The sequence below is a fragment of the Streptomyces actuosus genome, assembly GCF_016921115.1.
GTDB classification, from domain to species: Bacteria; Actinomycetota; Actinomycetes; order Streptomycetales; family Streptomycetaceae; genus Streptomyces; species Streptomyces actuosus_A.
In genome coordinates this window covers 1-115,343 of sequence record NZ_JAFFZS010000021.1, presented here as the reverse complement: position 1 = coordinate 115,343, position 115,343 = coordinate 1, and the positions used below count along the sequence as shown (strand labels likewise).

General features: G+C 72.0%; 72 protein-coding genes, 1 rRNA gene, 3 pseudogenes and 1 riboswitch (1 of these 77 running past the window's edge). Of the genes and pseudogenes, 37 read left to right on the top strand and 39 right to left on the bottom strand.

Translation table 11 applies throughout. From position 1 onward, the window contains the following. The 10 genes from JS756_RS23875 to JS756_RS23805 all read left to right on the top strand — a co-directional run. On the top strand, positions 1-16,650 hold the 3' portion of the coding sequence (locus JS756_RS23875; RefSeq protein ID WP_205385225.1) for a type I polyketide synthase. It extends 855 nt beyond the left edge of the window; the window shows 16,650 of its 17,505 coding nt (coding positions 856-17,505); its start codon lies off the left edge, out of view; it ends in the stop codon at positions 16,648-16,650. Positions 16,651-16,755: 105 nt separating this feature from the next. Continuing rightward, on the top strand, positions 16,756-26,853 hold the full coding sequence (locus JS756_RS36935) for a type I polyketide synthase (protein WP_240204255.1): 10,098 nt from the start codon (positions 16,756-16,758) through the stop codon (positions 26,851-26,853). 4 nt (positions 26,854-26,857) lie between these two features. Beyond that, complete coding sequence (locus JS756_RS36930; RefSeq protein ID WP_240204254.1) at positions 26,858-35,272, top strand: type I polyketide synthase; 8,415 nt, start codon at positions 26,858-26,860, stop codon at positions 35,270-35,272. Then, the gene (locus JS756_RS23835; protein WP_205385224.1) at positions 35,269-36,030 is read left to right on the top strand and encodes a thioesterase II family protein; all 762 of its coding nucleotides are present in this window, start codon (positions 35,269-35,271) and stop codon (positions 36,028-36,030) included. Before JS756_RS36930 ends, JS756_RS23835 begins: the two co-directional genes overlap by 4 nt. Positions 36,031-36,204: 174 nt before the next feature. After that, positions 36,205-37,032, top strand: coding sequence for a hypothetical protein (locus JS756_RS23830; protein WP_205385223.1), 828 nt, complete (start codon positions 36,205-36,207; stop codon positions 37,030-37,032). Positions 37,033-37,126: 94 nt separating this feature from the next. Further along, positions 37,127-40,216, top strand: a complete 3,090-nt coding sequence (locus JS756_RS23825) for a non-ribosomal peptide synthetase (protein ID WP_205385222.1) — start codon at positions 37,127-37,129, stop codon at positions 40,214-40,216. 16 nt (positions 40,217-40,232) lie between these two features. After that, positions 40,233-41,057, top strand: coding sequence for a glycoside hydrolase family 16 protein (locus tag JS756_RS23820; RefSeq protein WP_205385221.1), 825 nt, complete (start codon positions 40,233-40,235; stop codon positions 41,055-41,057). After that, positions 41,054-42,568, top strand: coding sequence for a prenyltransferase/squalene oxidase repeat-containing protein (locus JS756_RS37840; protein ID WP_205385220.1), 1,515 nt, complete (start codon positions 41,054-41,056; stop codon positions 42,566-42,568). Before JS756_RS23820 ends, JS756_RS37840 begins: the two co-directional genes overlap by 4 nt. A gap of 557 nt (positions 42,569-43,125) precedes the next feature. Beyond that, positions 43,126-45,219, top strand: coding sequence for a HelD family protein (locus tag JS756_RS23810; RefSeq protein ID WP_438817340.1), 2,094 nt, complete (start codon positions 43,126-43,128; stop codon positions 45,217-45,219). A 248-nt stretch (positions 45,220-45,467) separates the two neighbouring features. Beyond that, the gene (locus tag JS756_RS23805; protein WP_205385219.1) at positions 45,468-48,287 is read left to right on the top strand and encodes an AAA family ATPase; all 2,820 of its coding nucleotides are present in this window, start codon (positions 45,468-45,470) and stop codon (positions 48,285-48,287) included. Here the strand turns inward: JS756_RS23805 and JS756_RS23800 are convergent. Both JS756_RS23800 and JS756_RS23795 read right to left on the bottom strand, forming a co-directional pair. After that, on the bottom strand, positions 48,241-49,476 hold the full coding sequence (locus JS756_RS23800; RefSeq protein ID WP_205385218.1) for a cytochrome P450 family protein: 1,236 nt from the start codon (positions 49,474-49,476) through the stop codon (positions 48,241-48,243). The genes JS756_RS23805 and JS756_RS23800 overlap by 47 nt on opposite strands. Positions 49,477-49,691: 215 nt before the next feature. Continuing rightward, a complete protein-coding gene (locus JS756_RS23795; protein WP_205385217.1) occupies positions 49,692-51,188 on the bottom strand; it encodes an MFS transporter in 1,497 nt (498 codons plus the stop codon). Between the two features lie 139 nt (positions 51,189-51,327). Between JS756_RS23795 and JS756_RS23790 the strand changes: the two genes are divergently transcribed. Then, positions 51,328-51,972, top strand: a complete 645-nt coding sequence (locus JS756_RS23790) for a TetR family transcriptional regulator (RefSeq protein WP_307790966.1) — start codon at positions 51,328-51,330, stop codon at positions 51,970-51,972. A 66-nt stretch (positions 51,973-52,038) separates the two neighbouring features. On the opposite strand, the gene JS756_RS23785 is transcribed toward JS756_RS23790, so the two are convergent. The 3 genes and pseudogenes from JS756_RS23785 to JS756_RS23775 all read right to left on the bottom strand — a co-directional run. Beyond that, complete coding sequence (locus JS756_RS23785) at positions 52,039-52,722, bottom strand: FMN-binding negative transcriptional regulator (RefSeq protein ID WP_205385216.1); 684 nt, start codon at positions 52,720-52,722, stop codon at positions 52,039-52,041. Positions 52,723-52,749: 27 nt separating this feature from the next. Continuing rightward, the gene (locus JS756_RS23780; protein WP_205385215.1) at positions 52,750-54,282 is read right to left on the bottom strand and encodes an FAD-dependent monooxygenase; all 1,533 of its coding nucleotides are present in this window, start codon (positions 54,280-54,282) and stop codon (positions 52,750-52,752) included. Positions 54,283-54,514: 232 nt separating this feature from the next. Continuing rightward, positions 54,515-55,003: pseudogene (locus JS756_RS23775) on the bottom strand (transposase); the annotation flags it as partial. Between the two features lie 41 nt (positions 55,004-55,044). Between JS756_RS23775 and JS756_RS23770 the strand changes: the two are divergent. Continuing rightward, positions 55,045-56,007 (top strand): annotated as a pseudogene (locus JS756_RS23770) (ISAzo13 family transposase); the annotation flags it as partial. Between the two features lie 16 nt (positions 56,008-56,023). On the opposite strand, the gene JS756_RS23765 reads toward JS756_RS23770, so the two are convergent. Beyond that, entirely contained in the window at positions 56,024-56,866 is an 843-nt protein-coding gene (locus JS756_RS23765) for a hypothetical protein (RefSeq protein WP_240204252.1), read from the bottom strand. A gap of 120 nt (positions 56,867-56,986) precedes the next feature. Continuing rightward, a complete protein-coding gene (locus JS756_RS23755; protein WP_240204251.1) occupies positions 56,987-58,570 on the bottom strand; it encodes an ATP-binding protein in 1,584 nt (527 codons plus the stop codon). A 696-nt stretch (positions 58,571-59,266) separates the two neighbouring features. Here JS756_RS23755 and JS756_RS23750 point away from each other — a divergent pair. Together JS756_RS23750 and JS756_RS23745 are read left to right on the top strand one after the other, a co-directional pair. Next, positions 59,267-59,404: pseudogene (locus tag JS756_RS23750) on the top strand (undecaprenyl-diphosphatase); the annotation flags it as partial. A 115-nt stretch (positions 59,405-59,519) separates the two neighbouring features. Further along, the gene (locus tag JS756_RS23745; protein WP_205385213.1) at positions 59,520-59,699 is read left to right on the top strand and encodes a hypothetical protein; all 180 of its coding nucleotides are present in this window, start codon (positions 59,520-59,522) and stop codon (positions 59,697-59,699) included. A 294-nt stretch (positions 59,700-59,993) separates the two neighbouring features. Here JS756_RS23745 and JS756_RS23740 read toward each other — a convergent pair whose 3' ends face one another. Both JS756_RS23740 and JS756_RS23735 read right to left on the bottom strand, forming a co-directional pair. After that, complete coding sequence (locus tag JS756_RS23740; protein WP_205385212.1) at positions 59,994-60,734, bottom strand: SDR family oxidoreductase; 741 nt, start codon at positions 60,732-60,734, stop codon at positions 59,994-59,996. Between the two features lie 309 nt (positions 60,735-61,043). Continuing rightward, the gene (locus tag JS756_RS23735) at positions 61,044-61,931 is read right to left on the bottom strand and encodes an alpha/beta fold hydrolase (protein ID WP_205385211.1); all 888 of its coding nucleotides are present in this window, start codon (positions 61,929-61,931) and stop codon (positions 61,044-61,046) included. 339 nt (positions 61,932-62,270) lie between these two features. On the opposite strand from JS756_RS23735, the gene JS756_RS23730 reads away from it, so the two are divergent. Both JS756_RS23730 and lnt read left to right on the top strand, forming a co-directional pair. Further along, on the top strand, positions 62,271-63,713 hold the full coding sequence (locus JS756_RS23730; RefSeq protein WP_205385210.1) for an MFS transporter: 1,443 nt from the start codon (positions 62,271-62,273) through the stop codon (positions 63,711-63,713). A gap of 256 nt (positions 63,714-63,969) precedes the next feature. Then, on the top strand, positions 63,970-65,544 hold the full coding sequence (lnt, locus tag JS756_RS23725) for an apolipoprotein N-acyltransferase (protein WP_205385209.1): 1,575 nt from the start codon (positions 63,970-63,972) through the stop codon (positions 65,542-65,544). On the opposite strand, the gene JS756_RS23720 is transcribed toward lnt, so the two are convergent. Continuing rightward, positions 65,462-66,373, bottom strand: a complete 912-nt coding sequence (locus tag JS756_RS23720) for a Gfo/Idh/MocA family protein (RefSeq protein WP_205385208.1) — start codon at positions 66,371-66,373, stop codon at positions 65,462-65,464. The two genes, lnt and JS756_RS23720, sit on opposite strands and share 83 nt — an antisense overlap. Positions 66,374-66,700: 327 nt before the next feature. Here JS756_RS23720 and JS756_RS23715 point away from each other — a divergent pair, with 327 nt between their 5' ends. After that, positions 66,701-67,216 carry a hypothetical protein gene (locus JS756_RS23715; RefSeq protein ID WP_205385207.1) on the top strand — a complete coding sequence of 172 codons (516 nt, stop codon included), beginning with the start codon at positions 66,701-66,703 and terminating at the stop codon, positions 67,214-67,216. A gap of 10 nt (positions 67,217-67,226) precedes the next feature. Here the strand turns inward: JS756_RS23715 and JS756_RS23710 are convergent, their stop codons facing one another. The 7 genes from JS756_RS23710 to JS756_RS23680 all read right to left on the bottom strand — a co-directional run bounded on the left by JS756_RS23710 (position 67,227) and on the right by JS756_RS23680 (position 73,609). After that, entirely contained in the window at positions 67,227-67,709 is a 483-nt protein-coding gene (locus tag JS756_RS23710) for a tetratricopeptide repeat protein (RefSeq protein ID WP_205385206.1), read from the bottom strand. Between the two features lie 180 nt (positions 67,710-67,889). Then, complete coding sequence (gene ung / locus JS756_RS23705) at positions 67,890-68,573, bottom strand: uracil-DNA glycosylase (RefSeq protein WP_205385205.1); 684 nt, start codon at positions 68,571-68,573, stop codon at positions 67,890-67,892. Positions 68,574-68,652: 79 nt separating this feature from the next. Beyond that, positions 68,653-70,242, bottom strand: coding sequence for an ABC transporter substrate-binding protein (locus tag JS756_RS23700; protein ID WP_205385204.1), 1,590 nt, complete (start codon positions 70,240-70,242; stop codon positions 68,653-68,655). A 327-nt stretch (positions 70,243-70,569) separates the two neighbouring features. After that, the gene (locus JS756_RS23695) at positions 70,570-71,334 is read right to left on the bottom strand and encodes an SDR family oxidoreductase (protein WP_205385203.1); all 765 of its coding nucleotides are present in this window, start codon (positions 71,332-71,334) and stop codon (positions 70,570-70,572) included. 12 nt (positions 71,335-71,346) lie between these two features. Then, complete coding sequence (gene fabG, locus JS756_RS23690) at positions 71,347-72,108, bottom strand: 3-oxoacyl-ACP reductase FabG (RefSeq protein WP_205385202.1); 762 nt, start codon at positions 72,106-72,108, stop codon at positions 71,347-71,349. 290 nt (positions 72,109-72,398) lie between these two features. Then, on the bottom strand, positions 72,399-72,815 hold the full coding sequence (locus tag JS756_RS23685; protein ID WP_205385232.1) for a DUF3037 domain-containing protein: 417 nt from the start codon (positions 72,813-72,815) through the stop codon (positions 72,399-72,401). A gap of 29 nt (positions 72,816-72,844) precedes the next feature. Continuing rightward, positions 72,845-73,609, bottom strand: a complete 765-nt coding sequence (locus JS756_RS23680; RefSeq protein WP_205385201.1) for a HipA family kinase — start codon at positions 73,607-73,609, stop codon at positions 72,845-72,847. 93 nt (positions 73,610-73,702) lie between these two features. Here JS756_RS23680 and JS756_RS23675 point away from each other — a divergent pair, with 93 nt between their 5' ends. After that, positions 73,703-74,137 carry a Rieske (2Fe-2S) protein gene (locus JS756_RS23675; RefSeq protein ID WP_205385200.1) on the top strand — a complete coding sequence of 145 codons (435 nt, stop codon included), beginning with the start codon at positions 73,703-73,705 and terminating at the stop codon, positions 74,135-74,137. A 385-nt stretch (positions 74,138-74,522) separates the two neighbouring features. After that, the gene (locus JS756_RS23670) at positions 74,523-74,990 is read left to right on the top strand and encodes a pyridoxamine 5'-phosphate oxidase family protein (RefSeq protein ID WP_205385199.1); all 468 of its coding nucleotides are present in this window, start codon (positions 74,523-74,525) and stop codon (positions 74,988-74,990) included. Here the strand turns inward: JS756_RS23670 and JS756_RS23665 are convergent. Continuing rightward, positions 74,977-75,900, bottom strand: coding sequence for a LysR family transcriptional regulator (locus tag JS756_RS23665; protein WP_205385198.1), 924 nt, complete (start codon positions 75,898-75,900; stop codon positions 74,977-74,979). The two genes, JS756_RS23670 and JS756_RS23665, sit on opposite strands and share 14 nt — an antisense overlap. 75 nt (positions 75,901-75,975) lie before the next feature. Between JS756_RS23665 and JS756_RS23660 the strand changes: the two genes are divergently transcribed. Further along, a complete protein-coding gene (locus JS756_RS23660) occupies positions 75,976-76,992 on the top strand; it encodes a DMT family transporter (protein ID WP_205385197.1) in 1,017 nt (338 codons plus the stop codon). Positions 76,993-77,316: 324 nt separating this feature from the next. On the opposite strand, the gene JS756_RS23655 is transcribed toward JS756_RS23660, so the two are convergent. Further along, a complete protein-coding gene (locus JS756_RS23655; RefSeq protein ID WP_205385196.1) occupies positions 77,317-78,648 on the bottom strand; it encodes an aminotransferase class I/II-fold pyridoxal phosphate-dependent enzyme in 1,332 nt (443 codons plus the stop codon). Positions 78,649-78,695: 47 nt separating this feature from the next. On the opposite strand from JS756_RS23655, the gene JS756_RS23650 reads away from it, so the two are divergent. Further along, positions 78,696-79,376 carry a pyridoxamine 5'-phosphate oxidase family protein gene (locus tag JS756_RS23650; RefSeq protein ID WP_205385195.1) on the top strand — a complete coding sequence of 227 codons (681 nt, stop codon included), beginning with the start codon at positions 78,696-78,698 and terminating at the stop codon, positions 79,374-79,376. Beyond that, a complete protein-coding gene (locus JS756_RS23645) occupies positions 79,376-80,008 on the top strand; it encodes an FMN-binding negative transcriptional regulator (protein WP_205385194.1) in 633 nt (210 codons plus the stop codon). The genes JS756_RS23650 and JS756_RS23645 overlap by 1 nt, the downstream gene beginning before the upstream one ends. Before the next feature lie 335 nt (positions 80,009-80,343). Here the strand turns inward: JS756_RS23645 and JS756_RS23640 are convergent, their stop codons facing one another. The 4 genes from JS756_RS23640 to JS756_RS23625 form a co-directional block, all read right to left on the bottom strand. Further along, entirely contained in the window at positions 80,344-81,324 is a 981-nt protein-coding gene (locus tag JS756_RS23640; RefSeq protein WP_205385193.1) for a DMT family transporter, read from the bottom strand. A 190-nt stretch (positions 81,325-81,514) separates the two neighbouring features. Then, positions 81,515-82,516, bottom strand: coding sequence for an EamA family transporter (locus JS756_RS23635; protein ID WP_205385192.1), 1,002 nt, complete (start codon positions 82,514-82,516; stop codon positions 81,515-81,517). A gap of 380 nt (positions 82,517-82,896) precedes the next feature. Further along, entirely contained in the window at positions 82,897-83,448 is a 552-nt protein-coding gene (locus JS756_RS23630) for a Clp protease N-terminal domain-containing protein (RefSeq protein ID WP_205385191.1), read from the bottom strand. A 517-nt stretch (positions 83,449-83,965) separates the two neighbouring features. Next, positions 83,966-84,589 (bottom strand): PadR family transcriptional regulator, encoded by a 624-nt coding sequence (locus tag JS756_RS23625; RefSeq protein WP_205385190.1) that lies wholly within the window; start codon positions 84,587-84,589, stop codon positions 83,966-83,968. Between the two features lie 308 nt (positions 84,590-84,897). Between JS756_RS23625 and JS756_RS23620 the strand changes: the two genes are divergently transcribed. From JS756_RS23620 to JS756_RS23600, 5 genes are read left to right on the top strand one after another with little or no spacing between them, the layout of a single operon-like run. Then, positions 84,898-85,644 carry a TnsA-like heteromeric transposase endonuclease subunit gene (locus tag JS756_RS23620; protein WP_205385189.1) on the top strand — a complete coding sequence of 249 codons (747 nt, stop codon included), beginning with the start codon at positions 84,898-84,900 and terminating at the stop codon, positions 85,642-85,644. Further along, positions 85,644-87,692, top strand: coding sequence for a TnsB C-terminal domain-containing protein (locus tag JS756_RS23615; protein WP_205385188.1), 2,049 nt, complete (start codon positions 85,644-85,646; stop codon positions 87,690-87,692). Before JS756_RS23620 ends, JS756_RS23615 begins: the two co-directional genes overlap by 1 nt. Beyond that, positions 87,692-88,747: a TniB family NTP-binding protein gene (locus JS756_RS23610; RefSeq protein WP_205385187.1), complete on the top strand. Its 1,056-nt coding sequence runs from the start codon at positions 87,692-87,694 to the stop codon at positions 88,745-88,747. The genes JS756_RS23615 and JS756_RS23610 overlap by 1 nt, the downstream gene beginning before the upstream one ends. Then, entirely contained in the window at positions 88,744-89,586 is an 843-nt protein-coding gene (locus JS756_RS23605; RefSeq protein ID WP_205385186.1) for a TniQ family protein, read from the top strand. Before JS756_RS23610 ends, JS756_RS23605 begins: the two co-directional genes overlap by 4 nt. 12 nt (positions 89,587-89,598) lie before the next feature. Beyond that, a complete protein-coding gene (locus JS756_RS23600) occupies positions 89,599-90,000 on the top strand; it encodes an SMI1/KNR4 family protein (protein ID WP_073224367.1) in 402 nt (133 codons plus the stop codon). 406 nt (positions 90,001-90,406) lie between these two features. Here JS756_RS23600 and JS756_RS36920 read toward each other — a convergent pair whose 3' ends face one another. Then, positions 90,407-90,568: a hypothetical protein gene (locus JS756_RS36920; protein WP_240204249.1), complete on the bottom strand. Its 162-nt coding sequence runs from the start codon at positions 90,566-90,568 to the stop codon at positions 90,407-90,409. Between the two features lie 7 nt (positions 90,569-90,575). On the opposite strand from JS756_RS36920, the gene JS756_RS36915 reads away from it, so the two are divergent. Beyond that, positions 90,576-90,761, top strand: a complete 186-nt coding sequence (locus JS756_RS36915; protein WP_240204248.1) for a hypothetical protein — start codon at positions 90,576-90,578, stop codon at positions 90,759-90,761. A gap of 258 nt (positions 90,762-91,019) precedes the next feature. Next, on the top strand, positions 91,020-91,829 hold the full coding sequence (locus tag JS756_RS23590; protein WP_205385185.1) for a PhzF family phenazine biosynthesis protein: 810 nt from the start codon (positions 91,020-91,022) through the stop codon (positions 91,827-91,829). Between the two features lie 40 nt (positions 91,830-91,869). Here the strand turns inward: JS756_RS23590 and JS756_RS23585 are convergent, their stop codons facing one another. Together JS756_RS23585 and JS756_RS23580 are read right to left on the bottom strand one after the other, a co-directional pair. Continuing rightward, positions 91,870-92,649, bottom strand: coding sequence for a CPBP family intramembrane glutamic endopeptidase (locus tag JS756_RS23585; protein ID WP_205385184.1), 780 nt, complete (start codon positions 92,647-92,649; stop codon positions 91,870-91,872). A 119-nt stretch (positions 92,650-92,768) separates the two neighbouring features. Next, entirely contained in the window at positions 92,769-94,286 is a 1,518-nt protein-coding gene (locus tag JS756_RS23580; protein WP_205385183.1) for a glutamate-cysteine ligase family protein, read from the bottom strand. 557 nt (positions 94,287-94,843) lie between these two features. On the opposite strand from JS756_RS23580, the gene JS756_RS23575 reads away from it, so the two are divergent. Together JS756_RS23575 and JS756_RS23570 are read left to right on the top strand one after the other, a co-directional pair. Then, positions 94,844-95,434, top strand: coding sequence for a hypothetical protein (locus JS756_RS23575; RefSeq protein WP_205385182.1), 591 nt, complete (start codon positions 94,844-94,846; stop codon positions 95,432-95,434). 375 nt (positions 95,435-95,809) lie between these two features. Further along, a complete protein-coding gene (locus tag JS756_RS23570; RefSeq protein WP_205385181.1) occupies positions 95,810-96,016 on the top strand; it encodes a DUF5999 family protein in 207 nt (68 codons plus the stop codon). 131 nt (positions 96,017-96,147) lie between these two features. Here the strand turns inward: JS756_RS23570 and JS756_RS23565 are convergent, their stop codons facing one another. Then, on the bottom strand, positions 96,148-96,936 hold the full coding sequence (locus tag JS756_RS23565) for a DUF4118 domain-containing protein (protein WP_240204247.1): 789 nt from the start codon (positions 96,934-96,936) through the stop codon (positions 96,148-96,150). Between the two features lie 262 nt (positions 96,937-97,198). Between JS756_RS23565 and JS756_RS23560 the strand changes: the two genes are divergently transcribed. The 5 genes from JS756_RS23560 (at position 97,199) to JS756_RS23540 (ending at position 100,988) form a co-directional block, all read left to right on the top strand. Beyond that, a complete protein-coding gene (locus JS756_RS23560) occupies positions 97,199-97,600 on the top strand; it encodes a TOBE domain-containing protein (RefSeq protein WP_205385180.1) in 402 nt (133 codons plus the stop codon). 165 nt (positions 97,601-97,765) lie between these two features. Then, positions 97,766-98,611, top strand: a complete 846-nt coding sequence (gene modA / locus JS756_RS23555; RefSeq protein ID WP_307790955.1) for a molybdate ABC transporter substrate-binding protein — start codon at positions 97,766-97,768, stop codon at positions 98,609-98,611. Continuing rightward, positions 98,608-99,453: an ABC transporter permease gene (locus tag JS756_RS23550; protein WP_205385178.1), complete on the top strand. Its 846-nt coding sequence runs from the start codon at positions 98,608-98,610 to the stop codon at positions 99,451-99,453. The genes modA and JS756_RS23550 overlap by 4 nt, the downstream gene beginning before the upstream one ends. Next, positions 99,450-100,541 carry an ABC transporter ATP-binding protein gene (locus JS756_RS23545; protein ID WP_205385177.1) on the top strand — a complete coding sequence of 364 codons (1,092 nt, stop codon included), beginning with the start codon at positions 99,450-99,452 and terminating at the stop codon, positions 100,539-100,541. The genes JS756_RS23550 and JS756_RS23545 overlap by 4 nt, the downstream gene beginning before the upstream one ends. 27 nt (positions 100,542-100,568) lie before the next feature. Continuing rightward, positions 100,569-100,988 carry a TOBE domain-containing protein gene (locus tag JS756_RS23540; RefSeq protein ID WP_205385176.1) on the top strand — a complete coding sequence of 140 codons (420 nt, stop codon included), beginning with the start codon at positions 100,569-100,571 and terminating at the stop codon, positions 100,986-100,988. A 63-nt stretch (positions 100,989-101,051) separates the two neighbouring features. On the opposite strand, the gene gcvP is transcribed toward JS756_RS23540, so the two are convergent. Next, complete coding sequence (gene gcvP, locus JS756_RS23535) at positions 101,052-103,937, bottom strand: aminomethyl-transferring glycine dehydrogenase (protein WP_205385175.1); 2,886 nt, start codon at positions 103,935-103,937, stop codon at positions 101,052-101,054. Positions 103,938-104,113: 176 nt separating this feature from the next. Next, positions 104,114-104,211: riboswitch (glycine riboswitch) on the bottom strand. 113 nt (positions 104,212-104,324) lie between these two features. Here gcvP and JS756_RS23530 point away from each other — a divergent pair. Continuing rightward, entirely contained in the window at positions 104,325-104,720 is a 396-nt protein-coding gene (locus tag JS756_RS23530; protein ID WP_205385174.1) for a PRC-barrel domain-containing protein, read from the top strand. A 118-nt stretch (positions 104,721-104,838) separates the two neighbouring features. Here JS756_RS23530 and JS756_RS23525 read toward each other — a convergent pair whose 3' ends face one another. The 11 genes from JS756_RS23525 to rrf form a co-directional block, all read right to left on the bottom strand. Then, on the bottom strand, positions 104,839-106,275 hold the full coding sequence (locus tag JS756_RS23525; protein WP_205385173.1) for a DNA polymerase IV: 1,437 nt from the start codon (positions 106,273-106,275) through the stop codon (positions 104,839-104,841). 88 nt (positions 106,276-106,363) lie between these two features. After that, a complete protein-coding gene (locus tag JS756_RS23520) occupies positions 106,364-107,047 on the bottom strand; it encodes a MerR family transcriptional regulator (protein WP_205385172.1) in 684 nt (227 codons plus the stop codon). A gap of 279 nt (positions 107,048-107,326) precedes the next feature. Further along, positions 107,327-107,800 (bottom strand): bifunctional nuclease family protein, encoded by a 474-nt coding sequence (locus JS756_RS23515; RefSeq protein ID WP_053666762.1) that lies wholly within the window; start codon positions 107,798-107,800, stop codon positions 107,327-107,329. Between the two features lie 80 nt (positions 107,801-107,880). Further along, positions 107,881-108,618: a transcriptional regulator FtsR gene (ftsR, locus tag JS756_RS23510; protein ID WP_205385171.1), complete on the bottom strand. Its 738-nt coding sequence runs from the start codon at positions 108,616-108,618 to the stop codon at positions 107,881-107,883. A 44-nt stretch (positions 108,619-108,662) separates the two neighbouring features. Continuing rightward, the gene (locus tag JS756_RS23505) at positions 108,663-109,547 is read right to left on the bottom strand and encodes an FHA domain-containing protein (protein ID WP_205385230.1); all 885 of its coding nucleotides are present in this window, start codon (positions 109,545-109,547) and stop codon (positions 108,663-108,665) included. Between the two features lie 82 nt (positions 109,548-109,629). Continuing rightward, on the bottom strand, positions 109,630-110,541 hold the full coding sequence (locus tag JS756_RS23500; protein WP_205385170.1) for a DUF881 domain-containing protein: 912 nt from the start codon (positions 110,539-110,541) through the stop codon (positions 109,630-109,632). 5 nt (positions 110,542-110,546) lie between these two features. After that, a complete protein-coding gene (locus tag JS756_RS23495; protein WP_003977440.1) occupies positions 110,547-110,879 on the bottom strand; it encodes a small basic family protein in 333 nt (110 codons plus the stop codon). Continuing rightward, complete coding sequence (locus tag JS756_RS23490; protein WP_240204244.1) at positions 110,876-111,721, bottom strand: DUF881 domain-containing protein; 846 nt, start codon at positions 111,719-111,721, stop codon at positions 110,876-110,878. The genes JS756_RS23495 and JS756_RS23490 overlap by 4 nt, the downstream gene beginning before the upstream one ends. A gap of 166 nt (positions 111,722-111,887) precedes the next feature. Continuing rightward, positions 111,888-114,383, bottom strand: coding sequence for a mannose-1-phosphate guanyltransferase (locus JS756_RS23485; RefSeq protein WP_205385168.1), 2,496 nt, complete (start codon positions 114,381-114,383; stop codon positions 111,888-111,890). A 112-nt stretch (positions 114,384-114,495) separates the two neighbouring features. After that, on the bottom strand, positions 114,496-115,107 hold the full coding sequence (clsA, locus tag JS756_RS23480) for a cardiolipin synthase ClsA (RefSeq protein ID WP_205385167.1): 612 nt from the start codon (positions 115,105-115,107) through the stop codon (positions 114,496-114,498). 109 nt (positions 115,108-115,216) lie between these two features. Continuing rightward, positions 115,217-115,333, bottom strand: a 5S ribosomal RNA gene (rrf, locus tag JS756_RS23475). Positions 115,334-115,343: the final 10 nt, after the last annotated feature.

The window sequence follows — 115,343 nt, the reverse complement described above, 5'->3', positions numbered from 1 at the left end:
GCGGCCGCGCAGAGCGAGGTGCTGCGGCTGGCGTACGAGCGGGCGGGCATCGACCCGGCGGACGTCCAGTACGTCGAACTGCACGGCACGGGCACCGCCCTCGGCGACCCCATCGAGGCGTCGGCCCTGGGCGATGTCCTGGGCACGGCCACCGGCCGCCGAATGCCGCTGACGGTCGGCTCGGCCAAGACGAACGTGGGCCATCTGGAGGGCGCCGCCGGAATGGCCGGCCTCCTCAAGACCGCTCTGTCCCTCCATATGCGCAAGATCCCGGCCAGTCTCCACTTCGAGACGCCGAATCCGCGCATCCCGCTGGACGAACTCAACCTGCGTGTCCAGCAGTCGCTGTCGGACTGGCCGGAGTCCGGGCCGACCCTTGCGGGTGTCAGCTCGTTCGGGATGGGCGGCACCAACTGCCACATGGTCCTTCAGGGGATGCCGGTGACCGAGCCCGGCTCCGCGTCCGGTGGCGGAGGTGCGGAGGACCGTGCCGGTGCGGTGGTGCCGTGGATGGTCTCCGGCCGTGGTGAGGACGCCCTGCGAGCGCAGGCCGAGCGGCTGCGGACGTTCGTGGCGGACCGGCCCGAGCTGGACGCGGACGCCGTGGCGCTGTCGCTGGTGACGTCACGCGACTCTCACGAGGACCGGGCGGTCGTCCTCGGCGGAGACCGGGAGAGCCTGCTGACCGGGCTCACGGCTCTGGCCTCGGGAGAGCCTGCGTCTCGGATCGTACGGAGCCGGGGGGCTGTGCCGGCGGGTCGGTTGGCGTTTCTGTTCTCCGGGCAGGGCAGCCAGCGGGCCGGGATGGGGCGCGAACTGTACGCCGTCTTGCCTGTGTTCGCGGCCGCGCTCGATGAGATCTGCTCGCACTTCGATCCTCTGCTGGAACAGCCGCTGCGCGAGGTGATGTTCGCCGAAGCTGATGAGCAGGGGGTCTTGGACCAGACCGCCTACACCCAGCCTGCGTTGTTCGCGCTTGAGGTCGCCCTGTTCCGGCTGCTGGAGTCGTGGGGCATCCGGCCCGACGTTGTCACCGGGCACTCCATCGGCGAGCTGGCCGCCGCGCACGCGGCAGGGCTGTGGACTCTGGCCGATGCCTGTGCTGTCGTGGCCGCGCGGGGACGCCTCATGCAGCAACTGCCCTCCGGTGGGGCCATGGTCGCCGTCGAGGCACCGGAATCCGAAGTCCTGCCTCTGCTGGCCGGGCACGAGGAACACGCCTCCGTCGCGGCCGTCAACGGGCCTCGCGCCACGGTCATCAGCGGCACCGCCGAGGTAGTCGAGGACATCGCCGCGCAGCTTGCCACGCGCGGTCACCGCACCCGACGGCTGAAGGTCAGCCACGCCTTCCACTCGCCGCTCATGGACCCCATGCTGGAAGAGTTCCGGCAGGTCCTGGCGGGCGTGGAGTTCCGCACGCCTGGGCTGCCGCTGCCCGCCGGTGACGCGGTCCTGGACCCCGAGTACTGGGTCCGGCACATCCGGGACGCCGTCCGCTTCGCCGACCAGATCTCCTGGCTCGAGCAGCACGACACCACCCGCTATCTGGAGATCGGCCCCGGCGGAGTCCTCACCGCGACGGCCCAGGACACCATCACCCGCAGCGACACCCTCCTGCTGCCCACCCTCCACAAGAACCTCGACGAGACCCACGCCGTCACCCGCGCCGCAGCCGCACTCCATGTCTCGGGCATGGAGATCGCCTGGCAGGAGGTGCTCGCCGATCTGGGCGTCACGCCTTCGCATCGGGTCGAGTTGCCGACGTATGCGTTCCAGCGCCGTCGGTACTGGCTCAAGGAGACGGTCGGGGTGTCGGCCGGTCGCCTCGACGAGACGGCCGACGCTGCGGCGGACGAGGAGGTCGCGGAGTCCGCTCCGCAGGCAGCCCGTTCCGCCGGGTCCTTTGCCTTCGCCGGGATGTCCCAGGAGGAGGCGAACCGGGAGCTGCTGGACCTCGTACGACGGCACATCGCCGCCGTGCTGGAGCACGACAGCCCCGAACAGGTCGCGGTGGACGCCCCGTTCAAGCAGCTCGGTTTCGACTCGCTCATGTCGGTGGAGTTCTGTGCCGCGCTCGGGCGGGCGGTCGGTGTGCGATTGCCGTCGTCCGCGCTGTACGACCACCCCACGCCGGAGCAGCTGGCACAGCACCTGCACGGCGAACTCGCGGGCCTGCGAGGAGAGGTGGCGGCGCCCGAGGCGTCCGCTGCCTCGAACTCCGACGACCCGATCGTCATCGTCGGCATGAGCTGCCGTCTGCCGGGTGGGATTCGGACGCCCGAGCAGCTGTGGGCGCTGTTGGCGGACGGTGGTGACGCCGTCTCGCCGTTCCCGGCCGACCGCGGCTGGGACCTGGACGCGCTGTACGACGCGGACCCGGTCCGCTCCGGCACGTCGTACGCGCGTGAGGGCGGCTTCCTTCACGAGGCAGCCGACTTCGACCCCGCGTTCTTCGGCATCTCGCCTCGCGAGGCCCTGGCCATGGACCCGCAGCAGCGGCTGCTGTTGGAGACCTCCTGGGAGGCTCTCGAACGCGCCGGCATCAACCCGAAGTCGCTGCGCGGCAGCAAGGCCGGGGTGTTCGTCGGCGCGACGGCACAGGACTACGGGCCCCGGCTGCACGAGGCGCCCGAGGAGATCGAGGGCTATGTGCTGACGGGCACGACGCCCAGTGTGGCGTCAGGCCGGGTGGCCTACACCCTCGGCCTGGAGGGCCCGGCCGTCACGGTCGACACGGCCTGCTCCTCCTCGCTCGTCGCCCTGCACATGGCCGCCCAGTCACTGCGCTCCGGCGAGTGCACGCTCGCCCTCGCGGGCGGGGCGACCGTCATGTCCAACCCCGGCATGTTCGTGGAGTTCAGCAGGCAGCGCGGGCTCGCTCCCGACGCCCGCGTCAAGGCCTTCGCCGAGGCCGCCGACGGCACCGGGTGGGGCGAGGGCATCGGCATGCTGCTGCTGGAGCGGCTCTCCGACGCCGAGCGACATGGACACCCTGTCCTGGGCATCGTGCGCGGCACGGCCGTCAACCAGGACGGCGCCAGCAATGGTCTGACCGCCCCCAACGGCCCCTCGCAGCAGCGGGTGATCCGGCAGGCCCTCGCCAACGCCGGTCTCACCCCCGGTCAGGTCGACGCCGTCGAGGCGCACGGCACCGGCACCACCCTCGGCGACCCGATCGAGGCTCAGGCGCTGTTGGCAACCTATGGACAGGACCGCCCCGCCGAACGGCCCCTGTGGCTGGGCTCGGTGAAGTCCAACATCGGCCACACGCAGGCCGCCGCCGGTGTGGCCGGTGTCATCAAGATGGTCATGGCCATGCATCACGGTGTCCTCCCGAGGACGCTGCACGTGGACCGGCCCACCACCCATGTCGACTGGTCGGCCGGCGCGGTCAGCCTCCTCACCGAGGAACAGACCTGGCCCTTGAGTGACCAGCCCCGCCGTGCCGGTGTCTCGTCCTTCGGGGTCAGCGGCACCAACGCCCACGCCATCATCGAGGAGCCCCCGGCCGTCACCGATCCGCAGGATCAGCCCGCCGCGCCAGGCGTGGTGCCGTGGGTGATCTCGGCCCGGACCGCCGACGCGCTGCGCGACCAGGCACGACGGCTCCGCGCATACGTCGATCAGCGGCCCGAGCTGGATGCCGTGGCTGTCGCCGACACTCTCTTCCACGGACGCGCCCTGTTCGAACACCGCGCCGTGATCCTCGCCGAGGCGCCTGATGTCGTCGCCGCTGCGCTGGACGCGCTCGCTGCCGGGCAGCCTCACACGCATCTGGTACAGGGGCAGGCCGCGAGCACCGGCAAGACTGTGTTCGTCTTCCCCGGGCAGGGGACTCAGTGGGCCGGTATGGGCGCCGAACTCCTCGACGCCGTCCCCGTGTTCGCCGAGTCCATCGCCCGCTGCGAGGAGGCCCTTGCGCCTTACGTGGACTGGTCGCTGACCGATGTTCTGCGGTCGCGTGCGGAGTTGGACCGCGTGGACGTCATCCAGCCGGTGACCTGGGCCGTCATGGTCTCGCTCGCCGCGACCTGGCAGCACCTCGGTGTCCGTCCGGACGCCGTGGTCGGCCACTCCCAGGGCGAGATCGCGGCTGCGGCTGTCGCGGGTGCGCTGTCGCTGGAGGACGCCGCCAAGGTCGTCGCCGTACGCGCACAGATCATCGGCGAACACCTCGCCGGCCTGGGAGCCATGGCCTCCATCCCGCAGGCTGCCCACAGGGTCGAGGAGCAGCTGCCCAGTGGTGTCGGCATCGCCGCCGTCAACGGCCCCCACACGACCGTGGTCTCCGGCGACAAGGACGCCGTCGAAACGCTCGTGGCTCGGCTGCAGAGCCAGGACGTCCGCGCGCGGCTGATCCCCGTCGACTACGCCTCACACTCCGCGCACGTCGAAACCATCGAGCAGCACCTGGCCGAAGCCCTCGCGGGCATCACGCCCCGGACCTCTGACGTGCCCTTCTTCTCCACCGTCGAGCCCGGACTCATCAACACATCCGAACTCGACGCCGGTTACTGGTACCGCAACCTCCGCCAGACCGTCCACTTCCACACCGCCATCGAACAGCTCACCGAGAGCGGCCACACCACCTACATCGAGTCCAGCGCCCACCCCGTCCTCACCTACAGCATCGAGGAAGCCGAAGGCGCCGACACCATCACCGGCACCCTCCGCCGCAACGAAGGCACCCTCACCCGACTCCTCACCTCCGCAGCACACCTCCACACCCACGGCCACACCATCAACTGGCCCATCCCCCACACCCGGCCCATCGACCTCCCCACCTACCCCTTCCAGCACCAGCGCTACTGGATCAACCCCCGCCCGAGCACTGCCACGGACACCGCGGACACCCGCTTCTGGGAGGCGGTCGAGAACGAGGACTGGGAGTCCCTCGGCCACGCCCTCTCGGTCGAGGGCGATACGCCGCTGGGCACGGTGCTCGCGGCGCTGGCGTCCTGGCGGAAGAGCCTGGATCGCGCGTCGGCGGTGGACAACCTGCGCTACCGGACGACGTGGAGGCCGTTGGCGGACCCGCAGGCGGGGCTGTACGGCACCTGGCTGGTCGTGGTCCTCGAAGGTCAGGAGGACGGCACCCTGGTGGGCGCCGTCGCGGAGGCCCTGCGCGGCAATCGGACTCTCGTACGCCAGGTCGTGCTGGACCCGGCGCAGCCGGAGCGCACGCGCTACGCCGAGCAGCTCTCCAGCACGCTCGGCGAGGGCGATGACATCACCGGCGTACTGTCCCTCCTCGCGCTGACCGGCAACGACGCCACCACAGCGGCGCCGACGCTCGCCCTCATCCAGGCCCTCGGCGACTCGGGCGTCCAGGCCCCGCTCTGGTGCGCCACCCAGGGCGCGGTCACCACCGGAGGCTCCGACCCGCTCACCCACCCCGCCCAGGCCCAGATCTGGGGCCTGGGCCGGGTCGCCGCACTGGAGCACCCCGACCGCTGGGGCGGACTCGTCGACCTGCCCGAGCAGCTCGACGAACGCGGCGCCGCACGTCTGCGTGCCGTACTGGCCGCCCCGGCCGGCGGCGAGGACCAGGTGGCCATCCGCGCCTCCGGTCTTCTCGCCCGCCGAATAGCCCGCACCGGCACCACCGACGGAACCGCGTGGGAGCCCCGCGGCACCGTCCTGATCACCGGCGGCACCGGCGCGCTCGGCGCGCACGTCGCCCGCTGGGCCGCCACCAACGGCGCGCAGCACCTAGTCCTCGCCGGCCGCAGCGGCGACAGCGCCCCCGGGGCCACCGACCTCCACGGTGAACTCACCGCGCTCGGCGCCACCGTGACCTTCGCCGCGTGCGATGTGAGCGACCCGGATACCGTAAAAGCACTCATCGCCGACCACCCCCACCTCACCGCCGTCGTCCACACAGCCGGTGTCCTCGACGACGCGATGCTCGACCGGCTCACCGGCGACTGCCTGGACCACGTACTGCGTCCGAAGGCCTCGGGCGCTGAACTCCTCGACCAGTACACGCGTGACCTGGACCTCGACGCCTTCGTGCTCTTCTCGTCGGTGGTCGGCACGCTCGGTCGGGCCGGGCAGGCCAACTTCGGTGCGGCGAACGCCCACTTGGACGCGATCGCCGAGCAGCGGCACGCGCTCGGGCTGCCCGCCACCTCCGTGGCGTGGGGCCCGTGGGACGCGGACGGCATGGCGGCCGGGGACGTGGCCGACCAGTTGCGTCGGCGGGGGCTCCCGGCCCTGGAGCCCGACCTCGCGCTGACCGCGCTGGGAGAGGCCGTCGGACGCGGCGAGCCGACGGTGACCGTCGCCGACATCGACTGGGCCCGTTTCGTGCCGACGTACACCGCCGCGCGGCCCAGCGCGCTGATCTCGGACCTGACGGACGTACGGGACCTGCGGTCCGGGTCCGGGTCCGGCGACGGCCGTCCGGGTGGTGACGACACGACGTGGACGGCACAGAACCTGTCCGGCCTGTCCGATGCCGAGGCCCAGCGGGTGCTGCTGGACCTGGTGCGGACGCAGGCCGCGGCCGTGCTCGGGCACGCTTCCGCGGACGCGGTGCACGCGTCGCAGGCGTTCAAGGACATCGGTGTCGACTCGCTGACCGGGGTCGAACTACGGAACCGGCTCGTCGCCGTCACCGGTCTGAAGCTGCCGCCCACGCTGGTCTTCAACCATCCGACGCCCCAGGCGCTGGCCCGCTTCCTGCACACGCAGGCGGCCGGCACGGCGGAGTCCGCCTCCGCGCTGCCGCTCCCGGCGGCTGCCGCGGCCGATGACGACCCGGTCGTCATCGTGTCGATGGCCTGCCGCTATCCGGGCGGGGTGCGTTCGCCCGAGGACCTCTGGCAGTTGGTCACCGAAGGCCGCGACGCCGTGTCCGTGTTCCCGACGGACCGGGGCTGGGACATCGACGCGCTCTACCACCCCGACCCGGAGCGCGCGGGTACGTCGTACGTCCGCGAGGGCGGATTCCTCCACGACGCCGCGGAGTTCGACGCCGAGTTCTTCGGGATCTCGCCGCGTGAGGCGCAGGCGATGGACCCGCAGCAGCGGCTGCTGCTGGAGACTTCGTGGGAGGTGTTCGAGCGGGCCGGGATCGACCCGCGGTCGGTGGCCGGCAGCCAGGCGGGCGTCTACGTCGGTGTGGCGTCCCAGGACGAGTACGGGCCGCGCATGAGTGAGGCGCCCGAGGGGTTCGAGGGGTATCTGCTCACCGGTACGGCGGCCAGTGTGATCTCCGGCCGGGTGGCGTACACCCTCGGCCTGGAGGGCCCGGCTGTCACAGTCGACACGGCCTGCTCGTCCTCGCTGGTCGCCCTGCACATGGCCGTCCAGGCACTGCGGGACGGCGAGTGCGCTCTCGCGCTGGCGGGCGGTGTGACCGTCATGGCCTCGCCGGGGACGTTCGTGGAGTTCAGCCGGCAGCGGGGGCTCGCTCCCGACGGCCGCAGCAAGTCGTTCTCCGCGTCGGCCGACGGCACCAGCTGGGGCGAGGGCGCGGGCGTCCTGCTCCTGGAGCGGTTGTCGGACGCGCGCCGCAACGGACACCCGGTCCTGGGTGTCGTACGCGGTACGGCGGTCAACCAGGACGGCGCGAGCAACGGGCTCACCGCCCCCAACGGCCCCTCCCAGGAGCGGGTCATCCGCCAGGCGCTCGGCCGGGCCCGGCTGGCCGCCGCCGATGTCGACGCCGTCGAGGCGCACGGCACCGGCACCAGGCTGGGCGACCCGATCGAGGCGCAGGCACTGCTGGCCACGTACGGACAGGACCGGCCCGCCGAACGTCCCCTGCTGCTCGGCTCCTTGAAGTCGAACATCGGACACACGCAGGCTGCGGCGGGCGTGGGCGGCGTCATCAAGATGGTGATGGCGCTGCGTCACGGTGTGCTGCCGAGGACGCTGCACGTGGACGAGCCGACCCCGCACGTCGACTGGTCCTCCGGTGCGGTGTCGCTGCTGCGGGAAGCGGTGGAGTGGCCGGAGAACGGACGGCCCCGCCGGGCCGGTGTGTCGTCCTTCGGCGTGAGCGGCACCAACGCCCACGCGATCATCGAGCAGGCGGAGGAGGAGCCGACCGTCGCCGGCGCACCTGAGGCTGGGGCCACCGGACCGGTGCCGTGGGTCCTCGCCGGACAGGGCCTAGACACCCTGCGGGCGCAGGCCGAGCGGCTGCGGTCGTTCGTCGCGGGGCGGCCCGAACTCCCGGTGTCCGACGTGGCGTTCTCCCTGGCCACTTCGCGGGCGGCGCTCGATGACCGGGCCGCGGTGGTCGCCGAGGACCGGTCGGACTTCCTCGACGCACTGGGCGCGCTCGCGCGGGGCGAGGCGGACAGCCGGGTCCTGGCCGGCTCGGCGGACCGGACGCAGGGTCGGTTGGCGTTTCTGTTCTCCGGGCAGGGCAGCCAGCGGGCCGGAACGGGGCGCGAACTGTACGCCGTCTTGCCTGTGTTCGCGGCCGCGCTCGATGAGATCTGCTCGCACTTCGATCCTCTGCTGGAACAGCCGCTGCGCGAGGTGATGTTCGCCGAAGCTGATGAGCAGGGGGTCTTGGACCAGACCGCCTACACCCAGCCTGCGTTGTTCGCGCTTGAGGTCGCCCTGTTCCGGCTGCTGGAGTCGTGGGGCATCCGGCCCGACGTTGTCACCGGGCACTCCATCGGCGAGCTGGCCGCCGCGCACGCGGCAGGGCTGTGGACTCTGGCCGATGCCTGTGCTGTCGTGGCCGCGCGCGGACGCCTCATGCAGCAACTGCCCTCCGGTGGGGCCATGGTCGCCGTCGAGGCACCGGAATCCGAAGTCCTGCCTCTGCTGGCCGGGCACGAGGAACACGCCTCCGTCGCGGCCGTCAACGGGCCTCGCGCCACGGTCATCAGCGGCACCGCCGAGGTAGTCGAGGACATCGCCGCGCAGCTTGCCACGCGCGGTCACCGCACCCGACGGCTGAAGGTCAGCCACGCCTTCCACTCGCCGCTCATGGACCCCATGCTGGAAGAGTTCCGGCAGGTCCTGGCGGGCGTGGAGTTCCGCACGCCTGGGCTGCCGCTGCCCGCCGGTGACGCGGTCCTGGACCCCGAGTACTGGGTCCGGCACATCCGGGACGCCGTCCGCTTCGCCGACCAGATCTCCTGGCTCGAGCAGCACGACACCACCCGCTATCTGGAGATCGGCCCCGGCGGAGTCCTCACCGCGACGGCCCAGGACACCATCACCCGCAGCGACACCCTCCTGCTGCCCACCCTCCACAAGAACCTCGACGAGACCCACGCCGTCACCCGCGCCGCAGCCGCACTCCACGCCAACGGAACGCTTGTCGACTGGCAGGCCTTCTTCAGCAGCGAGGGGAGCGCCCCGCGCCGCGTGGAGCTGCCCACGTACGCGTTCCAGCGCCGCCGGTACTGGCTCGACGCGACGTCGGGGCGCAGGGAGCGGACCGCTGGTTCGCCGGTGGACGGCTGGCGTTACCGGGTGGTGTGGCGGCCCATGCCGTCCAACGCTGCCGACCTCACGGGTGATTGGCTGCTCCTGGTCCCCGCCGGTCACGAGGGCCGACCGCTCGTACGAGACGTCGTGCGGGCCCTGGAGGCCGGGCACGGTGCCGTACGACAGATCGTGCTCGACCCCGTCGACGCCGATCGGGTGCGATTCGCCGAGGAACTCCGGGGTGTGCTAGGGGAGTTCGACGCGACGGGTGTGCTGTCGCTGCTCGCGCTGACGGACGACGCCGCCGCAGCACCGACGCTCGCTCTCTTCCAGGCGCTCGGCGACGCAGGCATCCAGGCCCCGCTCTGGTGCCTCACCCAGGGCGCGGTCACCACCGGAGGCTCCGACCCGCTGATCCAGCCCGCCCAGGCGCAGGTCTGGGGCCTGGGGCAGGTCGCCGCGCTCGAGCACCCCGACCGCTGGGGCGGACTCGTCGATCTGCCCGAGCAACTCGACGAACGCGGTGCCGCACACCTGCGGGCCGTACTCACCTCCACGGCGCCCGGCGGTGAGGACCAGGTGGCCATCCGCGCGGCCGGTGTCCTCGCGCGCCGACTGGCCCGGGCGAGCAGCGGCAGCGGTACGGCCTGGCAGCCGCGTGGCACGGTTCTGATCACCGGTGGCAGCGGAGCGCTCGGTGCCCGCGTCGCGCGCTGGGCCGCCGAGGACGGGGCCCAGCACCTGGTCCTCGCCAGCCGACGCGGCGGCGAGGCCCCTGGTGCCACCGATCTGGGCGGTGAACTCACCGCGCTCGGCGCCACCGTGACCTTCGCGGCCTGCGATGTGAGCGACCCCGAGCAGGTGCGTTCGCTCACCGCCGACCACCCGGACCTCACCGCGGTCGTCCACACAGCCGGCAGCCTCGACGACGGCGTACTCGACCGCCTCACCTCGGACCGTCTGGACCACGTACTGCGTCCGAAGGCGACCGCCGCCGAACTCCTCGACCGGTACACGCGTCACCTCGACCTCGACGCCTTCGTACTGTTCTCCTCCGCGGCAGCCACCTTCGGCAACGAGGGCCAGGCCAACTACGCTGCGGCGAACGCCCACTTGGACGCGCTGGCACAGCGGCGGCACGCGCTCGGGCTGCCCGCGACCTCGGTGGCGTGGGGTGCCTGGGCGGACTCGGGTATGGCCATGGGGCAGGCCGCGGCCGAGCAGTTGCATCGCAGTGGGTTCCCCGCGATGTCCCCGGAGCCGGCGCTCACCACGCTGGCGGAGGCCGTCGGGCAGGGCACCGCGGCGCTGACCGTCGCCGACATCGACTGGGCCCGCTTCGTACCGGCGTACACCGCCGCCCGTCCCAGCCCGCTGATCTCCGACCTGGCGGACGTACGGGATCTCCTGGCCACGGCCGGGTCCGGTGGCGCACAGCTCGACGAGGAGTCGCCGGCCGGGCGGCTTGCCGGGCTGTCGGCGCCGAAGCGTGAGGAGCTCCTGCTGGAACTGGTGCGTACGCAGGCGGCGTTGGTGCTCGGTCACGCCGGGCCGCAGTCGGTGGCGCCGAACCGTGCGTTCAAGGACCTCGGCTTCGACTCGCTCGGCGCGGTCCAGCTGCGCAATCGGCTGAACGCGGCCACCGGGCTGCGGCTCACCACCAGCGTGATCTTCGACTACCCGACGGCGTGCGAGCTGGCCCGTCATGTGCTGGGTGAGTTCCCGGGCCTGGGAGGCGACAGCGAGCAGACCGGTCACACCGCCACCGTCCGGGGTGCGGCGGCCCTCGACGACGATCCGATCGCGATCGTGGCCATGAGCTGCCGCTTCCCGGGCGGGATTCGGACGCCCGAGGAACTGTGGGCGCTGCTGGCGGCCGGTGGTGACACGGTCTCGCCGTTCCCGGCCGACCGCGGCTGGGACCTGGAGGCGCTCTACGACGCCGACCCGGACCGCTCCGGCACGTCCTACGTGCGGGAGGGCGCCTTCCTCCAGGGTGTGGGCGAGTTCGACGCAGCCTTCTTCGGCATCAACCCGCGCGAGGCCCTGGCGATGGACCCGCAGCAGCGGCTGCTCCTGGAGACGTCCTGGGAGGCCTTCGAGCGGGCCGGCATCGACCCCAAGTCGCTGCGCGGCAGCAAGGCGGGCGTGTTCGTCGGCAGCAACGGTCAGGACTACGCCACCTTGCTCCGCCAGGTGCCGGAGACGGTCGAGGGCTACCTCGGCACCGGTATCGCGGGCAGTGTGGCGTCGGGCCGGGTGGCCTACACCCTCGGCCTGGAGGGCCCGGCCGTCACGGTCGACACGGCCTGCTCCTCCTCGCTCGTCGCCCTGCACATGGCCGCCCAGTCACTGCGCTCCGGCGAGTGCACGCTCGCCCTCGCGGGCGGTGTGACGGTCATGTCGACTCCCGAGGTCTTCGTGGAGTTCAGCAGGCAGCGGGGTCTTGCGCCGGACGCCCGCGTCAAGGCCTTCGCCGAGGCCGCCGACGGCACCGGGTGGGGCGAGGGCATCGGCATGCTGCTGCTGGAGCGGCTCTCCGACGCCGAGCGACATGGACACCCTGTCCTGGGCATCGTGCGCGGCACGGCCGTCAACCAGGACGGCGCCAGCAATGGTCTGACCGCCCCCAACGGCCCCTCGCAGCAGCGGGTGATCCGGCAGGCCCTCGCCAACGCCGGTCTCACCCCCGGTCAGGTCGACGCCGTCGAGGCGCACGGCACCGGCACCACCCTCGGCGACCCGATCGAGGCCCAGGCTCTCCTGGCCGCCTACGGCCAGGACCGGTCCGCCGAACGACCCCTGTGGCTGGGCTCGGTGAAGTCCAACATCGGCCACACGCAGGCCGCCGCCGGTGTCGCGGGCGTCATCAAGATGGTCATGGCCATGCGACATGAGGTCCTGCCGAGGACGCTGCATGTCGATGAGCCCACCCGCCATGTCGACTGGGACGCCGGCGCCGTCACCCTGCTCACCGAGGAACAGGCCTGGCCGGGGAGCGACCAGCCCCGCCGTGCCGGTGTCTCGTCCTTCGGGGTCAGCGGCACCAACGCCCACGCCATCATCGAGGAGCCCCCGGCCATCGCCGATCCGCAGGATCAGCCCGCCGCGCCAGGCGTGGTGCCGTGGGTGATCTCGGCCCGGACCGCCGACGCACTGCGCGACCAGGCACGACGGCTCCGCGCATACGTCGATCAGCGGCCCGAGCTGGACACCTCTGCCGTCGCCGACACACTCGTCCACGGACGCGCCCTGTTCGAACACCGCGCTGTCGCAGTGGGCGGCAACACCGGTGAACTCCTCCAAGCCCTCGATGCCCTCGCCCAGGGCGAGCCCTCGCCCCACCTCGTGCAGGGCGTCGCGCCCGACGAGACCGGCAGGACCGTGTTCGTGTTCCCCGGGCAGGGGACGCAGTGGGTCGGCATGGGCGCGGAACTCCTGGACACCGTGCCGGTGTTCGCCGGGTCGATCGCCCGTTGCGAGGAGGCCCTTGCGCCTTACGTCGACTGGTCGCTGACCGATGTCCTGCGCTCCGGCGCCGAGTTGGACCGCGTGGACGTCATCCAGCCGGTGACCTGGGCCGTCATGGTCTCCCTCGCCGCGACCTGGCAGGAGCTGGGTGTCCGTCCCGACGCCGTGGTCGGCCACTCCCAGGGTGAGATCGCGGCTGCGGCTGTGGCGGGTGCGCTGTCGCTGGAGGACGCGGCGAAGGTCGTCGCCGTGCGTGCCCGGATCATCGGCGAGCACCTTGCGGGGCGGGGAGCCATGGCCTCGATCCCGCAGGCTGCCCACAGGGTCGAAGAGCTGCTCCCCAGCGGTGTCAGTATCGCCGCCGTCAACGGCCCCAACGCCACGGTCGTTTCGGGCGACAAGGCCGCCGTCGAAGCCCTGGTCAAGGACCTTCAGAACCAGGACGTCCGGGCCCGGCTGATCCCCGTCGACTACGCCTCACACTCCGCGCACGTCGAAACCATCGAGCAGCACCTGGCCGAAGCCCTCACGGGCATCACGCCCCGGACCTCTGACGTGCCCTTCTTCTCCACCGTCGAGCCCGGACTCATCAACACATCCGAACTCGACGCCGGTTACTGGTACCGCAACCTCCGCCAGACCGTCCACTTCCACACCGCCATCGAACAGCTCACCGAGAGCGGCCACACCACCTACATCGAGTCCAGCGCCCACCCCGTCCTCACCTACAGCATCGAGGAAGCCGAAGGCGCCGACACCATCACCGGCACCCTCCGCCGCAACGAAGGCACCCTCACCCGACTCCTCACCTCCGCAGCACACCTCCACACCCACGGCCACACCATCAACTGGCCCATCCCCCACACCCGGCCCATCGACCTCCCCACCTACCCCTTCCAGCACCAGCGCTACTGGCCCGCACCGGCCGCCGTACGGCCCGTCGACGCCGTGTCCATCGGGCTGGGCGTCGCAGGTCATCCGCTTCTCGGAGCGGCCGTGGAGCTGGCGGGCACGGACACGCACCTGTTCGCCGGGCTGCTGTCGCTGCAGAGCCACCCTTGGCTGGCGGACCACGCCGTGGCCGGAACCGTGCTGCTGCCCGGCACCGGCTTCCTCGAACTCGCCCTCCAGGCCGGTCACCACGTCGGCTGCGGCACCGTGGAGGAACTCACTCTGGAAGCGCCCCTGGTGCTGCCCGAGAAGGGCGGGGTCCGTATCCAGCTCGGGCTCGGGGAGGCCGACGACTCCGGTCGGCGGGAGCTGTACCTGCACGCGCGGGCGCAGGACGCCGGGGACGACGAGCCCTGGACCCTGCATGCCACCGGCACGCTGGCCCCGACAGAGCAGTCCCCGAGTCCGGACTCCGACCTGGCCGCGTGGCCGCCCTCCGGTGCGGAGGCGATCACAGTCACGGATGCCTACGACCGCCTGGCCGCGCTGGGGGTCGAGTACGGCCCTGCCTTCCAGGGGCTCCGGGCGGCATGGCGGCGCGGTGACGAGGTGTTCGCCGAGGTCGCCCTGCCCGAGGAGCACTCCGCCGAGGCCAAGGACTACGGCATCCATCCGGCGCTGCTCGACGCGGCCCTCCAACCTCTGGTCCTGGGGTTGCTGTTGGCCGAGCCCGGTGAGGGGACGACCCGGCGTCCGTTCGCGTGGAGCGGTGTGACGCTCCATGCCCAGGGCGCGGTCGCGGGCCGGGTGCGGATCACCCTGGCCGGTGAGGACGCCGTGTCCGTCACGGTGGCCGACCCGGCGGGCCGGCCGGTGGCCTCGGTCGACGTACTGACGCTGCGGCAGATCGGTGCGAAGCAGGTCGCGGAGGCGCGCAGCGACTCGCTCTTCCGGGTGGAATGGGTACCGGTCGCCGTGTCGCGATCGGGTGCGCCGGCCGCACGGTGGGCGCTCATCGGAAGCGGGAGCGGCAGCGGCAGCGGCAGCAGTCACGGCAATGTCGACGTGTACGAGGATCTCGGCAGCCTGGCCGCCGCGGCCGGCCCCGTTCCTGAGCTGGTCTTCGCACCCTTCCCCGACGCCGCCGACACCGCCGACAGCACCACCGCTTCGGATGCCGTACGCCGGGTCACGCACCGTGCGCTTGACCTAGTACAGGCGTGGCTGGCCGACGAGCGGTTCGCCGCGTCGCGGCTGGTGATCCTGGCCGGGCAGGGCCTGACCGGTGGGCCGGTCTGGGGTCTGGTCAGGTCGGCGCAGGTGGAGAATCCCGGCCGTTTCGTGCTGATCGAGACGGGCGGGTCCGGCGACGCCGAGCCCGATTGGGGGCTGCTGGCGGCCGCTGCCGTCGGCGACGAGCCTCAGCTGCGGCTGGACGGCGGCGAGTTCGGCGCACCGCGTCTGGTGCGTGTCCCCCGGCCCGACGCGGCGGGCCCCGGATTCGGGGCCGAGGGCACCGTCCTGCTGACCGGTGCCTCGGGTGGGCTCGCCCGGTTGCTCGCGCGGCATCTGGTGGCCGAGCGAGGGGTCCGGAATCTGCTGCTCGCGTCTCGCAGCGGGGCCACCGCAGAGGGTGTGCCGGAGCTGGTGGCCGAGCTGACCGGGCTCGGTGCCGCGGTCGAGGTCGCGGCCTGTGACGTGGCCGACCGGGAGGCGCTGGCCGGGTTGCTGGCCGCCGTACCGGCGGAGCGTCCGCTGAGCGCCGTGGTGCACACGGCGGCGGCCCTGGACGACGGTGTGGTCGAGGCGCTGACGCCGGAGCGGATCGACCGGGTGCTGCGGCCGAAGGTCGACGGGGCGCTGAACCTGCATGCGCTGACCGAGCATCTGGACCTGTCCGCGTTCGTGCTGTTCTCCTCGCTGTCGGGCACTCTCGGCGGCGCGGGGCTGGCCAACTACTCGGCGGCCAATGCCTTCCTCGACGCCCTCGCCCGCCATCGGCACGAGCGCGGGCTGCCCGCGGTGTCGCTGGCCTGGGGTCTGTGGGAGCAGCGCAGCGGTATGGCCGGGCGGCTGAGCGATGTGGACCTGGCCCGGATGTCCCGGGTCGGGGCGGCGCCGATGTCGGCGGACGAGGGCCTGGCCCTGTTCGATGCCGCCACCGCGCTGGACGAGGCCGTGATCGTGCCGGCCCGGCTGGATCTGGCGGAGCTGCGCGCGCAGGCGGCGGCCGGTGTCATGGCGCCGCTGTTCCGCAGTGTCGTCCGCACGTCGGCCGTCCGGCGTACGGCGTCCGCGGCCGGTGTCCGTACCGAGGAAGCCGCCTCCGGGATCGCCGGCCGGCTCGCCGGGCTGGCCCGCGCCGATCAGGAGCGGATGCTGCTGGATCTCGTACGGGAGCAGGTCACGGCCGTGCTCGGGCATGCCACGCCCGAGGAGGTGCGGGCGAACCGGGCCTTCAAGGATCTCGGGTTCGACTCGCTGACCTCCGTCGAGCTGCGCAACCGGCTGCGGTCGGCGACCGGGCTGCGGCTGACGCCGACCCTGGTCTTCGACCACCCCAACCCGGCCGCGCTCGTTCAGCGGCTGCTGGACGAACTCGTACCGCAGGACCAGGAGAACGGACTGCCTCTCACGGCGGAGCTGGAGCGGCTGGAGGCCGCCTTCCTCGAGTCCCCCTTCCTCGACTCCGCCGCTCTCGAAGACGACGCACGAGACAAGATCGCGGCACGGCTGCAGGCCCTGCTGTGGAAATTGGACGACACCCGCGGCGCAGCGAAGACGAGCGACGCCGACGGGCCCGCGGAGGACGGCGAGTTGGACTTCGACCCCGTCAGCGACGACGAGATGTTCGACCTCATCGACAAGGAGCTGGGCCAGCTCTGATCCCGTCGCCGTACCTCTTGCCGGATTCCGGTTTCCGCGCCTCGCGCTGCCGTCTCTGCTCCCCACCGTGCCAACTGACCACTGGCCTTTCTAGGACGTGACCTGATGTCAAAGCCCGCCAGTACCTCCGACGCCGCCCAGAACATGACCGAGGACAAGCTCCGCGACTACCTGAAGCGGGTCGTCAACGACCTGCGCCAGACCCGCCGCCGGCTCAGCGAGGCGGAGGCGAAGGACCATGAGCCGATCGCCATCGTGGGGATGAGCTGCCGTTTCCCGGGTGACGTCCGTTCGCCTGAGGACCTGTGGCAGGTCGTCGCCGAGGGCCGTGACGCGATCTCAGCGTTCCCCGACAACCGCGGCTGGGACCTGGAGAAGCTGTACGCCCCGGACCCGGACAGCTCCGGCACGTCCTATGTGCGGGAGGGCGGATTCCTTTACGACGCCGCCGACTTCGACCCGGCGTTCTTCGGTATCTCGCCCCGCGAGGCCCTGGCCATGGACCCGCAGCAGCGCCTGCTCCTGGAAACGTCCTGGGAGGCCTTCGAGCGGGCCGGCATCGACCCCCAGTCGCTGCGGGGCAGCAAGGCCGGTGTGTTCGTCGGCAGCAACTACCAGGACTACGCAACCCGGCTGCCCGAGGTGCCGGCCGAGCTGGAGGGGCATCTCGGTATCGGCAACACGCCGAGTGTGGTGTCCGGCCGCGTGGCGTACACCCTGGGCCTCGAGGGCCCGGCCGTCACCGTCGACACGGCCTGCTCCTCCTCGCTGGTCGCCCTGCATCTGGCCTGCCACGCGCTACGGCAGGGCGACTGCTCGATGGCCCTGGCCGGCGGTATCTCGGTCATGTCGTCGCCTGCCTCGTTCGTGGAGTTCAGCCGGCAGCGGGGTCTTGCGCCGGACGCCCGCGTCAAGGCCTTCGCCTCGGGCGCGGACGGTACGGCGCTGTCCGAGGGCATCGGCATGCTGCTGGTGGAGCGGCTGTCGGACGCGCGCCGCAACGGGCACAAGGTCCTCGCCGTGATCCGTGGCAGCGCGATCAACCAGGACGGGGCGAGCAACGGCCTCACCGCGCCCAACGGTCCCTCCCAGGAACGGGTCATCCGCCAGGCGCTGGCCTCCGCCCGGCTCACCCCCGACCAGGTCGACGTGGTCGAGGCGCACGGCACAGGCACCAAGCTGGGCGACCCCATCGAGGCCCAGGCCCTGCTCGCCACCTACGGCCAGGACCGCCCGGCCGACCGGCCGCTGTGGCTGGGCTCGGTGAAGTCCAACATCGGCCACACCCAGGCCGCCGCCGGTGCCGCCTCGATCATCAAGATGGTCATGGCCCTCCACCAGGGCCTGCTGCCGCGCACTTTGCACGTGGACGAGCCGTCCTCCCGTATCGACTGGGAGGCCGGCGCGGTCTCCCTGCTCACGGAGGAGGTGCGCTGGCCCGCGGCCGACCGGCCGCGACGCGTCGGCATCTCCTCCTTCGGCATCAGCGGCACCAACGCCCACGCCGTGCTGGAAGAGGCCCCGCCCGTCGAGGCGGCCGAGGAACAGCCGGCCCCTCCGGGCGATGTCGTGCCGTGGGTGATCTCCGCCCGGACCGCGGACGCCCTGCGTGCACAGGCACGACAGCTCCGCGAGTACGTCGAGGAGCGGCCCGAGCCGGCCATCGCCGAGGTCGCCCATGCGCTGGCCACGACCCGGTCGTCGTTCGAGCACCGCGCGGTCGCGGTGGGCGGCAGCCACAGCGAACTTCTCAAGGCCCTCGACGCCTTGGCGCACGGAGAGCCATCACCTCAGCTCGTGCAGGGCATCGCGCCCGACGAGACCGGCAGGACCGTGTTCGTGTTCCCCGGGCAGGGGACGCAGTGGGTCGGCATGGGCGCGGAACTCCTGGACGCCGTCCCGGTGTTCGCCGAGTCGATCGCCCGTTGCGAGGAGGCCCTTGCGCCTTACGTCGACTGGTCGCTGACCGATGTCCTGCGCTCCGGCGCCGAGTTGGACCGCGTGGACGTCATCCAGCCGGTGACCTGGGCCGTCATGGTCTCCCTCGCCGCGACCTGGCAGGAGCTGGGTGTCCGTCCCGACGCCGTGGTCGGCCACTCCCAGGGCGAGATCGCGGCTGCGGCTGTGGCGGGTGCGCTGTCGCTGGAGGACGCGGCGAAGGTCGTCGCCGTGCGTGCCCGGATCATCGGCGAGCACCTCGCGGGGCGGGGAGCCATGGCCTCGATCCCGCAGGCTGCCCACAGGGTCGAAGAGCTGCTCCCCAGCGGTGTCGGTATCGCCGCCGTCAACGGCCCGAACACCACCGTGGTCTCCGGCGACAAGGACGCCGTCGAGGCCCTCGTCGCTCAGCTTCAGGAACAGGACGTCCGGGCCAGGCTGATCCCCGTCGACTACGCCTCACACTCCGCGCACGTCGAAACCATCCAGGACGCGATCGCCGCCGCGCTCTCCGGGATCACGCCTCGGCCCGCCGACGTGCCCTTCTTCTCCACTGTCGAGCCCGGATTCATCAACACATCCGAACTCGACGCCGGTTACTGGTACCGCAACCTCCGCCAGACCGTCCACTTCCACACCGCCATCGAACAGCTCACCGAGAGCGGCCACACCACCTACATCGAGTCCAGCGCCCACCCCGTCCTCACCTACAGCATCGAGGAAGCCGAAGGCGCCGACACCATCACCGGCACCCTCCGCCGCAACGAAGGCACCCTCACCCGACTCCTCGTCTCCGCAGCACACCTCCACACCCACGGCCACACCATCAACTGGCCCATCCCCCACACCCGGCCCATCGACCTCCCCACCTACCCCTTCCAGCACCAGCGCTACTGGATCGACGTACCGGAGACCACGGCGGCACACGCCTCCGTCCCGGCGACGGACATCGTCGACACGCGTTTCTGGGAGGCCGTGGAGAACGAGGACTGGGAGTCGCTCGCGGACACGCTCGACGTCCCCGGTGACGCGTCGCTGAGCACGGTGCTTCCGGCGCTCGCGTCCTGGCGGCAGGAGCGCAGGCGTGAGGCAACGGTGAACGACTGGCGCTATGGGATCAGCTGGAAGCCAGTGGCCGACGGGGGCGCTGTAACCGGGCTCGGCGGGACGTGGCTGGTGGTGTTCCCGGAGGGGCGGGCCACCGACGACGTCGTCCGTACAGCGGCCGAGGGGCTGGCGGCGCACGGCGCGCAGGTCGTGCCGCTGGAGCTGAACACCTCCGAGGCCGCGCGTGGGGCGTACCTCGACCTCATCGGTGAGGCACTGGCCGCGCAGGAGGCTCCGCCGGCCGGTGTGCTGTCGTTCCTCGCGCTCGACGAGCAGCCCTGCCCCGCGTATCCCGCGATGCCGGCGGGTGTCGCCGGGACGCTCGCTCTCGTCCAGGCGCTCGGTGACGCACGGCTTGAGGTCCCGGTGTGGTTCGGGACCTGCGGCGCGGTCGCGGTCGGGGCCTCGGACACCCTGGGCAGCCCGGTGCAGGCGCAGGTCTGGGGGCTTGGCCGGGTCGTGGCGCTGGAGCAGCCCGAGCGGTGGGGCGGACTCGTCGACCTGCCGGGGCAGTTGGACGACCGGGCGCGGGCGCGCCTGTGTGCGGTGCTGGCCGGGCCGGCGGGCGAGGACCAGGTGGCGATCCGCTCCTCGGGCGTCTTCGCCCGCCGTCTGGTGCGGTCGCCGCTGGACGTGGCGACGCCCGAGCCGGCGGCGTCCGGCTGGCGGACCAGTGGTACGGCGCTGGTGACCGGCGGCACGGGAGCGCTCGGTCCGCACATCGCGCGGTGGCTCGCCTCGAACGGGGCCGAGCATGTGGTGCTGACCAGCAGGCGCGGCCCGTTCGCCCCGGGCATGGCCGAGCTGGCGACGGAGCTGGACGCCGAGGGAGTCCGTCTCACGGTGGCCGCGTGCGACGCCGCCGACCGCGAGTCTCTCGCCGGTGTGCTGGAGCGGCTGAAGGCCGACGGTGAGTCCCTGCGTACGGTCGTACACGCCGCGGCGTACATCGAGTTGGCGTCGCTCGCCGAGTCGGGGCTCGACGAGTTCGCGGACGTGCTGGCCGCGAAGGTGGGCGGCGCCGCGCACCTGGACGAGCTGCTGGGCTCCGACGACCTCGACGCGTTCGTGCTGTTCTCCTCCATCGCCGGTGTCTGGGGCAGCGGCGACCACGGCGCCTACGCCGCCGCCAACGCCTATCTGGACGCGCTCGCCGAGCAGCGCCGGGCCCGCGGTCTGAAGGCCGGCTCGATCGCCTGGGGCGTGTGGAACGTCTGGGACCCGGAGCGGCTTCCGGAGGGCGTCAAGCCCGAGCAACTCCAGGCGCGGGGGCTGCCGTTCCTCGACCCGAACACGGCCTTCTCCGCCATGCGTCAGATCCTCACGCACGACGAGACCTTCGTGGCCGTGGCCGATGTGGACTGGGAGCGCTTCGTCCCGGTCTTCACCTCGGCTGGGCCCCGTCCGCTGCTCGCCGGTGTTCCCGAGGCGCAGCGGGAGATCGAGGCGGCGGCCACGCCGGCCCCGGTCGGGCCGGACGCGGCGAGGGTTGCGTCGTCGCCGCTGCGCGAACGGCTGGAGGGCCTCGGCGCCGAGGAGCGGAACCGGGTGCTCCTCGACCTGGTCCGCGCCCAGGCGGCCTCGGTCCTCGGTCATGCCTCCGGTGAGGCGGTCGAGCCGGGGCGGGCGTTCCGCGATCTGGGCTTCGACTCACTCACCGCGGTCGAGCTGCGCAACCGGCTCAACACGGCCACCGGGCTGCGGCTGCCGGCGACCCTGGTCTTCGACTACCCCTCCCCCGGTGTGCTCGCCGGTCATCTGCGGGACGAGTTCTTCGGCGCGCTGCCCGACACGGCGTCGGCCGGGGCCGTCGCGGCGCCGTCGGTCCTTCCGGCCGCCGACGACGACCCGATCGTCATCATCGGCATGGGCTGCCGCTTCCCGGGCGGCGTGCGCTCACCCGAGGCGCTGTGGGAGCTGCTGCTGCGCGGCGGTGACGTGATCTCCGGGCTGCCGACCGACCGCGGCTGGGACCTCGACGCGCTGTACGACCCGGACCCGGAGCAGCGCGGCAAGTCGTACACCCGGCACGGCGGCTTCCTTTACGACGCCGCCGACTTCGACCCGGCGTTCTTCGGTATCTCCCCGCGCGAGGCCCTGGCCATGGACCCGCAGCAGCGGCTGCTGCTCGAGACGTCCTGGGAGGCGTTCGAGCGGGCGGGCATCAATCCCCAGTCCCTGCGGGGCAGTCGTACGTCCGTGTTCGCGGGCGTCAGCTACCACGACTACGGCTCGCGTCTCGGTGAGACCCCGGAGGAGATCGAGGGCTACCTGGGCACGGGCAACACCGCGAGCATCGCCTCGGGCCGTGTCTCGTACGTCCTCGGCCTCGAAGGCGCCGCGGTCACGCTGGACACGGGCTGCTCCTCGTCGCTGGTGGCTCTCCATCTGGCAGCGCAGTCGCTGCGGCAGGGCGAGTCCACGCTGGCGCTGGCCGGCGGTGTGTCCGTGATGGCGGTGCCCACCTCCTTCACCGAGTTCAGCCGGCAGCGCGGTCTGTCCGTGGACGGCCGGTGCCGGGCGTTCTCGGCGGACGCCGACGGCATGGGCATGTCCGAGGGTGTCGGCATGCTGCTGCTGGAGCGGCTGTCGGACGCGCGGCGCAACGGACACCGGGTCCTGGCCATGGTCCGGGGGACGGCGATGAACCAGGACGGCGCCAGCAACGGCCTCACCGCCCCCAACAGCCCCTCCCAGCAGCGAGTCATCCGCCAGGCCCTCGCCAACGCCGACCTCGCCCCCGACCAGGTCGACGCCGTCGAGGCACACGGCACCGGCACCAAGCTGGGCGACCCGATCGAGGCACAGGCCCTGATCGCCACGTACGGCCAGGACCGCCCGGCCGACCGGCCCCTTTGGCTGGGCTCCGTGAAGTCCAACATCGGCCACACGCAGGCCGCTTCGGGGGTCGCGGGCCTCATCAAGATGGTCATGGCCCTCCAGCACGGCGTCCTGCCGAGGACGCTGCACGTGGGCGAGCCGACCCCGAAGGTGGACTGGTCGGCCGGAGCCGTCGCCCTGCTGACCGAGGAGACGGCCTGGCCCGACACGGGGCAGCCGCGCCGCGCCGGTGTCTCGTCGTTCGGCATCAGCGGCACCAATACGCATGCCGTGCTGGAGCAGGCACCGGAGGACGAGCCGGCCCTGGAATCGGAGCCTGCGGGTGCGGTGGTGCCCTGGGTGATCTCGGCCCGGACGGCGGACGCCCTGGGCGATCAGGCACGGCAGCTTCGCGAATACGTCCACCAGCGGCAGGAGTTGGATGTCGCCGCCGTCGCCGACACGCTCGTCCGTGGGCGCGCCCTGTTCGAGCACCGGGCCGTTGTGGTGGGCGAGACCTCTGATGCCCTGACCGCGGCGCTCGACGCGCTCGCTGCTGGGCAGCCTCACACGCATCTGGTCCAGGGGCAGGCCAAGAGCGCCGGGAAGACCGTGTTCGTGTTCCCGGGGCAGGGGACTCAGTGGGCCGGGATGGGTGCCGAACTCCTCGACACCGTCCCCGTGTTCGCGGAGTCGATCGCCCGCTGCGAGGAGGCCCTTGCGCCTTACGTGGACTGGTCGCTGACCGATGCCCTGTGTTCCGGGGCGGAGTTGGACCGCGTGGACGTCATCCAGCCCGTCACCTGGGCCGTGATGGTCTCGCTCGCCGCGACGTGGGAGGACCTCGGTGTCCGTCCGGATGCGGTGGTGGGTCACTCCCAGGGCGAGATCGCGGCTGCGGCCGTGGCGGGTGCGCTGTCGCTGGAGCACGCGGCGAAGGTCGTCGCCGTACGCGCACAGATCATCGGCGAGCACCTCGCGGGTCGGGGTGCCATGGCCTCCGTTCCTCGGGCTGCCCGTACCGTCGAAGCACAGCTCCCCAGCGGGGTCGGCATCGCCGCGATCAACGGGCCGAACACGACCGTGGTCTCCGGTGACAAGGACGCCGTCGAGGCCCTGGTCAAGGACCTTCAGAACCAGGACGTCCGGGCCCGGCTGATCCCCGTCGACTACGCCTCACACTCCGCGCACGTCGAAACGATCGAGGAGCAGCTGGCGACGGCACTCGCGGGCATCACGCTCTTCTCCACCGTCGAGCCCGGATTCATCAACACATCCGAACTCGACGCCGGTTACTGGTACCGCAACCTCCGCCAGACCGTCCACTTCAGCACGGCCATCGAGCAGCTCACCGAGAGCGGCCACACCACCTACGTCGAGTCCAGCGCCCATCCCGTCCTCACCTACAGCATCGAGGAAGCCGAGGGCGCGGAGGCCATCACCGGCACGCTCCGCCGCAACGAGGGCACTCTCACCCGGCTCCTCGTCTCCGCAGCACACCTCCACACCCACGGGCATGCCATCAACTGGCCCATCCGCCCCAGCCGGCCCATCGACCTGCCCACCTACCCCTTCCAGCACCAGCGCTACTGGATCAACCCCACCAGCGACAGCCGGACGAACCTCTCCGGCGCGGGCCTCTCGGCCGCCGGGCACCCGCTGCTGGGCGCTGCCGTGGAGCTGGCGGGCACGGACACGCACCTGTTCACGGGCCGGTTGTCCCTCCAGAGCCACCCCTGGCTGGCGGACCACGCCGTGGCCGGAACCGTGCTGCTGCCCGGCACCGGCTTCCTCGAGCTCGCCCTCCAGGCCGGTCACCACGTCGGCTGCGGCACCGTGGAGGAACTGACGCTGGAAGCCCCGCTGATCCTTCCTGAGCGGGGCGGCGTCGACGTGCAGCTGAACGTGGGCGCGCCCGACGGTTCGGGACGTCGTGAGCTGAACCTGCACGCGCGGGCGCAGGACGCGGACAGCGACGAGCCGTGGACCCGGCACGCCACCGGCACCCTGGCCTCGGCACAGCAGCCCCTGGGGCCGGACGCCGGTCTGAGCGCGTGGCCGCCGGCCGGGGCCGAGCCGGTGGAGGTCGAGGGTTACTACGACCGGCTTGCCGAGCAGGGCTACGGCTACGGCCCCGCCTTCCACGGACTGCGGGCGGCGTGGCGGCGCGGTGACGAGGTGTTCGCCGGGGTCGCCCTGCCGGAGGAGGAGGCCGCCGAAGCCGCGGACTACGGAATCCACCCGGCGCTGATGGACGCGGCGCTGCACGCACTGGGTCTGGGCGTGCTGCCTACGGCGGGCGAGGGACGGGCGCGGCTGCCGTTCTCCTGGAGCGGTGTGACCCTGCACGCGGCGGGCGCCGCCGCGCTGCGGGTGCGCGTGGCACCGCTCGGGGACGCCGAGGACACGGTGTCCATCACCGTGGCCGACCCGGCTGGCGCGCCGGTCGCCACCGCCCAGTCGCTGGTCGTACGGCCGGTGGTCACCGCGCAGTTGGAGGCGGCCGGTTCATGCGTGCACGACAGCCTGTTCCGCGTCGACTGGGTGACACCCCTGACGGGGTCCTCCTCCGTCGAGGCCCGGCGCTGGGCGGTCCTCGGTCCGGACCCGCTGAAGGTGGGGCAGTCGCTGGAGGAGACCGGTGCGACAGTGTTCGCGGCCGACGACCTGGACTCCGTGGCCATGCTGGACACCGTTCCGGATGCGGTGGTCGTGCCGTACGCGCCTCAGCCGGCCGGCGCCGACAAGCTCGCTGCGCGGGTGCATGAGGTGCTGTACGGAGTGCTGGAGCTGGTTCAGGAGTGGCTGGCGGACGAGCGGTTCACCGACTCCCGGCTCGTGCTGCTCACCCGTGACGCGGTGGTCACCTCACCCAAGGACACCCCGGACCTGGAACACGCCTCCGTCTGGGGCCTGATCCGCTCCGCGCAGGCCGAACACCCCGACCGGATCGTGCTCATCGACACCGACGACCACGACAAGTCCACTCACGCGATACCCGGCGCCCTGACGACCGGTGAGTCCCAGATCGCCATCCGTCAAGGCGAGTTCCTGGCGCCGCGCCTGACCCGGGCCACCCCGGCAACGGCCGCCGCCTCCGTCTTCCGTCCCGACAGTACGGTCCTGATCACCGGCGCCACCGGCACGCTCGCCACCCACATCGCCCACCACCTCGTCACCCACCACCAGGTCCACAACCTGGTCCTCCTCTCCCGCCGCCCCGCCGACAACCTCGCCACAACCCTCACCGACCTCGGCGCGAACGCCACCGTCGTCACCGGCGACATCACCGACCCCGACACCGTCACACGCGCCCTCACCGAACACCCCGTCACCGCCGTCATCCACACCGCAGCCACCCTCCACGACGCCACCATCGACAACCTCACCCCCGACCAACTCGACACCGTCCTGAACCCGAAGCTCGACGGCGCCCTCCTCCTCCACCAGCTCACCACCCAACTCACCCCCGACCTCGACGCCTTCGTCCTCTTCTCCTCCGCAGCCGCCGCCTTCGGCGGACCCGGACAGGCCGCCTACGCCGCCGCCAACACCTTCCTCGACACCCTCGCCCACCGCCGCCGCACCAACGGCCAACCTGCACTCTCCCTCGGCTGGGGCCTGTGGGAAGACCGCAGCAGCATGACCGGCAACCTCACCGACACCGACCTCCACCGCATGACCCGCCACGGAGTCGGCGCCATGAGCACCGAGGACGGGCTGCGGCTGCTGGACGCGGCCTGTGCGACGGGCGAGTCGCATCTGCTGCCGATCCGGCTGGACGTCGGGGCGCTGCGGCGGCGGGCCGACGACGACAGTCTCCCGGCGCTGCTGCGGGGACTCGCCCAGCGCCGGGTGCGTCACAGCACCGCGGACGCCGGCACTCGGCGGCCCTCGGAACTGTCGCTCGCCGAGCGGCTCGGCCGGAGGTCCGGTGAGCAGCGGGCGCAGGCGCTGGAGGACCTGGTGGTCGCGCAGGTGGCTGCCGTGCTGGGGCACGCGTCGACGGCCGCGATCGAGCCGGACCGTGCCTTCAAGGACATCGGGTTCGACTCGTTGACCGCGGTCGAACTGCGCAACCGGCTCAACACGGCGACCGGGCTGCGGCTGCCCGCCACGCTGGTCTTCGACCAGCCGACTCCGCAGGCGATCGCCCGGTTCGTGGAGCGGAAGCTGTTCCCGCAGGAGAGCACCCAGGCTCCCGCCCCGGCCGCGCAGGACTCCGTCCGCGACATCGACGCCGTCGACCTGGACGCGATCGACGAGATGGACGTCGACCTCCTCATCAACCTTGCTTTCGACGGCGACAGCGCCGGAACCGACGCGGAGCGTGAGTGACCCCATGAGCAACCCCAACGACAAGGTCGTCGCCGCCCTGCGGGCGTCCCTCAAGGAGACCGAGCGGCTGCGGCAGCACAACCGTGAACTCACCGAGCGCGGCCGGGAGCCGATCGCGATCGTCGCGATGAGCTGCCGGTACCCGGGCGGGGTCCGCACCCCGGAGGGCCTGTGGCGGCTGGTGGCCGCGGGCGACGACGCGGTGTCGGAGTTCCCGACGGACCGCGGCTGGGATCTGGACGGGCTGTACGACCACGGCGGATTCCTGTACGACGCGGCCGAGTTCGACCCGGCCTTCTTCGGGATCTCGCCGCGCGAGGCCCTGGCCATGGACCCGCAGCAGCGACTGCTCCTGGAGACCTCCTGGGAGGCCGTGGAAAGGGCCGGCATCGACCCGCGGGCCCTGCGCGGCAGCCGTACGGGCGTCTTCGCCGGAGTCATGTACCACGACTACGGCACGCTGGTCGGTGAGTCGCCGGACGCTGTCGAGGGCTATGTCTACAACGGCAGCGCGGGCAGCGTCGCCTCCGGCCGGGTGTCCTACACACTTGGTCTTGAGGGGCCGGCGGTGACGGTCGACACGGCCTGTTCCTCCTCGTTGATCGCCCTGCATCTGGCCGTGCAGTCGCTGCGCAACGGCGAGAGCTCGCTGGCGCTCGCCGGGGGCGTGGCGGTGATGTCGACGCCGACGCTGTTCGACGAGTTGAGCCGGGGGCAGGGGCACGGGCTGGCGCCGGACGGCCGGTGCAAGGCGTTCGCGGACAGCGCCGACGGGACCAGCCTGTCGGAGGGCGTAGGCCTGCTGTTGCTGGAGCGGCTGTCGGACGCCCGGCGCAACGGCCACCCCGTACTGGCGGTGGTCCGTTCCACGGCGGCCAACCAGGACGGGGCGAGCAACGGCCTCACCGCACCCAACGGGCCCGCCCAGGAGCGAGTGATCCGGGAGGCGCTGGCCGCCGCCGGACTGACCGGCGCGGACGTCGACGCGGTCGAGGCCCACGGCACCGGCACCAGCCTCGGCGACCCCATCGAGGCACAGGCCCTCCTCGCCACCTACGGCCAGGACCACACCCCCGAACAGCCCCTCTGGCTCGGCTCGCTCAAGTCCAACATCGGCCACACCCAGGCCGCGGCCGGTGTCGGAGGAGTCATCAAGATGGTCATGGCCATGCGCCACGGCCTCCTCCCGCGCACCCTCCACGTCGACACCCCCTCCACCCACGTCGACTGGGACTCCGGCGCCGTATCACTGCTGACCGAGGAGCGGCCCTGGCCGGTCGTCGACCGGCCGCGCCGTGCGGCGGTGTCGTCCTTCGGTGTGAGCGGCACGAACACGCACGCCGTACTGGAGGAGCCTCCGGTGGAGGAGTCCTCCGAGGACGCGCCGGAGCGCGGGGCCGGGATGCCGGTCGTGCCGTGGGTGCTGTCCGCGAGGTCGGCGGAGGCACTGCGCGAACAGGCGGCACGGCTGACGGAGTTCGCGGGAAGCGCCGACCCGGTCGATGTGGGCTTCTCGCTCGCCACGGGGCGTTCGGCGTTCGAGCACCGGGCGGTGCTGCTGCACTCCGACGATGGGTTGGACACGGCCCTCGCGGCGCTCGCCGGGGACTCGGACGGCGCCCCGGGGCTGGTGACGGGCGCGGGTCACCGAGCCGCTCGCACAGCCTTCCTCTTCACGGGACAGGGCAGCCAGTACCCGGGGATGGGCCGGGAACTCCACGCCGCCCACCCGGTGTTCGCCGAGGCCTTCGACGAGATCTGCGCCTGCCTGGACCAACACCCCGAACGCCCGCTGCGCGAGGTCGTGTTCGCCGAGCCGGGCACACCCGAGGCGGCGCTGCTCGACCGGACGCGGTACACCCAGGCGGGTCTGTTCGCCGTGGAGGTGGCGCTGTTCCGGCTGGTCGAGGCGTGGGGGCTGCGGCCTGCCGCGCTGCTGGGCCACTCCGTCGGTGAGCTGGCGGCGGCGCATGTGTCGGGGGTGCTGACCCTGCCGGACGCGTGCGCGCTGGTCGCCGCTCGTGGCCGGCTGATGGAGGAGCTGCCGGCCGACGGGGCGATGGTGTCGGTGCGGGCCGCCGAGGACGAGGTGGCGGAGGTGCTGGCCGGTCGTACGGACCGGGTGTCGGTCGCGGCCGTCAACGGACCGCGGTCCGTCGTCGTGTCCGGCGACGAGGACGCGGTGCTCGCCGTGGCCGCCGAACTCGCCGAGCGGGGACGTCGTACCAAGCGGCTCAATGTCAGCCATGCCTTCCACTCGCCCCGTATGGACGCCATGCTGGAGGAGTTCCGGGCGGTCGCGGGGTCGCTGCGGTACAGCGATCCGCTGATCCCGGTCGTCTCCGATGTGACCGGTCGTACGGCGACCGCCGAGGAGCTGACCGACCCGGACTACTGGGTGCGCCATGTCCGGCAGGCGGTGCGTTTCGCCGACGGCATGAGAACGCTGGGCGAGCTGGGCATCGGCAGCTACCTGGAACTCGGCCCCGGCGGCGTGCTGTCCGGGATGGGCGAGGACTGCCTGCCGGGCGATGCGGTGGCCTTCGCCGCCGCGCTGCGCCGGGACCGCCCTGAGCCGATGTCGGTGGTGGAGGCGGTGGCGAGGGTGTTCGCCCGCGGTGCCCGCGTCGACTGGGCGGCGCTGTTCGCCGGCAGCGGCGCCCGGCGGGTGGATCTGCCGACCTACCCCTTCCAGCGGCAGCGCTACTGGCCGAAGGCCGCGTCCGGCGCGGCCGGGGACGTACGCTCGCTGGGCCTGGAGGCGGTGGACCATCCGCTGCTGGGGGCCGTGCTGGAGAGCGCGGACGGCGACGAGCTGCTGTTCACCAGCCGGGTCTCGCTCGCAGGCCAGCCGTGGATCCGCGGCCACCGTGTCGAGGGTGCCGCCCTGCTGCCCGGCACCGCGCTGGCGGAACTCGCCGTACGGGCCGGGGACCGGGCGGGTTGCCCGCTGCTGGAGGAGCTGACCCTCGAAGCACCGCTGGTGCTGCCCGAGGACGGCGGGCTACGGCTCCGGGTGCGGGTCGGCGCCCCCGACGAGTCCGGCCGGCGCTCCCTGACCGTGCACGCACGGCCCGACGGGGACGCGGCAGAGGACGGCCTGCCCTGGACGCGGCACGCCGGCGGCACCCTGAGCCCGGACCGCCCCGGCTCCGGCCCCGGACCGGACCTGAGCGGCGTGTGGCCGCCGGCCGGGGCGCAGCCGCTCGACCTCGACGGCCGCTACGAGCGGTTCCGGGAGAACGGCTTCGAGTACGGGCCCCAGTTCCAGGGGCTGCGGGCGGCCTGGCGGCTCGGTGACGAGGTCTTCGCGGAGGTCGCTCTGCCGGAGGAACTGGCCGGGGACGCAGCCGACTTCGAGCTGCACCCCGCCCTGTTCGACGCCGCGCTGCAGACGGTCGGCCTCAGCGGCCTGGCCGAGGACGGCGCGACGGCGCTGATGCCCTTCTCATGGCGGGGCGTACGCCTGCACGCCACGGGCGCGACGGTGCTGCGGGTGCGGCTGGCCGTGACCGGTCAGGACGAGGTACGGCTCGACGCCGCAGACGCCCTGGGCAGTCCGGTCCTGACGGTCGACTCGCTGGCACTGCGGCCGCTGTCCGGCGGGACGGCGGGCGCCGCTGTCGCGGCCGGTGTGCGGGACGCGCTGTTCCGCGTGGAGTGGGTGCCGGTCTCCACCGCAGAGGCAGAGGCAGAGGTGGCGGAGGCGGTCCGGCTGTCCGTCGGGGAGGGGCTTGCCGACCTTCCCGGCGCACCCGATGTCGTGGTCGCGCCTTGCCCGCCCGGTGAACGGGCGTCCCTGTACTGGGCGTTGGAGCTGGTACGGGGTTGGCTGGCGGACGAGAGGTTCGCCGACTCCCGGCTCGTGCTGCTCACCCGTGACGCCGTCGTCACCTCACCCGAGGACACCCCGGACCTGGAACACGCCTCCATCTGGGGCCTGATCCGCTCCGCGCAGGCCGAGCACCCCGACCGGTTCGTGCTCATCGACACCGACGGCCAGGACACATCCTCGATGCAGGGCGCTCTGAGCACCGGAGAGCCGCAACTGGCCGTCCGCGGGGGACGGTTCCTGGCGCCTCGGCTCGCCCGGTCGGTCCCCACGGGGGCCACGGCCTCCGTCTTCCGTCCCGACAGTACGGTCCTGATCACCGGCGCCACCGGCACCCTCGCCACCCACATCGCCCACCACCTCGTCACCCACCACCAGGTCCACAACCTGGTCCTCCTCTCCCGCCGCCCCGCCGACAACCTCGCCACAACCCTCACCGACCTCGGCGCGAACGCCACCGTCGTCACCGGCGACATCACCGACCCCGACACCGTCACACGCGCCCTCACCGAACACCCCGTCACCGCCGTCATCCACACCGCAGCCACCCTCCACGACGCCACCATCGACAACCTCACCCCCGACCAACTCGACACCGTCCTGAACCCGAAGCTCGACGGCGCCCTCCTCCTCCACCAGCTCACCACCCAACTCACCCCCGACCTCGACGCCTTCGTCCTCTTCTCCTCCGCAGCCGCCGCCTTCGGCGGACCCGGACAGGCCGCCTACGCCGCCGCCAACACCTTCCTCGACACCCTCGCCCACCGCCGCCGCACCAACGGCCAACCTGCACTCTCCCTCGGCTGGGGCCTGTGGGAAGACCGCAGCAGCATGACCGGCAACCTCACCGACACCGACCTCCACCGCATGACCCGCCACGGGGTGTCCGGGCTGTCCGCGGCCGAGGGGCTGGCGTTGTTCGACGCGGCGTGCGAGTCGGGCGAGTCGCATCTGCTGCCGATCCGGCTGGATGTCGCGGCCCTGGGGCGGTCCCTCGACGGGGAGCCCGTACCGGCGTTGCTGCGCGGGCTGGTCCGCCGCCCGGCGCGCCGTGCCGCCGCACGGGAGGGGGCGCAGCAGCAGGACCGGTCCCTGGCCGCCCGGCTGGCCGAGTTGGAGCCTGCCGAGCGCGTGGAGGTCGTGCTCGGCCTGGTGCGGCAGCACACCGCCGCGATCCTCGGGTATGCGGGCGCGGGCGGTGTCGAGGCCGAACTCAGCTTCAAGGACCTGGGGTTCGACTCGCTGACGGGTATCGAGCTGCGCAACCGGCTGGCCTCGGCCACCGGGCTGCGGCTGCCCGCCACGCTGGTGTTCGACCACCCGAGCCCGGGCGAACTGGCCCGGCACATCGTCACCGAGGCCGTCGGCGACGAGCCCGGCCCCGTGGCCGGCCCGGCGCGGCAAGGTGACCAGGACGAGGACGCGGTGGCCGTCGTGGCCATGGCCTGCCGCTATCCGGGCGGGGTGCGCACCCCGGAGGACCTGTGGCGGCTTGTGCACTCCGGCGCCGACGCGATCTCCGGGTTCCCCGACGACCGCGGCTGGGACACGGAGGCGCTGTACCACCCAGACCCGTACCACCCCGGCACGACGTACGCCGTGGAAGGCGGATTCCTGTACGACGCAGCCGAGTTCGACCCGGCCTTCTTCGGGATCTCGCCGCGCGAGGCCCTGGCCATGGACCCGCAGCAGCGACTGCTCCTGGAGACCTCCTGGGAGGCCGTGGAAAGGGCCGGCATCGACCCGCGGGCCCTGCGCGGCAGCCGTACGGGCGTCTTCGCCGGAGTCATGTACCACGACTACGGCACACAGGTCACCGAGGTGCCGGAGGGCCTGGAGGCGTTTCTCGGCAACGGCAGTTCGGGCAGCATCGCCTCCGGGCGGGTGGCGTACCACCTCGGCCTGGAAGGCCCGGCCATCACCGTCGACACCGCCTGTTCCTCCTCACTGGTCGCCCTGCATCTGGCCGTGCAGTCGCTGCGCAACGGCGAGAGCTCGCTGGCGCTCGCCGGAGGCGTGACCGTCATGACCACGCCCGGCACCTTCATCGGGTTCAGCCGGCAGCGGGGTCTGGCCCGCGACGGGCGGTGCAAGGCGTTCGCGGACTCCGCGGACGGCACCGGCTGGGGCGAGGGCGCGGGCGTCCTGCTGCTGGAGCGGCTGTCGGACGCCCGACGCAATGGCCACCCGGTGCTGGCGGTGGTGCGCGGCAGCGCGGTGAACCAGGACGGCGCGAGCAACGGCCTCACCGCACCCAACGGGCCCGCGCAGCAGCGGGTGATCCGCCAGGCCCTCTCCAGTGCCGGGCTGACCGGCGCGGACGTCGACGTGGTCGAGGGCCACGGCACCGGCACCAGCCTCGGCGACCCCATCGAGGCACAGGCCCTCCTCGCCACCTACGGCCAGGACCACACCCCCGAACAGCCCCTCTGGCTCGGCTCGCTCAAGTCCAACATCGGCCACACCCAGGCCGCGGCCGGTGTCGGAGGAGTCATCAAGATGGTCATGGCCATGCGCCACGGCCTCCTCCCCCGCACCCTCCACGTCGACACCCCCTCCACCCACGTCGACTGGAACTCCGGCGCCGTATCACTGCTGAGCGAGACCACCGAGTGGCCGGACACGGGCCGGCCCCGCCGCGCGGCCGTCTCCTCCTTCGGCATCAGCGGGACCAACGCCCATGTCGTGCTGGAGCACGCCGAGCCGGACCACAGCCCGGCCACGGAGGGCGAGCCGGGTGGTGTCGTGCAGCCGTGGGTGCTGTCCGGCAAGAGTGCGGCGGCCCTGCGCGCGCAGGCGGCGCTGCTGCGGGACTTCGTACGGGAGCGGCCGGAGCTGACCGCCGCGCAGGTCGGGCTGTCGCTGGCCACGACCCGGTCGGTGTTCGGGCACCGGGGTGTCGTGCTGGCCGATGATCCGGCGGACCGGCTCGCGGCTCTCGACGCGCTGGCCCGTGGCGAGGACTCGCCGTTCCTCGTGCGGGGTGCGGGCACGACCGGACACAAGGTCGCCATCCTGTTCTCCGGGCAGGGCACTCAGCGGCCCGGGATGTGCCGGGAGCTGTACGCCTCGTCGACGGAATTCACCGCGGCCTTCGACGAGGTCTGCGCGCAGTTCGGTCCGTTGCTCGAACGACCCCTGGCCGATGTGGTGTTCGCCGACTCCGGCACGCCGGAGTCGGAGCTGTTGGACCGTACCGAGTACGCGCAGCCCGCTCTGTTCGCCGTAGAGGTGGCTCTGTTCCGACAGTTGGAGGCATGGGGACTGCGGCCGGAGCTGCTCGCGGGGCACTCGATCGGTGAGCTGGCCGCGGCTCATGTCGCCGGGGTCTTCGATCTGCCCGACGCGGCGCAGCTGGTGGCGGCACGCGGCCGGCTGATGCAGTCGCTGCCCGACGACGGGGCGATGGCCTCGCTGCGGGCGGCGGAGGACGAGGTGCTGCCGCTGCTGGCCGGCCGGACGCACGAGTTGGGGGTCGCCGCGGTCAACGGGCCCTCGGCCGTGGTCGTCTCGGGCCGCGTGAGTGCCGTAGAGGAGATCGTCGCGCACTTCGCGGGTCTGGGCCGCAGGACCCGGCGGCTGCGGGTCAGTCACGCGTTCCACTCGCCGCTGCTGGACCCGATGCTGGAGGAGTTCGCGGCGGTCGCGCGTGAGGTGTCGTACCGGGCGCCACGCATCCCCGTGGTCTCGGACGTCACCGGGGAGACGGCTGCGGACGGGCTGCTGGAGGACCCCGGCTACTGGGTGCGCCACGCGCGTGAGGCGGTGCGTTTCGCCGATCAGCTCACGCATCTGGAGAAGGAGGGCGTGACCGCGTACGTCGAGGTCGGCCCGGACGCCGTGCTGGCCCCGATGGCCCGCGAGAGCCTCGGCGGCCATGCGCTGGTGGTGCCCGTCCAGCGCCGCGACCGTGCCGACGCCGTCGCGCTGGGCACGGCCGTCGCCGAGCTGCACGTCCACGGGGTGTCCCCGGACTGGAAGGCGGTGTTCGCCCCTACCGGCGCCCGTACGGTCGAGCTGCCCACGTACGCCTTCCAGCGCAGCGCGTACTGGCTGCCGTCCGGGCCGGCCGCGCCGCGGGCCTCGACGGCCATGCCCCGTGACGGTGACCTGGAGCGGCGCTTCTGGCAGGCCGTCGAGAGCCGGGATCTCGGTGGGCTGGCCACACTGCTCGACGTCGACTCCGCCCAGGAGGCCGACTCCCTCAACGCCGTGCTGTCGCTGCTGTCGGCGTGGGACCACGGCAGGGCTGCGGCCGACACGTCTCAGGACGCCCCGCTGCCCGAGGACGGCGACGACCTGGCGCGGGCACTGGCCGGGGCGTCCGAGCAGGAGCGGCCCGCTCTGCTGCTGGACGCGGTGCTGTCGGCCGCGGCCGCGGTGCTCGGGCATTCCGATCCGGATGCGCTCCCCGCCGACCAGGACTTCCTCGACGCCGGCTTCGCCTCGCTGACCGCGGTGGAGCTGAGCGGACGGCTCACCAAGGTCACCGGCATCGACCTGCCGCCCACGCTGGTCTACGACCACCCCACGCCGGCGGAACTCGCCGCGCACCTGCACGAGGAGATGAAGAGGACCGCGTCATGACCTCCACACGTCAAGAGAGCCCCTGGGTCCGCCGCTATCAGCAGGCGCCCGCCGACGCCGTCACCCTGGTGTGCTTCCCGCACGCCGGCGGCTCGGCCACGTCCTTCCATCCGCTGTCCCGGGCGCTGGCCGGGCGGCTGGACGTGGTGGCCGTGCAGTATCCGGGCCGTCAGGACCGGCATCGGGAGCCCGCCTTCGAGGATCTGCACGAGCTGGCCGACGCCGCCTACGAGGCGGTCGTCGAGGCCGTGGGCACCGACCGGCCGCTCGCCCTGTTCGGACACAGCATGGGCGCGTCGGTCGCCTTCGAGGTGGCCTTGCGGCTGGAGCAGCGGGCCGGTGTGAAGCCCGTCTCCCTGTTCGTGTCGGGGCGGCGGGCGCCGTCCCGGCATCGCAGCGAGGATCTGCACCGCAAGGGCGACGACGCTCTGCTGCGGGAGATCCGAGCCCTGGACGGCACCGCGCAGGCGGCGCTGGACGACGAGGACATCGTGCGGATGTTCCTGCCGTCGTTGCGGGCCGACTACAAGGCGATCGAGCGGTACCGCAGCGCGCCGGGCGCGACGGTCGGCTGCCCCGTCGTCGCGCTGACCGGCGACACCGACCCGAAGACCACCGTCGAGGAGGCCGGGGCCTGGCAGGAGCACACCACCGGCCCCTTCGACCTGCGGGTCTTCGACGGCGGTCACTTCTTCGTCTCGGAACGGACCGACGCGGTCGCCCGGGTCCTGTCCGGGCAGCTGGACCGGTTCCGGTGAGCACGGCCGCGCTGTCCGCCCACCCGCACCGGCCTGGGGTCGCAAGGGGTCGGCTAGGGGTTATCCGGGCCGGGAGGCGCACATAGCGTGACCGCGAATTCAACACCCTCGCCCGAAGCGGCGTACACGACCACAAACGCACTGTTTTCCACTGCACCTGGGGGAGCCCGAACCATGACCGAACCGCAGACGTGGCGGGTTCTCGGCAACGCGGACGCGCACGAGCTGGTGCTCGCCGTGGACTTCGACGCCACCGGCCGCGCCGAGGGCCGTTTCACCGATCTCGCGGCGGGTCTGGCCGGCCTGCCCTTCTCGATCTGGGAGACCGTTCCCCAGGAGGCGGGCACCGGCGCCGGTGGTACCGGTCCCGTCGAGCGGTGGCTGGAGGAGGTGGCCGCCGACGGCCGCCCGGTCCGCGCGGTGTTCGGCTTCTGCGTCGGCGGCGTCTACGCGGGCGCGATCGCGCAGCGCATCGCCGAACGGCAGGGCCGGGCGCCCGCGCTCGTGCTGTTCGACCCCGAGCAGTCCGGCCCGCTGACGCTCTACTCGCAGTTCCACAAGGTCCTCGACTCCATGTCCACCCTGCTGAGCGACGAGGAGACCGCGCAGGCGGCGGCCGAGGCGCGGCGGGCCCATGAGCAGCACACCGAGATGGCGCCGCTGGGCGCCGAACTCCTCGATGTGTACCGGCATACCGCCAAGCCAGTCTTCGACCGGCTGGAGCTGGACGAGAAGCGGCAGGAGGAGTTCACCGCGGTCTTCGCGTCGTTCGTGAGCTATCTGATCGCGGCCGCGGAGATCGACCCCCTGCGGGCGTGGCGGGAGGCCGTCGTCGTCACCTCCTCGTCGCCCACGAGCGGCCTGAACGGCTCCCGCGGAGCCGGGCAGGACATCGCCGTGGGCCGGGAGCTGCGCGTCGACGTCCCGCATGTCGATCTGCTGCGCGACCCGGGTGTCACCCGCACGGTGGCCGAGCTCCTCGGCACCGAGACGCGCGGCTGAGGGGCCAGGCACCTCCGCACTCGCATAGCCCTCGGGCGACTTTCGCGCATCTACGAACGCGAATCCACGGACGCGAATCTACGGAACGGTTGGAATGCCAGAAGCAACGCAACCCCGGTCCCTCCCGGCCGACAGCAAGGAGCACGCCCTCTGGCTCCTGGACGAGCTGGTGCCCGTCAAGGGCGTCAACAACCTCTCCGTCGCCCTCCAGGCCGACGCGGCCCTGCTCGGCCCCGCGGTCCAGGGCACGGTCGAGCTGCTGCTGCGCCGGCACGAGGCCCTGCGCACGGTGTTCCGGCAGGAGGAGGCGGGCCTCACCAAGGAGGTGCTCGACGCCGACGCCCTGCGGATCGAGATCGAGGAGCTGGCGGCGGAGCCGGGTGAAGTCGCCGCTGTCGTGGGCGAGTTCATCGCGCGGCCCTTCGACATCGACGGGCGGCCGCTGGTGCGGGCCGCGCTGGTGCGGTGCGCGGACGGTGACGCGTTCTGTCTCGCCGTCCATCACCTCGTCTTCGACACGGTCTCCGGCGCGGTCCTGCTGGACGAGTTCACCGCCGGGTACACGGCGCTGGCCGCCGGCGGCGAACCGCCCGCCGAACTGCTGGCCGCGCAGCCGCCGTACCGGGAGCCCGCTCCCCGGCCCGCCGCCGTCGAGTACTGGCGCGGGCAGTTGGCCGGGGCCGATGCCGCCGGGCTCGCCCTGTGGTGCGGCAGCGAGGACCTGCCCGAGCCGACCCTCACCGGCGACCAGGTCACCGCCGATCTGTCCCCGCGGGCGACCGAGGTGCTGCGCCGGCTGCAGAAGGAGCTGCGCGCGCCGGAGGCCGTGGTGCTGCTGGCCGCGTACGGGCTGCTGCTGGCCCGGCACGGCGCGGGGCCCGACCTGGTGGTGGGCACTCCGGTCAACGTCCGTGCGCGGGAGGCGTCCAGGGCGGTGGGCTACCACGTCAACACCCTGCCGATGCGCATCCCCGTCGACCTCGGCGGCGGCTTCCGGGGCCTGGTGCGCACGGCCCGCGACGCGTTCCTCGGGGCGGTCGCCCACGCCGATGTCCCGGTCGACGTCCTGACGCCGGAACTGCGCAGGGACGGAGGCGCCTCCTGGCGCAACACCGTCTTCCGGCATCTGTTCAACTACGTTCCCGACGACGGCCGTACGACCTTCCCGCTCGCGGACACCACGGCCCGCAGGCTGCCGGTGGAGAACGGGTTCAGCAAGTTCGACCTCGAGTTCTTCTTCCTGTCCTCCGCGGACCGGGTGAGCATCCGGGCCGCGTACTACACACAGGTCCTGGACCGGGCGGACGTACAGGGCCTGCTCGAACGCTTCGAGTCGCTGCTGCTCGCGGCCGCGGCCGGGCCGGACCTGCCGATGGGCGAACTCCCGCTGGCCGGTCCCTCCGACCGGGCGGTCCTCGCCGCCTCCAACGACACCGCGCGCCCGGTGGAGCCGGCCGATGTGCTCACGGCGGTGCGGGAGCGGGTGGCGCTGGCGCCGTCCGCGTCCGCCGTTGTGAGCGGCGGCCGCAGCACGACGTACGCCGAGTTGTGGGGGGCCGCCGAACACACCCGGGCCGTCCTCGCGGACGCCGGTGTCGGGGCCGGTGACATCGTCGCGCTCGCGGCGCCCCGCGGGCCCGCACTCGCGGCCGCGGCCCTGGGGGTGTGGCTGGCCGGCGCGGTGTATCTGCCCGTCGACCCGGAGCACCCCGTGCAGCGGCTGGCGTACGTCCTGGAGGACTCCGGGGCGCGGGCCGTGCTCACGGCGCCGGGCGTGGAGCTGCCCGAGGGGGTCCGGGCGCGTGTGCTGCCGCTGGAGCGGGTCGGGCAGGACGGGCCGCTCCCGGACACCTCGGCGAACGGGCCCGATCCGGACTCCTGCGCGTATCTGATCTATACCTCCGGTTCGACGGGGAAGCCGAAGGGCACCCTGATCAGCCACCGCAGCCTCGGCAATGTGGTGCAGCACTTCGCCGAGGAGCTGAAGGTCACCGCGGAGGACTCCGTGCTGTGGCTGACCACGTTCGCCTTCGACATCTCCGCGCTGGAGCTGTTCCTGCCGCTGGTCTGCGGCGGGCGGCTGGTCGTGGCCTCCGACGAGGCCCGCACCGACGGCCGTGCCCTGCTCGGCGAGGTCGTCGCGCACGACGTCGGCATCGTGCAGGCCACCCCGACGACCTGGCGTGTCGTCGCCGACGCGGCCGACGGCCGGCTCGCGGGCAGGCGCCTGGTCTGCGGCGGGGAACCGCTGCCGCCCGCGCTGGCCCGCACCCTCGCCGCCTCGGGCGGCTCCCTGCTCCATGTGTACGGCCCGTCCGAGACGACCATCTGGTCCACCTCGGGCCCGGTGCCGGCCGACGTGGACCGCGTGGACGTGGGCCGCCCGATCGCCAACACCCAGGTGTTCATCGTCGACCCGGACGGCCGGGAGCTGCCGGTCGGGGTGCAGGGCGAGCTGTGCATCGCCGGGGCAGGTGTCGCGCTCGGCTACCACAATCGCCCTGAGCTGACGGCGGAGCGCTTCGCGGACCATCCCGTGTACGGGCGCCACTACCGCACCGGCGATCTGGCCCGGCTGCGGCCCGACGGCACTGTCGAGCTGCTGGGCCGGACCGACCGTCAGATCAAGCTGCGAGGCCATCGCATCGAGCTGGGCGAGGTGGAGGCGGTACTGCTCGGCCATCCGGGCATGCGGGATGTCGCCGTGGTCGTGGTCGGCCGGGGCGGGGCGGACGCGGCCCTGGTCGCTTTCGTGGAGTCCCCCGACGGCCTGGACGCCGCCGGGCTCACGGCTCATGCCCGGTCCCTGCTGCCCTCCGCCGCCGTACCCCAGGAGATCGTGGTGCTCGAGTCGCTGCCGACCACCGCCAACGAGAAGCGGGATCATCTCGCGCTGACCCGTCTCGCCGAGCAGCGCCGTGCCGAGCGCAGTCCGGCGGCCGAGGCCGTGCCCGAAGCGCAGTCGGGTACGGCCGGGCAGTTGCTCGCGCTGTGGCAGACCACGCTCGGCCGGACCGACATCGGCCCGGACGCCAACTTCTTCGACAGCGGCGGGCATTCGCTGCTCGGCGCGCAGCTCGTGCAGCGCATCGAGAAGACGCTGGGCGTGCCGGTGCGGCTGACCGACCTGTTCGCCCATCCCACCCCGCTCGCCATGGCCGAGCGTCTCGAAGCCGGAGCCTGAGAAAGCAATGGAGACCGTGAACCAGAAGCACGCCACCGCCCCGTCCGCCGGAACCGTACCGCCGTCGTCGTGGCGGGTCCTGTGGCAGGACACCTTCGACGGGCCGGCCGGTTCGCCGCCCGACCCCGCCCTGTGGCAGGTCGTCACCGGGCAGCCGTTCGGCGCCGGCATCGAGTTCCACACGGACGACCCCGCGAACGTCGGCCTCGACGGGGCCGGGCATCTGAGGATCACCGCCACGCACGAGGACGGGGAGTACCGGGCGGCGTGGCTGGAGACCCTGCGCGAGGACTTCGTGCCGCGTCCCGGCGGTGCGCTGCGCCTGGACGCCCGGGTGAAGACCGCGGCGGGCCCCGGCCTGGACTGTGCTCTGTGGGCGTGGGGCACTCAGCTGCGCCACCGGGGAGACGAGGACCCGGTGCAGGCCTGGTACCGGGCCGGGGAGATCGACGTCCTGGAGGCGCTGGGCTCGGAGCCCGACTCGGTGTGGGGTGCCGTGCACTCCCCCGAGTGCCACCAGATCCCCTCCCTCGGCATGGGCGCGCGCACCACCACCGAGGAGGGCAGTGCGCTCAGCGAGGACTTCCACACCTACTCGGCGGTCTGGCGGCGCGGCCCCGACTCGATCACCTGGTACCTGGACGGCCGTGAGTATCTGCGGCTGACCCCCCAGGACACCACCCCGAAGGGCTGGCTGTTCGACCAGCGGGTGTACTTCTGTCTGGCGATCATCATCGGCAGCCCGGGCGGCCCGGTCCTGCCGGGCGACCCCGACCCTTCCACGCTGCCGTCGTCGCTGCTCGTCGACAGCATCACCGTCTCCGAGGAGATCCCGGCGTGACCGCGGGCCCCGATCTCGACGCGCTCGTCGCGGAGCTGGTCGACCGGGTGCTGGACGATCCGACCGGCGCGCTGGGTCCCTCGGTGTACGAGACGGCCCGGCTGGTGTCCCTGGCCCCCTGGCTGGACGGCGACACCGCCCGGGTCCGTCATCTCCTGGACGAGCAGCGGCCCGACGGCAGCTGGGCCGGGCCCGACGGGTACGCCCTCGTGCCGACGCTGAGTGCGACGGAGGCGCTGCTCGCCGTGCTGGGCCGGGAGGGCGAGACGCCGCCGCTGCCGCGTGCCGGTCTCGCCGAGGCCGCGCGTCGGGGACTCGCGGCGGCGGCCGCTCTGGTGGCCCGGCCGGTGCCGTCGACGGTCGTGTTCTTCATGCTGATCCCGGCCCTGGTGGAGGGCGTCAACGCCCGTCTCGCCGTCCTCGGGGACGCGGCGGCTCAACCGCTGGCGCTGCCGCACGGGTTGACCGACGACGCACTGCGCGCGTTGCGCGGCGGCGCCTGGCGCAATCCGCTCGCCGGTCACTATCTGGAGATCGTCGGCCCGGCGGCCGTCGGCGCCGCGGAGATGGAGCCGGTCGACGGGGTCGTCGGCTGTTCCGCGGCCGCCACGGCGGCCTGGCTCGGCCCGCGCGAGCCGGCCGATCCCACGCATCCCTCGCTACGTTTCCTGCGGCGGGCCCAGGAGCAGGGCGGCGGCCGGGTCGCCGCGATGACCTCGCTCGTCTTCTACGAACGCGCGTGGATCGCCGGCAACCTGGCGACTGCGGGGGTGCCGCGCGAGGTGCTCGCCGAGCTGCTGAAGGAACTGCCGGGCGACGTCGGCCGGTCGGGTGCCCCCACCGCGCCGGGATTCGCGTACGAGGCGGAGACCAGCGCGATCGTCCTCGCGGCCCTGGCCCACCTGGGGGCACCCCAGGAGCCCGCGTACCTGTGGCAGTACGACGCGGGCGGCCACTTCATGTCCACGATCCCGGAGCACGAGCCCTCCACGACCACCAACGCCCACATCCTGGAGGCCCTGGGCTGCCACCTGGTCGGCGATCCCGTCGACGCCGACCGCTACCGGGACGCCGTGGCCCGGATCGCGACATGGCTGCGCAACCGCCGGCACCCGGACGGCAGCTGGTCCGACAAATGGCACGCCTCGCCCTACTTCGCGACGATGCGCTGCGCCCTGGCCCTACACCGGTATGCCGGCCCGGACACGGCCGACACGCTGCGCGGGTCCGTGGCCTGGCTCCTGGAGCAACAGCGCGAGGACGGCTCCTGGGGCCGCTGGGAGGGCACAGCCGAGGAAACCGCCTACGCGGTGCGCACCCTGCTGGAACTGACCGCCGACACCCCCTCGGAGCAGGCGGCCGAGGCCGTGCAACGGGGCTGCGCCTTCCTCCTGGAACACGGCCTGAACGTGGAACGCCACCCCCCGCTGTGGATCGGCAAGGAACTCTACGCACCCGCCCACCTGGTGCGCGCGGCAGTACTGGGAGCCCTGCTCGCGGCCCGACGATGACCGCGGCCTCCGCCGGGCCCGGCCCTGGGCCGCAAGGCCCGGCGGAGACCAGGCGCCGGCCGACCCTTACCCAAGTGGCGGCCCCTCGGTGCACCCAGGCCGCCCCCACCGGCGCGGCACCCGGGCCGCCGCCCGGCGCGGCCCCGATGCCGCCATCTCGGTCGGCACCCGCGCGGACCGAGGCCGCGGCCCGGCGGAGACCGCCCGGCCGTTCCCCGGTCTCGCCCCTCGGTGCCACAGGCGCCGTCCCGGCGCTGACCCAGGGGCACGACCCAACGGGATCATGCGCCACCAGGGCTGCCCCAGGTCACGCCCCCTCGGTGCCCCTCGCCGCCCGGCGAAGACCCAGGCCGCAGCTCGGCGTTGCCTCAGGCCCGGCCGGCGCTGACCGAGGTCCGGGCCCGGCGGAGAACCGATCAGCACCCAGCCCTCCCCCACTCCGCCAATAACACAACTCAGCCAGTGAATTAACCCGGTTCAGTTATGCTGTGACCCGGAATTCGCCGACCGGTCCCGCCGGGCGGCGCGCAAGACCGTCACTTCGGAAAGGTCGATCGATGACGTCACACGTCCGGGACACGTACGGCACCCAGGAGGCCGTCGGACTCGACGACGAGCTGGCCCTGGAGCGTGCGTACGTCGCGATGTGCCGCGAGGCGATGACCCGCCAGGTGGACGATGCCCAGTACCAGGTCGTCGCGGGCGAGGACGTGTCGGGCGACGGCGCGAGCGCCGAGGCGCTGGGCCGCTATCTGCGCACCCGGGCGCGGCAGATGGCGGAGGAGCCCGACAGCCCGCTGTTCTTCGGCCGGCTCGACTTCGAGGACACGGAGGACGCGGGGGACCACCGACGGCAGCGGTACTACATCGGCCGCAGGCGGGTCTCGGAGCACCCGGCCGCACCGCCGCTGGTGATCGACTGGCGTGCGCCGGTCTCGCGCACCTACTACCAGGCGAGCGCCCTGGAGCCGCGCGGAGTCGCGGTGCGGCGGCGCTTCGGGTGGGCGCCCTGGAGCCATGGCGCTCCGGAGGACCTCACCGGACTGGAGGACGAGCACCTCGACCACGTCCGTGGCGAGGGCGACGGTGACGCGGCGAGCGCGATCGTCGCGGCCGAGATCGAGCGGCCCAGGCTCGGCCCGATGCGTGACATCGTCGCCACCATCCAGCCGGAACAGGACAACCTGGTCCGCAGCGAACTGAGCGAGTCGGTGTGCGTGCAGGGCGCGCCGGGCAGCGGCAAGACCGCCGTGGGCTTGCACCGCGCGGCGTTTCTCCTCTACACGTTCCCGGAGCGGCTGCAGCGCAGCGGTCTGCTGATCATCGGCCCGAACCGCACCTTCCTGCGCTACATCTCCGAGGTGCTGCCGTCGCTGGGCGAGATCGACATCGCCCAGCTCACGGTGGAGGACGTGGTGGCCCGGCACCCGGTCAAGCGGGTGGACGGGGAGGACGTGGGCGTGCTGAAGCACAGCGACCGGATGGCGACCGTCCTGGAGCGGGCCCTGTACGCCCGGGTGAGGCACCCGGAGGAGTCGATCGCCGTCACCGACGGGTCGTACCGCTGGCGGGTCGACTCGTACGACCTGGCCCGCGTCATCGACGAGGTGCGGGGCATGGGGGTGCCGTACGGCGTCGGGCGCGAGCATGTGCGTTCGCGGGTGGTGACGCTGATCCAGCAGCAGGCCGAGCGGCGGGCCGGGCCGAAGAGTGTCACCTGGGCGCGGAAGATCGGCCGTTCGAAGCCGGTCGCCGCGCTGCTGGAGGCCGCGTGGCCGGTGGCGCGGCCGGAGGAGGTCGTGGCCGCGCTGCTGAGCGACCCGGCGGTGATGGAGGAGGCGGCGGACGGCGTGTTCGACGCGGCCGAGCAGCGGGCGCTGCTGTGGGCCAAGCCGCCGCGGTCGGAGAAGAGCGCGACCTGGTCGGTCGAGGACATGCTGCTGCTCGACGAGGTCGCGGGGCTCATCGAGCGCCCCGAGGGCTTCGGGCATGTGGTCGTGGACGAGGCCCAGGACCTGTCGCCCATGCAGTGCCGGGCGATCGCCCGCCGCAGCGCGTTCGGGTCCCTCACGGTGCTGGGCGACCTGGCCCAGGCGACGGCGCCCTGGTCGGCGCGGTCCTGGCAGGAGCAGTTGACGTATCTGGGCAAGGCGCAGGCCACGGTCGTCCCGCTGACCACCGGCTTCCGTGTCCCGGCGGCGGTGATGGAGCTGGCCAACCGGCTGGTGGGGGCCCTCGGTGTGGATGTGCCGCCGGCCCGTTCGCTGCGTCATGACGGCGAGTTGACGGTCAGCGAGGTCGACGACGTGGCGGCCGCCACGGTGTCCGCGGTGCGTGCGGCGCTCGACCGCGAGGGGTCGGTCGCCGTGATCGCCGCCGACGAGGCGGTGGCCGCGGCCTCGGCGGCGCTGCGCAAGGCGGGCATCGAGACGGCGACCGCCGATGAGGTCGGCACGGCCGCCCAGGTGACCGTGCTGCCCGCGACGGTCGTCAAGGGCCTGGAGTACGACCATGTCGTGGTGGTGGAGCCGGCCGCGATCGTCGAGTCCGAGGCGCGCGGACTGCACCGGCTCTACGTCGTGGTGACGCGTGCGGTGTCCCGGCTGGACGTCCTGCACGCCCGGCCACTGCCGGAGCCGCTCGTCGCCTGACCGCGCCGATGTGACCGAGATGTGCGGCCCGGGGACTCCCCCGGGCCGCATTTTCTTTACGGCTGTTTGACGAACTCCACGGCGGATCATTGCCCTCGGATCGGATGTTGGCCGGATTTCCGTTCCCGACGGTCGCACTTGCGTCAAATCGCTGTGGTGATAGTCACTGATAGTTCAGTGGACTCCCTGAAGTTGCAGGATGGCTGAAGACATACTGAAGCCTCGGCACCATAGGGAGCATCTTGCGGATGTCCATCGTCGGACGGGACATACAACTCACCCAATTGCATGACCTGCTGACCGCACGCGACCGCGGAGCGGGTCCGATCGCCCTGGTCAGTGGCCCTGCGGGGGTCGGCAAGACGGCCCTCCTGCATGAATTCACCCAGCACGCGGCGAAATCCGGGTCGCTCGTCCTGAGGGCGGCCTGCTCACCGAGGGAACGCTCCAACGCATGGGGCGTCGTCCACCAACTCCTGTGGCACACGGGACGATTCAAAGGAGCCTCACAGCATACGAGTGACACTCTCGCGGCCGTCGGCCGCAGCCTCGCGGCGGTCACCCGCGCCCCGGAAGGCGAACTCGACAAGTCGATGGACGAATTCTGCGCGGCCGTCATGGAATTGGCCGACGAGCAACCCCTCGTCCTCGCCGTGGACGACTTCCACGAGGCGGACCCCGAGTCGCTGGGCTGCCTCGGCCATCTGGCCCGCCGTATGGTCGCCTCGCGCGTCCTGGCGGTGTTCACCGACCGGCCGGGTGCCCTGCCTCCGTACTCCGCCGCGCGCGCCGAGTTCGCCCGCCAGCCCGGCTTCCATCAGCTGCGGGTGCCTCCGCTGACCACGGACGACATCCGGCTGCTGCTGTTCGACCGGCTGGGCGTGCCGGTGGACGAGGCCGACGCCGAGGAGTTCCATGCGCCGAGCGGCGGCAGCCCGCTGCTGGCGCGGGCGCTGATCGAGGACACGCGCAATGCCCTGAACGGCACGGAGGTGGCCGCTTCCCGGCCGGTCGCCGGGGAGATGTTCGACTCCGCCGTCGCCGACTGTGTGCACCGCGTCAGCGCGCCCGCGGCCGATCTCGCCCGGCATCTGGCGGTGCTGGGACCGGACGCCCTGACGGTGCTGCTCGATCGCAACAGCGCCAGTCCGCCCACCCGGCTCTTCCAGGAGCTGACCCAGGCGGGCCTGCTGGCGGGCCCGGGGCTGCGCCATCCGAGGATGCGCACGGTGCTGTGCGGTGAGGTCTCCGCGGAGGAACGGGCCCGGCTGCACGGGCGTGCCGCGGTGCTGCTGCACGACAACGGCGCGCATCCGGCCACGGTGGCCGAGCACATCGTGGCCGCGGGAGGTATCGCGGAATCCTGGGCACCCCCACTGCTCCGGGAAGCCGCGGCCGAAGCGCTCGCCCACGACGAGTTCCCCAAGGCGATGCGGCTGTTCGACCTGGCCCACGCCATCTGCCCGGACGGGCCGCTGCGGGCGTCGATCCTGTTCCAGCGCACCCTGTCCGCCTGGCAGGTCGACCCGGCCAAGGCCATGCGCCGGCTGCCGGAACTCAAGGAGGCTCTGGAGGCCGGGCATCTGACGGCCACCTCGGGGGCGATGTCCCTGATCAAGAACCTGGTGTGGCACGGCTATGTGGACGAGGCCGCGGACGTACTGCGCCTGGTCGACCGGCAACTGGCCGACGATCCGGGCGAGCAGGGCGTGGAGGAGGTCAGGGCGCTGCAGCAGTGGCTGTCGGTGCTGTGCCCGCCGTTCCACCGGCGCATGTTCGGCGATGTGTCCCTGGATGTCGCCGACGAGATCGCCCCGGCGGCGATCGCCGCGCAGCCGCGTCTGCACGCGGCGACCGCCCTGTCCGTCGTCCTGCGGGGCGGTGAGCCGGAGCCCGCGGTGGTCGGGGCCGCGCATGTGCTGGAGATGTCCAGTCTGACGCCGACGCTGGAGACCATTCCGCTGGCGCTGATGACGCTGTACTACGCCGACCGCACGGAACAGGTCGACGCCTGGTGCACCACGCTGCTGGAGGCGGCCCGGGAGCGGAACATCCCTACCTGGGACGCGCTGCTGTCCTCGCTGCGGGCGGCGAACCTGATCAGGCAGGGCCGGCTGCTGGAGGCCGAGAAGCACAGCGAACTGGCGCTGTCCCGGATGTCGTCGCGGGGCTGGGGGCTCAGCATCGGTATGCCGCTGGCGAGTTCGGTGTTCGCGCTGACCGCGATGGGCCGCTACGACGAGGCGCGGGCCCGGCTGAGCCGGCCGGTGCCCGAGGCGGTGTTCGAGACGCTGTTCGGCCAGCACTACCTGTACGCCCGGGGTCGTTTCCATCTGGCCACGGGGCGTCTTCAGGCGGCTCTCGGTGACTTCCTGGCCTGCGGGAAGGCCCTGGAGAGCTGGGGGGTGGGCGACACCACGCTCATCCCGTGGCGCACCGGGGTGGCCGAGGCCCGGCTGCGGCTGGGCGAGCCGGACCAGGCCGTCACCTATCTGCGGGAGGAACTGGCCCGGCACAAGGGCTGCCCGAGGGTGCACGGAAACGCCCTGCGGCTGCTGGCCTCGACGATGGAACCCCGGCAGCGGCTGCGGGCGCTGCGGGAGGCGGTGGACGAACTCCAGGACTCCGGCAGCGACTTGCTGCTGGCGCACGCCCTCGGTGATCTGGGCCGCGTCTACCACCTGCTGGGGCAGTCCAACCGGGCCCGGGTGATCGTACGGCGTGCCTATCGGATGGCGAAGAAGTGCCATGCCCAGCCGCTCGCGCAGAACCTGCTGCCCGACGCGGAGCGGGCGGCCGACGGCCGGGCCTGCGCGACCGGGCACGAGGCGTCCGAGCAGGTGCACGACGTGCTGTCGGAGGCCGAGTTGCGGGTCGCCGCGCTCGCGGCGGAGGGGCACACCAACCGCGAGATCGCGCGTCGGCTGTTCATCACGGTCAGCACGGTCGAGCAGCACATGACACGTGTCCTGCGCAAGCTCAACCTGTCCCGCCGTGACGAACTGCCGCAGGGGCTGGACTCTATGGGCGGTTCAGCCGCACCGGCAGTGAGTGGAGCCCGCGGATGAGCGTGCTGGTGCGCCAGCGCACGTCGTCGGGGTCGATGGCGAGACGCATGGCGGGGTATGTGTCGAGCAGGGCGCCGAACGCCACCTGCGCCTCCATCCTCGCCAGCGGTGCGCCGAGGCAGTAGTGGATGCCGTGCCCGAAGGCGACATGGCCGCCGGTGGGCCTGCGGACGTCCAGTGTGTGGGGATCGCCGAAGCGCTCCGGGTCCCGGTTGGCGGACGCCAGTGCGAGCAGCACGAAGTCGCCGGCCGGGATCTCGGTGTCGCCGATGCGCAGGTCCTCGGTGGCGCAGCGGAAGGTGGCGTGCTTCAGCGGGCTCTCCAGCCGCAGGAACTCCTCCACGGCGCCGGGCAGCAGGGAGCGGTCCTGGCGCAGCGCCTCCCACTGCTCCAGGTTCCGCATCAGGTGCAGGGTGCCGTTGCCGAGGGTGTTGACGGTGGTCTCGTGGCCGCCGATGAACAACAGGAAGGCCATCGAGACCAGTTCGGTCTCGGTGAGCCGGTCGTCGACGTCACGGGCCGAGACCAGGGCGGCGAGGACGTCGTCGGTGGGCGTACGGCGCTTGCGCTCGATCAGCTCGCCGAGGTACTCGATCATCGCGGTCGAGGCGGCGGCGGTCGCGGCCGGCGAGTCGCCGGAGACGAGCGCCTTGGACCAGGACTTGAAGTTCTCCTGCTCCTCCAGCGGCACGCCCAGCAGCAGACAGATCACCCGGATCGGCAGGAGGAACGCGAACGCGTCCAACAGGTCCACGGTGTCGTCGTCCGGCAGCGCGGCGAGCAGTTCGCCGGTGATCTGCTCGATCTCGGGGCGGAGCTTCTCGATGGCGCGGCTGGTGAAGGCCTTGTTGACCAGCTTGCGCAGCCGGGTGTGGTCCGGCGGGTCCGAGTGCAGCATGTGGGTGGCGAGGGCGGAGGAGAAGGCGCCGCGCTTGTTGCGGTCGGGCTCGTTCTGCGCGAACAGCCGGTCCGTCCTGTTCAGGTCGGTGCTCAGCCGGGGGTCGGCAAGGGCGGAGCGCACTTCCTCGTAGCCGGTGATCAGCCAGACCGGCAGGCCGCCGCAGACGGGAACCCCGGGAGGCATCATCACCCGGTGCGCCGAGCCTTCGGCGTTCAGGCGCGCGTACACGGAGTGGGGGTCCTGCATGAACGCGTCGTCGAGTTCCAGCGGGACTGAATCCTGAATCATGGGCACATCCTCGGAAATGACGGCCACGGGCCGTTCACGGGTCGCGCTGAGCCTACGTACGCCCCCGCCCCGACGGCGTTGATCCACGGTCGGAAGAGGGGGTGTAGGGGCCTGATAGGGGCCGCCCGCCGGGTCTGACGGTCAGTCTCGACGGGCGGCCTGAGCAGCCACCGGGCCGGGGGAGGTACCCGCGGCTGCTGGTCTTCGGGGCGGGGTCAGCTGCTGGGCGCCAGATCGCCTTCCGCGGTCCGGGCCTGCTCGGCGGGGGCCTGTGCGGGCCTGCGCAGATCGATGGTGATCAGCAGGCCGGCGAGGAGCGCGGCGACGCCGGTGATGCCCGCGGCCCACAGGCTGGCGAGGGCGTAGCCGTGCACGGTCGCCTCGGTGACGGCCCGTTCGCCGCGGCCGCCGGAGGCGATCCGGTCGGCGGTGACGCTCGTGGCGATGGCGTTGAGGAGCGCCGTGCCGATGGAGCCGCCCAGCTGCTGGGAGGTGCTGACGAACGCGGACACGACACCGACCTCCTGCGGCGGCACCCGGTAGGTGGCGGCGCTGATGCAGGGCGAGATGACCAGTCCGACGCCGATGCCGAGGAGGATCTGGGTGGGCATCAGGGTGGAGGCGTAGGAGCTGTCGGGGGTGAGCCGGCCGAGGTTCAGCAGGCCCAGCATCGCGATGAGCAGGCCCGGCACCACCAGCATGCGCAGCGGTACGCGGGGCACCAGCCGGGCGGCGATCTGGGTGGAGGTGAGCACGGTCGCGACGGTCGCCGGCAGGATCGCGAGGCCCGTACGCAGCGGCGAGAAGTCCATCACCACCTGGAGCTGGTAGGTGAGGATCAGGAAGAGGCCGAACAGGCTGACCATGGCCAGCGCGATGGTCAGGCTCGCTCCCGCCCGGTTGCGGTCGGCGACCAGCCGCAACGGCAACAGCGGGACCGGCCCCTTGGCCTGGGCCAGGCCGAACGCGGCGAGCAGCACCAGTGCGGCGGCGAGGCAGCCGAGGACGCGGGCCGAGGTCCAGCTGTGGGTCGCGGCTTGGTCGAAGGCGTAGACGAGGGAGAGCATCCCGAGGGCTGAGAGCACCGCGCCGGGTACGTCGATCCGCTGGCGGTTGGCGGGCATGGCCGGCAGCAGCAGCCAGGCCCCGGCCGCCACAGCCGCGCCGATCGGGACGTTGACGTAGAAGCACCAGCGCCAGTCGAGCCACTCGGTGATCACACCGCCGCCGAGCAGTCCGATGGCGCCGCCCGCGCTGGCGACCGAGCTGAAGACGCCGAACGCCTTGGCGCGTTCCCGCGGTTCGGTGAAGGTGGTGGCGAGCATGGCCAGGGTCGAGGGGACGAGCAGCGCGGCGAACACGCCTTGGGCCGCGCGGGCGGCGACGAGCACCTCGGCGTTCGGCGCGGCGCCGCCCACGACCGACGCGGCGGCGAAGCCGACGGCCCCGGCGATGAACGCGCGCTTGCGGCCGACGAGATCGCCGACGCGCCCGCCAAGCAGCAGCAGCGCGCCGAAGGCGAGGGTGTAAGCGGTCACCACCCACTGCCGGCTCGCGTCCGACATCCCGGTGTCCTGCTGGGCCCAGGGCAGGGCGATGTTCACGATGGTCATGTCCAGCATGACCATCAGCTGGGCCAGGGCGATCACCCCCAGCCCCCACCACCGGTAGCGCACCGACCTCTCGGTGGAGGCCGCTGTTGCCTGTGCCATGTCCTGCCCGTCCTTCCGTCAGCCCGGGCGGCAGCCCGTCCGTCTTCCGCGGCGGACACTAGAGCAAATTTCTTAACCAAGTCAATTCACAGACTCGGTCACCTGATTGCCCCGGTAAGGGATGTGCTAGGATGGCCTGGTGAATGCGCCGATGGGCTTGCGGGAGCGCAAGAAACAGCGAACGCGAGAGACGATCTCCGACACGGCGATCACGCTCTTCCTGGAGCACGGGTTCGACCAGGTCTCGGTCGTCGACATCGCGGCGGTCGCCGAGGTCTCCAAACCCACGCTGTTCAAGTACTTCCCCACCAAGGAAGACCTGGTCGTCCACCGCTTCGCCGACCACCAGACGGTGGCCAGCAGCGTCGTGGCCGAGCGGCCGCCCGGGGTGTCCGCGATCGACGCGCTGCACCAGCACTTCCTGGACGGGCTGGCGGCCCGGGACCCCATCACGGGGCTCAACGACGACGAGGACGTCCTGGCCTTTCACCATCTCGTGTACTCCACGCCGAGCCTGGTGGCGCGCGTCAGCAAGTACCTGGCCCAGGCCGAGGACGCGCTGGCCGAGACCCTGGCCGGCGCGCTCGACTCGGACCGCGAGATCACCGCGGCCCTGCTGGCCGGCCAGGTGATCGCCACCGAGCGCATCCTGGCGTCGGTGAACTGGCGGCGCATCGTCGCGGGACGGTCCGCGGACGAGGTCCACCCCGAGGCGGTCGCCGACGCCGATCACGCCTACGCCCTGCTGCGCCACGGCCTGGCGGGCGTCGCCCCGCGGAAGTAGGAACGACGACGAAGGCGCCGCCTCTTCGGAGGCGGCGCCTTCGTCGTGCTCCCGTCCTACGGCGGGTCAGCCCGTCCCCTGCGCGGGCCGATCCGAACCGTGGCCGCGCTCCTGCTGGGGCAGGTCGTTGTGGTGCTCGATGTAGTCGGCGAGCCGGTCCATGCTGTCCGTGCCGCGCTCCCGGAAGGCCTTCGTCTGGGAGGCCATGTCGGCCGGGGACTTGTTCTGGCCCAGCTTGTACACGCCGTCGATGCGCCCGATCGGGATCTCGAAGCCCTGGATGAGCCGCAGATACTCGTCGAACAGCGCGCTCGCCCGGCGCGGCAGCGACCAGGGCTCCTTCGGCGCGAGCCGGCTCTCCTGGTCCTCGATCAGATCGTCGAGCTGGCGCATGGTGCGCACCTCGTCCAGCAGCCGCGGCCGCCCCGTGACATGCACGGCGGCGTAGGCCCACGTCGGGAAGTGCGGCTGGGAGGCGTAGTGGTCGGGCGAGATATAGGCGCTGGGGCCCAGGAACGCCACCACCACCTCGACATTGCCGGCGAGCGCCTCACAGATCGGGTTGCCCCGCGAAAGATGCCCGCGCAGCTTGCCGTAGGGCCAAGCGTGCCGGTCGAGCACGAACGGGATGTGGACGGCGGCGGGCCGGCCCTCCACCGACAGCGCCATCAGGCCCAGCGGGTACTCCTCGATGAGGTCCCACTGCGTCCCCAGGTCCGGTGGCCGGAAGTAGTCGGGGCGGTAGACCATCTGCACTCTCCCTTCCGTGGGACCTGATCAGGCGGTGGCGGCGGGCACCGTGCCGCCGAGCAGTGAGCCGAGGTAACCGAGCACCGCCGCGCTGTCCCCCGACGGCGCGGTGAGCCCGATATAGCCGTCCGGGCGGACGAGGACCAGCGTGTCGGCGCCGAGTCCGTACGCCGCCGGCCGTTCGCCGAGCAGGCAGGTCCTGAGGTCGTCCGGGGTCCCGGCCGCCACCTCGCGCAGGGCCGTCTCGCAGCCCGCGCCGAAGCCGAGCAGCGTGAAGTGCGGCCCACGGAACACGTCGAACAGCCGCACGAGCTGGCCGGCCATGTCCAGGCACACCGAGTCCGGGGCCCGGTCGCCCGCCTGTACGCCGGTGTCGGTCTCGCCGAGCATCGCGCGGCTCAGCGAACTGGCCCGGTACTCCAGACCGAGCTGCAGCGTCTCCTGGGTCAGACCGGCCTCGGCGCCGCCGATGCCGCCGGTCATCTCCTCGAACACGGCTCTGGTGCTGGCGACGCTGGTGTCCAGCGTCCAGCGTGCCACCGGCAGCCGCTCCTCCTGGTAGGTGTCCAGCAGCTCCGGCACCGCCCCGGCGAGGACCAGCGCGAGCTTCCAGCCCAGGTTGTAGGCGTCCTGGACACCGGTGTTGGCGCCCAGCGCCCCGAGCACGGGGTGGACATGCGCGGCGTCCCCGGCCAGGAACACCCGGCCCACCCGCAGCCGGTCGGCCATCCGTACGTTGATCCGCGAGGTCGACAGCCAGGTCGCGTCATGCACCCGGATCGGCATCCCGGTGGCCCGGTCGACGGCCCGCTGAAGGGCCTGAACCGACGGCTCCATGGGCCGGCCGTCCGCGTCCACGGGAGGCGTGGCCTGGATCTGCCAGGAGCGCGTGCCGCTGAGCGGGCACAGCATGACCACACCGAGGTCGAGGTCCAGCCACTGGTACCAGGCGTCCGGAGCCAGTCCATCGATCTGGACGTCCCCGACGATCAGCTGCTTCTCCTCCTCAGTGAACCCCTCGAAGGAGATGCCGAGTTGCTTGCGGACCAGGCTGCGGCCGCCGTCAGAGCCGACGAGATACGCGGCCGACAGCTGCTCGGTGCCCTGCGCGGTCGCCAGGGTGGCCGTCACCCGGTCCACGTCCGTCTGCTCGAACTCGACCAGCTCGGTGCCCAGTTCCACGGCGACCCCGTACTCGGCGAGCCGCTCCCGCAGGATCTCCTCGACCCGCGACTGCGGCATGAAGTGCAGCCGGCGGAACGGCTCGCCCTGGGTGGGCGCGTTGTCGAGGTACGGGATGGTCTCGTTGATCAGCCGGTCACGGCGGTAGCGCCGGAACGGCAGCCGCTGCGTACCGGACGCCAGGACCCTGTCGATGACCCCGAGGTCGTAGAACACCTCCAGGGTGCGCGGCTGGATACCGGCCTTGCCGCGCGAGGCGGTCGTGAAGCTCTCCTCCTTGTCGATGATCCGCACCGCTACGCCCCGGCGGGCCAGCTCCAGTCCGAGGGTCAGCCCGGTCGGCCCGGCCCCGCTGATCAGCACGCTGACGCTGTCCATACAACCCCGTCATTCCTCGTCGGTCGGGCGATTGCCCAGGTCAGAGCTGCACGCTATGAAGCAGGCGAGACTCGGGCTAACCCCTAGCGATCCCCTACGGCCAGGTGATCCCGCCGCCCGACGCCCGTCGCCGTGGGTAGGGGTTCCGAGGCTGGAGACGGGGTGAAGCCACGGACGCTGCACCCTGGTCGTAGCCTGCTCGGGGTCGTGCCCCTTGTCGTGGTGTAGCCGATCATCCGGCGGTCGTGTTGGTGGTGTTGGGTAGCGCGGGGGCGCTTTCGGGGCGCTGGGCGGGGTAGAGCTGGTCCATGCTGCCTTCGGGGAGGTAGCGGCGGGGGAAGGCGATCCATTCGTCGTGCAGTTCGAAGAGCACTGCAGTGACCAGCCGCAGGAGCGCGTCGTCGTTGGGGAAGACCTGGACGACGTCGGTGCGGCGTTTGACCTCGCGGTTGATCCGCTCCAGCGGGTTGGTGGACCGGATCTTCTTCCAATGTCGCTCGGGGAAGGCGGCGAAGGCGGTCAGGTCGTCCTTCGCCTCCAGCAGCATGTCTTTGACCTTGGGGAACTGCGTGCCGAGCATGTCGGCGACGGTGTCGAGCTGGGTGCGGACCGCATCCGCGGTGGGCTGGGCGAAGATCGTGCGGATCGTGGCGGCGGCCATCTCGGCAGCTTCCTTGCTGATCACACTGAACACGTTGCGCAGGAAGTGGACCTGTACGCGAACAAGGTATTGCTTCTTGGGTCCCGCCTCGTTGATCTGGTATGGCGATCAAGGACGCGGTGCTGGCTCAACTCGCCGTTCGGATCGAGGTGTTGCTGCCCCACCTAAAAAACGAGCGGCAGCGTCGACTCGCGCTCGCGACCGAGGCGAGATTGTTGGGCCACGGCGGGGTGCGGGCCGTGGCCAGGATCGCCGGCGCGAGCGAGAGCACCGTACGCAAGGGTGTCTTCGAGTTGGAGGCGGGCGGCGAGCCCCTTGAGGGAGGTCGGATCCGTAGGCCGGGCGGTGGGCGCAAGACCGCGACCGAGCTGGATCCGGGACTGTTGCCCGCCTTGTTGAGCCTGGTCGAGCCGGACGAACGCGGCGATCCGATGTCGCCGCTGCACTGGACGACGAAGTCACTGCGGCATCTCGCGGCGGATCTCACAAGGCGAGGACACCGTGTCTCGCCGGTGACCGTCGGCCGGCTTCCGCGGGAGAACGGCTTCAGCCTGCAGTCGAATGCCAAGACGCTGGAAGGTGACCAGCACCCGGATCGGGACGCGCAGTTCCACTACATCAACGATCAAGTCAAGCAGTTCCAGGCCGCGGGCGAGCCGGTGATCAGCGTCGATGCCAAAAAGAAGGAGATGCTCGGGCAGCTGCCGAACGCTGGACGCGAGTGGCGGCCCAAGGGCGAGCCGGTCCAGGTCGAGGATCACAGCTTCTTCACCGGGCCCACGGGCGAGACCGCGATCCCCTACCGCGTCTACGACTTGGCCGCTGACACCGGATGGGTCAGCGTCGGCGTCGATCACAACACCTCTGCCTTCGCGGTGGCCACGATCCGCCGCTGGTGGCAGGCCCGCGGTCAGCTCGACTACCCGGCCGCAACCCGGCTGCTGATCACCGTGGACGCGGGCGGTTCCTACAGCTACCGCTACCGCGCCTGGAAAGCGGAACTGGCCGCGCTCGCCGCCGAAACCGGCCTGGCGATCACGGTCTGCCACTTTCCACCCGGCACGCAATGCCGTTGTTTGACTACTGAACTATCGCCGCCTGCAGCGTGATGGTCCTGGCGGGTACGCGGCGTGGTGGGGCTTTCGGTTTGCCCTTCGGCCGATAGGAGTAAAGCGAGTTGGGCCGTTTGAGGAAGCGGTCTGCCTCTCGAAGTCGGCGGGTGCCACTGTCGAGTTTCCGGCGGACCTTTGCCGCCAGAGCGGTCAGGAACCTGCGGATCTTCGGCGGGGTGTCGGCGAGCTGGCGGACCACGCTGCGTCGGGTGTGCTTGAGGACCTTGACGAACGAGATGCGGTCCGGGTCGATGCCGTTGCTGTCGGCGAGCTGCATGATGATGCCGGTCAGACAGTGGTGCACGACCAGGTGCGCCCACACTTCCTGGCGCACCAGCTGCGGGTCGGTGGATCGCAGAACTTCCTGCCGGCCCCGCTGGAAGGTCTTGATCTGCCGATAGGCCGATTCCACCTCCCACCTTTCGTGATACAGGACGGCCAACTCCCTTGCTGGGTAGGCATCGTGGTCGAACAGGTCGGTCAGCAGCCGGATCACTTCGCCCCCGTCGACGCGGTACTCGATCACGCGCACCAGCACACCGTCTTCTCGTGCCGGCCGGTGAGGGTAATGCCGGCCTTCAGGTCGTCCGGGTCCAGATGTTCCAGCAGGTTCCAGGTCGACTCGGGAGCGTGCCGGGTCGACGGCGGGTGTGGGCGTCGTTGCGACCGGGGTGGGCGCGGCGGCGGGCCGGTCGCAGGCGCGCTGCAGGGCCAGGGCCATGGCGGCTGCTGAGCTGTATGGCGCCTTGGGCCCCACCTTGTCGTCGATCAGCTGCTGTATGGCGGGATCGTCCCCGTAGCGGACGAGCACGCCGACCGCCCGCATGAGGCGGCTGCGGAGCGGGACGAGGTGGGAGTCGTTGAGCGCGAGGATCCGTATGGGCCACGGAAGGAAGATCCGGGGGCGCTCCTGGCTGAGGTCTCCCGGCCGTCAGGCGCGCAGCAGGGTGACGGTGCGCCCGGAGGGCGTGGTCTGCTGCGAGAAGGCGGTGCGCTCGTGGACCGGGGCTGCCTGCGGGCGGGTGTCGAAGACGACGAGGGTACCCGTGGACAGCTCCATGCGGTCCAGGTAGTCGTCCAACTGTGCCAGCCCCTCGGCGAGGGGGTCGGTGCGGCCCTGGCGCCACACCTTCAGCTCCAGCGCCTCGCGCTGCACCGCCCGCGAACCGTCGGCAGCGGTGTAGGGCTGACGGATCAGCAGGTCGACCCGGCGACGGCCGACCCCGTACTCCCGGTCGATGAAACCCGCCCCGTTCACGATCCGGTGCAGGTAGGCCATCATCACCAGCTGTGCTGCGGCCTCCGGGTAGGTCGAGGCGGTGGCCAGGATCTCGCCGTTCTCCCGCCAGAACTCCGCGAACGAATGCAACAGCTTGTCCATGTCGATCCGGCCGTCCGGCAACCGGAAGCTGCTCGGGACGGCGACGACCTGGCCCTCCGTATTGTTTCCCAGGACCCGGACAATGACCTCCTGGTAGATCGGATTGGCCACCCGCACCGGCGCGTCCGGAGCGACCAGCCCCAGGTCGCGCACGTACGCCAGATCGTCGTCGTACGTGTCCGTCGGCAGGAGCAGCTCGCCCGCGATCACCGGCTGGATCACCCGCCGCACCCGGTCCTCGCCCAACCTGGCGGCCAGCGAGTCCAGATGCGTCGCACGCGCCAGGATCAGCCGCTCCTTCGCCTCCTCCATGTGCTCGGCCGTGATCGGCGTGTCCGACGGCACCCCCATCTCCTCGACGACCTCCCGGGCCAGCGCGTTGACCAGCCACGGCTGTCCCTGGGTAAAGCCGAAGGCACGCTCCAGCGCATCCACCGTGAAATCCTGGCCCGTCTGCGTGGTGTGCTGCCCGTACAGCTCGGCGACCTCGGCCTCGGTGAAGTCACCCAACCGCAACGACGCCACCTTGATGTTGAACGGACTCGACGTACCAAGGCGCCCCGGATCCCCGCCCGAGGCCGCCTTGTAGTCACGCACATCCCGCAGCCCGCACAGCACCACCGCATGAGGGAAGCCGTCACGGCTGACAGTGAAGCCATCGCGCAACTGGCGCAGCACACTGCGCAGGCTCTCCCCCCGCAGCGCGTCGATCTCGTCGAAGAACAGCACCAGCGGACGCGGACAGCTCCGCACCCACTCAGTCAGCCCCCGCGTGAGCCGGGACCCGGGCACCGCGTCGGGCCAGGAGGCGGGGGGCGCGAGCTCATCAGAAAGCCCAGCGGACTCCGCGGACCGCCGAATCGCCTCCAGCACCAACAGCTCGGCCTGGCCGTAGTCCTCCCCGGCCACCTCCGCGCTCTCGCACGAGAAGTGCAGCGCCGCGTACCGGCCCAAGGCCGTCAGTTCCCCGGCCATCGCCGCCAGCACCGTCGTCTTCCCGGTCTGCCGTGGCGCGTGCACCACGAAGTACTGACCCTGCTCGATGTATCCGCGGGCCCTGGGCAGCCGCTCCTGGGCCGGCACCATGTAGTGACGCGTGGGGACGCACGGCCCGGCCGTATTGAAGTAGCGCATACCTCGCACGCTAGCCGACAGCACCGACAACCCGAGGCAACCGTGCACCCGACCACCGGCTACACCGCCCCGTACGGGCACGAGTGCCACAGCAGCGGTGCCCCGGTGCGGAGATCACCCGGCAGACAGACGCAGAAACGCGGCCGGCGCCCGCTGGAGCGCGGTGACCGCTGGAGCACCTCCGGCGACCGCCAGGGCATGCAGGTCACCGCCGCACAGCTCTTCGCGTGCCGATCAGCTCATCCGGGGCACCGTTGTCGTCCCAGTCGGCCACATGCATCCTGCCCTTGCCGAAAATCTGATCCGGGCTGGTGAGCGACCGAGGCGCGCACTGCGGCCAGTGCCTTGTTGGACAGTTTGGCCGCGGGTCAGGGGCCGGTTCCCCGCGACCACGAACGCCGGAAAGCGGCTGTACCTGCTTCGTCACGGCGGCAAGGAGTGGCTGGATGAAGATCGACACAGTCGCATCGCCGTGGAGACCCGCATGGGCCGCGAGGTCGCCGGCGTGGATGGTCTCTACTCGCACGTTGCCCTGGCCATGGAGCAGGAGATTTCCGATTCGCTGCAAAGCAGGTGGCTGCGCCGTTCGTGGTCGGCGAGGGAGGGCACTGGAAGGCGCCATCTCCGACTCCTCTACCATTCGATCTTGAAAAGTGGTGGAAACCAGCAGGTCAAAGCCGCTCAGGACACGTCGACATAGTTTCGTTCATGAAGTACATCTCGACCAAGAGCTTCATGCCGTTCGTCTGGTACCGGATCGTGCTCGGCATCGTCATCATCTGCCTGGTGACGGCGGGCGTGCTGAGCCCGCACGCGGCGGAATCGGCGGGCTGACCGAGGACTGCCCCGTCACGAGGCGCGGCGGTTGTCCCGGGCCGTGACCCACTCCATACGGTCTGCGTAGTGGTCCGGTAGCGCAGTGTCAGTCCTTGCCCCTAGGCTTGTCCGTATGTCCCCCGATTCCATCCCCTGTGGTTCCGTGCGTTCTGCCGCCGAAGTGAACGAGCTGATACGGGCGTTGTGGCTGCGCACGGGCGGCAGGCTGACGGCCCAGGAGCGGGAGGAGTACGAACTGCTGGTGGTCGAGTGGGCCGAGGCCGTCCGCTGCGAGGTCATCGAGGCGGCCTGACGCTCACCCGGCCAGAGGAGTCGTGTCGGGCGAGCGTGTGCAGGCTGCCGCCCGGGGGACCGATGACGGCGAAACTCGCCGACACCGAGCCGGCCGGCGAGTTCCTGTAGTCCTGCCCCCGGTCGACCATCCTGCGGCCGGGCTCGGCCGACGAAGCACCGGGCGAGGGCTCGCGGCCGACCGCCGCTTCCGGCCGTCGGCCCGGACGGCACCGGCCGTCTCGGACTCCGGGCACCGGACCGGCCGGTGACCGGTTCGGCTCCCGCAGGCGCCGACGCAGACCGTCCGGGGTTCTCACCGTCCGCCCGCCACCCGCAGCACGGCCCCCGTGGTGTACGACGCCTCCGGCGACATGAGCCACGCCACCGCCGCGGCGATCTCCTCGGCCCGGCCCGCACGGCGCAGGGGCACCTCCGCGCCCATCCGGTGGGCCCGGCCGGGCTCGCCCATCGCCGTGTGCATGTCGGTGTCGACGACCCCGGGCGCGACGGCGTTGACGCGGATGCCGTCCGGACCGAGTTCCTTGGCCAGGCCCAGGGTGAGGGTGTCGACGGCGGCCTTGGTCGCCGCGTAGTGGACGTACTCGCCGGGGCTGCCCAGCGTCGCCGCGCCGGAGGAGATGTTCACGATCGCCCCGGCACCGCGGGGGGTCATCAGCTGCGCCGCCCGGCGGGCGCACAGCAGCGCGCCCGTGACGTTGACGTCGACGACCCGCCGCAGCACGCCCGTGCCGACGTCGGCCAGCCGCCCCAGCGGACCGGTCACGGCCGCGTTGTTGACCAGTCCGGTCACCGGCCCCAGGCTCTGCTCGGCGGTGTCGAAGAGCCGCTCGACGTCCGCCTCCACCGACGTGTCGGCCTGCACGGTCACGGCCCGCACACCGGCGAGGCGGGCGGCGGCGGCCACGTCCTCGGCAGCCCCTGAGTCCCGTACGTAGCCCACCACGACGTCGTGCCCGTCCTCCGCGAGCCGCCGGCAGACGGCGGCGCCGATGCCGCGGCTGCCGCCGGTGACGACCGTGACCAGACGCTTCATGACTGCCTCCCTCGGGTGCGTTCGATCGACCGGCGAGCGAACTCCAGGTGCGGGGGACGGACCGGCGCGATGTCCCCTCCGGGGTTCGGGCACCCTCCCCGCGCAACGGCCCCGCACCCGCTCCGAGTCATCGTCCCGCACATGCCGCGACGTCCCGGCCCGCCGGCGGGCAAACGGGGCCCGCGCCCCCGATGCCGGCCGTCCGTCCGCCGCCGTACCGAGCCGGCGCGCTTCCGCCCGCGCTCCGGGAGGAGGGCTCGGCGCGGTCGGGCTCCGTACGGTTCCCTTGCCCCGCCCCGCTCCGTCGGTTCACCCCAGGACGGGGGCCTCCTGGGGCGCGCCGTCGGCGCCGGGCACCCCGAGAAAGGCCCTGACCTCGCCGTTGAACGCGGCAGGGTTCTCCCAGAAGGCGAAGTGGCTGCTGCGCTCGCGCAGGATCCGTACGGTGGCGTCGGGGATCGCCGCAGCCACCGCGTTCGCGGCGGCGGTGGGGATCACGCTGTCGTCGCCCCCCATCACCAGCGTGGGAACGGTGATCCTGGGCAGGACGTCGCGCCAGTCCTGCATGACGTTGTCCAGCAGCAGTCTCCCGGCGTACTCCCGGGGCAGGAGCAGGTTCTGGCCGAGCACCCACCTCCGGTCCTCCTCGTCGGCGGCCTGCGTCCACATGCCGTCCAGGAACCCGGCGCTGAGGACGGCGGCGTCCGAGGCCGGGTCGCGCAGTCCCGCGACGACGTCGGCGATCTGCCCGAGGCCGTACAGCGCACCGAGGCGCTCGGCCTGACCGTCCGGCCAGTACGGCTGCCGGATCAGGACGGCGGGCTCGTCGAACAGCACGAGCCGCGCCAGTCGGTCCCCACCGAACAGGTCCCAGTAGGACCACGCCACGGCGCATCCCATGGAGTGGGCCACCCAGACGACGTCGGTCAGGTCCAGTCGGTGGACGAGTTGGTGGATGTCCGCCGACAGCCGGGCGACCCGGTAGCCGTGGTCCGGCTTGCCGGACTCGCCGTGACCGCGGTGGTCGACCGCGATCACGCGGTGGGTGCGGGCGAAGTCGGCGATCTGGTGCCGCCACTGCGCGGCGGTCTGCGACCAGCCGGGAACGAGGAGCATGTCCGGGCCGCTGCCGGCCTCCAGGTAGTGCAACCGCACCCCGTCGTTCGTCGTGACGAAGCCACTGCGCACGCCGCGCATCCCGTCCTCCTCCGGCCCAGCCGCGATGCCCGTCACCCGTTCGGCGGGGGACGAAGGGACACGTCAGGATCGCCACCGTTTCGATCAAACCCAAGAACCACCAGATCAGAATATTCCTGACAATCTCCCATGGAGCTCGGCCGAGGCGGCGGGCGACGCGCGGACCCCTCCCGTATAAAGCAACTACTTTCCGGCGAAAGCCTCAAAAGTCTTGAACCAGTCCGTTCCCGTCGAGCCGCCGTCACGGTCGCGGCCGTCCTGCCGGAACCCCGGCGGCAGGCCGCATCGCGGTGCGCCGACCGGCTCACGGACACGACACTGCGTACACGGGAGAACGCCATGAACCTCGGTCCGCTCCGACGGAAGGCCCGCGGCGGAACCCCGGCCGCAAACTCCCCCGGCCCCGAAGACCGCCCGGCGAATCCCCGGCTGACGCTGATCGCGTCCTCTGTGTGCATCTTCGTCGTCCAGCTCGACTTTCTGGCGCTGAACCTGGCCCTGCCGCGGATGGCCTCGGACGTGGGGACGACCACCACGGACCTCCAGTGGGTGATCAGCGGCTACATGCTGGCGCTGGCCACCGCCCTGATCCCGGGCGGCAGGCTCGGGGACATCTTCGGGCGCAGACGGGTACTGATGACCGGCCTCGTCGTCTTCGCCCTCTGCTCGCTGGGGGCCGGCCTCGCCTCCACTCCGTCCAGCATCATCACGCTGCGCATCGCCCAGGGAATCGGTGCGGGCGTACTGTTCCCGCTCGCCATCGCCGTGATCACCGACGCCTATCCACCGGAGCGGACGATGCGGGCCATCGGCAACGCCTACGGGATCGGGGCCCTGGCCCTGGCCCTCGGTCCCGTCTTCGGCGGCGGGGTGACGGAACTGCTGAGCTGGCGCGTGGTTTTCCTCGTCAACGTTCCGACCTGCGCCGCCGCCATCGCCATGGTCGTGGTCGGCGTGCGCGAGTCACGCGACACCACGGTGCCGCGTTCGATCGACGTGCCGGGGCTGGTCCTGGTCAGCCTCGGCATCGCCACCGTGACCCTGACCGTGGACCGCCAGCAGGCCTGGCGGCCCGCCCTCACGGCGGGCGTGGCGGCGGCCGGGGTGCTGCTGCTGATCGGGTTCGTGTTCCGGGAGCGGGTGGCACGCTGGCCCCTGGTGGCGCTCGACCTCTTCCGCAACAAGCCCTTCGTGATCATCACTCTGATGTCGACCGTCGCCAACATCGCCTTCGTCCTCGCCATGTACGGCGTCACGATCTACCTCCAGCAGGTGACGGGGCGCTCACCCCTCGTCTCGGGAATGATCTTCCTGGCGGCCTCCGTCGCCGCGGGTGTCGCGGCGCCGCTGTCAGGACGGCTCGGTGAGCGCTTCGACGTCCCGCGGACGATGGTCCTCATGACCCTGGTGGGGGCGGTGGGCCTCTTCCTCGTGTCGCTCGGCGGACACCTCGGGTACTACGTCCCCGGTCTTGTGCTGACCGGATTCGGGTACGGCATGGGCTGGACTCTGGGAAGCAGCGGCACGCAGGCGGTCGTCCCGGCCGAGCGGGTCGGGCAGGCCTCCGGGGTGGAACTGGCCATCGTCATCGGTGTCGCGGGCATCTGCGTGACGGCCGCAGCGACCCTGATCGAAGTACGCGCCAGCGCGACCGGACTGGGGGCGGCCATCGAGCAGGTGCTGCGCTGGATCGCGGTCGGCAGTGCCGTCGCCGCGGCCGTCCTGGGGGGCGTGGCCGCCCGGGTGATGCCGGCGAAGCACGCGCACCGGTCGCCCGCGTAGGCGCCGCCGAGAACACCGCGGCCCGGCGCACGGGATGCAGCCGGCCCGTCCCGACGCGTCGTCCGGCCCGGACCCGCGCCCGGTGAGCCGGGGCCGGGCCCGCGGGAGAGCGCCGTCTCCCCGCCCAGGCGCGGACACCCCCCGGCTGGGCCCGGCCGAAGATCGGAACCGTGCGCCCGTGCCGCGCCCCGGCCCTCTGTCGGCCGGTGCGCCCGGCGCGGGACACTGGGAGGCCAACCGGGTAGGAAGGCGCCGTATGGACAGGCTCGATGGCTGGCTCGCCTCCCCGTGGCGCCGTTCGGCGCTGGCGGCGGCGGCCGGTGCGCTGCCCGTGCTGGCCTTCCCGGCGCCCGCCCTGTGGTGGGCCGCGTACGGCGCGCTCGTCCCGTGGATCCTGCTCGCCCGGAGGGCGCCCACGGCCCGGCGGGCGGCGTGCGACGGCTGGAGCGGCGGCTTCGGCCTCATGCTGGCCATGCACCACTGGCTGCTGCCGAGCCTGCACGTGTTCACGCTCGTGCTCGCGGGCCTGCTCGGTGCGCTGTGGGCGCCCTGGGGCTTGCTGGTGCGGCGGTTCCTGGCGGGCGCTCCGACGCGGGGGCGGATCGCGGGGGCGCTGGTCGTGCTGCCGTCGGCGTGGCTCGCCGCGGAACTGGTGCGCTCGTGGCAGGCGCTGGGCGGGCCGTGGGGCATGCTCGGGGCGAGTCAGTGGCAGGTGACGCCGGCGCTGCGACTGGCCTCGGTCGGCGGGGTGTGGCTGGTGAGCTTCCTGCTGGTGACCGTGAACGTGGCGGTCGCCGTCCTCGTGGCGGTGCGCGCGGCGCGCGTCCCGGCCGTGGCCGGCCTGGTCGCCACGGCGGCGGCCGCCTCGGCGGCGTGGGCGTGGTCGCCGCGCCCGCACGAGACGGGCCTGGCCCGGATCGCCGTCGTGCAGCCGGGGATCGTCGACGGCGCCGACAGCGGCAACCGGCGCTTCGACCGCGAGGAGCAACTCACCCGTCGGCTGATCGGACAGGACGTCGACCTGATCGTCTGGGGGGAGAGCAGCGTCGGCTTCGACCTGGGTGACCGGCCGGACCTGGCTGAGCGGATCGCCGCGCTGTCCCGGGAAACGGGCGCGGACATCCTGGTCAACGTGGACGCCCGGCGCTCCGACCGGCCCGGTATCTACAAGAGCTCCGTCCTGATCGGTCCCGACGGCCTCACCGGCGACCGCTACGACAAGATGCGGCTGATCCCCTTCGGCGAGTACGTTCCGGCCAGGTCCCTGCTCGGCTGGGCGACCGCGGTCGGCAAGGCGGCCGGGGAGGACCGCAGACGCGGAACCGAGCAGACGGTGATGGACGCCGGGCCCGGCCTCGGCCTGGGACCGCTGGTGTGCTTCGAAACGGCGTTCCCCGACATGAGCCGCCGGCTCGCGCAGGCCGGCGCCGACGTGCTGGTCGGCCAGTCGTCGACGTCCACGTTCCAGGGGAGCTGGGCGCCGCGGCAGCACGCGTCTCTGGCAGCGCTGCGGGCCGCGGAGACCGGCCGGCCGATGGTGCACGCCACGCTCACCGGCGTCTCCGCCGTCTTCGGGCCGGCCGGGCAGCGCGTCGGCCCGTGGCTGGGCACCGGCGCGAGCACGGCGGCGGTGTACGACGTGCCCGTGGCCGACGGCGTGACGCCGTACGTCCGCTTCGGCGACTGGCCGGTGCAGGCGGCCCTGCTCGTGCTCGCCGCGCTGTCGCTGGCGGAGGGGGCGCGGGCGGTCAGGCTGCGCCGGAGCGCTCCAGGACCGCACGCACCACCCGCTCGCACACTTCGTGGGTCGCCAGCGCGTCCCGGGCACTGAGCACCTTCCCGGCACGGACGGCGTCGAGGAAGGCGAGCACCGCCTGCTCGACGCCGCGCTGCCGGGCGACCGGCACCCAGTCGCCGCGCCGGCGCACCGTGGGCTGGCCCTTGTGGTCGACGGTCTCGGCGAGGTTGACGACCTGCCGCTTGGTGTCCTGGCCGGAAACCTCCAGGATCTCCTCGTTGGAGCCGCTGAGCCGGTTCATCACGCCGAGCGCGGTGAAGCCGTCCCCGGCGAGCTGGAGCACGACGTGGTGCAGCAGCCCGTCCTCGACCCGCGCCCGGACGGTCACGTCGTCGACCTGCCCCGGGACCAGGAACCGCAGGGTGTCCACGACGTGGATGAAGTCGTCGAGGATCATCGCGCGGGGTTCCTCGGGCAGCCCGACGCGGTTCTTCTGCATGAGGATCAGCTCGCGCGGGTGATCGGCGCACTGGGCGTAGCCGGGGGCGAAGCGCCGGTTGAAGCCGACGGCGAGCGAGGTCCCCCGCTCCTCCGCGAGGTCCACCAGCCGTTCGGAGTCGGCGAGTTCGTAGGCGAGGGGCTTGTCCACGTAGGTGGCGACGCCTGCCTCCAGCAGCCGGGCGGTGATCTCGGGGTGCGCGGCGGTGGGCGCGTGCACGAAGGCCGCGTCGAGGTCCTGGGCGAGCAGGGAGTCGAGGTCCGTGTGCCGCTGCGCCGACGCGAGGTGCAGGCCGTCGGCGACCCGGGTGAGCGTGGCCGGGGTGCGGGTCTGCAGATGCAGTTCCACCCCGGGCAGCATCCCCAGCACCGGGAGGTACGCCTTCTGCGCGATGTCGCCGAGTCCGATGCAGCCGACCTTCACGGGCCCTCCCTCACTGCTTGCCTGCTCCGTCCCACCTCGCAGCATACGGGGCCCTCTTCGGCCCGGACGACCTCGCCGAGGGCAGGGGCCGGCGCGCCGGAGAGCGGGGTACGGCCTGTCCCCTGTCCGCACCCGCGTGATCGAGGAGTACGCCCGGCGCCGGGGCCGACGCCGGCCTGAGCGGCGAGCGCCTCGACGGGGTCACGGGAGCGTGACGTCAGCCGTGACCGGGCCGGACCCTCCGTAGGGGTGCGGAGATCACCCGTGCGGGGCATCCTGCGCCTGTCCATCGTCCGACCCGGCTCCCGACGCAGCAGAGTTGCGCGGGTGCATCGAACGACGACCACCGCAACGCTCCTGGTCACCGTGGCAGTCTCGGCTCTCGGCGGCTGTGTGACGGTCCAGCGCCCGCCCGCGTCCGGACCGCAGGCGCCGACGTCGGGGACGTCCGCGCCGTCGCTGCCGTCCGCGCCGCGGCCGGACGGGTCGGCCCAGCCGCAGATCGTGCAGGCTCCGGCCCGCGAGGCCCTCGAACTGGTCGGGCCGTCCCGGCCGGCCGAGCCCGGTACCGCCGAATCGCCGCAGCACCGCGCGGCCGGCCCCGACGCGGCCGACGGGGAGCAGCCGACACGGCACGCGCCGCCGCGGCCCCGCCCCGCGCAACAGCACCCCGGGAAGCCGGAATCGCACCGGCCCCCGCAGGTCGGCCTCCCCGACGTCTCCGAGTCCGTGCGCGGGACCGTCCACGAGAACACCGACGTCTGCGCGCTCGGCAAACACTACGGCGGCTGGCGTGCCGACAGCCCGGAGGCCGCGGCGTGCGATCGGGCGTACGGCCGGTGAGCTCCCGGCGTCAGTCGCGGTGCTCCCCCAGCCGCAGCTCCATCCGCCGGATCGCCGCCCGGACCCCGTCGCCGTACCCGTCGTCGGCGAGGGAACCGGCCGCCCCACGAGCCCGGTGGAGATGGGCGCGGGCGGCGTCGGGGCGGCCGAGCCGGACGTAGTCGGCGGCCAGGTTCAGATGCAGCGAGGGGTAGAGGGCCCGCGCCGCGGGCGCGCCCTCGTGAGGGGCGGGCCAGTCGTCGGTGAGTTCGGCGGCGGCGGTCAACGCCCTGAGATCCCAGGCGAGTTCGTCCTCAGGGTCGTCCTGCGTGTCGGCGAGGTAGTGGGCCAGGGTGCAGCGGTGCAGCGGGTCGCCGTCCGCGCCGAGCTCCACCCACAGGTCGAGGAAGCGGCGCCGGGCCTCCTCCCGGTCGCCTCCGTGGTGCAGTATCACGACCTGCCCGATCCGGGTCAGCACCGCGTCCGGCGCCTCCTCCTCCCGTCGCTCGGCCACCGCGTCCTCCGTGCCTCTCGTCCGCCGTCCTGCCGGCTGCCGGTGCCGTGTCCAAAGGCAGCGCCGGCTCTCGGCGGACCGCTTCCGGTCACAGCACTGCCCCGACGCTAGTGGCAGGGAGGGACGATCGGGCTCAGGCGGCACCGGGCCGCCCCCGTGGGGAACCGGCCCGGCGGCACGTCAGCCCAGGTTCGGGACGGTCCAGTCGATCGGGGGGTGACCCTGGCGGGCGACCGCCTCGTTGATCTGGGTGAAGGGGTGGGAGCCGAAGAACTTCTTCGCCGACAGCGGCGAGGGGTGCGCGCCCTTGACCACCACGTGGCGGGTCTCGTCGATCAGCGGGAGCTTCTTCTGGGCGTAGTTGCCCCACAGGACGAAGACGGCCGGGTCGGGGCGGTCCGCCACCGCGCGGATCACCGCGTCGGTGAACTTCTCCCACCCCTTGCCCTTGTGCGAGTTGGCCTCGCCGCCGCGGACCGTGAGCACGGCGTTGAGCAGCAGCACGCCCTGCCGCGCCCACGGCATCAGATAGCCGTTGTCCGGGACGGGCGTGCCCAGCTCCTGGTGCATCTCCTTGTAGATGTTGCGCAGCGACGGCGGGATCTTGACGCCGGGGCGGACCGAGAAGCACAGCCCGTGGCCCTGACCCTCGCCGTGGTAAGGGTCCTGGCCGAGGACGAGCACCTTCACCCGGTCGTACGGCGTCGCCTCCAGCGCGGCGAAGACCTCCTCGCGCGGCGGGTGGACGGGACCCTTCGCCCGCTCCTCCTCGACGAACTCCATCAGCTCCTTGAAGTAGGGCTGCTGCAGTTCGTCGCCCAGGACCCCGCGCCAGGACTCGGGCAGCATGGCGGTGTCGGTCACGTCAACGTCCTTCTGTCGTGCGGTCGCTTCAGGTCTCAGAACCTACAGGCGACCACTGACATCGGGGTCCCGGACGGCCCTACCAACTGGTCTTGCGGGACAGCTCCCACATCATCATGATCATCGACGGGTCCAGTGCGCGCTCGCCCCCGGAGATGTCCTCGCTGGCGGCGGTGTACTGCTTGCCCTGCCACAGCGGCAGCAGCCGGGCGTCGTCGACCAGGATCTGCTGGGCGCGCTTGAAGTCCTTGACGACGTTGGCGCGGTCGCTCTCCCGGCGCGAGCGGGGCAGCAGCACACCGGTGATCTCGGGCTGGGGGTACGGCGTACCCAGGGCGTTGTCGTTGCCGACGAACGGAGCGATGAAGTTCTCCGCGTCCGGGAAGTCCGGGAACCAGCCGCGGCCGAAGACCGCGTACTCGCCCTTCTGGTAGCCCTCCACGTACGTCTTCCAGGGCCTGCTCTTGAGTGTGATGGTGAACAGGCCGGAGTCCTCCAGCTGCCGCTTGAGCTCCTTGAACTCGACGGCGGTCTCGGAGCCGTAGCGGTCGGTGGTGTACCAGAGGGTGAGCGGCACCCGCTCCGTGATCCCCGCGTCCCTCAGCGTGGCGCGGGCCTTCTCGGGGTCGGGGTCGCCGTAGTCGTCGAAGAAGCCGGTGGTGTGGCTGGTGAGGCCCTTGGGCACCATGCTGTACAGCGGGTCCACGGTGTCCTTGTAGACCTTGTGCGCGATGGCCGCCCGGTCGACGACCTGGGCGACGGCCTGCCGCACGGCCGTCTTGCGGGCCCACTTGTCCTTGGGGTTGAACACCAGGTAGTTGATGTCGGTGCCCGCGCTCTCGATGAGCTGGAGCCCGTCGCTCGGATCCTTCTTCTGGAGCTCGACGATGTCGTCGGCGCCGAGACCGAGGTAGATCATGTCGATGTCCTTGGCGCGCAGCGCCTTGGCCATCTTGGCCGACTCCTGGAAGTAGCGGATGGTCACCGCGTCGTTCTTGCGCTCGGCGCGGCCCTTGTACCGGTCGTTCTTCACGAGGACGGACTGCTTGCCCTCGGTGTAGGCCTTCAGGACGTACGGTCCGGAGCCGGTGACGTGCCCGTCCTTGCGCAGGGCGTCGGCGGGGTAGTCGTCGGGGTCGACGATCGACATGGCCGGCGTGGCGAGCACGAACGGGAAGGTGGCGTCGGCCTGGTTGAGGTGGAACACCACCTCGCGGTCGCTGCTCACCTCCACGGAGTCCAGACTGCCCAGGAGACCCGTGGGACCGGCCGGAACGTTGATCTTCTTGATCCGGTCGATGGAGTACTTGACGGCCTTCGCGTCCAGCGCGTCACCGTCGGAGAACGTCATGCCGGCCCGCAGTGTGCACCGGTAGGTGCGGTTGGAGTCGTCGGTGAAACCGCACTCCTCGGCGGCGTCCGGCTGGGGCGTGGTCGCGCCGCTCGGGTACGCCAGCAGCGTTTGGTAGATGTTGCGGAAGAGCTCCCAGGATCCGTCCCACGAGGCGGCGGGATCGAGCGTGCTGGGGGAGCTGGTCGTTCCCACGACGATCGGGCCGGCATCGGCCGGATCACCATCCGACAGGAGACCGCATCCGGCCACCAGGGAGGATATGGAAGCGATCGCCGCCAATTGCCGCAGGCATCGGTTCCGGTTGAACACGCGCACGCTCCTCGATCTGCCATGCCAAGGGTCGGCAGACCATACCGCAGTGTCCGGGCTGGTGGCTCCGCTTCTCACGTCACGGTTGACACACTGTTTATGACGACGTTGTCAAAGGGGGGTCAGCCGTACTTTCGGGGCACGCCGGGTGGACACGGGCGCCGCTTTCGTACAGAAGCGGCGCCCGTTCGGGCCCGTCCGGGTGGCCGGGTCCGGGTGGGCGTCCGGCGTCAGGGGCCGGGTCCGCCCGGACCGGCGTCAGGGGGCCGGGTCCGGGCGGGCACCGGTGCCGGGCGGCCGATGCCGACCGCCGCCCGGTGTCGGACAGCCGGGTCAGGCCACGCCGGCGTTGAGATAGATGCCGCCGTCGACGACGAGGGTCTGGCCGGTGATCCAGGCGGACTGCTCCGAGGTGAGGAACGCCGCGGCACCGCCGATGTCGGAGGGCACGCCGAGCCGCTTCAGCGGGTAGGCGGCCGCGGCCTCCTCCTCGCGGCCCTCGTACAGGGCCTGCGCGAACTTGGTCTTCACGACGGCCGGGGCGATGGCGTTGACCCGGACCCCGGGCGCGAACTCGTGCGCCAGCTGCACCGTCAGGTTGATCATCGCCGCCTTGCTCACCCCGTAGGCGCCGATGAACGGGGACGGCGAGAGGCCCGCGACGGAGGCGATGTTGACGATCGTGCCGCCGTTGTCCTTCTGCCAGGCGTGCCAGGTGCGCTGGGCGAAGCCGAGCGCGGAGACGACGTTGGTCTCGAAGACCTTGCGCGCGACGTTCAGGTCGAGGTCGGCGATCGGGCCGAACACCGGGTTGGTCCCGGCGTTGTTGACGAGGTGGTCGACGCGGCCGAAGGCCTCCATGGTGCGCTCGACGGCGACGGCCTGGTGGGCCTCGTCGTGGGCCTTGCCGGCGACGCCGATGACGCGGTCGGCGCCGAGCGTCTCGACCGCCTCCTTGAGCGCCTCCTCGTTGCGGCCGGTGATGCAGACGCGGTCGCCGCGGGCGACGAGGGCCTCGGCCACGCCGTAGCCGATGCCGCGGCTGGCGCCGGTGACGAGGGCGACCTTGCCGGAGAGTTCGGGGAGTTGCGAAGTCATGTGCGTGTCCTCTTAGTCGAGCGGTCCGCCGGCGACGTACAGCACCTGGCCGGAGACGAAGCCGGCCGCCTCGCCCGTGAAGAAGGCGACGGCGTTGGCGATGTCCTCGGGCTCACCGACGCGCTGGACCGGGATCTGGGTGGCGGCTGCCGCCTTGAAGTCCTCGAAGCCCATGCCGACACGGTCGGCGGTGGCCTTGGTCATCTCGGTGGCGATGAAGCCGGGGGCGACCGCGTTGGCGGTGATGCCGAACTTGCCGAGCTCCTTGGCGAGGGTCTTGGTGAAGCCCTGCAGGCCGGCCTTGGCGGCGGAGTAGTTGGCCTGGCCGCGGTTGCCGAGCGCGGAGGACGAGGAGAGGTTGACGATCCGGCCGAAGCCGGCGTCGACCATGTGCTTCTGGCAGGCCTTGCTCATCAGGAAGGAGCCACGCAGGTGCACGTTCATGACGGTGTCCCAGTCGGAGACGCTCATCTTGAACAGGAGGTTGTCGCGGAGCACGCCCGCGTTGTTGACCAGGATCGTCGGGCCTCCGAGTTCCTCGGCGACGCGGGCGATCGCCGCCTCGACCTGGGCCTCGTCGGAGACGTCGGCGCCGATGGCGACGGCCCGGCCCCCGGCAGCGGTGATCTTCTCGACGGTGTCCTTGCAGGCGCCCTCGCCGAGGTCGATCACCGCGACCGCGTGGCCCTCGGCGGCCAGTCGGACGGCGGTGGCGGCGCCGATGCCGCGCGCCGCACCGGTGACTACGGCAACCCGCTGCTCAGTGGTGGACATGGCTGGTGTTCTCCTCGCCCTTGAGAAAGTGCGCCCGTTCTAGTGAGCGACCGCTTAGTACCTTCAGCAGACGTGACGCTAGAAGCCCTGGCACGCGGTGTCAACGGCACACAGACCGGTTGTGATCCATTACCCGTGCCGCGGCCCGGCCGCCACCCGTTCGGCCCCCTGTTTCCGCGCTCCGGGGACCGATCCGACCGTGCCCGCGGCGGGGCCTTCCACGCCGGTGACGGGAGGGAGGCCGCCAGGGGTCACCGCCGCGCCCGCCTTCCGCTCCCCGCAGCGGGGCGTCAGCGCACCAGCAGCTCCAGCAGGCGCGCGCTCTCGGCCTCCGGGTCGACCGTCAGGCCTGTGTGCACGGAGCCCGGCTGGACCATCGCCGAGCGGGGCGCGACCAGCCAGCGGAAGCGGCGGCCGGCGTCGTCCTCGGACGCCTGGCCCGCGCCGGGACCGCCGGCGCACACCTCCTGCACGGCGTGCAGCGCCGCCCGGACCCCCGCCACGTCCGCCTGCGGGTCGAGGGCCAGCAGCCTGGCCTCGTCGAGATGGGTGCGGGCTCCGACGTAGGACTTCGCTCGGCAGTAGACCAGCACGCCCGCGTTGATGCATTCGCCGCGCTCGACCCGCGGTACCACCCGCAGCAGCGCGTACTCGTACACGTCCCGGTCGCCGCCCTGGCCGGCGCGGGTGATGTGGCGCTCGGTCATCGCGCCCGCCACATTGATGCGGTGCTCGCTCACCGGTCCCCCTCGATTCCGTGGATGCGCTCATGGATGTCCGCGGCCCGGGCGAGCAGGGGCCGCGCATAGGCCCGGCGGAGGTCGTCCGGCGCGTCGAAGCCGGGCTCGCCGGTCAGCCACACGTCGGGGATCTCGGCGGTGACCTCGGCGAGCAGTTCCTCGGTGACGAGCGGCGCCAGCTCGGCCGCGGCGGCCGACACGTCCGGCGCGAACGGCTTCAGGGCGTGGTCGGAGGCGTCGTACGGGCGGGCGGCCGAGGACTCGGCGCCGCGCCAGCTGTGCTGCCAGACCATGGTGGCGCCGTGGTCGATCAGCCACAGCTCGCCGCGGTGCATCAGCAGGTTCGGATTGCGCCAGGACCGGTCGACGTTGCCGACGAGCGCGTCGAACCAGACGATCCGCCCCGCCTCCTCGGGGCCGATCGGAAAGGCGAGCGGGTCGTAGCCGAGGGCGCCGGAGAGGAAGTCCATGCCGAGGTTGAGTCCTCCGCTGGCCTTCAGCAGTTCCTGGACCTGCTCGTCGGGCTCGCCGAGCCCCAGCACCGGGTCCAGGCCGATCACCACCAGTCGCGGCACGCGCAGGCCGAGGCGGCGGGCGAGCTCTCCGCCGACGACCTCGGCGACGAGGGTCTTGCGGCCCTGCCCCGCGCCGGCGAACTTCATGACGTACGTCCCGAAGTCGTCGGCCTCGACGAGCCCCGGCAGCGAACCCCCCTCACGCAGGGGCGTGATGTAGCGGGTCGCGGTGACTTCCTTCAGCATCGCCCCAGGTTACGTCCGGGGCTGAACGACGCGGGGACGCGGCCCGTACCAGAAGGCAGCAGATCATCGGCAGCCCCGGGAAGGGACCTCAGCATGACCAGCGAACCGCTCCAGACCACCTCGGCCCCGAGCCGGCGCACCGTCGTGGCGGCGGCCGGTGCGGTCGGCGCCGCCGTCGCGCTGACCGCGTGCGGGGCCCAGGACGGCGGGTCGAAGGCCTCGTCGAAGGCGGGCGCCGCCGGCACCGTGCTCGCGAAGACCTCGGACATCCCCGAGGGCGGGGGAAAGATCTTCAAGGACCAGGGCGTCGTGGTGACCCAGCCGGCGGCGGGCACCTTCAAGGCGTTCTCGGCCACGTGCACCCATCAGGGCTGCGCCGTGACGGGCGTCGGCAACGGGGCCATCACCTGCCCGTGCCACGGCAGCGAGTTCTCCGTCGCCGACGGCAGTGTGAAGAAGGGCCCGGCGACCAAGCCGCTGCCCGCCGAGCAGATCACGGTGAGCGGGGGCTCGATCACCCTGGCGTGAGGGGCGCGGCACAGCGTCGGCCCGGGGCGAGACGTTCGGCCACCTCACCGGTCACCGGCTCCGCCCGGGAGCGCCGACCACGTCCCGCTCCTCCCCCGGCGGCCGGGGGTGTCACCGGCCGGCAAGGTCGCGGGCCGTCCGCGGCGGACGGCCGACCGGGGGCGGGCGGTGCGGAGTCGCAGCGGGGGCCTGGACCGGAGAGCAGGCCGAGGGCGTCGAGGCCCGACCGCCACCGCTCCGGGTCGGCGTCGCCGTCGAGCCCGTTTCGGCACGGGGCAGGATGGTCGGGCTGCCCCTCCCTCCTCCCCCGTTGCGCGCCGAAGGAAGACACTCCATCCTTTCCTGACGTGATGTCAGGGACTCTCCGGGCACAAGAGGGGGCTGCATGACCGTCGCTCAGCGCCGGGGCCGGAAGATCATGATGACGCCGGGCGAACTGGACGAGTTCCTCGCCGCCCAGCGCACCTGCCGGGTCGCCACGGTGTCGGCCGACGGGTTTCCGCACGTGAGCGCCCTGTGGTTCCTGTGGGACGGCCGGGCATTGTGGCTGTACTCGGTGGTGCGCAGCCGGCGCTGGACGGAACTGCGGCGCGATCCGCGGGTCGCGATCGTGGTGGACACCGGCGAGGAGTACCACGAGCTGCGCGGCGTGGAGCTGTCCGGCACCGTCGAGGTGGTGGGCGAGGTACCGCGCACCGGTGAGCTGTGCGCCGAACTGGACGCGGTGGAGACACTGTTCGCCCGCAAGAACTTCGGCCTCGACTCCTTGCCGCACGACGGCCGGCACGCCTGGCTGCGACTCGTCCCGGAGAAGGTCGTCTCCTGGGACTTCCGCAAACTCAACTCCGCGTAGCGTCCCCGCCGCCGATCCGCTCGGCCGCGGTCTGCAGCGCCCGGACGGCCGCACGGATCGACGGGCGGCGATCGGCATCGGTGCGCCAGACGACGTACACATGGCGCCGCACGCGCTGCCGGAGCGGCACCGTGACGACGCCGTCGGGCATCGGATGGCGGCCCAGCAGCGGGGCGATGCACACGCCGAGGCCTGACGCGACCAGGTTGAGCTGGGTGTGCGTCTCCGCCGCACGGTGGGCGACGTTGGGCTCCACGCCCTTGGAGCGCAACGTGAACAGCAGCCACTCGTGGCAGAACTCCCCCTGGCCCCACGTGATCCACTCGTCCTCGGCGAACTCGGTGAGGTCCACCTCGTCCCGCCCCGCGAGCGGGTGGTCGACCGGCATGGCCACATCGGCGGGGTCGTCCAGGACGGAGGCCTTGGCCAGACCGTCCGGCAGCGGCATGGGCTTGTTGTACCAGTCGAGGACGACGGCCAGGTCGAGGTCGCCGCGGACGACCCCGGCGATCCCCTGCTCGGGCTCCAGTTCGCAGGAGCGCACCCGCAGTGCCGCGTGCTCGGCGCGCAGCGCGGAGAGGGCGAGGGGGAACAGTCCGCGTGCGGCGGTGGGGAACGCCGAGATCCTGAGCTCCCCCGCGACCTGCCCGCGCTGCGCCTCCAGGTCGGCCTGGGCGAGGGCGGCCTGCGACAGGATGCGGGCGGCGTGGTCGGCGAGCAGCCGGCCGGCGTCCGTCAGGCGCACTCCCCGGCCGTTCTTGGCCAGGAGCTGCTGGCCCACCTCCCGCTCCAGCTTGGACATCTGCTGGGAGACGGCGGACGTCGTGATGTGCAGTGCGTCCGCGGCGCCGCTCACCGAGCCGTGTCGGGCGAGGGCGTCGAGCGTCCGCAGGCGCTCCAGATTCAACATGTAAGCAATGCTACGAGATACAGGGTGCAAAATCTCGATTGTGCTACGAGATCACCGACGGCATGGTTGCCTTCCATGAGCACCGCCCCGCGTCCCGCCCCCGCCGCCCGCGCCGCGGCACCCGACGCCGCGTCCACACCCGCTGCCCCGGCCGTCTCCGCTGCGGCGCCCGGCCCGCCGTCGACGTCCCCCGTCCGGAACCCCTCGTCCTCGCGGCGCCGCCTCGACTGGCGCGTCCGGTTCGCCGTGCTGTCGCTGATCTGGGGCTTCAGCTTCCTCCTCATCAAGGTCGGCACGGAGGCCTTCGCCCCCTTCCAGGTGACCCTGGGCCGACTGGTCTTCGGTACGGCGGTGCTCGCGATCGCACTGGCGGTCAAGCGCGAGCGGCTCCCGCGCGGGGTGCGCACCTGGGCGCACCTGGCGGTGGCCGCGTTCCTGCTCAACGCGCTGCCCTTCTCCCTGTTCGCCTTCGCGGAGCTGTCGATCCCGTCGACTCTGGCCGGCATCTGCAACGCGACGTCTCCCCTGTGGGGCATGGCCCTGTCGCTGGTCGCGCTCTCCGAGGACCGGCCGACCCGGGTCCGGGTGGCCGGCCTCGGCCTGGGCTTCCTCGGCGTCCTGACGGTCCTGGGCGTCTGGCAGGGGTTCTCCGGTGTGGACGCCCGGGGCACGGCGCTCGCGCTGCTGGCCTCGCTCAGCTACCCGGTCGGCTGGATCCACGTCCGCCGCACCCTGGCCGGCAGCGGCCGGTCCCACCTGTCGTTGACCGGTGCGCAGCTGCTGCTGGCCACCCTCCAACTGGCGGTCGTGACACCCCTGTTCACGTCGCTGCCGACCGCCGTCCCGGTGCTGCCGCTCCTCGCGGTGATCGCCCTGGGGGCACTCGGCACCGGAGTGGCGATGCTCGTCCAGTACGGCATCGTCGCCGAGGTCGGTCCGACGACCGCGCAGATGGTCACGTACTTCATCCCGGTCATCGCCACGGCGGCGGGCGTCGCCGTGCTCGGCGAGTCGCTGCGCTGGTCGACACCGGTGGGCGCGGTGATCGTCCTGGCCGGGGCGGCGCTCACGCAACTACGGCCGAAGCCGTGACGGCGACGCGACCGGCAGGGCATCCCCGACCCCGCCGACGGTCCCGCACGCGGCACACCGAAGCCGCCACGGCCCCGCGACCGGCACCCGGCCGTCGCGCCGCCGCCGGCGCCCGGAGCACGGCACCACCGCAACCGGACGCTCCCTCGCCTCAGCGCCCGCAGCCCGATGCCCTGGCCGGGACGGCTGCTCCGCAGCCGGCGGCGAAACGGCTGTCGCCGCACGACCGGCAACCCGCCTCGACCGCCGTGACGGCCTCCACGCGACCACCGCACGCTCCGCCTCCGCCCCGACCGCCGCACAGCCGGCACCGGGCCGCGACCGCTAGACGGTGCTGCGCTCGGCGCCCGGGCCCAGCGCGGCGGCGATCGCCTCCGCCAGCGACTCGGCCTCGGCGGCCGGCAGGGTGGCGACGGTGACCCGGATCCCGGGCGGCGCGCCGATCCGGAAGCGGGCTCCGGGCGCGACCGCCCACCCCGCCTGGAGGAGCCGGGCGACGGCACCGGTCTCGTCGGGGACGGGGATCCACACGTTCATCCCGCTGCGGCCGTGCGCCGCGACCCCGCGCCGGGCCAGCGCGTCGATCAGCGCCTCCCGGCGTCTGCCGTAGGCCCCGGCGACCGCCCCCACGTCCACGGCCTCCTCGGCCCACAGCCGGGCCACGGCCCGCTGGGTGATCCGGCTGACCCAGCCGGGGCCGAGCCGCTGCCGTCCGCGCACCCGGTCGAGGGTGACGTCGTCCCCGGTGAGCACGGCGAGGCGCAGGTCGGGCCCGTAGGCCTTGGCCACCGAGCGGACCATGGCCCAGTTGCGGGTGGTGCCCGCGAGCGGATGGAGAGGGACGTCGACGATGCGGTGACCGTGGTCGTCCTCGACGAGCAGGACGTCCGGGTGGTCGCGCAGCACCGCGCGCAGGGCACGCGCGCGTGCGGCGCTCACGGCGGCGCCGGTCGGGTTCTGCGCCCGGTCGGTGACGACGAGCGCGCGGGCCCCGCCGGCAAGGGCGCGCCGCACGTCCTCGGGCAGCGGCCCCTCGTCGTCGACGCCGACGGCGGCTGTGCGCAGGCCGAGCGCCGGGACGAGGTCGAGCAGGCTCCCCCAGCCGGGATCCTCCACGGCGACGGTGTCCCCCGGCCTGAGGTGTGCGGCGAGGACCCGCTCGATGGCGTCCAGCGAGCCGGAGGTGACGGCCAGGGGCCCGTCCTGCACCCCGTCGGCGTCCAGCTCCGCCCGGGCCCGCCCGGCGAGCTCCGGATCCACGGCCGCGGCTCCGTAGAGAACCGGCTCCCGGTCACCCTGTCCGGCCGCCTCGGCGAACGCGGGGCCCAGCGGTGGCAGGAGAGCCGGGTCCGGGTTGCCGGTGGAGACGTCCCGCACGCCCTCGGCGACCTCCACCGCGATGTACTCGCGGCCCGTCGTCGCCGGCTTGGGACGCACCCGGCTGCCGCGGCGCCCGGCGGTCTCGATGACGCCGCGTTCGCGCAGGGTGCGGTAGGCCGCCGCGACCGTGTTCGGGTTCACCCCCAGGCGGACGGCCAGCTCCCTCATGGGTGGCAGCAGTTCACCGGGTGTCAGCCCACCGTCGGCGACCGCGCGCTCGACGTCGGCGGCGATCTCCGCTGCACGCCGACCTTTGATCGGATATTCTCCTAGCACAAAGCAGATTATGCACTAGTGCAACAGAAGACGCCAGGGAGAGCGCCATGCAGGGGACCCCGAAGACGACGGCACCCGCCACCTACACCCCCACCGACCGCACCGTGCCCACCCGCGCCGCCGATCGCGCCGGGTACGACAGGGAGCTGGTGCACGCGATCCTCGACGAGGCGTACGTCTGCCACCTCGGCTTCGTCCGCGACGGCGCCCCCGTGGTGCTGCCGACGCTCTACGGCCGGGTCGGCGACCGGCTCTACGTCCACGGCTCGACGGGATCGCGCCCGCTGCGGATGACGGGCACGGCCGAGGACGGCCTCCCGGTCTGCCTGACGGTCACGCACGTCGACGCCCTGGTCCTGGCCCGCTCGGCCTTCCACCACTCGATCAACTACCGCTCGGTGGTGGTGCACGGCGTCGCCCACGACGTGACCGACCCCGACGAGAAGCGGCTCGCGCTGGACGCCCTGGTCGACCACGTCGTACCGGGCCGTGCGGAGGACTCCCGGCCGGCCAACCGGAAGGAACTGGCCGCCACCGCCGTGATACGCCTCGACCTCGACGAGGTCTCCGCCAAGCTGCGCACCGGAGGCGCCAACGACGAGCCCGAGGACCTCGCCCTGCCGCACTGGGCCGGCGTCGTCCCGCTGCGCAAGGGCTACGACGACCCCGTCGCCGACCCGCTGCTCCGTCCGGCCACCCCTCTGCCCGGCTACCTGGCGGCCCTGTGATGCTGATCCATCCCTGGGACGCGCCCCTCGACGACGCCGAGTGGCGGGACTGGCTCGCCGTCCGCGACTTCGGCCAACTCGCCGCCAACGGCCCGGCGGGCGAGCCGCCGTTCGTCCAGCCGCTCCACTTCGCCTACGACGCCGACCGCGCCGAGGCCGTCACCCACCTCGCCCGACCCAACCCCCTGTGGGCGGCGCTGGAGGCGGACCCGGTCGTGGTGCTGAGCGTGGTCGACGACTACGTGTACGTCCCCGGCCCATGGCAGGCCCCGTCGGACGGCCCGGCCGAACACGGCACGCCCACCAGTTTCTACGCGGCCGTGCAACTGCGCTGCCGCGCCCACGTCGTGGACGACCCGGCGGACAAGGCCGACCTGCTCAACCGCCAGCTCCGCCACTTCCAGCCGGAGGGCGGCTCGGCGCGGGCGGCGGCGGGCGAGGAGCCGTACGGGCGGAAGCTGTCGGGCATTCGCGGGCTGCGGCTGGAAGTGACCGGCGTACGGGGCAAGTTCAAGTACGGCGGACACCGTCCGGCCGAGACGCAGGACCGGATCGCGGCCGGCCTGGCCGCCCGGGGCGGTCCGAGGGACGCGGCGGCACGGGACCACCTGCTGCGCCGGCGCTCCCCCTGACCGGGGCGCCCGCCGACGTCGACCACGCCTGCCCCGCAGCGCTCGAACGCGCCGTCCGCCCCCGCACCGCGCGGACCCACCGGCCCGCGCCGTGCCCCCGCACGTCCGTCCCGTCCGCACGGGTCCGGCACGCGGGCCCCGGACGCCGTCGGCCGGCGCCGGCGGCACCCGTCCGACCGGTGCTGCCGGGCGGGCCCCTCGGCGGCCGCGGCGGGAGCCGGAGCGGACGTTTCCGGCCGCGTACCGCCCCGCCGCGGGCAGACACTCCCGCCGCGCCCCGCCCGGCCGGTGCGGCACGCGCAGCCGGCGGGCCGGGCTGTGCACGGCTCCCCGTGTCAGGCCGGTACGGTCGCCCGGGCCTCCGCCAACGCCAGCCCGGTCACCGAGCCCAGCAGCAGCAGCGTGCCGAGGCAGGTGGCGGCCGTGAGCCGTTCCCCGAGGACGGCCACGGCGAGTACGGCCGCGGCGACCGGCTCCAGCAGCATGACCACGGACACGGTCGCCGACCGGACCACGGCCGCGCCCGCGAAGTAGAGCGCATAGGCCAGGGCGGTGGGCACGGCGGCGATGTAGGCGAGCAGCACCACGGTGCGCACCGGATCGACCGTGTGCGGCACCAGTCCCTCGGCGAGGGCGAACGGCAGCAGGCACATGCTGCTCACGGCGAACGCCGACACGGTCGTGGCGGAGGCGTCGGCGCCTCCCGCACGCCCCCAGTGACGGGTCAGCAGCGTCATCGCGCTGTACCCGGCGGCGGACGCCAGCGCGAGCAGCACGCCCCAGGGCCGTACGGTCGTCCCCCCGCCGCCGAGGACGAGGACCGCCAGCCCGGCCAGCGCGCCGGCGACGGCGGTGGTCCCGCCCGAGCCGAGCCGCTCCCCCAGGGTGAGCCGGGCGCCGAACGCGATCAGGACGGGACCGGCGCCGAGCGTGACCACGGTGGCCACGGCCAGCCCGGTCGCGGCGACCGCGGCGAAGTACGTCGTCTGGAACACCGCGAGTCCCACGCCGGTGGCCACGGCCCGCCCCACACGGCGGCCGAGCGGCCCCGGCTCGACGGAACCCCGGGTTCCCGGACGCAGCAGCCTCGCGGCGAGCAGCAGGACGAGTCCGGCGGCGCAGCGCCAGAAGGACAGGGCGACGGGGCCCAGGTCACTGGCGCGGTAGACCAGTGACGCGGCGGCGCCCGCAGTGCCCCAGGCGACGCCGGCGACGATCAGACACAACAGGCCTCGCCCGACGGGCAGGCCGGAGACGGCACCGGTAGCAGAACCGGCGACATGACCGGAAGCAGGACCGGAAGCAGGAAGGGACACGTGTTCTCTCCGCAGAAGCTCGGAAGGAGGTAGGACCCCCACCAGCCGGAGCGGCGGCGGGATCCGCGGGCTTCTTCTGCGGGCAGCACCGTTCGGCCCGGCGACCCGCGCCGGGCGTACATCACCGGAGGGCCCGCCTCAGGCGGCCGGCGGCGGCAGAACGAGCGCGTCCGAATGCATGACCGGCACCTTAGGCGGCCGTCCCCCGGGTCGACAATTCCCTTTCGGGGCCGCCGCCGCTCGCCACCGGCTCCGCGGAACTCTTCGCGGGCGCCGAGGACTGGGCGATGAACGCCCCCACGAGGACCACGGCGCCGCCGACGAGTTGCGGCGCGGACAGGTGCTCGCCGAGCAGGACCCAGGCCAGCACGGTCGCGACGACGGCCTCCAGACACGCCACGACGCCCGCGATCTGCGGGGAGAGCCGGCGCACCGACACGACACCGGTCACATAGGCGACGACGGTGGCGATCAGCACGATCCAGCCCAGCAGCAACCAGGCCGCGACGGGGGTGCCGTTCATGAGCGCACCGCCGGCGAGCACCGACCAGTCCATGTCCCAGGGGCGGGCCAGGACGGTCAGCACGGCGGCGCCGACGAGCAGGCCGTAGGCGATGACGCCGAGGGGGTCGGGGGCGTCGTCGCCGGAATCGCCGCCGTGGTCGGAGAGCACGAAGTAGCCGACCTGGCAGCAGGCGGCGCCGAGGGCGAGCAGCAGCCCGAGGGCGTCGAAGCTCAGGCCCGACCACACCTCGACCACGCAGGCCAGTCCGCCGACGGCGAGCACGACGCCGACGGCCGCGGCACGCGTGACAGGCCGCCGCTGCACGAAGCGCACCCAGCCCAGCACCAGCGCGGGCGCGAGGTACTCCACCAGCAGCGCGACGCCGACGGGGATGCGCGAGAGCGCGGCGAAGTAGCAGGCCTGGACCCCCGCCACAGCCAGCAGACCGAACCCGGCGAGCAACGCGGGCCGCCGACGCGGCAGCGCGCGGTGGCGCACGGCCAGCGGCAGCATCACCAGGGCCGCCCCCGCGACGCGCAGCCACACCACGTGCAGCGGGTCGAGCCCCGCCTCGATCAACGGCTTGGCCGCCACGCCGGATCCACCGAAGGCGAGTGCCGACGCGAGCGCGAGGGAGAGACCGAGGCCCTTCCCGCGGTGGCCCTGACTGCTTCCAGACGTATGCACCGGCTCATGATGACAGCCGACGACAGGAGCGTCACCCTTGATGACACCTGTCTCACGGGCTGGACGGTCAAACGGTCCCGCCCGTCGGCAGGGGCGCCCGGCCCGACACCGTCACCGGACGCTTCTCCTCCAGCCCGGGGCCGACGCGGCGCCGGCACCCGGCACCGTGCCGCCGCTTCCCGATCGGCCCGAACCGCCCGGCCCTGCGCTGCGACGGAGCGCCTCCCCGCTCGGCAGCGCTCGCCCGCGCCTGCCCCACCCCGCCTGCCCCACCCCGCCGGCCCTACGACTCGCCCCGGGCCGCGCGACCGCCTCGCGACAGGGGCCGACCTGTCTGCCCGGTCAGGCCCGCGCCAGGACTCGACCTGGGACCGGGGCCCTCAGCGCGGCTCCTCGCCCCCGGCGGCGCGCCCCTCCACGCGACGTCCGATACGGGCGGACACCCGACCGGCCTCGATGCCCGCGGCACCGAGCACCTCGACGGCCCGGGCACCGGGGTCGCTCACCACGGCCGCGAGCAGGTCGGCGCCCCGGGGCGGTCCGCCGCGCCCACGGGCGCGCGCGCAGGCGTGCTCCAGCGCGCCCGCGGCGAGCGGGGAGAAGCCCTCGGCCGACGTCACCACGGGGACCGAGCCGGAGTCCTCGACACTGCCCTGCCAGCGCAGCCCGTAGCCGATGCTGCGCTGCACGAGATAGCCGAGGAGACGGGCGATCTGCGCCGGGCCTCCGACGGCTGCCCGGACGTCCGGGTCCGCCTCCAGCAGGGAGTGCAGCAGATGGGCGGTGTCGACCTGCCGGTCGCCGTCCCTCACGGCCCGGCGCCGCGCACCGGCCACCACCGCCGCGAGTTCGGGGCCCAGCCCGGCGTCCTCGTCGACACGGTGCCGGACGGCCTGGTCACGGGCGGGCTGCCGGGGAGTACGGGGTTGCACAGGAACACCTCATCAGACGCATCGGGACCGCACATCCCCGGAGAGACCCATTTCCACGTCCCACGCCGAGTGCACAGCGGTCCCCTCGTCTCCTCCTTGCGGAGGAGGTCGCCCCCCGCCACGGAGGGCGGCCACCGCCCTGACACGCGCCGCCGGGGAGGCCGGCATGCGCCGCCCGCACGTCCCCCTCGGACCTGGGGAGCAGCTGCCGGCTGATGGCGTCGCCCGCCGTGGACGGCAGACAGTACGCGTACCGGGTGTACGCCTCCGAGGACGTACGGCTCGCCGAACTGTTCCGGCAGGCGTGACACCACCACGACGAGAGCGCCCTCCCCCGGGCGTGCGACGTGTTCGACGCCGCGGAGCTGCGGCAGGTGGTCCGAGCACGGCCCGGCGAGCGCCGTCCGCGGGGCGCGCCCCGGCCGCCCCCGCGGGCCGGGCCCCCGTGGTCCCCGTCGCAGCACGACGAGGGCGCCCCGCGGACGGTTCCGCGGGGCGCCCTGTGACGGGTGGGGGCTCAATCCTCGTCGGCGAGGATCAGGTACAGCTTCTTGCGGGCCTCGCCGATCACGGCCAGGGCCTTCTCACGCTGCTCCTTGCTGCCGGTCTTCCAGACCTGCCCGAAGGCCTCCATCAGCCCGAAGCCGGCCTGGCGGACGTCGTGCAGGGCCTCCCAGTCGATTCCGCGAGAGGCCTCCTCCCAGGGCGCCTCGGGCCCCTCGTCGGCGGCGGTCCGGCCCGCCTCGGTGAGCGAGAACAGCTTCTTGCCGCCCTCGGTCTCACTGACGATCAGGCCCTCGTCCTCCAACAACTGGAGGGTGGGGTACACCGAGCCGGGGCTCGGCTTCCACGCACCGCCGCTGCGCTCGGCGATCTCCTGGATCATCTCGTAGCCGTGCATCGGCCGGTCCTTGAGGAGCGCCAGGATCGACGCCCGTACGTCTCCCCTCCGCGCCCTTCCGCGCGGCCCGCCGCGCCCTCGGGGACCCCAGGGGCCGCCCGGCCCGAAGCCCGGACCGCCGAAGCCGGGACCGCCCGGCCCGAACGGCCCGAAGGCACCGCGCCGCCCCTCGAAGCCGTCCCGGCCGTACTGCCCGGGGCCGCCGTGTCCGCGCTCGTAACCGAATCCATGGGTACGCATCGCAACCACTCCATTCCATCGTTGATCTGTCGCGATGCCTCAACGATATATCGGAACCTATCGACTGACAACCCTCACGGACCGTCGCCGTCCTGTCTCATCGGGCCTTGACCGGTCTCACCGAAGTCCGACGGCCGTCCTGTTCGTCTCTGTCCCGTCGCATCGAACTGTGGCTGGTCGCATTGATCTGTGTGCCGACTTTGCGGGGCAGGGGCCGAGACAGGTTTGAGTGAGACGGTGTCCCGCTTTGGGGTGGCTCTTGTCTCGTTGCATGTGGCTTGTCGCAATCCAGTGGACATCGTCCTGGTGTGGACGATGAGGGGGAGCCGCTGAGCGGTAGGGACAGGGCGGCCGGTTTCGCCGTGGCCTGGCTCCGGGAGGGCGTGGAAGTGCGCTGGCCGCTGGGGAACGTGGTCGAGGTGGCCTTCGAGGAGGTCGTTCCGGTGCGGGAGTTTCCGTCGTACCGGGGGCAGCGGCACTTTCCGGGCTTGTACTGGGCGGCCACGATGCTGCGGCATGTGGGGTTCGAGTCGTGGCTGGAGCGGGATCACGCGATCTCGATGGACTTCGATCCGTGTGTCGCCGGGTTCTCGTCGCAGCCGTTCTGGCTGTTCTGGACGTCGGCGGAGGGGGGACGGCTGTCGCACGCGCCGGACTACTTCGCGCGGCGGGCCGATGGGTCGGCTGTCGTGGTGGACTGCAGGCCGGAGGGTCGGCGCAAGCCGCGGGACCTGGCCAAGTTCGCCGGTACGCAGGCTGCGTGCGAGGCGGTGGGGTGGGACTACCGGCTCGTCGGAGAGATCGATCGGGTGAGGGTGGCGAACCTGCGGTGGCTCGCCGGGTTCCGCCATCCGCGGTTCGGCGGGGCCGGGTTGACGGAGGCGGTGGAGGCCGCCTTCGCGGTTCCCGGCCCTCTGGTGGGCCAAGCCGCTCAGGTCGGAGACCCGATCCGGGTGCTGCCTGTCGTCTTCCATCTGCTGTGGTGCGGGCGCCTGGGGACGGATCTGTCGCGTCCCTTGGGCGATTACTCCTTGGTCTGCCGGGTGGAGGGTTGATGCCGGAGCACGAGCGGCCGCGGGGTGTGCTGCGGGTGGGTGACCGGGTCCGGTTCGATGACCGGGTCCACACGGTGGTGGGCCTGTCGGGCACGACCGTCCGCCTGGTCGACGAGCGCAACACCGCGAGCATGGTGGTGTTCGCTCACCTGATGGCGTCGGACGGGTTCGAGCTGCTGGACTCCACTGCCCCCACGTCGGGACTGCCGCCCTTCGGCCTGTTGGACACGGTTCCCGAAGTGGCTCTGCGTAAGGCCCGGTTCTTCGAGAAGCACCTGATCGAGGCGGAGACCGGGCTCCCGCCGGATGCGCCGAAGGGGACGGTTCCCCGGCCCGAGTACGACCCGCAGTGGCGGACCGTGAACGAACGGCTGGTGGCCAAGGCGGCGGAGCTGACCGCGTTGGGCACCGAGGTGTCGGAACGGACGCTGTTCCGGTTGAGGTCGAAGTGGCGGGACGAGGGGTTGTGGGGGCTGGTGGACCGGCGGGCCACCAGGCTGTCCATGGCACCGGGCACCGGCCGGGTGGACGGGCGACTGGTCGAGGCGGTGCTGGAGGCCCTGGCCGCGCAGGAGGATTTGTCGACGGGGACCCGCACCCGCGTGATTCGGCAGGCCGAGAAGCTGGTCGCCGAGCGGCACGGAGAGGGAACGGTCCCGCTTCCGTCGCGGGCAACGTACTTCCGGCTGCTCAAGTCGATGTCCGAAGGGCGCCACAGCTTCGGGGCGGCCACGACCCGGCGTTCTTTGGCCGGGCGTCCGGAGGCGCCGTTCACCCCGACTCTGGCCGCCCGACCCGGCGAGGTGGTGCAGATCGACACCACCCCGCTGGACGTGCTGGCCGTCCTGGACGACGGTGTGACGGGCCGGGTCGAGTTGACGATCGCGGTGGATGTCGCCTCCCGCACCATCTGCGCGGCGATCCTGCGTCCGGCCGGGACGAAGGCCGTGGACGCCGCGCTGCTGCTGGCACGCATGATGGTGCCGGAACCGATGCGGCCCGGATGGTCGGACGCCCTGCGAATGTCAGCCTCACTGGTCCCGCACGCCCGGTTGATGAGTGTCGATGCCCGACTGGAGCACGCCGCGGCACGTCCGGTGATCGTCCCGGACACGATCACCGTGGACCGGGGCAAGGTCTTCATCTCGGACACGTTCGTCGCGGCCTGCCGTTCACTGGGAATCTCCGTCCAGCCCGCGCGGCCGGCCACGCCGACGGACAAGGGCGTCGTGGAGCGGACGTTCGAGTCCATCAACACCCTGTTCTGCCAGCACGTCGCCGGATACGTCGGCTCCGACACCACCCGGCGCGGCCGCGACGTCCAGGCCGTCTGGACGATCGCGGAACTCGCCGATCTCTTCCATGAATGGGTCGTCGCCCGTTGGCAGACCCGCCCGCATGACTCTCTGCGCAGTCCGTTCCTGCCGGGCAAGGCCCTCTCGCCGAACGAGGTCTACGCCATGCTCGTCTCCCGCACCGGCTACCTGCCGGTCTGTCTCGGCGGTGACGACTACATCGAGCTGCTGCCGGCGGAGTGGCGGAAGATCAACGACTACGGCATCACGCTCGACTACCGCACCTACGACTGCCGGGAGCTGGGCCCTTACCGGCGCCAGCCGTCCGGAGTGGACACCAAGGGCAACCTCTGGGAGGTCCACCACGACCCCTACGACCTCTCCCACGTCTGGGTACGCGACACCCGGGCCGGAGGCTGGATCACCGTTCCCTGGACCCGGCTCGGCACGGTCTCCGCGCCGTTCGCCGACTTCACCTGGCGCCACGCCAGAGCAGTGCTGGCCGCGAAGGGAGCCGACGACACCGACGAGAACGCCATCGCCGCCGTCATCGACGACCTTCTGACCCTCGCCGGAAACGGCCCGGACCGCCGCATCGCCGCCCGCACCAAAGCGGCGACAGCCGTGCCGGCCCTGCCGCAGGCCCGGCACGAACCCGAGCCGGAGACGGACGAGGAGCCGGAAGGCGAAGAAGACATCGCCCAGGTCATCCCCTTCGGCGTGTTCGACGCCTTCACCGACGGAAGCCGCTGATGACGCACTTCTTCGAGCCCGGGGACGTCGACCATCCGCTGACGAGCAAGGAAGGCTGGGCCGCCTTCGTCGCGGAGAGCACCACTCCGCCGGCCGTCCCGCCGCCGGCGGCCCTGCAACGGCTCACCGAAGCAGAACGGACCGCCTACGACCAGGCCAGGGAGGATTACCACGCACAACTCGTCATCGTCTCCACCCCGACGATCCGCCACGTCGCCGCGACCGGCCGCAAACGCATCCTGCTCAACCGGCACCAGCACTCCGCCCGCCGCGGACTGATCGTCTCGGGACCCGCCGGGACCGGGAAGACCACCGCCATCACCCAGCTGGGCAAGAACTTCGAACAGCTCGGGCAACAGCGTGGCGAGGTCCTGCCGGACTCGTTGCCGGTCGTCTACATCACCGTCCCGCCCGCTGCCACCCCGAAGATGCTGGCCATCGAGTTCGCCCGGTTCATCGGCCTGCCGCTGCCGTCCCGCTTCAGCCAGGTCGAGGTCACCAACAAGGTCTGCGACCTGCTCTGCACCCTCGGCTGCCGACTCGTACTCATCGACGAGCTCCACAATCTCGACATCGGTACGCGGGTCGGTGCCGAGGCATCCGACCAGATCAAGTACCTGTCCGAACGCATCCCGGCGACCTTTGTCCTGGCCGGCGTCGACGTCGAGGGCACCGGGCTGTTCGCCGGACGCCGAGGCGGCCAGATCGCCAGCCGCTACACCCTCATCCCCACCAGCCCTTTCCGCCACAAGACCGAGGAACAGCGCAACTCCTGGCGATCACTCGTGGCGACGCTGGAGGAATCCTTGCGGCTGCACGCCCACCGACCGGGCACCTTGCTGAAGCTGAGCGCCTACCTGCACGACCGCACCGGCGGCATGATCGGCAGCCTGTCCCACCTCGTCCGCGAGGCCGCCCTGGACGCCATCCTCGACGGCAGCGAGAAGATCACCAAAGCCTCGCTGGAGCGAGTCGACCTGGACGAGAGCGCGGAACAGCAGAACATCCCCCGCGCCCGCCGGCGACGGACCCGCAGCGAGAAGCGCATCGCGTGACCACCGGGCTGCGGTCCCTGCCGCTCGCGCCACCGCCCGCCCACCACGAGACCATCGGCTCCTACCTGAACCGCCTCGCCGACGCCAACCACCTCACCATCGGCTACCTCTCCTCCCTGATCGGCCCGTCGCGCCAACACCGCCGCGTCGACAACCGAGTCGGCTACTGGACCCCAGACGGGCTCTCCCGGCTCGCCGCGCTGACCGGCCGAAGCACGTCCACCCTGATCCGCGCGATGCCGCCACTCGGCTCGATCGGCGACCCGCTCCGGCACCTTCGCTCCGCCACCGAGGAGGTCGTCGAACCGCGCCGTCGCCCGGCCTGCCGCCTCTGCATGGCCCGCCGACACATCCACGGCCTCGTCGTCCGCAGCACGCCGCACCACGAAGCCGTCTGCCACCGGCATCACCGCTGGCTCCTCGGCGATGAACAGCACGACCTGACACAGCTACCCGAGGTCCTGCGGGCCAACCTCCGGCACCAGCGGATCGTCCGGCGAGGCGTCCATCCCTCCACCACCCTGGCCTACATCGACGCCCGTGACCGCCTGACCAGGTGGTTCAACAGCGAGAGCAGCGGCGAGTCCCTACGACAACGCTGGAACCGGCGACTCGACGTGCTGGGCAAGGACCCGTTCGGTGATCCCCACCGTCCCTCCGAGGCCCGGATCGAGCTGGCCACCTACCCGGAAGCCGTCGCTCTCACCGTCCTGTTCTCCGCACCCTACTGGCGAGACCACCCCCAGTTGCCGGCCGAGGCAGCACGCCGTCTCGGCATCGCCCCGCAGCAACTCCTCCCTGCTGAGACTCTCGTGCGGGCAGGGCCGCTCCGGCCTTGATAGAACGGGCCCATGAGTTCGAACGACGACAAGATCGTGCAGGCCGAGCGCCACTTCGGAGTCCGATTCCCCGCAGACTATCGACACTTCCTGGCCACGGAAGGGAGCATGAGCCAGTTCATTCTTCCTGCGGACGACTTCCTCATGATCAATGCCATCGCGGAGCTCATCGAAGTCAATGAGGCCGGCGAGTTCCAGAAGCGCTTCCCCGGGAGCGTCGTCATCGGCGGAGACGGAAGCCGCGAAATGCTCACCTACGACTTCCGGCAGACACCCCCGCCGCTGGTCCTGCTCGACGTCTCCGCTCAGGACTGGTCATCCGCCATCCACCAGGCGATGTCGCTCTCCGCCCTGTTCAAGCAGTTCCCCGAAACCGGCTGGATCTGGGACGAACCCGAGTCGTCGTCTTCCTGACCGGTCTCAACGGAATTGGTGCTGCCACCTCTCAGCCACGAAGTTGGTCATCGACTTGGTCCGAAACTGCCACCTTCACCGCGAATCACGGGACCAGGAGTCTCACCATCCTGACGGAGTCCAGCTCAGGGCTGCCCTCCCTCGCCATGATCGGTGAGACGAGCACTCGACTCCGTCCACAGCTCTTCCGAGACGACCCGTTCCACCTGCCCTGAGTCTCGACTCAACCTGTCAGCCCGCAGGTCAGCGGCCCTGTCTCTGCAAGATCTAATGAGACGGGACACGTCTCGCCGAGGTCCGGTGACCGGATCAGGCCGCATACCCTCGGCCCCGTGCCCCGCGATGCGACGAGGCCCCGTCGGCTGGTTGCCGACGGGCGCACGTATCTGTGGACGCTCCGCCACAGTCACAGCCAGAGCGTGGGGACGGCAGCCGGTCCTGCCGCGAGACCCTCACGTCGTACCCGCAGCCCGCTGGCACCGGTGGCCCACTGCACCTCGTCTTCACCGGAGGCCCGGGCCGGTACGTCCCGGGCGGGGCTCCCCTGGGCTCCGGAGACGTGGGACACCTCCGGGGTGCTTTCCCTGAACCTGCACGAACCCGGCGCCGTCCGAGCCTTGCTCGACGCGGCGTCGGCCCGCGGGTGGCAGCCGGGGGTGCGGCGGGTGGTGGAGATCGACGGCTGGTCCCTGCTGGAGGCGGCAGCCGCCGCGCGGGCCGGGGCCACCGGCTCCACGGGCCCGAAACATCGGCCCCGATGACTTCGCCGACCCGCGAACCAGCCTCCCGGGAAACGATCGAACCTCGTCGAGACCGGTCGAACTCCATGAGAACGGGACTGTCGCGAAGGCGGCTCAGTGCACGGGAAACGCGGGCCTGGCCCGGCAGCCCGCTGCCCGGGCCGGGCCGACCGGCTCGCCCCTCGGGCACACCGCTCGACGGTCCGGTCACGAAAACGGTCCACCACCCGCGCATTGGACTTGGCCGGGTGCTCCGCGTCCCCTCTAGCGTGTGGAGGCATGCGCATCCGAATCGTCGACGCCTTCACCGACCGCCCGTTCACCGGCAACCCGGCCGGCGTCCTGCTCCTCGACGCCTTCCCCGACGACGACCGGCTCCGGAAAGTGGCGATGGAGGTGAACCACGCCGAGACCGCCTTCGCCCACCGGCTGCCGGCGGGCGCCGAAGCCGACTGGGCGCTGCGGTGGTTCACACCCGTCGCCGAGGTCGCCCTGTGCGGCCACGCCACGCTCGCCACGGCTCACGTCCTCGCCGACACCGGCGCGCACGAGGGCACCGTCCGGTTCGCCACCCGCAGCGGGGTGCTCATCGCCTCACCGCGCGAGGACGGCTCGATCACCCTCGACTTCCCCACCGCCCCGCTCGCCGCGGTCGACCTCCCGGCCGGGGTCGCCGAGGCCCTGGGCGCCGAGCCGCGCGCCGCCCACGACACCGGCCCGAACGTCGGCGACCTGCTGGTGGAACTGGCCGACGAGAAGACGGTGCGCGCCCTCGCGCCGGACCACAAGGCGCTCGCCGGCCACTCCGCGCGCGGCATCATCGCCACCGCCCGCGCCGAGGACCCCGCCCGGGGCTACGACTACGTCTCCCGCTGCTTCTTCCCGGGCCTCGGCATCGACGAGGACCCGGTCACGGGCAGCGCCCACACCGCACTCGCCCCCTACTGGTCCGAGCGCCTCGGACGCGCCGAACTGACCGGCCTGCAGGCGTCGCCCCGCTCCGGCCGTGTCCGCACCGAACTGCGCGGCGACCGCACCCTGCTCGGCGGCCGCGCGGTCACCGTGATCGACGGCGAACTGCTCGCCTGAGCGGGGCCCAAGGGGCGGTACGGGCCGGGGCGTACGGCCGTCAGGCCGTGGGCAGCCAGTCCACCCGGCCGGCCAGCACCGCGTACCCCACGAAGGCTCCGATGTCGAGCAGGGAGTGCGCCACGACGAGCGGCCCGACCCGCCCCCACCGCCGGTACAGCCAGACGAAGACGACGCCCATCACCATGTTGCCGATGAACCCGCCGATGCCCTGGTAGAGGTGGTAGGAGCCGCGCAGGACAGCGCTGGCGGCCAGCGCGGCACCCGGAGTCCAGCCCAACTGGCCGAGCCGGCGCAGCAGATAGCCGACGACGATGACCTCCTCCAGGACGGCGTTCTGCACGGCGGAGAGGATCAGCACCGGGAATTTCCACCACACGTCGGGCAGCGCCTCGGGCACCACGGTCAGGTTGAACCCGAGGCCGCGGGCGGCGAGATAGAAGGCGATGCCGGTACTGCCGATGACGGCCGCGACCGCCGCCCCGCGCCCGAGGTCGGGCCAGGGCCGGGTGCGGTCGAAGCCGAGGGTGCGCAGGCTCTCGCCCTCGCGCATCAGCAGGTGCGCGACGAGCGCGACGGGCACCAGCGCCGAGGCGATCCCGAAGAGCTGCCAGGCCAGGTCGAGCCACGGACGGCCGGGCGCGGCCGAGGCGTTGAGGGTGGCCGCCTGGTCCTTCAGACCACCCGGCGCGGTGGCCGACCCGATGAAGCTGATCAGCGCCGACAGCCCGCTGGCGCCCAGCGAGAGCGCGAGAACCAGCAGTGTCTCGTCACGCAGCGTCCGCCGCGTCAGCCGCCGCTCGGGAAAGGTCTCCGCCACCTGCCGCCTCCAGTTGCTCAGTCCCGCTCGTTCCGGCGTCCACCGGTGCGGGGCCTCGCAAGAGACTACGAAGAGGGTGGGCGGGGGATGCGGAGGGGGGCGGGCGGCGGCCCGCGACATCACCCCAGAGGTACCGGCTCGGGCAGGCCGACCGGCCAGGTGTGGACCGGATCGCCGAGGTTCGTCAGCTCGCGGTAGCGCCGGGTGGTCGCCGCCAGGGCGGCGTCCCGGGTCATCCCGGTCTCCAGAGCGCGGTGGAAGGTGGCGGCCTGCCAGGCGGCGCCGTTGGTCCGGCGTCGGCAGCGCTCCTCGATGACGCCGAGGTACAGGTCCCGGTCGGCGGTCTCGACCCCCCATGCGTCGAGCCCGGCCTCGGCGAGCGGGAGCAGTTCGTCCCTGACGAGGCTCACCGCGTCGACCTCGGCGGTGCCTCCCAGCCGGCCGCGGCGCGGCCACTCCAGGCGCGCGTCGATGCCGTACCGGCACGCCGCGTCGAAGTTGGCGGCGGCGGCCTCGAAGGGCAGCCGCGTCCACACCGGCCGGGCGTCCTCGGCGAGGGCACGGACGACGCCGTAGTAGAAGGCCGCGTTGGCGACGACGTCGGTGACGGTGGGGCCGGCCGGCAGTACCCGGTTCTCCACCCGCAGATGCGGCACCCCGTCCGCGATCCCGAACACGGGGCGGTTCCAGCGGTAGATGGTGCCGTTGTGCAGGACGAGTTCGGCGAGCCTCGGCACGCCGCCGGCCGCGAGGACCGCCAGGGGGTCCTCGGGGTCGCAGATCGGCAGGAGCGCGGGGAAGTAGCGCAGGTTCTCCTCGAACAGCTCGTGTGCCGAGGTGATCCACCGCTCCCCGAACCAGGTCCGCGGCCTGACCCCCTGCGCCTGGAGTTCCGGCGGGCGGGTGTCGGTGGACTGCTGGAAGAGCGGGGGCCGCGACTCGCGCCACAGCTCATGGCCGAACAGGAAGGGCGAGTTGGCACCGACGGCGATCTGCGCCGCGGCGACGGCCTGGGCCGCATTCCACACGTCGGAGAATCGCGCGGGGGTGACCTGGAGGTGCAATTGCACGGAAGTGCACGCGGCTTCAGGTGCTATCGACCGCGAGGTGCAGGTCAGATGCTCGACCCCCTCGATGTCGAGGGAGAAATCCTCTCCCCGGGCGGCCACGATCTGGTCGTTCAGGAGGGTGTAGCGGTCGGCCTCGGAAAGATTGGACGAGACCAGATCGTCGCGGTCGAGCGTCGGTAGAATGCCGATCATCGCTATCGACGCGTCGACCTCGCCGGCTTTTCGGTCGGCATATGCCAGCGAGGTGCGCAGTTCCTCGGCGAGCCGATCGAATACCCGGCCGCCCAGGCGGTGCGGAGCGATGTTGACCTCCAGATTGAACATGGCGAGTTCTGTTTGGAAATCTTGGCTCGCGATGCGCTCGAGTACTTGCGCGTTCAGCATTTTCGGCTGCCCGTCGGCGCCCACCAGATTCAATTCGATCTCCAGCCCCATCAGGTTCTTCGGGCGATCGAACCGCTGCTGGGCCAGGAGCTGCTCCAGCCCCGTCAGGCACTGCCGCAGCTTCTCGCGGTAGTGCTGGCGATCCGACAGGTCGAACCGACCTGCCACGACCTTCTCGCCCATGCAACGCGTCCCTTCGTGACGGGGCGGCCCGGCCGCCGGTGTCCGGGTCAGGTGTCCGGGTCAGGTGGGATGATGCCCAGCCGATGCGATCGATAACGTCCCGCTCGCGCGCCCCGCCCGCTACGCTGGGGGCGGAGTCCGGAGGCACATTCACCGGGCAAGGGGCGAAGGCGGGATTCGCGGTACCGGGATCTCGTGAAAAACGCCGACGAGAATTGGCCGACCGTTGCCTGCGCAGCTGCCGAGGTCACCGCCGTGAGGCCCGTTCGAAATCGGGAGGATTCCCGCGTATCGTCGACGTGATGGCCTCTTGCCGAGAGCGCCCGAAACGGCTAGCCGAACCACCATGTGAACACGTGTCGTATAAACTCCGCACACAAGGCACTAGGTGGGCGCCCACGGTCACGCGCCTGTCGTCCCGGTGACGGACGGCAGCCGCACGCACACCCCTCGTTCCACACCCCGGCCTCACCCCTGTGACCCCGAGAGCTGACAGTGTCGTCCGCCCCCGCCCCGCACTCGCGCCGCCATGCCTGTCGAACGAGAGGCGACCCACCATGCCGCTGCATGTCCCCCCGGCTCCCGCGCCCGCCCTGCGCTCCGTCCTCACGGCACTCGGTTCCCCCACCGCAGTCCGTGAGGCACCGACCCCCTCCCTGCGCTCGGCCTCGCACCCCGCAGTTCCCGAGCTGCCGCTCCCCCTGCACGTCCTGCACCACACGACCCCCGACGGCGCCACCGCCACCCGGCTCGTCGGCTGGCGGTTCCTGATCCGCTGCGGCGACCGCGCGGTGGCCGCGGCGGAGACCCGTCCGACCCCCGACGGCTGGACCTTCTCGCACTTCTTCGAGGGCCCCTACGTCGCCGCCACCGAGCGGGCGCTGCACCAGGCCGAGTCCGTGACCCAGCCCTTCCAGCCCCGCCTGCTGTCCGTGCCCGGCCTGTACATGCTCACCCTGTGGCTGCACGGCGACTGCACCGCCGACGGCGCGGCCGGCCGTCCGGCCGCCACCGATCTGTTGGTGCCGCTGGCACCCGCCCCGCCCGGCATCTCCGCCGACCGCCCGCACCGTGTCGCGGACCTGCTCCCGATCCTCACACACCGGGTGACCCCGGCGACCACCCCGCTGCTCGGGTCACCCGCCTGAGGAGCGCCACAACCGCTTTCCCTCCGTGCCCCGTCGCCGCGTGTCCGCGGCGGCGGGGCACGATGCCGTCGGCGTCGGCCGTCTTCCGCGATCGGGCGCTTTCCCCTTGCGCGCCGACAGGCGCTCCTCCGAGCGGAAGGCCGCTCAGAGGGTCAATTCCCCAAGTACTCCGGCCACTCTGGGCCACTGTCAACCACCCAAAGTGATAGTCGAGTTGAATTGAACCGCCCGGCCGGGTGATGCGTCATCATTCTGTGAGAAGCGGTGCTGCGAAATCCCTGCGGATCGACGCCCGTAGGGCAACACTGGATTCCAACCGAACGTGTCATCTACGGGGGCCCGGACATGATCACATCAGAGCGAAAGATCCCACCCATGTGCCAGCACCAGCCACCGTGCCCGACAGCCGATTCCGCCGACCGGGAGTCCGCCCGCCTCACGGCGCACCACCCGGAGCAGGGCTGGAGCCTGCTGTGCAACGGCGTGCTCCTCTTCGAGGACACCGGTGAGCTCCTGCCGGACGGCCAGGTCATCGCCCCACACCGCCCGCTGGGCACCGGACAGGTGATGACGGCCGCCTGAGCACCACCCGGCGGCACCCGTGCCGCCACCGCCCCACCGGGGCCGGCCCGCGGCCGCCATGCCGCGCACCGGCCCCTTCTCTGCCCTCCGGCGCGTGGTTCCCACCCGGGCCGCTTCGTCGAGCGGCGCCCTCAGCGGGCCGCCTCCAGTGCCGCCCCCGTCTGAGCGGCCAGCGTCACCGCCACCAACCGGGCCTGGAGCGACGGCACGGGCCCCGTTCCCGGCGTCAGCATGAAGCGCCCGAGGTAGTGGCCGCTGCCCCACACGCGCAGCTCGATCTCGCCCCCCGGCCAGCCCCTCGCGCCCAGGTCCCACGGCAGACCCCCCACCGTGACGGTGCCGTCCGCCTCCAGCCGGGCCGGCCGGCCCAGCAGCGTCCCGTACTCGAAGCGGCAGCGGGCCGGGCCGAGCAGCTCGCCCAGCTGCCCGCACACGTGGTCCACCACGGTGTCCGCCGACCGCGCGGTGTGCACGAGCGCGGCGGTGCCGTGGAGACGGGCCAGGTAGTCCGCGCCGGTGACCGTTCCCGCCTCCAGGCGCCGGGCCCGGGCCGCGAGCCGGGAGACCATCAGACCGACGGCGAGCAGGAGCAGCGTCGTCTCGATGTCGGCGGGGGCGGAGATGTCGAAGCTGCCGTAGGGGCGCGTGTGGAAGACGTCGAAGCAGGCCGCGGCCGACAGCGCGGTCGGCACCTGCGCGGTCCGGCTGCCGAGCATGGCGACCGTGACGACGGCCGCGACCAGGAACAGCGCGGCGTGGGTCCGTAGGGAAGGATCACGGAACGGCACCAGTGCGAGCGCCACGACGAAGGGCGCGGACAGACCGGCGACCAGGACGAACCGGTCGCGTGCGGCCGGGCCGGTCGCCCACGGCCGGTGCGGGGAGCGGAACATTCGCCGTGTCCCGGTTGCCGTACTCATCGGGCACCTCCTGCGCCGGCTGGGAACGGTTCGGTGGGCCGACGGGCCCTGCCGGGGCCGACACCCCGATGCGCTCGACCCGCCACCCGGAGTGTCCTCGGGCCCGAGGGTTCCGTCCATGGCCCCGCATGCCGAACCGGACGCCCGCGCCGGCGCCCACCTCACCCCGCGGTGCCCGTCTCTCGCTCCGCGCCCCGCGGCTCCTGTCCGTCCCGGCGGGCCCGACGGCGGGAGCGCCTCCCGCGCGCCTATCGTGACCGGCATGCAGTCCTACACCATCGGCCAGGCAGCACGGCTGCTCGGCGTGAGCCCCGACACCGCGCGCCGCTGGGCGGACGCCGGCCGCATGACCACCCACCGCGACGACAGCGGACGGCGGCTGATCGACGGGCGGGACCTCGCCGCCTTCTCCGTCGAGCTCGCCCGGACGGGCATCGGCGGGGAGGGGGACGAGACGCGGTACACCTCGGTCCGCAACGCCTTCCCCGGCATCGTCACCGCGATCAAGCTCGGCGACGTCGCCGCCCAGGTGGAGATCCAGGCCGGCCCGCACCGGCTGGTCTCCCTGCTCACCCGCGAGGCCGTGGAGGAGCTGGGGCTGGAGGTCGGTGTGGAGGCCACGGCGCGCGTGAAGTCGACAAACGTCCACGTCGACAGGGCGTGACCGGAGACCCGCTCCCTGTCGGAACGCACATGCGACCCCACAACATCCTCATGCTTGGCTCATGCGATGCGACAGATGATTTCCACCTCGCATCTACGGAAGTATGATCGGCGCACGGGAGGGGTCCCGCAGACCCCTCCCCCGAAGCACCGAGGGAGTGGACCCGTGACGACCCGTCCCGCGCGCCGAACCGACCGCCGTCGCCGGCTCACCGGTCCCACCGCCGTGTCGGCCGCCGCCCTGCTGGCGCTGAGCGCCTGCTCCGCCTCGTCCGGGACGTCGGGGACGGACGGTGCCGCCGCAGGATCCCGGAGCCCGTCGGCACCGGCGGGGCTGTCCGGAACCGTCACCGTCTTCGCGGCCGCCTCCCTGAAGGAGAGCTTCACCGAACTGGGCACGCGGTTCGAGAAGGCCCACCCGGGTACCCACGTCAGCCTCAACTTCGGCGGCAGCGACACCCTGGCCGCCGGCATCACCGGCGGCGCACCGGCCGACGTCTTCGCCGCCGCCAGCACCCGGACGATGTCCGTCGTGACGGACCAGGGGGACGCCGACGGCGCTCCGGTCACCTTCGCCCGCAACCAGCTGGAGATCGCCACACTGCCCGGCAACCCCGACCGGATCACCTCCCTCGCGGACCTGACCCGGCCGGGCCTCAAGGTCGTCCTGTGCGACGCGTCCGTGCCGTGCGGGGCCGCCGCGCGGAAGGCCCTGGACGCCGGCGGTGTGAGCCTCACCCCGGTCTCCTACGAGGAGGACGTCAAGGGCGCCCTGAACAAGGTCGTGCTCAAGGAGGCGGACGCGGCCCTCGTCTACCGGACCGATGTGAAGGCCGCGGGTGACAAGGTGGCGGGCGTGGACTTCCCCGAAGCGGCGCGGGCCGTCAACGACTACCCGATCGTCGCGCTGAAGAACGGGGACAACGCCGCGGCGGCCCGCGCCTTCATCGACCTGGTGCGGTCCGCCGACGGCCGGAAGGTACTGACCGACACCGGGTTCCGCACGCCATGACACCGCCCCGTCCGACCGGCACCGCCACCGTCCTCCCGGGCGGCCCGCGGCGCGGTCGCCCCCGCACCGGCGTTCCGCTGCCGCTGCTGCTGCCCGCCCTGGCCGGACTGGCCTTCCTGGTGCTCCCCTTGGCCGCCCTGCTGGTCCGGGCCCCGTGGAGCAGCCTGCCGGAGCAGCTGACCAGCCCGGAGGTGTGGCAGGCGCTCCGGCTGTCCCTGGTCTGCGCGACCTCCGCGACCGCGCTGAGCCTCGTGGTCGGTGTGCCCCTCGCCTGGCTGCTGGCCCGCACCGACTTCCCCGGCCGCGGCCTGGTCCGCGCGCTGGTGACGCTGCCGCTCGTCCTGCCCCCGGTCGTCGGCGGCGTCGCCCTGCTGCTCGCCCTGGGCCGCAACGGCATCGTCGGCCGGTGGCTGGACGCCTGGTTCGGCGTCACCCTGCCGTTCACCACGGCCGGGGTCATCCTCGCGGAGACGTTCGTGGCCATGCCGTTCCTCGTCATCACCGTCGAGGGCACCCTGCGGGCCGCCGACCGGCGCTACGAGGAGGCGGCCCAGACCCTGGGGGCCTCCCGCTTCACCGCTTTCCGCCGGGTCACCCTGCCGCTGATCGCCCCGGGTGTCGCCGCGGGCGCCGTCCTGGCCTGGGCCCGCGCGCTGGGCGAGTTCGGCGCGACCATCACCTTCGCGGGCAACTTCCCCGGCCGTACGCAGACCATGCCGCTCGCGGTCTACCTCGCACTGCAGAACGACCCGGCCGCCGCCATCGCCCTGAGCCTGGTCCTGCTGGCGGTCTCCGTCGCGGTCCTCGCGGGGCTCCGGGACCGCTGGACGAACGCCTCATGACCGACGCCACCCCCGCCGCCTCCGCTCCGGCCCCGCGCGGTGCCCGGGACGACGGCCTCGACGCCCACCTGATCGTCGACCGCGGCTCGTTCCGCCTCGACGTGCCCCTGACCGCGGCCCCCGGCGAGGTCGTCGCCCTGCTCGGCCCGAACGGCGCCGGCAAGACCACCGCGCTGCGCGCCCTGGCCGGGCTCGCCCCCCTCTCCGGCGGTCATCTGCGGCTGGACGGCAGGGAGCTGGACCGCACTCCGCCCGAGTCCCGCCCGGTCGGCGTCGTCTTCCAGGACTATCTGCTCTTCCCGCATCTGACGGCCCTGGACAACGTGGCCTTCGGACCGCGCTGCCGGGGAGCCGGCCGGGCCGAGGCCCGCACCCGGGCCGCCGCCTGGCTCGACCGCATGGGCCTGGCCGGCCACTCCGGCGTCAAGCCGCGCCGCCTGTCCGGAGGGCAGGCCCAGCGCGTCGCCCTCGCCCGGGCGCTCGCCACCCTGCCGCGCCTGCTCCTTCTCGACGAGCCACTGGCCGCGCTCGACGCCCGCACCCGCCTGGAGGTCCGAGCCCAGCTCCGCCGGCACCTGGCGGAGTTCGAGGCCGTCGCCGTGCTGGTCACCCATGACCCGCTGGACGCCATGGTGCTGGCCGACCGGCTGGTCGTCGTCGAACACGGCCGTGTCGTCCAGGAGGGCACGCCCTCGGACATCGCCCGCCACCCTCGCACCGACTACATCGCCCGGCTCGTCGGCCTGAACCTCTACCGGGGCCGGGCCGAGGGCCACACGGTCCGGCTCGACTCCGGATCGGAGATCACGACCGCCGAGGAGCTGAGCGGACCGGTCTTCGTCGCCTTCCCGCCGGGTGCCGTGACCCTGCACCGCGACCGCCCCACCGGCTCCAGCGCCCGCAACCTGTGGCACTGCGCGATCGAGGGTCTGGAGATCCACGGCGACCAGATCCGCGCCGACCTCACCGGTGCGCTCCCGATCGCCGCGGACCTCACCACCGCCGCGGCGGCGGAGCTGGACCTGCACCCCGGTGCACCGGTCTGGGCGACGGTGAAGGCGACGCAGACCCACGCCTACCCGGCGTGAGCGGCCACCGGCACTACGGTGACGGCCATGACCCTGAGCATGCGCAACCAGCTCTCCGGCACGGTCACCACCGTGACGTCCGGCGAGGCCATGGCGACCGTCCGCGTCGCGCTCACCGGCGGCGGGCAGCTCACCGCCGCGATCACGAAGGAGGCCGCCGAGGACCTCGGCCTCGGTCCGGGGGTCGCCGTGCGGGCCCTGGTGAAGTCGACGGAGGTCTCACTGGCCACCGGTCCGGTCCGGGGCCTGTCGGTCCGCAACCGGCTCCCCGGCATCGTCACCGGCCTGGCCGCCGGCCCCGCCATGGCCTCGGTGAAGGTCGCCGTCGACGGCGCCGAGCTGACGGCGGCCGTGACCCGGGACGCGGTCGACGACCTGTCCCTCGCCGAGGGCTCCGCCGTCGTCGCCCTGTTCAAGGCGACCGAGGTCGCCCTCGCCACGGTCTGAGCAGCACGTCCGAGCAGCACGAAGGGCCCCGCCGGATACCGGCGGGGCCCTTCGTCGAGTCGCTCAGTCCTCGTACGCGTCCAGCGGCGGGCACGAGCAGACCAGGTTCCGGTCGCCGAACGCCTGGTCGATACGGCGCACCGGCGGCCAGTACTTGTCCGCGGCCGACACACCGGCCGGGAAGACCGCCGTCTCACGGCTGTAGGGGTGCTCCCACGCGCCGCCCAGCGCACGGGCGGTGTGCGGGGCGTTGCCCAGCGGGTTGTCCTCCGCCGGCCACTCGCCCGAGCCGACCTTCTCGATCTCCGCGCGAATGGCGATCATCGCCTCGCAGAACCGGTCCAGCTCGGCGAGGTCCTCGGACTCGGTCGGCTCGATCATCAGCGTGCCGGCCACGGGGAACGACATGGTCGGCGCGTGGAAGCCGTAGTCGATCAGCCGCTTGGCGACGTCGTCCACGCTGACACCGGTCGCCTTGGTCAGGGGACGCAGGTCGATGATGCACTCGTGGGCGACGAGCCCGCCCGGCCCGGTGTAGAGGACCGGGTAGTGCGGCTCCAGGCGCTTGGCGATGTAGTTGGCGGACAGCACGGCCACCTGCGTGGCCCGCTTGAGCCCCTCTCCGCCCATCAGGCGGACGTACGCCCAGGAGATGGGCAGGATGCCCGCGGAGCCCCAGGGGGCGGCGGAGACCGGGCCGACACCGGTCTGAGGGCCGGCCTCGGGCTGCATCGGGTGGTTGGGCAGGTACGGCGCGAGGTGGCCGCGCACGGCCACCGGGCCGACGCCGGGCCCGCCGCCGCCGTGCGGGATGCAGAACGTCTTGTGCAGGTTCAGGTGGGAGACGTCCCCGCCGAAGTGGCCGGGTTTGGCGAGACCGACCAGGGCGTTGAGGTTGGCGCCGTCCACGTAGACCTGACCGCCCGCCTCGTGGACCTGCGCGCAGATGTCGGCGACGTGCTCCTCGAACACGCCGTGCGTGGACGGGTAGGTGATCATGAGCACGGCCAGCTCGTCACGGTACTGCTCGATCTTGGCCCGCAGGTCCTCGACGTCGATCTCGCCGTCCTCGGCGGTCCTGACGACGACGACCCTCATCCCGGCCATGACGGCGCTGGCAGCGTTGGTGCCGTGCGCGGAGGACGGGATGAGGCAGACCGTGCGCTGGTCGTCGCCGTTGGCCCGGTGGTAGCCGCGGACCGCCAGCAGACCGGCCAGCTCACCCTGCGAACCGGCGTTGGGCTGCAGGCTCACCCTGTCGTAGCCGGTGACCTCGGCGAGACGTTCCTCCAGCTCGCGGATGAGCGTGAGGTAGCCCTGCGCCTGCTCGGCGGGCGCGAACGGGTGCAGCTGCCCGAACTCCGGCCAGGTGACCGGCTCCATCTCCGTGGTCGCGTTGAGCTTCATGGTGCACGAGCCCAGCGGGATCATGCCGCGGTCGAGCGCGTAGTCCCGGTCGGACAGCCTGCGCAGGTAACGCAGCATCGCGGTCTCGGAGCGGTGCTCGCGGAAGACGGGGTGCGTCAGGTAGTCGTCGGTGCGCAGCAGGCCCTGCGGCAGCGCGTCCTCGGTGTCCGCGTCCAGCGCCTCGACGTCGCCGTCGACCCCGAAGGCCTGCCAGACGGCCGCGAGCTGCGCCCGGGTGGTGGTCTCGTCACAGGCCATCGAGACGTGGTCGGCGTCGGCGAGGTGGAGGTTGACCCCGTTGCCGCGGGCGGCGGCGACGATCTCGGCGGCCTTCCCGGGCACCTCGGCGGTCAGCGTGTCGAAGAAGGCGCCGTGCACGACCTCGACGCCGCCGGCACGCAGACCGGCCGCGAGCAGGGAGGCGTAGCGGTGCGTGCGCCGCGCGATGGCCCGGAGCCCCTCGGGCCCGTGGTACACCGCGTACATCCCGGCCATGACGGCGAGCAGCACCTGCGCGGTGCAGATGTTGCTGGTGGCCTTCTCCCGCCGGATGTGCTGCTCGCGCGTCTGCAGGGCGAGGCGGTAGGCCTTGTGCCCGTCGGCGTCGACGGAGACGCCGACGAGCCGTCCGGGCAGGCTGCGCGCGAACTTCTCGTGCACGGCCATGTAGCCCGCGTGCGGTCCGCCGAAGCCCATCGGCACGCCGAAGCGCTGCGTGGTGCCGACGGCGATGTCGGCGCCCAGCTCGCCCGGCGACTTCAGGAGCGTCAGGGCGAGCAGGTCGGCCGAGACGGTGACGAGGGCGCCCAGCTCGTGCGCCTGGTCGATGAGCGGCTTGATGTCGCGTACGGCGCCGGAGGCACCGGGGTACTGGATCAGCACGCCGTTGATCTCGCGGGCGGCGATGTCGGCGGGGATGCCGTCGCTGAGGTCGGCGACGACCACCTCGACACCGGTCGGCTCGGCCCGCGTCCGGATGACGGCGACGGTCTGCGGCAGGGCGTCCGCGTCGACCAGGAAGAGGCCGTTCTTCTTCCTGCCCATCCGGCGGGACAGGGCCATGGCCTCGGCGGCGGCGGTGCCCTCGTCCAGCAGCGAGGCGCCGGAGGTGGGCAGACCGGTCAGCTCGGCGACCACGGTCTGGAAGTTCAGCAGGGCCTCCAGCCGGCCCTGGGAGATCTCCGGCTGGTACGGCGTGTACGCCGTGTACCAGGCCGGGTTCTCCATGACGTTGCGGAGGATGACGGGCGGGGTGAAGGTGCCGTAGTACCCGAGGCCGATCATGGAGCCGAGGACCTGGTTGCGGTCGGCCAGCGTGCGCAGCTCGGCCAGCACCTCGGCCTCGGTCCGGGATCCGGGCAGGTCCAGGGCGTCGGCGTTCTTGATCACATCCGGCACCGCGGCGGCGGTGAGCTCGTCGAGCGAGCCGTATCCGACCTGCGCGAGCATCTTGGCCCGTGCCTCCTGGTCGGGCCCGATGTGGCGCTGCTCGAAGGGGATGCCCTGTTCGAGCTCGGAGAGCGGGGTACGGTGGGCGGTCATTGCGGAGGCCTCCTGGTCTGACGCGACCTTCGAGGGGCACCACGGCGCGGGTGCCCGGACGGCCTCCCCCTCTGTCATCTCGACCTGAGAGCTTCACCGGGCCGCCCAGGGGCACCCGGCTTTCACCGTCGGTGAGAGCGGAAGCCGTCGGCACCCGCCCTGCTTTCCAGAGTGACCTCGTCCGTACGGTACGTGAGCCTGAGAGATTCCGGGGAGGATTTGCTCCTTCGGCGCCTCCGGGAACCTCTCCGGAGGACTCTCCCGCACGGGGTCAGCAGCCGCTGCCAGAGTACCAGCGACGTCACCGGACGGGCCTTCGAGTGGCCGCTCGCCCGAATGTGCTCTTTTGTAGTGCTTACGGATGAGTTGCGACCGAGTGGAGGGACCGTGCAGACCGACATCGATCCGCGCAACCTGATAGGCCGCAAGGCGTTCGACCGCAACGGCGTCAGGATCGGCACCATTGACGAGGTCTACCTCGACGACGCCACCGGTGTACCGGAGTGGGCCGCGATACGCACCGGCCTGTTCTCCCGGGACGCCTTCGTCCCCCTGGAACCCAGCGAGCTGATCGAGGGCACCCTGCGCATCCCCTTCGACCGCGCCCTGATCAAGGACGCGCCCGACTTCGGTGTGGGCCGTCACCTCTCCCCCGACCAGGAGCTCCAGCTCTACCACCACTACGGCCTCGACATCGCCGCGCCTCCCGCACCGCCCGACCGCGACTTCGGCAAGCTGGCGGGGACGGAGGACGCCGACGCCCCGGAGGACGCCGACGCCTGAGCGCAACCGCCCACGCGGCGCCGGACGGTACGGGGCGCCGGGCCCCTGTACCGCACCGACAGCGCCGGGAGAGAAGGCTGCCCCCTCCGGACCCAGCGGCCGGCCCGCGCCCGGCCGGTCACGCATGTGCACGACCGACGGCCTCCCCTCCGCCGGACGGTTCCGGCACCAGGGGCAGCGGCTCCGCCGGCTCCAGGTCCGGGTCGTCGACCCGGAACGTGCGCACCCGCCCCGGCCCGGAGTACGGCGTCTCGAAGCGGACGGTGACCCTGCCCAGGCCGCTGCCCTGCACCCACCCGGGCCCGTACGCGGTGTGCCGCACGTCGTGGCCCGGATGCCACCGCCGCTCCACGGGCTGCGCCCCCTCCGGACCCGGCGGCCGGTCCGCCTCGGCCTCCTGGCCGCCCTCCGCCCGCTCCCGCACGATCCGCGCCACCTCTGCGGTCTCCGCCGACTCCGCGGCGTCCGCGGCCGCGGCGGCCTCGGCGGCCTGCGCGAAGAGGTCCTCCTGGGTGTAGTCGGCGAGCCCGCTGACGCCGACCCCGAGCAACCGCACACCGCCCGTGGTGTCCACGGCGTCCAGCAGACGCGCCGCCGCCTCCCGCACCACCGCCACGTCGTCGGTCGGACCACGCAGCGTCTCCGACCGGGTCAGCGTGGAGAAGTCGTAGCGCCGTACCTTCAGCACGATCGTGCGCCCCGAGAGATGGGCCCCGCGCAGCCTGCGCACGCACCGCTCGGCGAGCCGCTGCACCTCCAGCCCGATCCGCGTCCGGTCGTGGATGTCGACGTCGTAGGTGTCCTCGACGGACACCGATTTCGCCTCCCGCTCGGCGACCACCGGCCGGTCGTCGCGTGCCAGGGCCATCGCGTACACCCCGTGCCCGTGGGCCTTGCCCAGCAGCCGGACCAACTCGTCCTCGCCCGCCTCGACGATCTCGTCGACCGTGGCGATCCCGGCGCGCCGCAGGTGGTCCCCGGTGGCCGGGCCGACACCGGGAAGGGTCCGCACGGACATCGGGCCGAGCAGCGCCCGCTCGGTCCCTGGTTCGATCAGCACCAGGCCGTCCGGCTTGGCCTGCTCGGAAGCGATCTTCGCGAGCATCTTGGAGCCGGCGAGTCCCACGGAACCGGTCAGTCCGGTCACCTCCCGGATCTCCGCGCGCAGCCGCACCCCCACCAGCCGCGACGATGCGCTGTCCCAGGCCACTCCCCCGGCCTCCAGGTCGACGAACGCCTCGTCCAGGCTCAACGGCTCCACCAGCGGCGACAACTGCCTCAGGAGCCCCATCACCTGCTCGCTGATCGACCGGTAGAACCCGCCGCGCGGTGTCAGATAGGCGGCGTGGGGCGCGAGCCGACGCGCCTGCGCCGTGGGCATCGCGGAGTGCACACCGAAGACCCGCGCCTCGTACGACGCGGTCGCCACGACCCCGCGGGGACCGATCCCGCCCACCACGACGGCCTTCCCGCGCAGACTCGGCTTGGAGGCCTGTTCCGCCTGGGCGAAGAAGGCATCCATGTCGAGATGCAGGATCGTCGGCGCGGTTCTCACATCTCCGATGCTGCACCACGCCACTGACAATGCCCCTCAGGGAGCGCTCCGCGGGCCGCGGGGCCGTGCGGGTACCCGGGAAAACCGCTCAGACGGCCCGGTTCCGCCGCCGTGCGAGCTCGTCGGCCGGATTGTGCCCGACCAGGGTCTCGCCGGTGTCGACCCGCTCCCCGTGGAGCTGGGACAGAGCGCTCTCCACGTCCCGCCACACGACGCCCACCGCGATGCCGAAGACGCCCTGACCGCCCTGGAGCAGGGCGTGCACCTCGTCGGGCGAGGTGCACTCGTACACGGTCGCGCCGTCGCTCATCAGGGTCATGCGCTCCAGATCACTGAAGCCGCGTTCGCGCAGGTGCTGGACGGCGGTGCGGATGTTCTGCAGGGACACACCGGTGTCGAGGAAACGCTTGACGATCTTCAGGACGACGACGTCCCGGAAGCTGTACAGGCGCTGCGTGCCGGACCCGTAGGCCGGCCGGACGCTCGGTTCGACGAGTCCGGTGCGCGCCCAGTAGTCCAGTTGCCGGTAGGTGATCCCGGCGGCCGCACAGGCGGTCGGACCGCGGTAGCCGATCTCCTCGGACCCCATGGACGTCGCCCCTCCGCTGCTCGGCACGGCCGTCGGTCGCTGCGGGGCATGATCGGCCGCGTTGCTGTGGTGGGGATACCCCCCGGCCGCGCGGAGCCGAGCACTCTGGGGCGGGTACCGACCGCTCGCCCCGGGACCGGGTCCGGGAGCACCCTCAGCCATACCGTCGCCGCTGCTTCTCACGCCGACCTCCGTCCTTGACCTGCCTCCTCGACGGTAGGCAGCCACCAGGGGTGCGTCAACGACCGCCACACTCGGCACGCCGAGTGATAATCACCCTGGGAGTGGTTTCCCGTCCCCCGCCGCGGGGAAAGGCTAGCCGAATGCGCTCGCGGAGAGCCGCTGGACGCTCGCAATCGCCTCGGGCATGTGCCGAGACGCCGGTGCCCACCGCGTGGTAGCAAGCCACCGGAGGGCGCCCCCGCCGCCCGCGAACACCGGACCGGCGGGCGGCCCCCGGACCTACTGGCTGCTGGTACCGAAGTCCTCGGGCGAGATCTGGTCGAGGAACTCGCGGAACTTCTCCACCTCGTCCTCCTGCTCGTCCGGAATGGCGATGCCGGCGTCGTCGAGCACCGCGTCACTGCCGTAGATCGGCGTGCCGGTGCGCAGGGCGAGCGCTATGGCATCGGAGGGACGGGCGCTCACCTCGACGCCGCTGGCGAACACCAGCTCGGCGTAGAAGACGCCCTCACGCAGGTCCGTGATGCGCACTTCGGTGAGCTCCTGGCCGACAGCTTCCAGCACGTCCTTGAACAGGTCGTGAGTCAGCGGCCTCGCAGGGGCCATGCCCTGCTGGGCGAAGGCGATCGCCGTCGCCTCCCCCGGCCCGATCCAGATGGGGAGGTAGCGGTCGCCTCCCACTTCGCGCAGGAGCACGATCGGTTGGTTGGAGGGCATTTCGACCCGGACACCTACGACATCGAGCTCGTTCACACAGCAACCCTAGGCCGTGCCCGGGACGTTTGGGTAGTCGGGCCGGGAACGCGTGGCCGATCACGCACCGCGAGCGCCCCTCAGGGCAACCGCACGCCGAGGGCCGTCTGCACCAGCGCGGCGTGCAGCTTCACCGTGAGCCCCGCCAGCTCCCTGGAGCGCGTCTCGGCGAGGATCCTGGTCTGCGGATTGCGGTGGCGCTTCAGCGGGGCCACCACCTGCTCCACCAGCCCGGCCTCCCGATCGGCGGCGGCCTTCATCACCCGCAGGTGCCGCGGCTCGATCCCGAAACGGCCCAGCTGGGCGACGAGGGAGGCGACGGTGACCGCCTCCGCGTCGTACAGACCGTCCTCCAGCGGGGCGAGAAGTCCGTACGACTCCCACTCCTGAAGGTCCTGCTCACCGATCTCGGCCGCGGCCAGTAGTTCGGCCCGCCCGATCCGGGCCGCGGTCCGCTCCTCGGAGAGCTCCGGCACGGGCTCCCCGGACCGCTGCCGGCTCAGCGCGGGCAGCGGCGCCGCCTCGCCGCGCTCGACGGCGTCCAGATGCTCCCGGATCACTCTGAGCGGCAGATAGTGGTCACGCTGCATCCTGAGCACCTGGGCCAGGCGCTCCACGTCCCCGGCGCTGAACTTGCGGTACCCCGACGGGCTCCGCTCCGGCTCGATGAGCCCCTCCGACTCCAGGAAACGGATCTTGGAGATGGTGACTTCGGGGAACTCCTCGCGCAGGACGTTCAGCACCGTGCCGATGCTCATCGGCCCACTGTCCGCGGCGGCGGCACCGCTGCCGGCACCGCCGCTCGGTGTTCGAAGCATGCGCCTTCCCTGGGGATTCCCCCCGGACGGCGTCCGGGGGCGGGTCAGTAGCCCCGCTGGCTCGCGTAGAAGACCAGCCGGTACTTGCCGATCTGGACCTCGTCGCCGCTCGACAGAGCGACCTGGTCGATCCGCTCACGGTTGACGTAGGTGCCGTTCAGGCTCCCCACGTCGGCGACGGTGAACGAGCCGTCCGATCCGCGCCGGAACTCCACGTGGCGCCGGGAGACGGTCACGTCGTCCAGGAAGATGTCGCTCTGCGGGTGGCGGCCGGCCGTGGTCAGGTCGCCGTCCAGCAGGAAGCGGCTCCCCTGGTTCGGTCCGCGGCGCACGACCAGCAGCGCGGAGCCGACCGGCAGCGCGTCGACGGCCGCCTGCGCCTCGGGAGACAGCGACGGCATCGCCGTCTGCCCCGTGGCCTCGGCGTCGTAGGCCTCGAGACCGGAGATGGAAATGGTCGAGGTCGTCTCGGACGCCCGCTCGGGAACGGCTCCCGCCCGCAGCGGCGCACCGCAGTTGGAGCAGAAGCGGCTGTTCTCCGCGTTGCGGTTACCGCACCTCGTGCACACCAGGGCCGACATCGGGGAAAACCCTCCACCCGTACTTGAGGTTGACGGTTGTCCGAAACCTATGCCTCCGGACCGGGCAGGGTCAACCGACGGCGCGCCCTGACCTCCGGAGACGTCACTCCCGGGACCAGCCACCTGGTCCCGGAACAGCGGGCGCTGGCCTTCCGCGTCAGGCTCTGCGCGATGGCGGGCCGTCGCGTTGTCGCTGCCCTCTCGCGCACTCTTGCCGAACAACTTCGCAAACAACTTCACGGGCGATTCCCCTTGACCGAAACAGACCCGCCCGTGGGGCAGGACACACCCTGACTGAACACACCGGTCGACCCGGACATCTTCACAACGTCCGTATCCACCAGACAGTTTCCACCACGCACCACCCGATCGGTGCGCCGACCCCCCGCAACCTCATGCCCTTGCCGGACGCCTCCCATGCACCCCCGATTCACTGGGAGGACGACCGAGCGTAGTCAGGCCGCTTCGCTGCTCGCAAGGCGTCCACAATGATCTTGTCGGCACGTTCGACGGCGACGGTGGCCTGCTCCTTCTCCAGAGTCTGCACCACGCCCCCGGGGATGTTGAGAGCCGGCTCCAGGTCCTGCGGCTTGCCGATGACCTTGAAACGATAGGGCGGCCCGATCTTGTTCCCGTCGACGCTCACGCTCTTGCCGGAATCCGTCAGATAGGTGTTCGCGACCACGCGGACGCCGTTCACCTGGATCGCCTCCGCTCCCGCGGCGCGCAGCTCCTGGATCGCGTCGAGCAGCATGTCCGCCTCGACCGTTCCCTTCGTGTCGTCGATCGTCATCGTGATACCGGGTCCCTGAGCTGCCACGGTGCCCGCGAGAATACCGAGTTGACGCTCCCTCTCGGCCGTCTGCCTGCGGGCCTCCTCGGCCTGGTCGGAGCTGTTCTCCAGTTCCTCCCGCTGCTTCTCGAGACCTTCCTTCTCGTCCTCAAGACGTTGTGTGCGGTCATCCAGTTCATCGAGGATGCGGACGAGATCCTCCTGGCGTGCTCCCCGCAGGGCATTGTCGTTGTCGCTGTTGGACGCGACCTGCACCGCGAGCCCGAAGCCGAGGCCGAACAGCAGTACCGCGACGATGAGTTGGGCACGCGTGACCCGCGGCGGCCACAGCCCCTGCACCAGCCGCCGTCGACCGGTGGTCTCCGGTTCACCGGCGGGCTCCTCCAGGGCGGCCGACTCCTCGGGAGTGGGCGCGGCCTGCTCGGGTGTCGGGGGCGTCTCCTGGGGCGGCACTCCGCTCTGCGGGGCCTCGGGCGCCGCACTCCGGTCGCGCTCGTCGTTCCGGTTGTTCCGGTCGCTCTGGCCGCTCTGGTCGCTCTGGTCGCTCATCGGCCTCACGCCCGGAACACGTGCCGACGGATCGCCGCGGCGTTCGAGAAGATGCGGATACCGAGGACGACCACGACGCCCGTGGACAGCTGCGCACCGACGCCCAGCTTGTCGCCCAGGAACACGATCAGCGCGGCGACGACGACGTTCGACAGGAACGACACCACGAAGACCTTGTCGTCGAAGATGCCGTCGAGCATGGCGCGAAGACCGCCGAAGACGGCGTCCAGCGCCGCCACGACGGCAATGGGCAGATACGGCTCGACGGCCGCCGGAACCTCCGGCCGGACCAACAGGCCGGCCACGACTCCCACGACGAGGCCCAGTACGGCGATCACGATGTGCCCTTCTCGGAATGCTCGGTCTTCGGCTGTGCGGTTCGGACGATCACACTCGGTGCTGCGGGCAGCCGGAGCTCGTCCTGGACGGAGATACTGGTCCTGATGCCGTAGTTCTCCTGCAGTGCGTGCAGGTACAGCCCGTCGGCGCTGTCCTGGAAGACGGTGCTCAGCTGCCGGCCGTCCCCGATCGCGAGAAGCGTGTAGGGAGGCACGAGCGGCTTGTTGTCGACCAGTATGGCGTCGCCCGCGGCCCTGATCGCCGAGAGCGCCGTCAACCGCTGCCCGTTGATGGAGATCGCCTCCGCCCCGGACTCCCACAGCCCGTTGACCACGCGCTGCATGTCGCGGTCGCGCACCCGCCCCGTGTCGGAGAACCCGCTCGTCTCGCGCGGGTCACCGTCACCGCCGGTGCTGGCCTCCTTGGCGTCGTCGACCACGAGCTTCACCCCGGGGCCGTGCACGGCCGTGGCCCCGGCCAGGATCCCCACGAGCTCTGACCGGTCGCCGCCGCCGCTCTCCTTCAGCGCCTCGCGCTGCCGGGCGCTGACGTCGTCCCGCAGCTCGTCGACGCTGTCCTCCAGCTTGTCCGCCGCGTCGCTCTCCTGGTCGATGCGATCGATGAGCTCCTGGCGCTCCTTGGCCACCACGGGCGCGGCGACCCGCGCCTGGGCCGCCCCGACGGTGACGACGAGCGCGGCGAGCACCAGCCCGGCCGCGAGCCCCAGCTTCGCCCGGAGGGTTCTGGGCAGGCCGCCCCCGCCCTCGGTCTTCCGGCGGGCTGCGGCCTCGGCGTAGCCGTCGTCGAGGCTGTGGTCCATGACGTTGGTGAGCAGTGACATGGACGCGTCCGGCCGCGACGGGGGCGTGTGACTGCTCCGAACGGGGGGCTGCTGCGGCATGCCGCACATCGTCGCACGTCGACGCCAGTACCTCCGAACGGCCCCACCCACGTGCCGGACAGCACCCCGTCGGGGCGGGTGTCCGGCACGTGCGTGTGCGGTCCTCCTACCGGCCGGCGCTGTCCACGACGGCCGACCACTCGTCGAGCAAGGTCTGGGCGGAGGCGTCGTCCGGCCCTTCCGCCCACAGGTGGGTGACGGCCTCGGCCGGGTCGGGCAGCACCATCACCCAGCGGCCGTCCGTCTCCACCACCCGCACGCCGTCCGTGGTGTCCACGAACCGGTCTCCGGCCGCTTCGACGACCCGGCGCATCACGAGGCCCTTGACGGCCCACGGGGTCGCCAGGTCCCGTTTGAGGACGTGCGCGCGCGGGATGCGCGCGTCGATCTGGCTGAGCGTGAGCTGGGTCCGCGCGACGAGCCCGATCAAGCGCACGAAGGCGGCCGTCCCGTCGTAGACGCCGCTGAACTCGGGGACGATGAATCCGCCCTTGCCGTCGCCGCCGAAGATCGTCCCCTCCTGACGCCCGACCCGTGTCAGGTCGTCCGGGGAGGTCGTCGTCCACTCCACCTGCGTGCCGTGGTAGGCCGCGACCTGCTCGGCGATCCGCGTGGTGGTCACCGGCAGGGCCACGCGCCCGCTGCGCCGCTCGGCGGCCACCAGGTCGAGCATGACGAGCAGCGCACGGTCGTCCTCGATGATGCGGCCCTTCTCGTCCACCAGGGACAGCCGCTCGCCCACCGGGTCGAACCGCACACCGAACGCCGCGCCCGAGGACGCCACGATCTCGCCCAGCCGCACCAGCCCCGACCGTCGCATGTCGGCGGTCTCGGTGGGCCTGGACTCGTCGAGGCCGGGGTTGATGGTCAGCGAGTCCACTCCGAGCTTGCCCAGCAGGCTGGGCAGCACCAGGCCGGAACTGCCGTTCGACGCGTCGACGACGACCTTGAGCCCGGAGTCGGCGATCCCGGTGATGTCGACGTTCCGCAGCAGCGATCCGGTGTACGAGTCGAAGACACTGGCGGGGAAGTGCAGGTCCCCGATCTCGCCGGGGAACGCGCGCCGGTACTCCTGCCGTGCGAACACCCGGTCCAGCTTGCGCTGGCTGCCCTGCGACAGATCCGCGCCCTGGCCGTCGAAGAACATGATGTCCACGGAGTCCGGCACGCCGGGCGAGGTCCGGATCATGATCCCGCCGGCGCTGCCCCGCGCGGTCTGCTGCCGCGCGACGGGCAGCGGCACGTTCTCCAGATCGCGGACGTCGATGGCGCTGGCCTGGAGCGCGGAGATCACTGCCCGCTTCAGCGCGCGGGCACCACGGGAGTGGTCCCGCGCGGTGGTGACGGTGGAGCCCTTCTTCAGGGTCGTCGCGTAGGCACCGGCCAGCCGTACGGCGAGTTCCGGGGTGATCTCGACGTTCAGGATCCCGGAGACGCCACGGGCGCCGAAGAGGTGTGCCTGCCCGCGCGACTCCCAGATCACCGACGTGTTCACGAACGCGCCGGCTTCGATCGTCTTGAACGGATAGACCCGCACATTGCCCTGAACGATCGATTCTTCACCGATCAGGCACTCGTCACCGATGACCGCGCCGTCCTCGATCCGGGCCGCCCTCATGATGTCGGTGTTCTTGCCGACGACGCAGCCGCGCAGATTGCTGTGCTGCCCGACGTACACGTTGTCGTGGACGACGGACTTGTGCAGGAACGCGCCCGTCTTCACGACGACGTTGGAGCCGATGACGGTGTGTTCCCTGATCTCGGCTCCGGCCTCGACCTTGGCGTAGTCACCGATGTAGAGGGGGCCCCGGAGCACGGCGTCGGGATGGACCTCGGCCCCCTCGGCCACCCAGACGCCGGGAGAGATCTCGAAGCCGTCGATCTCGACGTCGACCTTGCCCTCCAGGACGTCGGCCTGCGCCTTCACGTAGCTCTCGTGTGTGCCGACGTCCTCCCAGTAGCCCTCGGCGACGAAGCCGTAGATCGGCTTGCCGTCCTTCATCAGCTGCGGGAAGACGTCGCCGGACCAATCGACGGGCACGTCGGGTTCGACGTAGTCGAAGACCTCGGGCTCCATGACGTAGATGCCCGTGTTGACGGTGTCCGAGAACACCTGTCCCCAGGTCGGCTTCTCCAGGAAGCGTTCGACCTTGCCCTCGTCGTCGACGATCGTGATGCCGAACTCCAGGGGGTTCGGCACCCGTGTCAGACAGACCGTGACGAGCGCACCTTTTTCCTTGTGGAAATTGATGAGCTCGGTCAGGTCGAAATCGGTCAGGGCATCGCCGGAGATGACGAGGAAGGCATCGTCCTTCAATGCCTCTTCGGCGTTCTTCACACTCCCGGCGGTACCGAGTGGCTTCTCCTCATTGGCATAGGTGAGCTCCATTCCGAGCTCTTCGCCGTCACCGAAATAGTTCTTGACCAGTGACGCCAGGAACTGGACAGTTACGACGGTCTCATTGAGCCCATGCCTTTTCAGCAGCCGCAGCACGTGCTCCATGATCGGCCGGTTGGCCACCGGCAGGAGCGGCTTGGGCATGCTCGAGGTCATGGGACGAAGGCGTGTGCCCTCGCCTCCGGCCATCACGACGGCCTTCATGTCGGAAGCGTCCTCCTCGAAGAGACGACGGTCTGGCCGACTCCACCCGTCCAAATTGTCCCGCACATTGCCGCCGCGGGCCATCGCGGCACCATTACCGCCAGGGGCGAGTTCAGTCGGCCACGGCGTCCGCACGGACCAGGCGGCGGACTTGTACCACGTAGAGGACTCCTGCCCACCAGTACAGCGTTGTACCCCATCCTGCGAACGCCCATCCGAAAATAGCAGCGAGTGACGGGATCCATCCACTTCCGTCGTCGCTGAGGAGCAGCAGGGGGAAGGCGTACATCAGGTTGAACGTGGCCGCCTTGCCCAGGAAGTTGACCTGCGGCGGCGGATAGCCGTGGCGCCGCAGGATGCCCACCATCACCAGCAGCACCAGTTCTCGCACCAGTAGTACGGCCGTCAACCAAAGGGGCAGGATCTCACGCCACGTCAGTCCGACCAGCGTCGACAGGATGTAGAGCCGGTCGGCGGCCGGGTCGAGCAGCCGGCCGAGGCTGCTGATCTGGTTCCAGCGGCGCGCGAGTTTGCCGTCCAGGTAGTCGCTGACGCCGCTCAGCGCGAGCACGAGAAGCGCCCACCCGTCGCTCTTCGGTCCCCCGAACTCCGGCCGGAGGATCAGCCAGAGGAAGAGAGGCACGCCGAGGAGCCGCGCCATGCTGAGAATATTGGGGATGGTGAGGACCCTGTCCGTCTGGACGCGGGTCTCCTGAACCTCCACCCGGGGGCCTCCAGTAGGAAACAAGCCGACGATGCCCCCTGACCCTACCTCAACACAAAAAAGCTCCGGCTCTCGGGCTGTATGCCCAAGAGCCGGAGCTTTAAAGGGAGTTCGGCGGCGTCCTACTCTCCCACAGGGTCCCCCCTGCAGTACCATCGGCGCTGTAAGGCTTAGCTTCCGGGTTCGGAATGTAACCGGGCGTTTCCCTCACGCTATGACCACCGAAACACTATGAA

What these genes read in the sequence shown, in the direction of transcription:
- JS756_RS36935 (WP_240204255.1), top strand. Translation starts at nt 16,756, where the DNA reads ATGTCAAAGCCCGCCAGTACCTCCGACGCCGCCCAGAACATGACCGAG.
- JS756_RS36930 (WP_240204254.1), top strand. Translation starts at nt 26,858, where the DNA reads ATGAGCAACCCCAACGACAAGGTCGTCGCCGCCCTGCGGGCGTCCCTC.
- JS756_RS23835 (WP_205385224.1), top strand. Translation starts at nt 35,269, where the DNA reads ATGACCTCCACACGTCAAGAGAGCCCCTGGGTCCGCCGCTATCAGCAG.
- JS756_RS23830 (WP_205385223.1), top strand. Translation starts at nt 36,205, where the DNA reads ATGACCGAACCGCAGACGTGGCGGGTTCTCGGCAACGCGGACGCGCAC.
- JS756_RS23825 (WP_205385222.1), top strand. Translation starts at nt 37,127, where the DNA reads ATGCCAGAAGCAACGCAACCCCGGTCCCTCCCGGCCGACAGCAAGGAG.
- JS756_RS23810 (WP_438817340.1), top strand. Translation starts at nt 43,126, where the DNA reads ATGACGTCACACGTCCGGGACACGTACGGCACCCAGGAGGCCGTCGGA.
- JS756_RS23805 (WP_205385219.1), top strand. Translation starts at nt 45,468, where the DNA reads ATGTCCATCGTCGGACGGGACATACAACTCACCCAATTGCATGACCTG.
- JS756_RS23800 (WP_205385218.1), bottom strand. Translation starts at nt 49,476, where the DNA reads ATGATTCAGGATTCAGTCCCGCTGGAACTCGACGACGCGTTCATGCAG.
- JS756_RS23795 (WP_205385217.1), bottom strand. Translation starts at nt 51,188, where the DNA reads ATGGCACAGGCAACAGCGGCCTCCACCGAGAGGTCGGTGCGCTACCGG.
- JS756_RS23785 (WP_205385216.1), bottom strand. Translation starts at nt 52,722, where the DNA reads ATGGTCTACCGCCCCGACTACTTCCGGCCACCGGACCTGGGGACGCAG.
- JS756_RS23780 (WP_205385215.1), bottom strand. Translation starts at nt 54,282, where the DNA reads ATGGACAGCGTCAGCGTGCTGATCAGCGGGGCCGGGCCGACCGGGCTG.
- JS756_RS23755 (WP_240204251.1), bottom strand. Translation starts at nt 58,570, where the DNA reads ATGCGCTACTTCAATACGGCCGGGCCGTGCGTCCCCACGCGTCACTAC.
- JS756_RS23745 (WP_205385213.1), top strand. Translation starts at nt 59,520, where the DNA reads ATGTCCCCCGATTCCATCCCCTGTGGTTCCGTGCGTTCTGCCGCCGAA.
- JS756_RS23740 (WP_205385212.1), bottom strand. Translation starts at nt 60,734, where the DNA reads ATGAAGCGTCTGGTCACGGTCGTCACCGGCGGCAGCCGCGGCATCGGC.
- JS756_RS23735 (WP_205385211.1), bottom strand. Translation starts at nt 61,931, where the DNA reads ATGCGCGGCGTGCGCAGTGGCTTCGTCACGACGAACGACGGGGTGCGG.
- JS756_RS23730 (WP_205385210.1), top strand. Translation starts at nt 62,271, where the DNA reads ATGAACCTCGGTCCGCTCCGACGGAAGGCCCGCGGCGGAACCCCGGCC.
- lnt (WP_205385209.1), top strand. Translation starts at nt 63,970, where the DNA reads ATGGACAGGCTCGATGGCTGGCTCGCCTCCCCGTGGCGCCGTTCGGCG.
- JS756_RS23695 (WP_205385203.1), bottom strand. Translation starts at nt 71,334, where the DNA reads ATGACTTCGCAACTCCCCGAACTCTCCGGCAAGGTCGCCCTCGTCACC.
- fabG (WP_205385202.1), bottom strand. Translation starts at nt 72,108, where the DNA reads ATGTCCACCACTGAGCAGCGGGTTGCCGTAGTCACCGGTGCGGCGCGC.
- JS756_RS23685 (WP_205385232.1), bottom strand. Translation starts at nt 72,815, where the DNA reads ATGACCGAGCGCCACATCACCCGCGCCGGCCAGGGCGGCGACCGGGAC.
- JS756_RS23680 (WP_205385201.1), bottom strand. Translation starts at nt 73,609, where the DNA reads ATGCTGAAGGAAGTCACCGCGACCCGCTACATCACGCCCCTGCGTGAG.
- JS756_RS23675 (WP_205385200.1), top strand. Translation starts at nt 73,703, where the DNA reads ATGACCAGCGAACCGCTCCAGACCACCTCGGCCCCGAGCCGGCGCACC.
- JS756_RS23670 (WP_205385199.1), top strand. Translation starts at nt 74,523, where the DNA reads ATGACCGTCGCTCAGCGCCGGGGCCGGAAGATCATGATGACGCCGGGC.
- JS756_RS23665 (WP_205385198.1), bottom strand. Translation starts at nt 75,900, where the DNA reads ATGTTGAATCTGGAGCGCCTGCGGACGCTCGACGCCCTCGCCCGACAC.
- JS756_RS23660 (WP_205385197.1), top strand. Translation starts at nt 75,976, where the DNA reads ATGAGCACCGCCCCGCGTCCCGCCCCCGCCGCCCGCGCCGCGGCACCC.
- JS756_RS23650 (WP_205385195.1), top strand. Translation starts at nt 78,696, where the DNA reads ATGCAGGGGACCCCGAAGACGACGGCACCCGCCACCTACACCCCCACC.
- JS756_RS23645 (WP_205385194.1), top strand. Translation starts at nt 79,376, where the DNA reads ATGCTGATCCATCCCTGGGACGCGCCCCTCGACGACGCCGAGTGGCGG.
- JS756_RS23625 (WP_205385190.1), bottom strand. Translation starts at nt 84,589, where the DNA reads ATGCGTACCCATGGATTCGGTTACGAGCGCGGACACGGCGGCCCCGGG.
- JS756_RS23615 (WP_205385188.1), top strand. Translation starts at nt 85,644, where the DNA reads ATGCCGGAGCACGAGCGGCCGCGGGGTGTGCTGCGGGTGGGTGACCGG.
- JS756_RS23610 (WP_205385187.1), top strand. Translation starts at nt 87,692, where the DNA reads ATGACGCACTTCTTCGAGCCCGGGGACGTCGACCATCCGCTGACGAGC.
- JS756_RS23600 (WP_073224367.1), top strand. Translation starts at nt 89,599, where the DNA reads ATGAGTTCGAACGACGACAAGATCGTGCAGGCCGAGCGCCACTTCGGA.
- JS756_RS23590 (WP_205385185.1), top strand. Translation starts at nt 91,020, where the DNA reads ATGCGCATCCGAATCGTCGACGCCTTCACCGACCGCCCGTTCACCGGC.
- JS756_RS23580 (WP_205385183.1), bottom strand. Translation starts at nt 94,286, where the DNA reads ATGGGCGAGAAGGTCGTGGCAGGTCGGTTCGACCTGTCGGATCGCCAG.
- JS756_RS23575 (WP_205385182.1), top strand. Translation starts at nt 94,844, where the DNA reads ATGCCGCTGCATGTCCCCCCGGCTCCCGCGCCCGCCCTGCGCTCCGTC.
- JS756_RS23570 (WP_205385181.1), top strand. Translation starts at nt 95,810, where the DNA reads ATGTGCCAGCACCAGCCACCGTGCCCGACAGCCGATTCCGCCGACCGG.
- JS756_RS23565 (WP_240204247.1), bottom strand. Translation starts at nt 96,936, where the DNA reads ATGAGTACGGCAACCGGGACACGGCGAATGTTCCGCTCCCCGCACCGG.
- JS756_RS23560 (WP_205385180.1), top strand. Translation starts at nt 97,199, where the DNA reads ATGCAGTCCTACACCATCGGCCAGGCAGCACGGCTGCTCGGCGTGAGC.
- JS756_RS23550 (WP_205385178.1), top strand. Translation starts at nt 98,608, where the DNA reads ATGACACCGCCCCGTCCGACCGGCACCGCCACCGTCCTCCCGGGCGGC.
- JS756_RS23545 (WP_205385177.1), top strand. Translation starts at nt 99,450, where the DNA reads ATGACCGACGCCACCCCCGCCGCCTCCGCTCCGGCCCCGCGCGGTGCC.
- JS756_RS23540 (WP_205385176.1), top strand. Translation starts at nt 100,569, where the DNA reads ATGACCCTGAGCATGCGCAACCAGCTCTCCGGCACGGTCACCACCGTG.
- gcvP (WP_205385175.1), bottom strand. Translation starts at nt 103,937, where the DNA reads ATGACCGCCCACCGTACCCCGCTCTCCGAGCTCGAACAGGGCATCCCC.
- ftsR (WP_205385171.1), bottom strand. Translation starts at nt 108,618, where the DNA reads ATGCTTCGAACACCGAGCGGCGGTGCCGGCAGCGGTGCCGCCGCCGCG.
- JS756_RS23500 (WP_205385170.1), bottom strand. Translation starts at nt 110,541, where the DNA reads ATGAGCGACCAGAGCGACCAGAGCGGCCAGAGCGACCGGAACAACCGG.
- JS756_RS23490 (WP_240204244.1), bottom strand. Translation starts at nt 111,721, where the DNA reads ATGTCACTGCTCACCAACGTCATGGACCACAGCCTCGACGACGGCTAC.
- JS756_RS23485 (WP_205385168.1), bottom strand. Translation starts at nt 114,383, where the DNA reads ATGAAGGCCGTCGTGATGGCCGGAGGCGAGGGCACACGCCTTCGTCCC.